Source organism: Sphingomonas sp. CFBP 8760 (assembly GCF_014841615.1).
Taxonomy (GTDB): domain Bacteria; phylum Pseudomonadota; class Alphaproteobacteria; order Sphingomonadales; family Sphingomonadaceae; genus Sphingomonas.
In genome coordinates this window covers 1-115,343 of the sequence record NZ_JACYUG010000007.1, presented here as the reverse complement: position 1 = coordinate 115,343, position 115,343 = coordinate 1, and the positions used below count along the sequence as shown (strand labels likewise).

The window sequence follows — 115,343 nt, the reverse complement described above, 5'->3', positions numbered from 1 at the left end:
CGCGGGACCGACCGGCTGCCGCGCCCGCTCCAGACCGATCTCGACCGGTTGCGGCGCGGGCAGGTCGGCGGGCAGTTCTGGTCGGTGTGGATTCCTGCCGACGTCACCGGCCCACGCGCGGTGGAACTGACGCTGGAGCAGATCGACATCGTCCGCCGGCTGGTCGCCGCGCATCCCCGCGATCTGGCCTTCGCCAGCGATGCCGCCGGGGTGCGGCGGATCATGAAGGACGGACGCACCGCCTCGCTGATCGGGGTGGAGGGCGGCCACCAGATCGACGGGCGGCTGGCGGTGCTGCGCCAGTACCGGGCGCTGGGCGTCGCCTATCTGACGCTGACGCACGCGCGCAGCCTGGACTGGGCGGATTCGGCGACCGACGCACCGCGCAGCGGCGGCCTGTCGCCGTTCGGGCGGCAGGTGGTGGCGGAGATGAACCGGATCGGCATGATCGTCGACATCGCGCATGTGTCCGACGCGACGATGGCGGCGGTGCTGGCGACGACGACGGCGCCGGTGATCGCGTCGCATTCCAGCGCGCGGGCGCTGACCGCCGCGCCCCGCAACATCCCCGACGATCTGCTGCGCGCGATCGCGGCGAACGGCGGCGTGGTGATGGTCAATTGCTATCCGGCCTTCCTGTCGGACGACTGGCGGGCCTGGGATGCGGCGCGGACCACCTATGCCGCGGGGGCGGGGGTGCCGGCGGACGTCTATGGCGACCGGTCCCCTGCGCCGCTGGTGGCGTGGGACCGCGCGCATCCCGAACCCCTGGTCGACGTCGCCACCGTCGCGGACCATGTCGAGCATGTCGCCAGCGTGGCGGGGCGCGACCATGTCGGGCTGGGCGGCGATTATGACGGGATCGGCGGCACCGGGCCGGTGGGGATGAAGGGTGTCGATGGCTATCCGCGACTGTTCGCCGAACTGATCCGGCGCGGGTGGCGCGACCGTGACCTCGTCGCGCTGGCGCAGGGCAATGTGCTACGCGTGATGGAACGGGTCGAGGCAGTGGCGGCGTCGCTGGCGGGACGGTCACCGGTCGATGCGATCGATCGTGCGTCGCGATGAGCCGATGCGTATCACGAGGCAGGGAACGGCGCGAGGAACGACGATGACGGATGGCACGATGGCGGCGATGACGCGGCGGACCGCGCTGGGTGGATTGGGCGGACTGGCGGCGGGGCTGCTGCTGCCGGGCGGGGCGACCGCGGCGCGGGTACGGCGGGTGGTGGCGGGCACCTATACGGCCGAAGGGGGAGAGGGGCTGTACCGGCTCGCCCATGATGCCGGCACCGGGCGGTGGACGCTGGCCCCTGCGATCAGGACGATCGCCGATGCGTCGTTCGCGGTGCGCGACCGGCGCGGGCGCTGGTATGCGGTGGCGGAAAGCGACGACGGCATGGTCGCGGCCTATGGTCCCGGCTGGCAACGGCTGGGCAGCACGCCGAGCGGGGGCGGGGGGCCGTGCCATCTCGCGATCGACCGGGCCGGCCGCTGTCTGGCGGTGGCGAACTACGGCGGCGGCAGCGTCGGCTTCCTGTCGCTCGACCGGCGCGAGGGCGTGGCCGGACGGCCGACGGTGTTCCGGCACGAGGGCAGCGGTCCGGATGGCGACCGTCAGACCGGACCCCATGCGCACTGGGTGGGGTTCAGCCCCGACCAGCGCTGGCTGCACGCGGTCGACCTGGGGGCGGACGCGATCTTCGCCTATCCGTTCGATCCCCGTGCCCGCGCGCTGGCGCCGCCGCAGCCGGCGTGGCGCGCGCCCGCCGGGGCCGGGCCACGGCATCTGGCGCGGCATCCGCGCCTGCCGGTCGCCTATGTGGTGTGCGAATTGTCCAACCAGCTGATTACGCTGGACGCCGGCCTGGACGGCCGGTTCGCGACGCGATCGACCGTATCGACGCTGCCCGCCGGGTTCTCGGGCGCCTCGCAGGCGGCGCATATCGCGGTCGATCGGGCGGGGCAGCGGCTGTACGTCTCGAACCGGGGGCATGACAGCATCGCGGTGTTCGTGATCGAGGCGACGGGGGAGCCCCGGCTGGCGCAGCATATCGGCAGCGGCGGCCACTGGCCCCGCATCTTCGTGCTGGTCGAGGATGCCCGGCAGATGCTGGTCGGCAACGAACGGTCGGGGACGATCGCGGTGCTGGGGATCGAGCGTGACGGCACCCTGTCCGGGTCGGGATCAGGGTCGGGGGGGCAGCAGTTGACGGTGCCGGGCGTGGCGTTTCTGGGGCTGGACTGAGGAAGACCCTATCGGGCGATCGGGTCGCCACGCACCGGCGCAAGTGGCTGGCCGGTCGCCTGCCCCAAGATCGCCGCGGTTTCGACGACGTCGAGCGCCTGATGCGCCAGCGCATAGCGGCGCGCCGCCACCAGCCAGTTGCCCGCCTGCGCCGCGCCGGGCATCCGCGCGATCTCCGCCCGGGCGGCATCGACCCGGCCGTCGTCGAGCAGCCGGCGGGCGCGGGCCAGCCGGTCGGCCGGGGCGGTGGAGGGGGTGCCCTCCTCGCGCAGCACGATCAGGTTGCGCAGTTCGCGACGGGTATCGGCGAACCAGTCGCGCCCGCTGGCCGATTGCAGATCGGGGGCGATCGCGTCGAGTGCCTGGCGCAGATCCTCGATCGTCACCGGGGTACGCGCCGCCTGGATCAGCACCGCGACCGCGCGCGGCTGCGCCCCGACGAAGCGGCTGCGCAGCTGTTCCTCCAGATAGCCCAGGCCGGTGCCGCCATCGATCGCGCGGCGGGTGGCGAAGGCGACCATCAGCGCCTCCGCCCGCGTCGCCTGTGCGCCCGCGGCGGCGGCATCGGTCGCGACGGTGGCGGTGCGTGCCTCCAGCGCGGCGAGCTGGGCGGCCAGTGCCGCCTCCCGCGTGACCAGGGCGGCGGGATCGACGGCGGGGGCCGCGCCGGTCGAGGTCAGCGGCTGGGCGGGTGTGAAGCCGGCCCCGTCCGTGCCCGCACCCGTCTGCGGCGGCTGCGCGCCGATGTTCAGCCGCGACAGCCAGCCGGCATAGATCGCATAGCTGGCGAGCGAACAGCCCGCGACGAAGGCGATCAGGATCAGCGCGACGACGAAGCCGGGGCGGCGGCCCCGCGCGGGCGGGCGATCGAAGGGCGCGGGATCGGAAAACGCGGGGCTGCTCATCGCCGGCGGTTATCCTCGCAGGCGCCCGCGCGGTCAATCATTCCCGTGGCCGGCCGGTATTCCCGTTCCGGGCCGCCCCCAGCGCCAGCGCGACCAGCGTGGCGTCGTCGGGCCGGGCCGCGACCGTGACCGACGCCCAGCCGCCGCCCGCCGCGGCGGCGACCGCACCGCTGATCGCGATCAGTTCGATATCGCCGCGCCGATCGACCAGCGCCGCCAGCCGGGCGCCCGCGCGGGCGGAATGGAGCAGCGCGACTCCCCCCGCCAGCGCCGCGAGCGCGTCGGGCGCCACCGGCAGTGGTTCCGCGGCATAGACGGTGATGGCGACCGCATCGGGGATCGCGATCCGCTCCCGCCCCGCCAGATGCAGCAGCCGGCGCCCCGCCGGCATCGCCGCGACCAGCGATTCCACGCCGCGGGCGCCGATCACCTCCACCGCGAAGCCCGCATCGGCGGCGGCGTACGCGGTGGCCCGACCGACCGCCCATACCGGCAGGGTCCGCAGGCGGGCCAGCCCGTCGCCCCCGTGGCGAAAGGCGTTGGCGCTGGTCGCGACCAGCGCGTCGAACCCGGCGGGATCGGGCGGGGTCCACGTCGTCGCCGCCACCGCGAACAGCGGCAGCCGGATCGCCCGGCCGCCCCGCGCCGCGATCAGCGCCGCCGTGCGCGCATTGCCCGGTTCGGGCCGCAGCACCGCGACCGCGCGATTCACCCCGCGAACAACCGCCGGACCGGGTCGGGCGCGCGGGCCAGCAGATCGGCGGCAAGGCGGGCGCCGAGATCGTCGTCGGCGGTGCCCTCGACATGGCCCTCCACCTGCGCCGTGCCGTCCTCGGCCAGCAATTCGCCGCGCAGCGTCAGCATCTCGCCCGACAGGCTGGCAAGCGCCGCGACCGGGGAATGGCAGTCCGCCTTCAGCGCGGCGAGCAGCGCGCGTTCGGCCGCGACGCAGGCATGGGTGGCGGGATCGTCGATCGCGGCGAACAGCGCCTGCGCGGCGGCATCGTCGGCGCGCACCTCGATCCCAACCGCGCCCTGCGCCGGGGCGGGCAGCATCGTGTCGGTCGGCACCGCATGGCCAACGGTCGTCCGGCCGAGCCGGTCGAGCCCGGCGGCGGCCAGCAGCGTCGCATCGACCTCCCCCGCCGCCAGCTTGCCCAGACGGGTGTCGACATTGCCGCGGAACAGCACGATCCGCAGGTCGGGGCGGCGGCGCAGCAACTGCGCGCGGCGACGCGGGCTGCTGGTGCCGACCGTGGCGGCATGGGGCAGGTCGGCGATCGCCGCGACGCCGATCAGCCGGTCCCGCACATCGGCACGCGGCAGCATCGCGGCGATCCGGATCGCCGCCGGGCGCACCGTCTCGACATCCTTCATCGAATGGACGGCGGCGTCGATCTCGCCGGCCAGCAGCGCGCGATCCAGTTCCTTGGTCCACAATGCCTTGCCGCCGATCTCCGCCAACGCGCGGTCCTGCACCCGGTCGCCGGTGGTGCGGATCACGACCGTCTCGATATCGTCGGGCCGCCAGCCATGCGCCGCGCACAGCGCATCCCGCACCATCCCCGCCTGGGTGAGCGCCAGCGGCGACCCCCGCGTACCGAGCCTTAACCGAACCATCCCGCGCCCTATAGGCGGGGGGTGGGGCGTAACCCAAGGGGGTTCGTGGCGTCGGCTACACCCAACGATCCGGCCCCTCGCGTTTCTGCAGGCTGCGATCGTAGAACAGGCGGCTGACGATCGCGGCGACGGCGGCGACAATAGTCGCGATCACCCAGGGCGTGACGGCCTCCGCGCGTCCGGCCGCGATCACCAGGCACAGGGCGGCGAGGATCGGGGCGGCGACCATGGCCGGTACCATCAATCGAACCTGACGCGCGCCGAACCCGCTCAGCCCGCCGCCCCACCACGCGACCGGCAGCAGGATCAGCCAGTAGATCGGATTGGCCCGCGTCTCTGCCTGTCCGCCGGAGACGATCAACCCGATCAGGGCGAGCGAGGCGGCAAGAACGGCGATGATCGCCATGCCGGCCGCCCATGACGAAGCCGCATCAACCCGCAGCCGTGCCCAATATTCCCTGTCGCGACGTGGCATCGATCGATGTTTTCCCCGTGTCGGATATTGATGTCGGAGCTTGGACGGGCCGGCCCGGTGCCGAGGTCCGCGACGGACCGAACCCTTTGGCCGCCCCACCGCCGCCCTTCGCCCGGTCTATCGGGCCCGGAAGCGCAGTCCATGGGGTATGGCAGGTGCTCCGCCGTCATCGACGAAATTCAGATAGGGCGGGCTGTTGAACCAGATTTCGTAACGGCGACCCGATTTGACGTTGCAGATCATCCGGAACGTGCGGCGATCGGTAGACTGTTCGGGCCGGTTGTCGCATTCGGGATAGGTTTCCGCAGTTTTCCGAACGAATGAGTAGCTTTGCCGTCGCATCGGTCGATCGAATGTGACGCTCAGCGCGATCTGGCCCGGACCGACCACGGCATCCGGCGCCGGAGAGGTGGAAACGACATGAGGAGCGGCGGGCGTCGAACGCTTTTCCAGGTCGGCATGAGTGCCCGCGACGATGACCGCCGCGACGATGGCCGATGTCAGCATGGGAATTCCCCAATGGCTCAGGAAGCGGGAGCCGTCCGTCGGCCAGCGCTTTGACCGACCGTCCTGCTCGGCCCCGGCGACGCGGTCGGGAACCACAAATTTCGATGGCCCCAGAAATTCAGGGTCCTCCTGCTCGGCCAGAAGGCGGGCGGCGGCCCGGCTGCTGCCGGCCCGGGTTTTGAGGCGGGCTTCGCGGAGGCGCTCGTTGACGGTGTGAACCGACAGACGCAGCGTGGCCGCCGCGCTTTTGGTGTCATGCCCCCTGGCGAGGAGGCGAAGGACCTCACGCTCCTTGTCGCTCAGCCCGAACGGTGCCTCGACCATTACCTCCCCTTCCCACCGGCCTGCGCGGCAACCCCATGGTCCAGTCCTGCCATCATGCGGTGCCGACGCCAAGGAATGGTCGCCATCATGATCCGGCCCGATCGACGAAGGGAAGGACGGCGGCTGCGCGCCTCCCGCCGGGATGTCGGCAAGCCTTGATCGCAGGGTTCCCGGCGCAACGCGGCCACCGCGCCTTGCCATACCGCCACACGGGACCATGACCGAACCTGATGAACGTCAGCCACAACGGATACATCATGCGGTTGACGAACGATGATGGCGTTGCCATCTTAACGATATGTCCGCATGTGCGACATATCAGCGATTTCGCAATCACGCAGGCCAACTCGCCGCGCGCCTGTAGCCCGGGCTCGAAGGCTTGCCGACCGGGCTCGGGATATAGTCGAACTGTTTCAGGCGGATGCGCTGCGGGCGCCCGCTTACCCGGACAAGCGGATTTCGTACCATGTCGGATATCGATGCCTCGGCGATGGATCGCCGATCGGAGCCTATCGCCCCATGCGGGCCGGGGAACGCACCCGAACCGGTCCGTTCCCTGGCGCCGCCCCAGCGGATGCCCGGACGCACGATCGACCTTACCCTGCTGCTGATGATCCTGCTGATCGGCGTGCCGATTCTGGTCTATTGCGCCATGTTCTCGGCGCGGTAGACAGGGTGCGTGCCGCCGGCCGCTTCGACAAGGGCACGGCGACCCGCTACACCGTCCGCCATGTTGATCCTGGGTCTGGAATCCTCCTGTGACGAAACCGCCGCCGCGCTCGTGACCGGCGACCGGCGGGTGCTGGCGCATCGGCTGCTGGGGCAGGAGGCGGCGCATGCGCCGTTCGGGGGGGTGGTGCCGGAGATCGCGGCCCGCGCGCATGTCGAGGCGCTGGCGCCGCTGGTCGCCGCCGCGCTGGCGGATGCGGGGGTGACGTTACGCCAAGTCGATGCGATCGCCGCCACTGCCGGGCCAGGGCTGATCGGCGGGGTGATGGTCGGCCTCGTCACCGGCAAGGCGCTGGCCCATGCGGCGGGCAAGCCGCTGGTCGCGGTCAACCATCTGGAGGGTCACGCGCTGTCGCCCCGGCTGGCCGACCCCGATCTGGATTTTCCCTATCTGCTGCTGCTGGTGTCGGGCGGCCATTGCCAGTTGCTGCTGGTTCAGGGGGTCGGCCGCTATCGCCGGCTGGCGACGACGATCGACGATGCGGTGGGCGAGGCGTTCGACAAGACCGCCAAGCTGCTCGGCCTCGGCTTTCCGGGTGGGCCGGCGGTGGAGCGCGCGGCGGCGCTGGGCGATCCGCGCGCGGTGCCGCTGCCCCGGCCGCTGAAGGGCGCGGCGGAACCGCATTTCTCGTTCGCGGGGCTGAAGAGCGCGGTGGCACGCGCCGTGGGCAAGCACAGCCCGGAGGATCTGGCCGCGTCGTTCCAGGCGGCGGTGGTGGAATGCCTGCTCGATCGCACCGCGCGCGCGCTGGCGGCGGTGCCGGAGGCGGCGACGCTGGTCGTCGCGGGCGGGGTGGCGGCGAACCGCGCGGTCCGCGCGGCGCTGGAAGAATTGGCGACCGCGCATGGCCGCCGCTTCGTCGCGCCGCCGCTGTGGCTATGCACCGACAATGCGGCGATGATCGCCTGGGCCGGGGCGGAACGCTTCGCCGCCGGGCTGACCGATCCGCTCGACCTGCCCGCCCGGCCGCGCTGGCCGCTCGATCCCTTGGCGGAGGCGGTGCGCGGTGCAGGGGTGAAGGCATGAGAATCGGGGTGATCGGCGGCGGGGCATGGGGCACCGCGCTGGCGCAGGTGGCGGCGCATGGCGACCGCGACGTGCTGTTATGGGCGCGTGAGGCGGAGGTGGTCGCCTCGGTCAATGCCGATCGCCGCAACCATCTGTTCCTGAGCGGCATCGACCTGTCGCCGACGATCCGCGCGACCGGCGACCTCGCCGATCTGGCGGCGTGCGACGCGTTGCTGGTGGTGGCGCCCGCGCAGCATGTCGGCGCGGTGCTGGCGGCGACGCCGGTCGGTACCCGGCCGCTGGTGCTGTGCGCCAAGGGGATCGAGGCGGGCAGCCGCCGGCTGGTGGGCGAGGTGGCGCGCGCGGTGCATCCGCAAGCGCCGATCGCCGTCCTGTCCGGTCCGACCTTCGCGCATGAGGTAGCACGGGGATTGCCGACCGCGGTGACGCTGGCGTGCGAGGACGATGCCTTGCGCACCGCGCTGTCCGAACGGCTCGCGGCCCCGCATTTCCGGCCCTATGCCTCCAGCGACGTGACCGGCGCGGAGATCGGCGGCGCGGTGAAGAACGTGCTGGCGATCGGCTGCGGCGTGGTCGAGGGCGCGGGGCTGGGGCAGAATGCGCGCGCGGCGCTGATCGCGCGCGGTTTCGCCGAGATGACGCGGTTCGGGCTGGCGCGCGGCGCGCGGGCGGAGACGCTGGCGGGGCTGTCCGGTCTGGGCGATCTGGTGCTGACCTGCTCGTCGACCAGCTCGCGCAATTTCTCGCTGGGCGTGGGATTGGGCCGGGGCGAGGCGGCGACCGCGTTGCTGGCGGATCGCCGCACGGTGGCGGAGGGCGCGTTCACCGCGCCCGTGCTGCGGCAGGCGGCGGCGGAGGCCGGGGTCGACATGCCGGTATGCGACGCGGTGTGCCGCCTGCTGGAGGGCGCGGCCGTGGACGACGTGATCGGCACCCTGCTGGCACGGCCGTTGCGCGAGGAGGGGGTGTAGCAAGGGTCTGCACCCCTATCCCGAAAAGGGCGGCTCAGGTTCGATATGGTTGACGGATCAAGCGCGTTTGTTAACGCCACCGCCACCGCCACGATCATCGGTCGCCAAACGGGGAAAACGTGTGAGCATTTTTTTCAAGACGATGGCGATTGCCGCTGCGGCCATCTGCGCGGGATCGAGCGCCAGTGCCGCCACGATCACCTATACGGACGCGAATCGCGGGCCGGTGTATCTGCAGCGGTTCAACCCCCTGCTGGGTACGCTCCAGAGCGTGTCGTTCGACAATCGGTACAGTGTGACCACCTCTTTCGCTTTTAACGGTATGCCGGGTTCGCCCGCGCCGGTGGTACGAATCCTCGGAACGATCGGCGATCCGGGTTTCGGTCGGGTGACAGTCGACGAGTTCGTGCAATCGTCATTCTCGGCACCGAATCAGATTTCCATGAACATCGTGAAAACCGCTACGCCGACCTTCACCACTGGTCTCGACACCTATATCGGTTCCGGCAGCTATGCCCTCGGTTTCTATAGTCTGACCGCGCCGGGTTACGCGCCGACGGCATCCGGCGGCAGCTTCAGCAACGTCAGCGTCACCTACACCTATCTCGCCGGTGTCGGCGCGGTACCCGAGCCGGCGACCTGGGCGATGATGCTGACCGGTTTCGGCATGGTGGCGGGCGCGACGCGTTATCGTCGTCGCAAAGCCACGATCGCGCCGGGCTGACCCTCCCGGCCCCTCCCCGCGACGGGGAGGGGCCGTTACCGCAGCGCCCGTGCGGTCAGCGCATCGCAATCCGCGTCGGTGGCGAGAGGGAGGGTATCGCCGGTGATCTTGCGGCCGATCGCCTTCAGGATGTTGCCGACCGACTTGGTTTCGCGCGGCACGTCGAGGTGCGGGGCGGTGATCGTGCCGGTCATCGTCGCGGCGCCGGGGATACGCAGGATCGCGGGGTGCTTGGGCGCGCCGGTCAGCCGCATCGACAGGCGTTCGTCGGGGAAGGATACGGTGCCGGTGGCGGTCATCCTGCTCCATTCGGTATCGATGATCGCCGGCGTGGCGCGGGCGGTGCCGTTCGCCATCGCCAGTCTGGTAACGAGGCAGCGCAGCCCGGCGCGCTCGCCCGATCCGGCGAGCAGCGCCCGGCCCGCGTCGAACCCCAGCGCGGCGGCATAGCGCGCGGGCAGGCGACCGTGACGGACGGTGAAGCCGACCGTACCGTCCGACCGCCCCACCGCGCTGCGCAATGTGTCGCCGACGCCGACCAGCCGCACCCGCGCCGCCAGCTTGCCGGTGAATTCGCCCCCCGCCGCGAACGCTGCCACGTCGCCGCCCGCCAGCGTCAGGTCCAGCGTCAGCGTCGGCGAAGGCTGGCCCCGCCGCTGGTCGACCACCGCGCGGCCGGTGACGCGGCCCTGATCGAGGCTGAGGCGTAGGGGGGCCAGCGTCAGGCGGCGGTGATCCATCGTCATCACGCCGGCCAGGCTGAGGATGGGGGGCGACGAACTGCCGATGATCCGGCCGACGCGGAAGGCCAGCCGGCCGTCGGTCGAATCGATCTTGCCGATATCGATACGGGTGTTGGGCACCAGCCGTGGCCCGATCCGTGCCTCCAGCGCCGCCGCCTCCGCGCGTCCCGCCGCCGAGGTGAGGTCGCCGAAATCGAACGCGCGCGAGGTGACGACGCCATCGATCTTCGACCGGCCGTCGACCTTGTCGACCGTCAGCCGCCCGGCGATGTCGGACCGGCCGATCGTGCCGGTCAGCGCGGTGATCGCCCAGCGATCCGGGTCGTGGCGGACATGCGCGCGGATCGCGACCGGGCGGGTGTGGAACAGCCCCGCCTCGATCACCGCATCGATCAGTTTCAGGTCGGCGGCGCGGGCGGTGACGTCCAGCGTCATCGCGTTCGCATCGAGCGGCCGGTCCATCGTGCCGGTCGCGCGCATCGCCAGCCTGTCGCCGTCGATCGTCGCGGTGAACGGCCATGGCGCCTGTGCCGGCGCGGGGCCATTGACGGTCAGGCGGATCGGCACGCCGTTGATCCGGCCCTGTCCCTGCACGCGGAGGCCGGCGACGGGATCGGCGGCGATCCGGGCGGTGAGTTGCCGGTCCTGCTTGCCATCGTCGTAGCGGACGATCGCGTTGCGGATCGTCAGACGCCCGATATCGGGGCCGCCGCCATCGCCGCTATCCTTCGACCCGCCCGGCCGGTCCCAGTTGGTGCGACCCTGCTTCGTGCGGACCAGCGCAAGGCGAAGGCCGTCGATCGTCACGTCCTGCGGCCGGAAACGGCCGATCAACAGCGGCCAGACCGGGAAGCCCAGCGTGACGGTGCCGATCCGCGCGAAATCGCCGGTGCCGGCCCAGTCCGCCTGGGCGACGGTAACGTCGCGGATCGCGATCACGGGGTGGAAGCCGATGGTGTCGAGCCGCTCGATCGCGCCGATCCGCACCGGCCGGCCGAACCGCTCGCCCGCCTTGCGCTCGATGGTGCCGCGCAGGCTGCCCCAGGGGAAGACCGCGAGGGTCGCCAGCAACAGCAGCAGGATGGCCGCCGCTGCCGCCCCCACGATCATCCCGCGTCTTTTCATCTCCGACGGGACGTTTCCGGAAGCGATTCGTTCCGGTGGCGAACCGTCCTGTCAGGCCAAGACGACAATCGAATGCATCGCCACCGCTCCGTCATGTCTGTCTTACCGGGACGATCACGTTAGAAATCGATGGCGATGCCCTTGTTCTCCCAGTCGCCGTAGCGGACGGGGTCGCGGCCCAGCGGATCGTCCTCGGCCTTGCGCACCGGGGCCGTCGCATCCGGCTTGGGCACCGGCGGATTGGCGGAAAGATGCGCGGGCGGCTTCACATGATCGGGGCGCTGGCCCATGGCGGTTCCTTCCAGAATGGCGACCCTGTGCCAGATAGGGTCGCGAAGGAGCGATGCAACGTGAACGCCCCCCACCAGACCCCCCGCGGGCAGACCCACGCGCCCGAACCGCTCGGCGTGCCGACGCGCCGTGCCGCGATCAAGCTGCTCGACGCGGTGCTGCGCCGGGGCGAATCGCTGGAGGCGGCGTTGCCGGCGGCGACGCGGATGGTGCACGGCCCCGACCGTGGCCTGGCCCATGCGATCGCGGCGGAGACGCTGCGCCGGTTGCCCGATCTCGACGCGCTGATCGACGGCGCGACCGAGCGCGCCCTGCCCGACGATGCCAAGGCACGGATGGCGCTGCGCATCGCGCTGGTGCAGGCGCTGGTGCTGGGCACGCCGCAACACGCCGCGATCGCCACGGTGCTGCCGCTGGTCGATGGCGGCCCGCGCAAGCTGGTCCACGGCGTGTTCGGCACCCTGATGAGGAGCGGCAAGCTGCTGCCCGAAACACCGCACCTGCCCGCGACCGTCGAACTGCGCTGGCAGAAGGCGTGGGGCGAGGCGATGGTGGAGGCGGCGGAGGTGGCGGTCGCCGCGCCGCCGCCGCTCGACATCACGCTGGCCGATCCAGGCCGGATCGACGAATGGCGGGAGCGGCTGGGCGGCGTGTCGCTCGCCCCCGGTCATCTGCGGCTGCACGACCATGCGCCGGTGCCGGAGATGGCGGGCTATGCCGAGGGGGCATGGTGGGTGCAGGACATCGCCGCCTCGATCCCCGCGCGGCTGATCGGAACGGGTGAAGGCACCGCGCTCGACCTGTGTGCGGCGCCGGGTGGCAAGACGATGCAGCTGGCCGCCGCCGGTTGGCAGACGATCGCGGTCGACAACTCGCAAGGCCGGATCAAGCGGCTGCGCGAGAACCTGTTCCGCACCCGGCTGAAGGCGGAGGTGGTGCGCGGCGACGTGCTGCTCTGGTCGCCGGACGAGCCGGTCGATGCGGTGCTGCTAGATGCGCCGTGCAGCGCGACCGGCATTTTCCGCCGCCATCCGGACGTGCTGCACCGGGTGCGCCCGTCGCTGGTCGCCGAACTGGTGGAATTGCAGACGCGGTTGCTGGCGCGCGCGGCGGACTGGGTGAAGCCGGGGGGGTGCCTGGTCTATGCCACCTGCTCGCTGGAGCCGGACGAGGGCGAGCGGCAACTAGAGCGATTCCTGGCGGCGCGCAGCGACTATACGCTGGTGCCGGCACCCGCCGACCTGCCGGTGCCGGTCGATCCGCGGGGTTATGTCCGCACCTTGCCGGGGATGATCGCCGATGGCGGCAATGACGGGTTCTTCGTGGCGAAGCTGGTTCGCGCCTGAGCGGGTTGGCCTGAGCGGGTTGCGACCTGCCGCCGCAATGATAGAGAGCCCGCCATGAACCCCGTCCGCATCGCGCCGTCCATCCTGTCCGCCGATTTCGCCAAGCTGGGCGAGGAAGTGCGCGCGATCGACGAGGCGGGGGCGGACTGGATCCATGTCGATATCATGGACGGGCATTTCGTGCCCAACATCAGTTTCGGCCCGTCGGTGATGAAGGCGATCCGGCCGCTGACGACCAAGCCGTTCGACGTCCACCTGATGATCTCGCCCGTCGACCTGTATCTGGATGCCTTCGCCGAGGCGGGCGCGGACTGCATCACCGTGCATCCCGAAGCCGGGCCGCATGTCCATCGCACGATCCAGCACATCAAGGGGCTGGGCAAGCGCGCCGGGATCGTCCTGAACCCGGCGACGCCGGCCAAGATGCTCGATTACGTGATCGACATGGTCGATCTGGTGCTGGTGATGAGCGTGAACCCCGGGTTCGGCGGCCAGCATTTCATCGATAGCCAGTTGAAGAAGATCGCCGCGATCCGCCGGATGATCGACCAGACCGGGCGGGCGATCGATCTGGAGGTGGACGGCGGCGTCGATGCCGACAGCGCGCGCCGATGCATCGAGGCGGGGGCCGACGCGCTGGTCGCGGGCACCGCCGTGTTCCGGGGCGGGCCGGCCGCCTATGCCGCCAATATCGCAGCGCTGCGGGGGAATGGGTGACCAGCGTTCCACCGGGCGACCAGGACGAACACGAAGACGAATACGGCGCGGTCCAGCGCGAGGCCGCGATCGAGGGCGGGGATCAGTCGTTCCGCATCGTTGCCGAAAAGGGCCGGTCGCTGGCGGGATGGCTGACGGACGGGTTCGACCGGCTGGCGTGGCGCACCCCGTTGCAGGCGGTGCGAGCGAACGGGCAGCCGCCCGACCGGCTGGCGGCGATGCCCGACGACCCGATCGTCGGCGATCCGGCGCGCGGGCGCGCGCTGCTGGCGGGACGGCTGTCGTTCCGGGGAGAGACGCAGGCGATCGCCGGTCTCGATTTCGCCCGGCCGCTATGGAGTGCGGCGTTCGGCGATTACCTGCACAGCTTCGCCTGGCTGCGCGACCTGTCGACGGTGGCGACGCTGGCGCAGGCGGCGCCGATCGCGACGCAGCTGACCACGACATGGCTCGACGCCCATGGCGAGACGGTGGCCGATCCGGCGTGGACGCCGGAGGCGTGGGGCCGGCGCGTGCTGTACTGGAGCCTGCATACGCCGCTGATCCTGCGCGGGATCGATGCCGATCACGACGCCCGCGTGCTCGATACGCTGGCCCGCGGGGCGCGGCATCTGGATCGTTCCGCCGACAAGGCGACGCCGGGGGCGGCGCGGATCGCGGCATGGTGCGGGGTGGTGGCCGCCGGGCTGCTGATCCCCTGCAACGATCCGCGTCGCGGCTTTGGCGAGGCGGGGCTGGGCCGCGCGCTGGCGGGGGGATTGTTCGAGGATGGCGGCGCGGTGTCGCGCAGCCCGGCGGTGCTGCTCGACACGGTGATGCTGCTGTCGATGCTGCGCGAAATCTATGTCGCCTGCGGGACGGAGGTGCCGGAGGCGGTGGTCGCGGCGTCGATGCGCGCGGTGCCGGCGCTGCTGGGCAGCCTGCACGGCGACCGGATGCTGTCGAGCTGGCAGGGCGGCGGCCCCGGCGATGCCGAGCAGATCGCGGCAGTGATCGCCGCCAGCGGCGTGCGCACCCGGCCGCTGCGCCAGTCGCGCGACTGGGGGTATCAGCGCATGGCGGCGGGGTCGGCGGTGCTGATCGTCGATGCCGCGCCGCCGCCGATTGCGCGGCTGGTGGCGGGCGGCTGCGCGTCGACGCTGGCGTTCGAATTCTCCGACGGGCCGGCGCGGCTGATCGTGAACGGCGGCGGCGCGCGCGCGAGCGATGCCCGGTTGCCGGCCGCGCTGCTGGAGGGGCTGCGCACCACCGCCGCGCATTCGACGCTGACGCTGGGCGACACCAATTCCACCGCGATCCATGCCGACGGCACGCTGGGCCGCGGTGTCGGACAGGTCGAACTGTCGCGGCAGGAGGCGGACAATGCCAGCCGGATCGAGGCGAGCCATGACGGCTATGTCCGCCGCTGGGGCCTGCTCCACCGCCGGCAATTGATGCTGACCGGCGACGGGCGCGAGCTGCGCGGCGAGGATGCGCTGCTGCCGTCCGGCCGGCGGCGGGGGCGATCGGCGCCGTTCGCGATCCGGTTTCATCTGGGCGCGGGGGTGGCGGCGACGGCGGCGGCGGACGGTCAGGGTGCGATGCTGGAACTGGCCGATGGCGCGACATGGCAGTTCCGTTGTCGCGGCGGCGCGCTGGCGGTCGAGGACAGCGTATGGATCGACGGCGGCGGCCGCCCGATCGCGACCGCACAGCTGGCGATCATGGGCGAGGCATCGTCGGGCGGGGCGCAGGTCGGCTGGATGCTGAAGCGCACGGTTTGATCGCCCAAGGTTTGATCGATCCGGCCGCGCGCCCTATGGGCCGCCGCAACATGCGCCGTGCCGAAGGAATTCCGATGACCCCAGATCTCCTTGCCGTTCCCGTTACCCGCGCCCTGCTGTCGGTATCCGACAAGACCGGCATCGTCGACTTCGCCCGCGCGCTGGCGGACGCGGGGGTCGAGCTGGTGTCGACCGGCGGCACCGCGAAGGCGCTGCGCGACGCCGGGCTGGCGGTGAAGGACGTGGCCGAGCTGACCGGCTTTCCGGAGATGATGGACGGCCGGGTGAAGACGCTGCACCCGGCGGTGCATGGCGGCCTGCTGGCGGTGCGGGACGATGCCGGCCATGTCGCGTCGATGACGCAGCACGGGATCGGGGCGATCGACCTTGCCGTGGTCAATCTCTACCCGTTCGAGAAGACGGTAGAGAGCGGCGCGGATGCCGATACGGTGATCGAGAATATCGACATCGGCGGCCCGGCGATGGTGCGGTCGGCGGCGAAGAACCACGCATATGTCGCGATCCTGACCGATCCGGCGGATTATGCCGCGGTGCTGGCGGAGGTGGCGGCCGGCGGCACGACGATGGCGACGCGGCGGCGGCTGGCGGGCAAGGCGTTCGCGCATACCGGCCATTACGACAGCTATATCGCGCGCTGGTTCGCGCAGCAGGCGGCTGGCGGGCAGGACGACGGGGAACAGGACGAACTGACGCTGCGCTATGGCGAGAACCCGCACCAGCAGGCGCGGGTCCGCCCCAATGCGGCAGGGTCGGCGGGCCTGCCGCAGGCGCGACAGGTGCAGGGCAAGGCGCTCAGCTACAACAACTACAACGACGCCGATGCCGCGCTGGAGCTGATCGCGGAGTTCCGCGACGCCGACCCGACGGTGGTGATCGTCAAGCACGCCAACCCGTGCGGCGTGGCGACCGCCGCGACGCTGGCCGACGCCTACGAGGCGGCGTTCGCGTGCGACACGGTGTCGGCGTTCGGCGGCATCATCGCGCTGAACCGCGCGATCGACGCCGCGACCGCGCGCGCGATCACCGGCATCTTCACCGAGGTGGTGGTCGCCCCCGGCGCGGACGACGAGGCGCTGGCGATCTTCGCCGCCAAGAAGAACCTGCGTCTGTTGCTCACCGATGGCCTGCCCGACCCGCATCGCGCGGGCGAGGTGACGAAGGAGATCGTCGGCGGCGTGCTGGTGCAGTCGCGGGACAATGGCCGGCTGACCGACGACATGCTGCGCGTGGTGACGAAGCGCGCGCCGACCCCGCAGGAACTGGCGGATTGCCGCTTCGCCTGGACCGTGGCCAAGCACGTGAAGTCGAACGCGATCGTTTACGCGAAGGACGGCAGCACGGCGGGCGTCGGCGCCGGCCAGATGAACCGGCTGGAATCGGCACGGATCGCCGCGTGGAAGGCGAAGGACGCCGCCGACAAGGCCGGCTGGGACGAGGCACGCACCACCGGGTCGGCGGTCGCGTCCGACGCGTTCTTCCCGTTCGCGGACGGGCTGATGGCGGCGGTGGAGGCGGGCGCCACGGCGGTGATCCAGCCCGGCGGATCGATCCGCGACGACGAGGTGATCGCCGCGGCGGACGCGGCGGGGCTGGCGATGGTGTTCACCGGGATGCGCCACTTCCGGCATTGATCGCCGGTAGCGCCCCTCCTCCGGCGGAGGGGGCGCTCAGAGCGTCGCGGCGCCGTCCTGGGGCAGCGTCGCCCTGTCCGGTTTCTTGGTGAACAGCGCGCGGTCGGCGGGGCGGAAGGCCCAGCGCCACAGGATCCAGCAATAGGTCGCGGCGATCGCCGGCTCGCCGATCAGCAGTTCGGCCCATTCGAACCGGTGCGGCAGCGCGGTGAACGCGCCGCCCACCACCACCGCCGCCAGCGCCGCCCAGATCAGCGGCCAGCGCAGCGGCGAGACGGGCGCGCCGAGCAGCCGGCGCAGCAGCATCGCCTTCGCCAGCGAGGTGAGCGCGAGGCTGAGCGCCAGCGCCACCGCCGGCCCCGCCGCCTGCCACGTCGGCGACCAGCCGAGTGCGCGCATCGCGAAGACCAGCCCGAAGCTGAGCGCGATCTGGAACCCCAGCATCGTCGCGGAGATCATCAGGTTGCGGTGCCGCGCGACATAGACCAGCGCCGATTCGCACACCGCCCCGGTCGAGGCGAACACCTCCCCCATCAAGAGGAAGACGAGCGGCGCGGTGCCGATCACGAACTGCGGACCGACCACGCCCATCACCGCCTCGCCCGGGATCGACCCCATCAGCGCGAGCAGCAACTGCGCGGCGATGATCCAGAACGCGACCTGCCGCACCTGGCTGGCGATGGCGGGGCGATCGTCATCGGCCAGCGCGCGGGTGATGACGGGGCCGAGCACGGGATCGAAGCTGGTCTTCAGCTTCTGCGGCAGCGAGGCGACCTGTTGCGCCATGTAGTAGATGCCGACCACGCTGGGCGCGAACAACAGGCCGAGGATGAAGCGATCGACGTTGCGGCTGCCCCATTCCAGCGCGTCCGCCCCCGCCAGCGGGGCGTTGACGCGAGCGAGTCGCGCCAGTTCGCGCAGGCGCGGCGACCAGCCGCGCGGCAGGCCGTAGGACCGCAGGAACGGCACCATGCTGGCGATCAGCGCCGCCGTCATCGACGCGACATAGGACAGGACCAGCCCGTCGCGGATCGTGAAGAACGAGAAGACGTAGGCGGCGATCGAGATCGTCCACGGCTCCACCACCGCGCGCGCGGTGACCGCCGCCTTCACGTTCAGGCGGTAGGCGAGCGCGGCGAGGCTGAGGTCCGACCACGCGATCGCGACGACGATCAGCGCCAGCCAATGATCCAGCCCGGTGATCGGCGAATTGGGATAGAGCAGCTGCGGGAACATCCACAGCACCGCGCTGGCGATCAGCGAGGCGACCAGCGCCAGCGCCAGCGCATCCCACACGACATGCGCATGTGGCCGGTCCGCCCTGGCCAGCGCCTGCGCCAGCCCGCGCTTCATGCCGAGCGTGGCGAGCAACGCCGCCAGTTCGACCACCACCACCGCAATCGCGAACCGTCCGACCAGATCGGGACCGTAGAAGCGGCCCGCGATGAACAGGAACGGGATGCGCGCCAGCAGCCGCAGCGCGAAGCCGGCGATGTTGGTGCGGCCGCCCTTGGCGAGGGCGTCGATGTCCTTGGTCGGGGTCATCGGGGGGGTATTGTAGAAGAGGTGGACGTCAGTCCGGCTGAAACCGTTCCACCCCGGCGGAGGCCGGGGTCCAGTCGGGCAGGTTGTCGTGAGGTGTCACCGGCGTCCCCCAACTGGGCCCCGGCCTCCGCCGGGGTGGCGTTGCAAGGGTTGACGGGTATCGCCCATTCCCGTCCGCCGTGAACCATCGCGATCAATGCGCCGCGCCCCAGCTGGGGCCGGTGCCGATCTCGACCCCCAGCGGCACCGACAGCGTCACTGCGGGCGCGGCGGCGTTTTCCATCACGTCGCGGATCACCGCACTCGCGGCGGCCACGTCGGCTTCGGGCAATTCGAACACCAGTTCGTCGTGGACCTGCAACAGCATCCGGACATGGCCGAGGCCGGCGGCGTCGAGCGCGGGTTCCATGCGCACCATCGCGCGCTTGATGATGTCGGCGCTGGTGCCCTGGATCGGGGCGTTGATCGCGGCGCGCTCCGCCCCCTGCCGCTCGGCCTGGTTCTTCGAGCCGATGCGCGGGAAATGCGTCTTGCGGCCGAACAGCGTGGTGGTGAAGCCCTGACCGCGCACCGCCTCCAGCGTCTCCGCCATGTAGCGGTTGACGCCGGGGAACCGCTCGAAATAGCGGTCGATCATGCCCTGCGCCTCGTCCGCGCTCACTTCCAGCCGGGCGGCCAGCCCCCAGCGGCTGATGCCGTAGAGGATCGCGAAGTTGATCGTCTTGGCGCGGCCGCGCGTGTCGCGGTTCACCTCGCCGAACAGTTCCTGCGCGGTGAGCGAGTGGATGTCGTCGCCGTTCGCGAACGCCTCCCGCAGCGCGGGCACGTCGGCCATGTGCGCGGCGAGGCGCAGTTCGATCTGCGAGTAATCGGCGGCGAGGATGACGTTGCCGGGTTCGGCGACGAAGGCGTGCCTGATCTGGCGGCCGATCTCGGTGCGGATCGGGATGTTCTGCAGATTGGGCTCGGTCGACGACAGCCGGCCGGTCTGCGCGCCGGTCAGCGAATAGCTGGTGTGGACGCGGCCGGTCTTCGGGTTGATCTGCGCCTGCAACGCATCGGTATAGGTGCTTTTCAGCTTGGATAGCTGACGCCATTCCAGCACCTTGCGCACGATCTCGGTATGCGGGCCCTTTTCGCGGGCGATCCGTTCCAGTTCGGTCACGTCGGTGGAATAGACGCCCGACTTGCCCTTGCGCCCGCCCTTCAGCCCCAGCTTCTCGAACAGCACGTCGCCCAGTTGCTTGGGGCTGCCGATCGTGAAGGGACCACCGGCAAGCGCGTGGACCTCCAATTCCAGCGCGGCGATCTGGGTGGAGAAATCGGCGGACAGCGCCGCCAGTTGCTCGCGGTCGACCCTGATGCCGCGCCGCTCCATCCGGGCGATGACGGGCACCAGCGGACGATCGACCATTTCATAGACGCGGGTCGACCCTTCGGCGGGCAGGCGCGCCCTGAACCGTTTCCACAGCCGCAGCGTCACGTCCGCATCCTCGGCGGCGTAGCGGGTGGCGGTCTTCAGGTCGATCTCGTGGAAGCCGCGCTGGCTCTTGCCGGTGCCGACCACGTCCTTGAACGCGATGCAGGCATGCGACAGGTGCGTGGCGGCGAGTTCGTCCATGCCGTGGCCGTGCAGGCCGGCGTCGAGATCGAAGCTCATGACGATGGTGTCGTCGTGCGGCGCCACGTCGATGCCGCGTTCGCCCAGCACGATCATGTCGAATTTCAAATTGTGGCCGATCTTGAGGACCGAGGGGTCCTCCATCAATTCCTTGAGTTTCGCCAGCGCGGCGGCGGTGTCGATCTGCACCGGCACCTCCGCCAGCAGATCGGTGCCGCCATGGCCGAGCGGGATGTAGCAGGCGAGATTGGGCGCCAGCGCGAGGGAGACGCCGACGAGGTTCGCCTGCGTCGCGTCGGTGGAGCTGGTTTCGGTATCGACCGCGATCCAGCCCTGATGACGCGCGCGCGCGATCCAGCCATCGAGGACGCCCAGATCCTGCACCGTCTCGTACCCGTCGAGGTCGCAGGGCGGATCGTCCTGGATCGGCGCATCGCCGGCCGGGACGGCGACGGGCGCATCGGCGACCTGACCCAGCTTGTTGAGCAGCGAGCGGAAGCCGTGATGTTCGAGAAAGGCGCGTAACGGCGCATCGGGGATGCCCTTGAGTTCCAGGTCCTCCAGCGGTTCGGGCAGCGCGACGTCGCATTTCAGCGCGACCAGTTCGCGGCTGAGGCGCGCCATGTCGGCATGTTCGATCAGGTTGTCGCGCAGCTTGCCCTTCTTCATCCCCGCCGCGGCGGCGAGGACGGCGTCGAGATTACCGTGTTCGAGGATCAGCTTCGCCGCCGTCTTCGGCCCGACGCCGGGGACGCCCGGCACGTTGTCGACGCTGTCGCCCATCAGCGCCAGCACATCGCCCAGTTGCGACGGCGCGATACCGTGGAATTTCTCCGCGACATGTTCCGCGCCGAGCCGGCGGTTGTTCATCGTGTCGTACAGGTCGAGCCCGGGCTCGATCAGCTGCATCAGGTCCTTGTCGGAACTGACGATCGTGACCGCCCACCCCTGCGCCAGCGCCGCTTTGGCATAACAGGCGATGATGTCGTCCGCCTCCAGCCCCTCGGTCTCGATGCAGGGCAGCGAGAAGGCGCGGGTGGCGTCGCGGATCATCGGGAACTGCGGCACCAGGTCCTCGGGCGGCGGCGGGCGGTGCGCCTTGTACTGGTCGTACAGGTCGTTGCGGAACGTCTTCGACGATTTGTCGAGGATGACCGCCATGTGGGTCGGTCCTTCTGCGGCATGGACCTCGTCGGCCAGCCGCCACAGCATCGTGGTGTAGCCATAGACCGCACCGACCGGCTCGCCATGCACGTTGGTGAGCGGCGGCAGGCGGTGATAGGCGCGGAAGATGTAGCCGGAGCCGTCGACGAGATAGAGATGGGGCATGGTGCCTCGCGATGTAGCGGGTAAGCGAGGGGGGACCAAGCACGGTATTCTCCCTGTCTTTTCAGGGTAGAGGCGGGGGATGGGGCGTTTCAACAGGCGCCGCGCTGGTGGAGAGGCCCCACCCCAACCCCTCCCCTGAAGGGGAGGGGCTTCCGGGATCAGTTCGCCAGCGTCGCCGAGAAGGCCGCGCCGGGGTGGCCGGCGACGTAGCTGGCCACGGTGCTGGCGACGTTCTGGATCAGCATCTGGCGTTCGCGGATCGGGCGGACGGTGTCGCCGATCATCACCGCCAGCGCATAGCGGCGGCCATCGGGGGCGGTGAGCAGGCCGACATCGTTGAACCCGGCATTGCGGCGGCCGAGGTCCTGACCGGTGCCGGTCTTGTGCGCGATCTGCCAGCCGGCGGGCACCGCCGCGCGCAGCCGGGCATGGCCGGTGCGCGACGCGCCCATCGTGTCGAGCAGGATGCGGGTCGAGGTTTCCGACAGCAGTTCGCCGCGTGCCGCCCGCGCCAGCGCATCAGCGATGGCGAGCGGCGCGGCGCCGTCGGGCGGATCGGCGACGTAGCGGTCGAGCGCGGCGGCCCGCGCTTCCGGCGACAGGCGCGACCGCGCGATCGCGAAGGCGTTGCCGATCGAGAAGGCGGGCTGCCAGACGAGGCCGGCGGTGCCCGCCTGCAACAATCGCTCGCCGGGGCCGAAGCGGATGTCGCCCAGCCGCTTGGCCGCGATCATCCGGCGGACGGCGGGCGGCCCGCCGACCAGGGTCAGCAACCGGTCGTTGGCGGTGTTGTCGCTCTGGGTCAGCGCGCGCGTCAGCAGGCCGCCGACGGTGGTGTCGAACCGCCCGGTCTTGGCGACCAGATAGGCGATCGGCTGGTGGAACAGGGTGAGGTCGGAGGGGAGGACGGTGACCGGATCGTCGAGCCTGATCTTGCCCTGATCGCGCAGGTCGAGCAGCGTGAACGCCACCCACAGCTTCGACACCGATTGCTGGGGCAGGCGTTGGCGCCCGCCGGCCTCCACCGTCCACCCCTCGTCCACCGCGCGCACCGCGATGCCGGCGCGGCCGTCGAAGCCGCGGGCCAGCGCCTCGATCGCGGTCTGGAGCTGGCGGGGGGTGTTGGCGGTGGGGCGGGCGACGGTGGGCGGGACGGGGATCGAGACGGATACCTGCTCCTCCCGCTCGGGCGCGCGACCGCTGGCGCCGGGGCGCGACGGCGCGCCGCAGCCGGTCAGCGACAGCATCAGCACAGGGACGGCAACCGATCGTAAACGCATGATATCCCGCACTCGTACCCCCGGATACGATCCTTAGCCGAGCGCGGCCGGGGCGAAACCGCCGATGATGGCTCGTGCGGCGATCCGACAGGTGAGTGCGGCGAGCGGAGGCGGGGGTGCGGGAACCGGATGGATCGCCGCCCCCTTCACCACCCCGGCGGAGGCCGGGGTCCAGTTGGAAAGGCGGCGGTGATCGATATCGACCCTTCGCCCAACTGGACCCCGGCCTCCGCCGGGGTGGTGGCAATATTTGCTGCTTATCAGCTACTTATCTCTACCAAAGTGACGCTTCGTCAGTAACGGACGTCTGTCACGGCACCAGCACGGTATCCACCGCCTCGGGCAGTGTCGCGGGATAGTCGAGCGTGTAGTGCAGACCCCGGCTTTCGTGGCGGTGAAGCGCGGCGCGGACGATCAGGTCGGCGGTCTGGAGCAGGTTGCGCAGTTCGATCAGGTCGGGGGTGACGCGGAAATGGCCGTAATGCTCCGCCACCTCGTCGGTCATCAGGCGGATGCGGCTGGCGGCGCGTTGCAGCCGCTTGGTGGTGCGGACGATGCCGACGTAATTCCACATGAAGCGGCGGATCTCGGTCCAGTTCTGCTTGATGACCACCTCCTCGTCCGAATCGGTGACGCGGCTTTCGTCCCATGCGCGGATCGCGGGGACGGGGGGCAGCGCGTCCCAGCAGGTGGCGATGTGATCGGCCGCTGCCTCGCCGAACACGAAACATTCGAGCAGGGAGTTGGAGGCGAGCCGGTTGGCGCCGTGCAGCCCCGATTCGGTGCATTCGCCGGCGGCATAGAGGCCGGGCAGGTCGGTGCGCCCGTGCGCGTCCACGACGATGCCGCCGCAGGTGTAGTGCTGCGCGGGAACGACCGGGATCGGCCCCGTCGTCATGTCGATGCCCAGCCCCAGCAGCTTTTCGTGGATGGTCGGGAAATGGCCGCGGATGAAATCGGCGGGCATGTGGCTGATGTCGAGATGGACGTAATCGAGGCCGTGGCGCTTGATCTCCGCATCGATCGCGCGCGCCACCACGTCGCGCGGGGCCAACTCCATCCGTTCGGCGTCATAGGCGGTCATGAACCGCTGGCCGGTGGCGGGGTTGATGAGCCGTCCGCCCTCGCCGCGCACCGCCTCGGTGATGAGGAAGTTCTTGACCTCCAGATGGTAGAGGCAGGTGGGGTGGAACTGCATCATCTCCATGTTCGAGACGCGGCAGCCGGCGCGCCACGCCATCGCGATGCCGTCACCGGTCGCGCCGCGCGGGGCGGTGGAGAACAGGTAGGTGCGGCCCGCGCCGCCGGTCGCCAGGATCGTGGCGCGCGCGGTGTGCAGCTCCACCCGGCCGCTCGCGCGGTCGAGCGCGTAGACGCCCCAGACATTGCCCGCGCCCGAATAGCGTTCCTCGTGCCGGCTGGTGGCGAGGTCGATCGCGACCCGGTCGGGCAGCAGCGTGATGTTGGGATGCGCCTCGGCGGCGCGTTGCAGCGCCTCCTGCACAGCCCAGCCGGTGGCGTCGGCGACATGGACGATGCGGCGGTGCGAATGGCCGCCCTCGCGCGTCAGGTGGAGCGCGTCTCCCTCGGTGGCGAAGGGGACGCCCAGTTCGGTCAGGCGCTGGATCGCGGCGGGCGCGCGCTCCACCACGAACTCGACGATCTCGCGGTCGTTGAGGCCGGCGCCGGCGACCATCGTGTCCTCGACATGGTGCGCGAAGGTGTCGCCGGGCTCCAGCACCGCGGCGATGCCGCCCTGCGCCCAGGCGGTCGACCCTTCGTTCAGCTGCCCCTTGGCGACGACGGTGACGCGGAACCGCTCCGCCAGGTTGAGCGCGGCGGTGAGGCCGGCGGCGCCCGAACCGATGACGAGGACGTCCGACGCGCTCATGCCGGCAGGCCCGGACGGCGGTGGAAAGTCACACGGAAAGTCACGAACGTCGCATCCTACAGGGTCCGCACGCGGGGGCGGGGCGGGGAGGGCGGGCAGGCGATGCGGCGGGGCGGGGCGGCGGGGCGGATGGAACAGACATGGCGTCGCTGTGCCAAACTTTGACGCGGTAGGACAGCGTTGCCGTAGGGCAGCGTTGCGGCAGGACAGGGCCGCAGTAGGACGGGATGCCGGTCAGGCGACGCGCAGTTCCGCCACGAACGCGGTCGCGTTGGCCGCCAGCGTCTCGACCCGCTGGACGATCGTGGCGGTCGAGGCCGCCATCTCGACCGCGAGCCGCCGTCCCTGATCGGAGGCGCGGGCGGCGGCATCCACCCCGATCCGCAGGTCGGCGCTGTCGGCGGCGGTGGTATGGGCATGGTCGGCGATCGATATCGCCACCCCGGTCTGGTCGTCGGTCGCGGCGCGGATGTCGGCGGCGACCCCGGATACCTTGCCGACCTGACCGACGATCCCGCCCATCGCCAGCGCCACCGCCTCCACCCGCTGCTGGATCGTCGCGATCTGCGCCTCGATATCCCCGGTCGCCTTGCTGGTCTGGTTGGCGAGCAGCTTCACCTCGTTGGCGACGACCGAGAAGCCGCGCCCCGACTCGCCCGCGCGGGCCGCCTCGATCGTGGCGTTGAGGGCAAGGAGGTTGGTCTGGCCGGCGATGCCCGCGATCATCGCCACCACCCGGCCGACCTGCGCCGCATCGCCGATCAGCGCGGCGATGACCCGTTCGCTGGCGCGCGCGTCGGCGGCGGCCTCGCCGGTCAGGGCGCCCTGCACCGCGACGCGCCGGGCGACTTCCGCCGCGGAGGACGACAGGCGCCCCGCCGTCGCGCGCATCGTATCGGCGGTATCGCTGGTGCGCGCGGCGATCGCGGCGATCGCGCCGATATCGTTCGCCTGGGCGGCGCTGGTGGTGGCCAGCGTATCGGCGGCGGTGCGCGTTTCCGCCGCCGCCTGCGCCAGCGCGGTCACCGCCTCGCCCACCGATGCCTCGAACCGCCGGGCCAGCGCGACCATGTCCGCCTGCCGCCCCGCGATGGTGCGTTCGCGCAGCGCCTGATCGGCGCGGGCCTCCGCCAGTTCGGCGCGATCCTGTTCCTGCCGGCGCGCTCGATCGACCAGTTCGCGCTCGCGCACGGTATCGATCAGGTCGTTGCCGGTGTGGAAATGATCCATGAACAGCCGCGCCTGCGCCAGCACCGACCGGGCGAGCAGCACGCCGAACACGGCCAGCATCCCGAAGATCGTGTCGGGCAGGTCGATCAGCCACACGGCGGGCGCGATCACGATCATCGATCCGGCGAGGAAGGCGATGCTGGCCAGCGGCAGCGTCGCGACGGTCAGCGTCCCGACCGACACCACGCCGGTGAGGACGCAGGTGAGCGTGATCCGGCCATCGGCATCGTTGCCGATCAGCGCGGTGCACAGCATCAGCCCCCAACCGATCGCGGTGAGGAAGGACAGGCCGGCGGTGCTGACGACCGTCCGCCGCGAATCGATCACCGCCCAGCCGCTGTTCCGCTGATCGCGCCAGCGCGCCAGCGACCAGAGCGATATCAGCAGCAGGACCAGCAGCACCGGCCAGGTCAGATCGGGGCGCGGGGTCTGGATGCCGACCAGCACGCCGGCCACGATCGTCCCGGCGAACGTCACCGGATAGGGCTTTCGCGCGGCCTTCAGCTGCGCCGATACCAGAGCGACGGGCAGTTGCCGGTCATCCGTTCCCAGCCCCAGCAACTGGATCAGCGAATTGTCCGATTGTCTGGGAGCGGATGGCATGATCGCCACCCTAGCAGAAGACCCCTAATCCCGGCTTAAACGACCCCGTGCGGGGCCGTGCGGGGCCGTGCGGGACCGTATCGGTCGGGGAACGCGGGATAATTACCGTTCCCCCGGCTTCGTGCCGTTGAGGCGGAGGTGATTCGCGCGGGGGCGGGGAGGAGCGAACCCGCCGCCGCGGTTCCGGTCAGCGGTCGCCGGTCAGGCTGAGGAACACGTCCTCCAGATCGGCCTCGCGCGTCGAGACGTCGACGATGCCGAGGCCGTTCGCCTGCACCGCCGCCAGCACCTCGCCCGCGTTCACCCGGTCCTTGGAATAGGTGATCTCCAGCGTGCGTGGGGGCAGCAGCGCGATCTTCTCGAAACAGGGGGCGTCGGGCGTGCCGGTCAGATCGCGGTCGACGGTGACGGCGACGACCTTTTCCTGCGCGCGGGCCAGCAGATCGCGGGTGGGTTCGTTGGCGACGACCTGGCCGTGGTTGATGATCGCGATGCGATCGCACAGCTGCTCCGCCTCCTCCAGATAATGGGTCGTCAGCACCACCGTCACGCCGCCGGCGTTGAGTTCGCGGACATAATCCCACAATTGCTGGCGCAACTGGATGTCGACGCCCGCGGTCGGTTCGTCGAGGACGAGGACGGGGGGCGAATGGACCATCGCCTTGGCCACCATCAGCCGTCGCTTCATGCCGCCCGACAGGGTGCGGGCATAGGCATTCGCCTTGTCCTCCAGATGTACCGCGCGCAGCAGTTCGAGGCTGCGGCGCTCGCGCTTCGGCACGCCGTAGAGGCCGGCCTGGATCTCCAGCGTCTCGATCGGCGTGAAGAAGGGGTCGAACAGGATCTCCTGATTGACGATCCCGATCGACGCCTTGGCGTTGCGCGGGTGCGCGTCGATGTCGAAGCCCCAGATGCTGGCGCTGCCGTCCGTCTTGTTGACCAGGCCCGCCAGGATGTTGATGAGCGTCGACTTGCCCGCGCCGTTGGGGCCGAGCAGGCCGAAGATCTGGCCGCGGGGCACGTCGAACGTCACGCCGTCCAGCGCGCGCTTGCCGCCCTGATAGGTCTTGCAGAGGCCGGTGATGGAGATGGCAGCGTCGGTCATGCTGGCAGCAAATAGGCTTCTGCTTGCGTGGCGACAATGCTCCTTGCTATCGACGCCGTCATGCATCCTCCGCTTGAAATCGCCCGCGTCAGCCAGCCCCGTGTCGCCTGCGACGGCGCCGCCGATATTCCGGGGGGCGCGGCGCTGGGCCATCCGCGCGTCTGGTTGCAGATCGACGAGGCGGGTTACGTGGATTGCGGCTATTGCGACCGGCGCTTCGTGCTGATCGGCGGCGCGGCCGACGGCAAGGATCAGGCGAGCCTGCCCGATATCAGCGAAGGCGCCAGCCCGGCGAACAAACCGAAGTAGACGCGCCGCCGATCGGCCGGCGGCGGGCTCGCCCTGCCGTTCGACGTCATGGCTTTGCCATGACGTGAGGCGATAACCGGAAGTCTGACATTACCGGTGTCCCCCAACTGGGCCCCGGCCTCCGCCGGGGAAGTAAGGATGGTCGGGGAAGTGGGAAGGCGGGCGTGGACCTTCCGCCGCCCGTGCCTATATTGCGGGGCATGGCATATCAGGACCCCCGCTCGTTCCTCTACCGTGATCTGTCGCCGGAGGCGGCGCAGGCGCTGACCGCGGATGCGCTGGGGCGGGCGGATGACGGCGAACTCTATCTGCAATATCGCCGGTCGGAGGCGTTCGGCTTCGACGACGGGCGGCTGAAGACCGCCGCCTACGACACCAATGCCGGCTTCGGCCTGCGCGCGGTGGCGGGCGAGACGACCGCCTTCGCGCACGCCAACGAACTGAGCGAGGCGGCGATCAAGCGCGCCGCGCAGACGATGGCGCTGATCGATCCCTCCGCCACGCCCAAGGCCGCGCCGCCGCAGGGCAACAACCGGCACCTCTATACCGATACCGATCCGCTCGACCTGATCCCCTTCGCCGACAAGGTGAATCTGTGTCAGACGATCGACGCCGCCGCCCGCGCGCGCGATCCGCGGGTGGCGCAGGTGTCCGTCTCGCTGTCGGGATCGTGGAGCGTGGTGGAGATCGTGCGTGCCGACGGCTTCGTCGCCACCGACGTGCGGCCGCTGGTGCGGCTCAACATCCAGATCGTCGCCGAGCAGAATGGCCGGCGCGAGACGGGGACGTTCGGGATCGGCGGGCGCTATCTGTACGACCGGCTGTTCGAGCCGGCGACGTGGAACCGCGGCATCGACGAGGCGCTGGCGCAGGCGCTGGTAAACCTCGATTCGGTGGCGGCGCCGGCGGGGGAGATGACGGTGCTGCTCGGGCCGGGCTGGCCGGGCGTGCTGTTGCACGAGGCGATCGGCCATGGGCTGGAGGGCGATTTCAACCGCAAGGGCACCAGCGCCTTTTCCGGCCGGCTGGGCGAGCGGGTGGCGGCGCCCGGCGTCACGGTGGTGGACGACGGATCGCTGGTCGACCGGCGCGGCTCGCTGTCGATCGACGACGAGGGCACGCCGACGCGCGAGACGGTGCTGATCGAGGACGGCATCCTGAAGGGCTATATGCAGGACCGGCTGAACGCGCGGCTGATGGGCATGGCCGCGACCGGCAACGGCCGCCGCGAAAGCTATGCCCATGCGCCGATGCCGCGGATGACCAATACCTTCATGAAGGGCGGGCAGGACGATCCCGCCGAACTGCTGTCGCGCGTGAAGACCGGCATCTTCGCCAAGAGCTTCGGCGGCGGTCAGGTCGATATCGTGTCGGGCAAGTTCGTGTTCTCCTGCACCGAGGCGTACCGGATCGAGAACGGCAAGCTGGGCGCGCCGATCAAGGGCGCGACGCTGATCGGCGACGGGCCGACCGTGCTGACCAGGGTGCGAGGCATCGGCAACGACTTCGCGCTGGACGAGGGCATCGGCGTGTGCGGCAAGGGCGGGCAGGGCGTGCCGGCGGGCGTCGGCCAGCCGACGCTGCTGGTCGAGGGGCTGACGGTGGGCGGCACGGCGGCATAGGCTGGATGACGTGAAACCTGCCCTGTCGTCGTTGTGAGCGTAGCGAAGCAATCCAGAGCGTCACGCGCTGGGCGCTGGATTGCTTCGCTACGCTCGCAATGACGGATGAGTTAGGCGTCATCGGGTGCGGATCAAGCGCTGCCGGTCAGGACATCAATCGCGCGGGTGATACGGAGATGCTCGTGATCGAGCGAGGCGACCCGTTGCCTCAACTCCGTGGTGCGAACGGCAGTGGCGAATTGCGTGACCATCACCAGAGGCTCACCTTCGATCTCGAAGCCGGGATTGAGGTGGCCGTTGGGCGGCGGTGCGTCCCCCGGCGGCAGTAGGGGAGCGACGAAGCGCGTACTGATCTCGTCGAGAAAGTCCGCCTGGCAATCAATGACGAACGCGCCATCCGCCAATCGATACACATCGAACCGTGCCATCAGAACAACCGGTATTTTTCGAGCGGTAGGCCGTTGGTTTCGACCCAGCGGTTATGAGCGGCGATCCATTCGCGATTGTCTTCCTTCCATTTCCGGTCGCGCGCCTTGCGGGCTTCCAGCGAGATGGCCGCCTCGCTGATCTGCGACAGGTTGAGGCCCGCCTCGCGTGCCACCGCGATCACGCCGGTGTCGAGCGAGAGATTGACGGGCTTGCGCTTGCCCGACGCGATCGGATCGTGTCTCATGCGGGAAAGTTATGCGCATCATCGATGCGCGTCAACGGAGAGCATCATGAGTCTGATCGAACTCGGTCGCTTCAATCGTAACGAGGCGCATATCGTGATCGGGCGGCTGGAGGCGGAAGGGATACCGGCGGTGGCGTTCGATGCGGGCAGCAGCATCGCGGATGGCAGCTGGCTGCTGATCCCGGTGCGGGTGATGGTGGACGACGAGGACGAGGCGGCGGCCCGTGCGATCGTCACCGCGCCTGACGCTGCCTGAAAAACAGGCAGATCGCCGCGACTGCCTATTAATTATTCCGTAACATTCCCGTCATCGACTGTGCGGACCACCCCGCTGCACCGTCGGGCAAATGGCATGATCGTTGCAGCCCCCTGATCCGGTACATCGGCCAAATAAGGGGGCGGGATGAAACTGGTTATTGCGGTCATCAAGCCGTTCAAGCTGGACGAGGTGAGGGAAGCGCTCACCACGCTGGGCGTCGCGGGGATGACGGTCACCGAGGTCAAGGGATTCGGTCGCCAGAAGGGCCAGACCGAAATCTATCGCGGGGCCGAATACAGCACCAACATGGTGCCCAAGATCAAGATCGAGGTGGTCTGTGCCGCCGCGCTGGCGGACCGGGTGGTCGAGGCGATCCAGCAATCGGCCAACACTGGCGCGATCGGCGACGGCAAGATCTTCGTGCTCGATGTCGGGCAGGCGGTGCGCATCCGCACCGGCGAAACCGACGATTCGGCGCTTTGACCGTGAAGGGGGGGTTCATGACAATGAATAAGATCGGGCGCGGTGCCGCGCTGGGGGCGGGCCTGGGGGCCGGCCTGTTCGCGAGCCTGCCGGCGTGGGCGCAGGCGGTGGCGACGACGCCCGCCGCCACGCCTTTCGTGCCGACCGCGGCGATGGTGAACAAGGGCGACACCGCCTGGATGCTGATCTCCGCCGCGCTGGTGCTGATGATGTCGGTGCCCGGCCTGGCGCTGTTCTATGGCGGGCTGGTGCGTGCCAAGAACATGCTGTCGGTGCTGGTGCAGGTGATGACGATCGTGTGCGTCGCCGCGCTGGTCTGGGTCTGCTGGGGCTATTCGATGGCCTTCACCAACGGCGGCGGGCTGAACAGCTTCGTCGGCGGCTTCTCCAAGGTGTTCCTGAAGGGCGTCGACGCGACGACCTTCGCCGCCACCTTCTCGAACGGCGTGTACCTGCCCGAACTGGTCTTCGTGATCTTCCAGATGACCTTCGCGTGCATCACGCCCGCGCTGATCGTCGGCGCCTTTGCGGAACGGGTGAAGTTCACGCCGCTGATCGTGTTCACCGTGGTGTGGCTGACGATCGTGTATTTCCCGATGGCGCACATGGTGTGGTACTGGCCGGGCCCGGACTTCCAGCCGGGCGCGCCGACCGATCATGGCCTGTTGTGGGGCTGGGGCGCGCTCGATTTCGCGGGCGGCACCGTGGTCCACATCAATGCCGGCATTGCCGGGCTGATGGGCTGCCTCGTGATCGGCAAGCGCCATGGCTACAAGGCCGAACCGATGCCGCCGCATTCGCTGGTGATGACGATGATCGGCGCGTCGCTGCTGTGGGTGGGCTGGTTCGGCTTCAACGCCGGGTCCAACCTGGAGGCGAACGCGGTGACCGCGGTCGCGTTCATCAACACCGTCGTCGCCACCGCCGCGGCGGGTGCGGTGTGGGCGATCATCGAACAGGTGCTGCACAAGAAGCCGTCGCTGCTGGGCGTCGCCACCGGCGTCGTAGCGGGGCTGGTCGCGATCACCCCGGCCGCGGGCTTCGCGCATCCGATGACCTCGATCGTGCTGGGCGGCGTCGCCTCGCTGGTCTGCTTCTTCTTCGTCACCACGGTGAAGAACAAGCTGGGCTATGACGACACGCTCGACGTGTTCGGCGTCCACTGCGTCGGCGGCATCGTCGGCGCGATCGCCACCGGCATCGTCGCGGCGCCGTCGCTGGGCGGACAGGGCGTGTTCGACTACAACGTGATGCCCGCCGCGTTCGACCCGGCGACCTACAGCATCGCCACCCAGACCTGGGTGCAGGTGAAGGCGGTGGCGTTCACGCTGGTCTATTCGGGCGTGATCTCGTGGCTGCTGTTCGTCGTGCTCGACAAGACGATGGGCCTGCGCCCCTCGCTGGAAGTCGAGAGCGAGGGCCTCGACATCAACGAACATGGCGAGCGCGCCTACAACATGTGATCCGGTTCGGGCGCGGGGGCAGCAGACCCCCGCCCCCCACGATGTTCCTCCTGCGAACACACCTGAAGGCCCGGTACGGCGACGTACCGGGCCCTTTTTTGTGCGGTGGTCGTCCGCGTGCGCACGGCAGATGCGGGTGGATGAGACGCGGCGTTCGAGGGACATGGACGCCGATGCCGGCGGTTCAGGCGTACAGCGCGGTCATTCCGGGCGTTGCGTCTCGATCCGGTGCGCCCAGCAGGCATAATAGGCCGCCGACCCCTTGTTGCCCGCCGCGGCGAAACGCCGGGCGACCAGTCGCGCGCCGGCGGCGGCATCGGCCCAGGCGCGGTCCTGCTCCGCCAGATGCTCGCCATCGGTGGCGATCACCCCGCCCGTATCGTCGACGCCGCGTATTTCCATCATGGTACCGGAGGCGAGCATGATGAGCCCGGTCTGCGGCCGGCCGGCGACGACGCGGCCGAAGAACAGCGAGAAGGGCGCGCGGACGCCGACACGCAACACGCCGACGCCGGCGGCTTTGCCCGCCGCGCAGGTGCCGAGCCAGCGCGGCTGCGGCCCCTTCATGTCGGCCGGCACGATCACCGAACACGCCGCGGCCGCCGCCGCCTGAGAACAACCCATGCCGATGACCGGGATGCCGGCGATCGCCACATACAGGGCGCGCATCACCGACCGGCGATGACGGAATTTGCAGGCGCGATCCGTCATCGCCACGCGTCGATCGCGGCCCAGCCGGCGAAGCCCGCGATGCGGAGGCGGCGGTAGCGGCGGGGGGTCATGCCGCCGAGCGCGATGACGGGGAGGTTCAGCCCGGCGGCGATGCGGCGGGCCTTGCGGGGGCCGAGCGCGGGCGCGCCGGGGTGCGAGGCGGTGGGGTAGAGCGGCGAGACGAACAGCAGCGCCGCGCCCGCGCGCTGGCCGGCCAGCGCCTCGGCCCGGTCATGCGCGGGCCAGCTCGTCGCGCCCGCGACGCGGCCGTGGCGGCCGGCGGCGCCGGGCAGCGGCGGATCGACCGCGAGCAGCACCAGCCGGCGGGCGCGGGCGATGCGGCGGACGCGGGCGAACATCGCGCGGCGGTCGGCGGGGGGCAGGCGGTAATGGCGGAACACCACGCCGCTGCCCGGCGGCAGGTGGAGGAGGATGCGCCAGAGATCGTCGCCCAGCCGCTCGTCCGTCATCAGCCATCGCTCGGGATACGGCCGGGGATACGAGCCGTCAGGGTATCGGTGCGCCACGCGGCCTCCTATAGCGTGGCCGATGGAACGACAGGACGATAAAAGCGCGCTGGCGACGATCGCCGCCCGGATCGCGGCGGCGGCCAAGCTGGCCGATCGCAAGCCCGGCGGCGTGACGCTGGTCGCGGTGAGCAAGACGCAAGGCCCCGAGGCGATCGAACCGCTGCTGGCGGCGGGGCAGCGCGTGTTCGGCGAGAACCGGGTGCAGGAGGCGGCGGCGAAATGGCCGGATTTGCGCGCGCGCTATCCCGATGTGGTGCTGCATCTGGTCGGCCAGTTGCAGTCGAACAAGGCGGAGGAGGCGGTGGCGCTGTTCGACGCGATCCATTCGGTCGACCGGCCCTCGCTGGTGAAGGCACTGGGCGCGGCGATCGGCAAGACCGGGCGGCGGCCCGACTGTTTCGTGCAGGTGAACATCGGCGAGGAGGAACAGAAGGGCGGCTGCGCGATCGCCGACCTGCCCGCGCTGCTGGCACAAGCGAAGGATGCGGGGTTGACGGTCGTCGGGCTGATGGCGGTGCCGCCGGCGGGGGTGGAGGCGGCGCCGTATTTCGCGCTGCTCGCCAAGCTGGCGCGGGACCATGGGCTGGCGGAACTGAGCATGGGCATGTCCGACGATCTGGAGACGGCGGTGATGCTGGGCGCGACGCAGGTGCGGGTCGGCACCGCGCTGTTCGGGGCGCGGGGGACGGCGGCATGACGTACGACGCGATCCTGTTCGACTTCGACGGCGTGCTGGTGGAAAGCGAGGCGGCGGGGAACCGGCATCTGGCACACTGGCTGACCGCCGCCGGCCATCCGACCACGCCCGAGGATGCGATGACGCATTATATGGGGCTGTCGGGCAGCGACTTCATCGACGCGATCGAGCGGCGGATCGGCGCGACCCTGCCGGCGGGGTTCCATGACGCGCGCAAGGTGGAGGACGAACGGGTGATCGCCGAGGGCGTCGGCGAGGTGCGGGGCGCGGTGGCGTTCGTGCGCAGCCTGCCCGCCGACCTGCCCAAGGCGATCGTCTCGTCCAGCCGGGTGCACTGGATCGATGCGCATCTGCGCCATCTGGGCCTGCGCGACGCGTTCGGCGACCACCTGTATTCGGGGCGCGAGCATGTCGCCAACGGCAAGCCCGCGCCGGACCTGTACCTGTACGGCGCGGCGGCGCTGGGCGTGCCGATCGAACGATGCGCGATCATCGAGGATTCGCCGGTGGGGGTGACGGGCGCGGCGAAGACCGGCGCGTTCGTGATCGGCCTGTGCGCGGGGCAGCATTGCGCGGTCGACCACCGGGAGCGGTTGCTGGCGCTGGGCGCGGATGCGGTGGCGGGCGATTTCGGCGAGGTGGCGCGGCTGTTGGGGCTGTGAGGTAGCGGGGCGATCGCCGGTGACGCATGGTGGGGCGGGCGTCGGATGGGGTTCGCGGGGAGACGCGGAGGCGCGGAGAAGAAGGGTGGCGGGCGTCGGCTGTTTTGCGCGCGGCCATGATCCGGCGGGGGCGGGCATGATGGCAGACGCCTTCGGCGTCATGATCTTTTTCTTCTCCCCCTCTCCGCGCCTCCGCGCGAACCCATCTTCTTCCTGCGGGCGTCCGGATGCGATAGCGCGGGCGTGACGGAACGGGGACGACAGGCGGATGACGGCATGAGCGGCTGGCAGTTCTGGATCGATCGTGGCGGCACGTTCACGGATGTCGTGGCGCGGACGCCGGATGGTGCGCTGAAGGTCGCCAAATTGCTGTCGGAGGACCCCGGCCGCTACGACGATGCCGCGGTCGCCGCGATCCGGCGGCTGACGGACACGCCGACGGGGCCGTTGCCGCCCGCCGATATCCGGATCGGCACCACGATCGCGACCAACGCGCTGCTGGAACGACGCGGCGAACCGACGCTGCTGGCGATCACGCGCGGCTTCGGCGATGCGCTGACGATCGGGTATCAGGAGCGGCCGGATATCTTCGCGCGCGATATCCGGCGCGCGCCGCCGCTGTTCGCCGCGGTGGTGGAGATCGACGAGCGGGTCGATGTCGAGGGGGGCGTGATGCGCCCGCTGGACGAGGACGCGGCGGCGGCGGCGTTCGCGGCGGCCCGTGCCAATGGCCTGCGCGCGGTGGCGATCGTGCTGATGCATGGCTGGCGATACACCGCGCACGAGGCGAGGCTGGCGGATCTGGCGCGCGCGGCGGGCTTCACTCAGATATCGGTCAGCCACCGCACCGCACCGCTGATCCGGCTGGTCGCGCGCGGGGATACGACGCTGGCCGATGCCTATCTGTCGCCGGTGCTGGGCCGGTACGTCGCGGGGCTGGAGGCGGCGCTGGCGGGGCAGAAGCCGCTGTTCATGCAGTCGAGCGGCGGGCTGGTCGAGGGGGCGGGCTTCGGGGGCAAGGATGCGCTGCTGTCCGGGCCCGCCGGCGGGATCGTCGGGATGGCGGAGACGGCGACGCGGAGCGGCTTCGCCCGCGTGATCGGGTTCGACATGGGTGGCACCTCGACCGACGTGTCGCTTTATGCCGGGGTGCTGGAACGGCGGCACGATGCGGTGATCGGCGGGGTGCGCGTGGCGGCACCGACGATGCGGATCGATACGGTCGCGGCGGGGGGCGGATCGATCTGCCGCTTCGATGGCGGGCGGTTGCTGGTCGGGCCGGAATCCGCCGGGGCCGATCCGGGGCCGGCCTGTTACCGGCGCGGCGGGCCGTTGACCGTCACCGACTGCAACCTGATCCTGGGCAAGCTGGTGCCGGGGCAGTTCCCGACGCTGTTCGGGCCGGCGGGGGACCAGCCGCTCGATCCGGCGGCTTCGGCGGCGGCGCTGGATGCGGTGCTGGCGACGATGCCGGACGCGCTGTCGCGGGAGGCGGCGGCGGAGGGGCTGGTGGCGATCGCGGTCGCCAACATGGCGCGCGCGATCCGCGCGGTGTCGGTGGCGCGGGGCGAGGACCCCGCGGATTATGCGCTGGCGTGTTTCGGCGGGGCGGGGGGGCAACATGCCTGTCTGGTCGCGGACGCGCTGGGGATGGGACGGGTGCTGATCCATCCGCTGGCGGGCGTGCTGTCGGCGCTGGGCATGGGGCTGGCGAGCCGGCGGGCGATGCGGCAGGCGACGCTGGCCGCGCCGATCGGCGACCGGGCGGCCTATGACGCGGCGCTGGCTGCGCTGACCGACGAGGCGATGGGCGCGCTGGGTGTGGTCGATGTGCGGGTCGAGGCATGGGCGCAGATCCGCTATGCGCGGGTCGATCAGGCGATCGAGGTGCCGGCGGGCGATGCCGCGACGATGGCGGCGGCATTCGAGGACGCGCATCGGCAGCGGTTCGGCTTCGTCGGCGACGACGATCTGGTGGTCGAACTGCTGCGGGTCGAGGCGATCGAAGTGGCGGAAGCGGGCGAGATCGCGCCGGCGCTGCCCGCCGAGACGCAGCCGGCGGTCGATACCGTCGCGGTCCACATGGCGGGGGCGCGGCATAGCGCGCCGCTGCACCGGCGCGAGGGACTGGCGGCGGGGGCGCAGGTCGCGGGGCCGGCGCTGATCGTGGATGCGGTGTCGACGACGGTAGTCGAGCCGGGCTGGAGGGCCGAGGTGATCACGGACGGCAGCCTGGTGCTGTCGCGCACGCGGGCGCTGGCGAAACCAAGCGCGGACGCGGCGATCGATCCGGTGCGGCTGGAGATTTTCGCCGGGCTGTTCATGGGGCTGGCGGAGGAGATGGGCGCGGCGCTGCAACGGAGTGCGGCGTCGGTGAACATCCGCGAGCGGCTCGATTTCTCGTGCGCGCTGTTCGACCGCCACGGCAATCTGGTCGCCAACGCACCGCATATTCCGGTACATCTGGGATCGATGGGGCAGAGCATCCGCCGGGTGATCGAGCGTCGGGGAGAGAATGCCGACGGGCGCGGGATGCGCGACGGCGACGTCTATGCGCTGAACGATCCCTATGCGGGCGGCACCCACCTGCCCGATATCACGGTGGTGATGCCGGTGTTCGCGGGAGGGGACGTGCCGGCCTTCTTCGTGGCGGCGCGCGGGCATCATGCCGATGTCGGCGGCACCAGCCCCGGATCGATGCCGCCTGACAGCCGGACGCTGCACGACGAGGGCGTGGTGCTGGACGACGTGCTGCTGGTCGAGGACGGGCGGATGCGGACGGCGGAGATCGCCGCGTTGCTGCGCGGTGGCGAATGGCCGGCGCGCAACGTCGACCAGAACCTGGCCGATCTGGCGGCGCAGGTCGCGGCCTGCGCGCGCGGGGCGGCGGGCCTGCGGCAACTGGCGGACGCGCACGGCGCGGGCGTGGTGGCGGCCTATATGGAGCATGTGCAGGCCCATGCCGAGGCGATGGCGCGGCGGCTGATCCGCACCCTGCCCGACGGATCGTTCGAGTATGAGACGGACGAGGGCGCGGTGGTGGCGGTGGCGGTGACCGTCGATCGTGAAGCGGGCAGCGCGGTGATCGACTTCGCCGGGACCAGCGACCAGCGGCCCTCCAACGTCAACGCCCCCCTCGCCATCACGCGTGCGGCGGTGCTGTACGTGCTGCGGCTGCTGGTGGACGAGGCGGTGCCGCTGAACGAGGGGTTCCTGCGGCCGGTGACGATCCGGGTGCCGGCCGGGTCGATGCTCAACCCGCGTTTCCCCGCCGCGGTGGTGGCGGGGAATGTCGAGACGAGCCAGGTCGTGACCGATGCGCTGCTGGGCGCACTGGGCGCGATGGCGGCGTCGCAGGGGACGATGAACAACCTGACCTTCGGCGACGGCAGCTATCAATATTACGAGACGATCGCGGGTGGCGCGGGGGCGGGGCCGGACCATGCCGGCGCGGATGCGGTGCAGACCCACATGACCAACAGCCGCCTGACCGATCCGGAGATACTGGAGACGCGCTATCCCGTGCTGGTCGAGGAATTTTCGATCCGGCGCGGATCGGGGGGTACGGGCGCGCAGCCGGGTGGCGAGGGTACGCGGCGGCGGCTGCGGTTCCGCAGCCTCTTGCGCGCAGGCATCCTGAGCAACCGGCGGCGGATCGCGCCGTTCGGGCTGGCGGGCGGCGGCGATGGCGGGGTCGGGATCAACCGGGTCGAGCGGGCGGACGGATCGGTGGAGGCGCTGGGCTCCACCGCGCGGATCGACATGGGCGTGGGCGACGTGCTGGTGATCGAGACGCCGGGCGGCGGGGGATATGGGGCATGAGCCATGCCGATGCGCTACGAGGGCGGCAGCCGGGAATGGTTCGCGCGGAGACGCGGAGACGCGGAGGAAGAAGGGGTGCAGGCGCGTTATGCGCGGACGGTGATCGCCGGCGCAGGGATGCGATATGGCAGGTCGTTGCCGGATCGCGACTGGCCGGCCGGTGCCATGACCGCTGCCACCCTTCTTCTCCGCGTCTCCGCGCCTCCGCGCGAACCATTCTTCCTTCTGTCGGGCAGGGTGGTTACCGCCGTGATGGGACGGTTGTGAAACTCTGCGGCATAGCGTCAACACCACCGTCCATGCGGAGGCCGGGGTCGAGTTGGGGTGGCGTTTGCGAGCGATCGGCGGGGTTCGCCCAACTGGGCCCCGGCCTTCGCCGGGGAGGTGGTTGGGGGAGGGCATCGACAGCCATTCCGGGCGGGGTGGCCTGATGCTGGTGCTGGCCGGCATCGCGGTGATCGCGGGTGGTTTCCTGTTGCGGTTCAATCCGTTGCTGGTGGTCGTGGTGTCGGCGCTGGTCACCGGGCTGGCGGCGGGGCTGGAGCCGGTGGTGGTGCTGGCGACGTTCGGCAAGGCGTTCAACGACACGCGCTACGTCACCGCGATCTATATCGTGCTGCCGGTGATCGGCCTGCTGGAACGACACGGATTGCAGGCGCGGGCGCGGGGGCTGGTCGCGGGATTGCGCGGGGCGACGGCGGGGCGGCTGCTGATCGGGTATCTGCTGTTCCGGCAGGTGACGGCGGCGCTGGGGCTGACCTCGATCGCCGGGCCGGCGCAGACGGTGCGGCCGCTGGTCGCGCCGATGGCGGAGGCGGCGGCGGATGACGCGCGCGCATCCGAACAGGTGCGCGCGATGACCGCGGCGACCGACAATGTCGGGCTGTTCTTTGGCGAGGATATCTTCATCGCGATCGGATCGATCCTGCTGATGAAGGGCGTGCTGGAGGGATATGGCATCGTGCTGGAGCCGTTCCAGCTATCGGTCTGGGCGATCCCGACCGCGATCGCGGCGTTCCTGATCCATGGCGGGCGGCTGTTGTGGCTGGACCGGCGGCTGGCGCGGCGGAAGGTCGGGCGGGGGACCGGATCATGATCGGGATCGGGTTCGTCTATGCGGTGGCGGGGGTGGTGTTCGCGGTGTTCGCCGCCTCGTCGCTCGTCGAGCGGCGCTGGGCGAACGGTGCGTTCCATGCGCTGATCGCGCTGTCGTTCCTGGCGGGCGACCGGCTGGGCGATGTCGGCAACGGGGTGCTGGTGCTGGCGCTGGTGACGATCGCGGCGTCGGGGCGAATGCGGCGGTCGGCGACGCCGCCGCCATCGGTCGAGCGCGGGGCGCGGGTATTCGTGCCGGCGCTGGTGATCCCGGCGGCGGCGCTGGTCGGCACGCTGGCGTTCAAGCGGATGCCGACGCTGGTCGATCCGAAACAGGCGACGCTGGTGGCGCTGGCGATGGGGACGATGCTGGCGCTCGCGCTGGGGCTGGTGCTGCTGAAGGCGCGGCCGGCCCAGGCGTTCGCGGCGGGGCGGGGGCTGATCGACGATATCGGCTGGGCGGCGATCATGCCGCAGATGCTGGCCAGCCTGGGCGCGGTGTTCGCGCTGGCGGGGGTGGGCGAGGTGGTCGGCGGGCTGATGGGCCGCGCGATCCCCGGCGGCAGCGTGGCCGGCGCGGTGATCGCCTATGCGGTGGGCATGGCGCTGTTCACGATGGTGATGGGCAATGCCTTCGCCGCGTTTCCGGTGATGGCAGCGGCGATCGGGGTGCCGCTGCTGATCCACGGCGCGGGGGCCGATCCGGCGATGGTCGCGGCGCTGGGGATGCTGGCGGGGTTCTGCGGCACGTTGATGACGCCGATGGCGGCGAACTTCAATCTGGTGCCTGCCGCGCTGCTGGACCTGAAGGACCGGTACGGGGTGATCCGCGCGCAGGTGCCGACCGCGCTGCCGCTGCTCGCGTTCAACATGCTGTTGCTCTACGTGATGACCGCATGATGCGCCTCGACCTGCCGACCGCCCGCCGTTTCGCCGCGATGACGCTGGGCCATGTCGGCCGCGAATATCCGCACAAGCTGGACCATGTGCTGGCCGGGCCGGACGACGCGGCGACGCCGTCCGCCCTGCATCCGATCTTCTATGGCAGTTTCGACTGGCATAGCTGCGTGCATGGCTGGTGGCAGTTGCTGCGATTGGTGCGCCTGTACCCCGACATGCCGGAGGCGGCGGCGATCCGGGCGCGGGCCGACGAGATGCTGACGGCGGACAAGGTGGCGGGCGAACTCGCCTATCTGGCGCGGCCGGATGCGGGCGGGTTCGAGCGGCCCTATGGCTGGGCGTGGCTGCTGGCGCTGCATCACGAGGCGGCGCATCATCCGTGGGGCGGGGCGCTGGCGCCGCTGGCCGACGCGTTCGCCGCGCGGTTCCGGGATTTCCTGCCGAAGCTGACCTATCCGATCCGGGTGGGCGCGCACCCGAACATCGCGTTCGCGCTGGTGCTGGCGCATCGCTGGGCCACCACGCGTGATCCGGCGCTGGTGGCGCTGATCGGCGAGCGGGCGCGGCACTGGTTCGGGGCGGATCGCGATTGCCAGGCGTGGGAGCCGGGCGGGGACGAATTCCTGTCGCCCGCGCTGTGCGAAGCGATGCTGATGGCGGCGGTGCTGCCGGCGGACGGGTTCCGCGACTGGTTCGACGGCTTCCTGCCCGATGTCGCAGGCGGCCGACCGGCGACGCTGTTCGCCCCCGCCATCGTCAGCGATCGCAGCGACGGCAAGATCGCGCATCTCGATGGCCTGAATCTCAGCCGGGCGTGGTGCTGGCGCGGGATCGCGGAGCGGCTGGGCGCGGATCATCCCGTCCATGGACGGGCGCAGGATACGGCCGAAACGCACCTACTTGCCAGTCTGCCGCATCTGGCCGACAGCTATATGGGTGAACACTGGCTGGCGACGTTCGCGCTGCTGGCCCTGGATATGGATCACGCAGGGGAACAGGGGCAATGACCACGATCACGGCGGGACAACCCGTCAGCCAGCAGGATCGGCTGAAGGCGATCATCGGCGGATCGACCGGCAATCTGGTCGAATGGTTCGACTGGTACGTCTATTCGGCGTTCACGCTGTATTTCGCGCCGCATTTCTTTCCATCCGAGGACCCGACCGCGCGGTTGCTGAGCGCTGCAGCGGTGTTCGCGGCGGGGTTCGTGATGCGGCCGATCGGCGCATGGATCATGGGCATCTATGCCGATCGCCACGGGCGCAAATCGGGGCTGACGCTGTCGGTGTCGCTGATGTGCGCGGGATCGCTCATCATCGCGTGTACGCCGGGGTATGAGACGATCGGTGTCGCCGCGCCCGTGCTGCTGGTGCTGGCGCGACTGATGCAGGGCCTGTCGGTGGGCGGCGAATATGGCGCCAGCGCGACGTACCTGTCGGAGATGGCGGGTAAGGACCGGCGCGGGTTCTTCTCCAGTTTCCAGTACGTGACGCTGATCTCCGGCCAGTTGCTGGCGATCATGGTGCTGCTGATCCTGCAATCGACGATGACCGAGGCGGCGCTGGACAGCTGGGGATGGCGCATCCCGTTCGTGATCGGCGCGGTGCTGGCGGTGGTGGTGTTCTACCTGCGCCGCGGGCTGGCCGAGACGGAGAGCTTCACCAACGCCAAGGCGAACGACGCGCCCAAATCGGGTTTCCTGCAACTGATCCGTCATCACCCCAAGGAGACGGCGGTGGTGATGCTGCTGACCGCGGGGGGTACGCTCGCCTTCTACGCCTACTCGATCTACATGCAGAAATTCCTCGTCAACACGAGCGGGTTCAGCCGGCCGGTGGCGAGCCAGATCAACGCCGCGACCCTGTTCGTCTTCATGCTGCTGCAACCGCTGGCGGGTGCCTTGTCCGACCGGATCGGGCGCAAGCCACTGATGGTGGGGTTCGGCATCGCGGGCGTGCTGTTCACCTATCCGATCTTCACCGCGCTGGAGACGACGCGCGATCCGTGGGTGGCGGGCGCGCTGGTGATGGCGGCACTGGTGATCGTGACCGGCTATACCTCGATCAACGCGGTGGTGAAGGCCGAACTGTTCCCCGCGCATATCCGCGCGCTGGGCGTCGCGCTGCCCTATGCATTGGCGAACACGCTGTTCGGGGGCACCGCGGAATATGTCGCATTGCGCTTCAAGGACGGCGGGTTCGAGCGGGGGTTCTACTGGTACGTGACCGCGATGATCGCGATCTCGCTGGTGGTGTACCTGCGGATGAAGGATACGCGGCGGAACAGCCGGATCATGGAGGATTGAGGGCTTTTCACGGCCGGTAACGTCACGGTTGTTGACGGGACCGGCCGGGGTTTCCAGAGCGTGGCGATGCGCTTCTTTTCCGACAACGCCGCCCCCGTCCATCCCGCCGTGTTCGCCGCGCTGGCGGAGGCGGACGCGCTCGACACCGCCTATGACGGCGATCGCTGGTCGAAACGGCTCGACGGGCGGCTGTCCGAGTTGTTCGAGACGTCGGTGCGGGCGCTGTGGGTGCCGACCGGTACCGCCGCCAATTGCCTCGCGCTGGCCGCGCTGTGCCCGCCTCATGGCGGGGTGATCTGCCACCGCGACGCGCATATCCAGAACGACGAGGGCGGCGCCCCCGAATTCTACACGCACGGCGCCAAGCTGATGCTGGCCGAGGGGGGGGGCGCGAAGCTGACCCCCGCCGATATCGCCGCGGTGGCGGATGCGATCCCGAACGACGTCCACCGGGTGCAGCCGCATGCCGTGTCGATCACCAACGCGACCGAATACGGGCTGGTCTATCGGCCCGACGAGGTTGCGGCGATCGGCGATCTGTGCCGCGCGCGGGGCTGGCGGCTGCACATGGACGGTGCGCGCTTCGCCAACGCGGTCGCCGCCGCCGGCTGCACCCCGGCCGAGGTGACGTGGCGCGCGGGCGTGGACGTGCTGTCGTTCGGCTTCGTCAAGAATGGCGGCATGGATGCGGAGGCGCTGGTGTTCTTCGACACCGGTCTGGCCGACGCCACGCTCCGGCGGCGCAAGCGTGCCGGGCTGCTGCTGTCGAAGGGGCGGTATCTCGCCGCGCAGATCCTGGCGATGGTCGAGGACGATGTGTGGCTGGCCAACGGCCGCGCCGCCAATGCCGGCGCGGCGCTGCTGGCGGACGCGGCGGGCGCGCGGCTGGTGCATCCGGTGGCGGCGAACGAGGTGTTCCTGCGGGTGTCGGCTACCGAAGCCGCCGGTTTGCGTGCGCAGGGCTTCGATTTCTACGACTGGGGGCCGGGCGAGGCGCGGCTGGTGGTGTCGTGGAACCAGCGCGAGGCGGATATCAGGCCGCTGGCCGAGGCGATCGGCGCGCTCGGCTCGCCTTCGTGAGCGCGGTCCCCAACGCCGATTTCGCCGGCACCCCGCCGCGATCGGCGCGGGCGGCGATCCTGATCCCGTTCGCGATCGTCACGCTGATCTGGGGTTCCACGTGGATCGTGATCCGCGACCAGCTGGCGGTGGTGCCGCCGAGCTGGTCGGTATCGTACCGGTTCCTGGTCGCCGGGATCGCGATGACGATCTGGGCGCTGGTGCGGCGCGACAGTTTCCGGTTCGATACGCGCGGGCTGTTGTTCGCGGCCGCGATCGGGCTGTCGCAGTTCGTGCTGAACTTCAACTTCGTCTACCGGGCGGAGGGGTTCATCACCTCCGGCCTGGTCGCGGTGACGTTCGCGATGCTGCTGGTGCCCAACGCGCTGTTCTCGCGCATCTTCCTTGGCCAGCGGATGGGCGGGCAACTGATGCTGGGGTCCGCGATCGCGATGGCGGGCGTCGCGCTGCTGTTCCTGCACGAGGCGCGGGTCAATCCGGCGGGCAGCACCACGACGCTGATCGGGATCGGCTGGACGCTGGCGGCGATCCTGTCCGCCTCCACCGCCAACGTGATGCAGGCGAGCGAAACCGCCAGACGCTATCCGATGGCGCCGACGCTGGCGATCGGGATGCTGTTCGGGGCGGGCGTGGATGCGGTGGTCGCGTGGACGCTGGCGGGGCCGCCGGTGTTCGAGATGCGCGCCGGCTATGTCGCGGGCATCCTGTATCTGGGACTGGCGGCATCCGCGCTCGCCTTTCCCCTGTATTTCAAGGTGCTGCGCGCGATCGGGCCGGCCAAGGGGGCCTATTCCGGCGTGATCGTGCCGGTGATCGCGATGATGTTCTCCACCCTGTTCGAGGGTTATCGCTGGTCGACGCTGGCGGCGGGCGGCGCGGCGCTGACCGCCGCCGGGCTGGTGGTGGCGCTGAGCGCGCGCAGGCCCAACCGGTAATCGGGGTAGCGCGGGACCCAGCCGAGCAGCCGCTTCGCCTTGCCGTTGGCGACGCGGCGGTTCTCCGCATAGAAACCGCGCGCCATCGGCGACAGCGTGTCGAGCGCGACGAAGGGCGGCGGCGGCAGGCCGAGCAGCGAGGCGGCATAGGCCATCACGTCGTTCTGCCCGCAGGGCCGATCGTCGGCCAGATTATACGCGCCCGCCGGCGCGTCGAACCCCGCGATCACCCCGGCGACGATATCGTCGACATGGATGCGGCTGAACACCTGACCGGGCAGATCGACGCAGTGTGCCTTGCCCTCGCGCACCCGGTCCAGCGCGGAACGGCCGGGGCCGTAGATGCCGGGCAGGCGGAACACGCGCGCGCCGATCGCCAGCCAGTCCGCATCCGCCCGTGTCCGCGCGGGGCGACGACCACCACCGATGGGGGCGGTTTCGTCCACCCAGGCGCCACCCGCATCGCCGTAGACGCCGGTCGAGGACAGATAGCCGAGCCAATGCCGCCCCCGCACCAGATCGCGGCCGTGGCGGACCAGCACCGGATCGTGATCGCCGTCGGGCGGGACCGACGATAGTATGTGCGTGGCGGCGGCGATCTCCGCGCGCACCGCCTCGCCATCGTCGAAGCGCAGCGTACCGTCGCGCCCGTCGCGGGTGGTGCCGGTGACGTGCCAGCCGTCCCCCGCCAGCCGGTCCGCCAGCAGCCCGGCGGTATAGCCCAGCCCGAAGACGAGCAGTCGACTCATTTGGCCATCGGCCCCTTGAACGTGGTGCCGAAATAATCGCCCTTGTTCCACACCGGCCGCTGCGCGCCATCCGCGATCTCGCGTGCGATGCGGTAGTTCACGTCGACGAAGCGGACGCCTTGATCCCACATGATCGGCAGCGACAGGTCGTCGCAGGGGCGGTGGTAGCAGGTCGACAGGAACCCCTCGACCGCCGCCTTGCCCGCGCCCTTCTGTCCCGGCCACAGGAAGACCGAGGGGATGCCCTGCTGCACGAAGCGGAAATGGTCGGAACGGACGAAGAAGCCCTGTTCCGGGTTCGCATCGGGCGACATGGTGGTGCCGGCCGCCGCCGCCGCGCGCGCGACGATGGGGCCGAGCGTCGAGCGATCCGCGCCGAACACGATCATGTCCTCGAACCTGTAGAGCAGCATCGGCATGTCGAGATTGACGTCGGCGACGATGTTTGCCCTGGGCACGGTCGGGTGGTGCGCGAAGTAATCCGCGCCGACCAGCCCCTTTTCCTCCGCCGTGACGGCGAGGAACATCACGGTGCGGCGCGGCGGCTTGCCGCTGGCGGTGAAGCGCTTCGCCTCCTCGATCAGGCTGGCGATGCCGATCGCGTTGTCGAGCGCGCCGTTGTTGATCCGGTCGCCGTCCCCCGACGCATTCACACCGATATGGTCGAGATGTGCGGACAGCACGACCACTTCCTTGCCGACCGCCGGATCGGCGCCGGGGACGATGCCGACGACGTTGCTGCTGCGCGCAGGCGTGAAGGCGGTGCGCGTCGCCACCGTCAGCGTGCCGGGCAGCGCGACCGAGCGATAGGTGGGGGCCGGCTTCGCCGCCTCCGCCGTCACCGCCGCCCATGTCACCGGTGCGCCCGCGAACAGTTGCGCCGCGCCGGCCGGGCCGAGCGTGCCGAGCAGCGGCGTGCCGGGGGTATCGGTGCCGGCGGTGCCGTCAGCATTCGCCCATTGCATCCGGCCGCGATCATAGCCCGTGGCCATGCGGGTCATCGCCTCCGGCGTGGTCGTCGGCGCGGCGAGTTCGATCGCGCCGATCGCGCCATGCTTGGCGGCGATCGCCAGCTTGGTGGCGAGGGAGCCGAAAAAGGCGCGTTCCTCACCCGCGAAGCGCGCCGGCGCCCCGCGGAAATAGGCGACGATCCGGCCGCGCGCATCCACGCCCTTGTAGCTGTCATGCCCATATTGCGGCGCGACGATGCCGTCGCCGACGAACACGACCGGGGCGGACACCGCGGTTTCGGCCCGCGCCGGATTGGCGGCGGGGACGTAATCCTTGCCGAAGGCGAGCGGCGCGGGCTTGCCGGCTTTGTCCCCGTTTTTTTGGCCTTTACCGCCCTGGCCGGTCCAGACCATGCTGCCCTCGCCCGCTGCCTTGTAGGTGACGAGCGGCACCTGTTGCAGATAGCCGCCCGCCTCGCCCGCCGGACGCAGGCCCGCGGCATAGAATTGCGCGGCGACATATTGCGCGGCGATATCATATTCCGGGCTGCCCGCCTCGCGCCCCTTCATCGCATCGGAGGCGAGGAACAGGACATGCGCCTTCATCGCCGCCTGATCGGCGGGCAGCGGCGCGGCGAGCCGGGCGTTGAGTTCGGCCGGGGTCGGCTTCGGGGCGGCGGGGGCAGGCTTTGCCTTTGGTGCCGGCGTCGGCTTTGGCGTCTGGGCGACGAGGGCGGTGGAGAGCGCCAGCAGCGACAGCGTGGCGGGCAAGCGGAACATCGGCAATCCTTACTGATCGGACCTTGGTGATCGGGACTTACCGATCGAGGCAGGGTCGTAACCCGATCACGAACGCGGTGGAACCCTTCTCCCGCTCGTCTATATTCGTGTCATGGATATTCAGCACAGCGTTGCCCAGCCCCCCCTCTCGCCCGCTCCCCAGCCGATGGTGATCCGGCGCGAGGATTACCGCCCGCCGGCATGGCTGGTGCCCGAGGTGCAGCTGGACTTCGATCTGGATGCCGCCGCGACGCGGGTGCGGGCGCGGTTGAGCGTGACCCGCAACGGCGCGGACAACGAACCGCTGCGGCTGGACGGGGCGGGGCAGGTGCCGTTGTCGGTGACGGTCGACGGCGTCGCGACCGACGACTGGCGGCTGGAGGGCGAGCAACTGGTCGTCCCGCTGGCGGGCACAGCGCACGTCGTCGAGACCGAGGTGGAGATCGCGCCCGACCACAACACGCAATTGATGGGGCTCTATGCCTCGGGCGGTATCCTGTGCACCCAGTGCGAAGCGGAGGGGTTTCGCCGGATCACCTATTTCCCCGACCGGCCCGACGTGCTCAGCCGCTACACGGTGCGGATGACGGCGGATGCCGCGCGCTATCCGGTGCTGCTGGCGAACGGCGATCCGGGGGCGACGGGCACGCTGGACGACGGGCGACACTGGGCGGAATGGCACGATCCGTTCCCCAAGCCCTCCTATCTCTTCGCACTGGTGGCGGGTGACCTCGCGGTCAATCGCGGGTCGTTCACGACGCGCAGCGGCCGCGCGGTGGCACTGGGCATCTGGGTGCGCGAGGCCGATCTGGCGCGGACCGACCATGCGCTGGACGCGCTGAAGACGTCGATGGCGTGGGACGAGCGCGTCTATGGCCGCGAATACGATCTCGACGTGTTCAACATCGTCGCGGTCGACGATTTCAACTTCGGCGCGATGGAGAACAAGGGGCTGAACATCTTCAACAGCCGCTATATCCTGGCCGATCCCGACACCGCCACCGATTATGATTACGACGGCATCGCTGCGGTCGTCGCGCACGAATATTTCCACAACTGGTCGGGCAACCGCATCACCTGCCGCGACTGGTTCCAGCTGTCGCTGAAGGAGGGGTTCACCGTCTATCGCGATCAGGGCTTCTCCGCGGATCAGGGATCGGCGGCGGTGAAGCGGATCGAGGATGTGCGCACGCTGCGCGCGGCGCAGTTCCCCGAGGATGCCGGCCCGCTGGCGCATCCGGTGCGCCCCGATGCGTATCAGGAGATCAGCAACTTCTACACCGCCACCATCTACAACAAGGGCGCCGAGCTGATCCGGATGATGGCGACGATGCTGGGGCCGGTGGCATTCCGCGCCGGCACCGACCTGTATTTCGACCGGTTCGACGGCACGGCCGCGACCTGCGAGGATTTCGTCGCGTGCCTGGAGGAGGCGAGCGGCGTCGATCTGGTGCAGTTCCGCCGCTGGTACGGGCAGGCGGGCACGCCGCGCGTCTCGGCCAGCCTGAGCCATAATGCGGGCGGCGGGCGCGCGACGCTGCGGCTGGCGCAGCAGGTGCCCGCGACGCCGGGACAGCCCGACAAGCAGCCGATGGTGCTGCCGCTGAAGCTGCGGCTGTTCGGTGCGGAGACGGGGCGGCCCTTGACCGACGAGCAACTGGTGCTGCTGGACCAGCCGGCCGCGACGATCGTGTTCGAGGCGGTGACGGAGCGCCCGGTGCTGTCGATCAACCGCGGCTTCTCCGCCCCCGTGATCGTCGAGAGCGACCGGTCCGCCGCCGATCTCGCCTTCCTGAGCGCGCATGACGACGATCCCTTCGCCCGGTACGAGGCGATGCAGCAACTGATGCTCGACACGCTGGTGGCAGGCGCGATCGAGGGGAGCGCGGATCACGACGCGGTGATCGACGCGGTCGCGAACACGCTGGACGATCCCGATCTGGATGCCGCCTTCGTGGCGGAGGCGGTGATGCTGCCGTCCGAGGCGTTCGTCGGCGATCAGCTGGCGGTGGTCGATCCCGACGCGATCTTCCGCGCGCGCGAGGCGTTGCGCGGCGATCTGGCGCGGCGGCTGGAGGATCGCTGGCGGCTCGCCTACGACCGGACGCCGGCGGTGCCCTATGTCTATTCGCCGGAGCAGAAGGGCCGGCGGCGGCTGCGCAACGTCGCGCTCGGCTATCTGGCGGCCAGCGGCGCGGGCGATGCGGCGGCGCTGGCCTTCGCGCAGTTCGAGGCGGCGGACAACATGACCGACCGGCAGGCGGCGATGACGACGCTGGTGAACGGCGATGCGCCGGAGCGCGACGTGGCGCTGGCGGCGTTCCACGATCGCTATGCCGGCAACGGGCTGGTGCTGGACAAGTGGTTCCAGGCGCAGGCGCTGTCGGCGCGCGACGACACCACCGACCGGGTGGCGGCGCTGGCGGCGCACCCCGCCTTCACGCTGGCCAACCCCAACCGCGCGCGCAGCCTGATCGGCGCGTTCGGCGCGAACCAGCGCGCGTTTCACTGTGCCGACGGGGCCGGATACCGGTTCCTGGCGGACCAGCTGATCGCGCTCGACCGGCTGAACCCGCAGACCGCGGCAAAGCTGTTGCCGCCGCTTGGCCGCTGGCGGCGGTTCGATGCGGGCCGGGCGGCGTTGATGCGGGCGGAACTGGCGCGGATCGTCGCGGTGCCCGGCCTGTCGCGCGACCTGTTCGAGCAGGCATCGAAAAGCCTGGAGGGATAGGGCGCGCCTGACGCTACGGCATGGCGGCGATCATGCCGGTAAAGTAATGGATCAATAACCATATCGCCGGCGATCGATCGAACTCTGGGAAATAACATGGCGAATACCGGATCGCGGGGTAGCGCGATTCCTAACAACTTGTGAAGATTCGCGGCAGGTTGCTGGAACGGCGCCGAAAACGGCTGGGCACAGGAAGTTTCCTCGTTTCGGCGCGGGGCGGGAACCATTCGGCGCGCGGAATTTGACTCGGGGCGTCAGGTCGGCGATGGGGCACCTGTCCTAACCGACGCCGCTTCGTTGCGACATGCGCACAGCTGGATATCGTCGGTGAGACGTGGGGAAATTTCCACGGCCGCCTATTACCGTTGCACCTCGGCCGGGGTGAATGACCTTGCGCACATGTGATACGATTGAATGCAAAGACGACGTTCGCTGGTGGCATTTGCCGTGCTCGCCGCCCTGGGCAGTGCCCATGTCGCGATGGCCGCCATGCCCGACAGCGTGACTCGGTTCGCCACCGCCCCGATCATCGGGACCGACGAAGACCAGGTCACCACCCGGGACGGGGCCACCCAGGACGGAATCGTGTTCCGCCCCGCCGTCGCCACCATCGCGAACGATACGCTGGGTGCCGTCCGGCTCGACACCGGAACAGATGATACCGGCCCCAACGATATCAGGGCCGACCAGACCAGCGACGAACCCGATCTCGACCGGCGCGAGGTGGAATGCATGGCCAAGGTCATCGTTCACGAAGCCGGCAACCAGCCCTATCGCGGCCAGATGGCGGTCGCACAGGTGATCCGCACCCGGATGAAGAGCGGCGGTTTCGGCGACAGCGCCTGCGCGGTGGTCAAGCAGCGCGGCCAGTTCTTCGATGTCGACTCCTACCAGCCCTCACGCACCGGCCAGCGCTGGAACACCGCGATCGAGATCGCCACCGACACGTTGCAGGGCGAGGGCGACGAGGTCGTGCCGGGCGCGCTGTTCTTCCATTCCGCCGGGGCGTCGATGCCGACCCGCACCCGCGTCGCCCAGATCGCTGGGCACACCTTCTACCGCTGATCGTCGGGATCGGGGTGACATTGGCCCTATCAAGCCCGTCGCTGCGAGCGTTGCGAAGCAACCCGGAGTCCCGCTCGTGATGCCCTGGATTGCTTCGCTGCGCTCGCAATGACGGCAGGTCCGGCTGACTCTAGCGTTGTTCCGCCCCGGCCTCGCCGGGGCGCTCGCTGCCGAACCGCACCGTTTCCGCCGCCTGCCATCGTTTGCGTAGCGCGGCGCGTGGCGCGTCGAGTCCCAGCCCGGCGGTCAGCGTCGACCAGGCACGGATCGGTCCGCGCAACGGCTCGGTGATCGAGCCGGGGGGGCGTTCGTCGAACCAGCCCTGGATGGCATGGGCGTTGGTCAGCGCGAGGAACAGCGCCGCGGTGGCGATCGCCACGCTGGTCCAGCGCCACGGCCGCACGGTATCGACCGGATCGGGATCGACCGCCACCGGCGTGCCCACCTCCGCGATCTCGCCATGCTCCGCGCCCGTGGTCATCGCCGTCTCCGTCAGAACTGATAGTAGATGAAGGGCGCGACCCCTTCGGGCCGCATCGTATCGACGACCAGGATCAGCGCACCCAGCGCCAGCCCCACCGCCGGGGCAGGCCAGCGCCGTACCCGTGCCGCCAGCGCCGGCAGCGTCGCGACGGGCAGCGCATGGATCGCGAGGCCGCCGACGACCAGCGCCAGCAACAGCGGCGTCACCAGCGTGTTGCGCCAGTCCCCCGCCGCCAGCGCGCCGAGATAACCGAATGCCGCCGCGATATCGGGCGCACGGAAGAAGACCCAGCCGAGCACGACGATATGGAAGGTGACGATCACCCCGACCCAGCGCGGCGCGACCGGCCAGCGGCCGGGGCGATGGCGCGTCCAGAACCGCTCGATCGCCAGCCAGCCGCCATGCAGCCCGCCCCAGATCACGAAGCCCCAGCTCGCCCCGTGCCACAGCCCGCCGAGCAGCATGGTGAGGAACAGGTTGAGATAGGTCCGCGCCGCGCCCCGCCGGCTGCCGCCGAGCGGGATGTAGAGATAGTCGCGCAGCCAGCTCGACAGGCTGATGTGCCAGCGCCGCCAGAAATCCTGCAACGACGCGGCACGATAGGGCTGGTCGAAATTGCGCGGGAACCGATAGCCGAGCAGCGCCGCCAGTCCGATCGCCATGTCCGAATAGGCGGAGAAATCGCAATAGATCTGCACCGCATAGCCATAGGCGCCGATCAGCAGGTCGAGGCTGGACCGGCTGGCGGGATCGAAGAACGCCGGATCGACCAGATCGGCGGCCAGTTGCGAGGCGATCACCGCCTTCTTGAACAGGCCCCACAGGATCAGCAGCAGCGCCGCCGCCACCGCGCCGCGCGTCAGGGTCGGGCTGCGGCGGAACTGGGGCAGCAGGTCCGACGCGCGCACGATCGGCCCCGCGACCAGATGCGGGAAGAACGACATCAGCAGCATCAGGTCGAGCAGCCCGGCGGCGGGCACCCGGCCCTTGCGTACATCGACGAGGTACGAGATCGCCTGGAAGGTGAAGAACGACACGCCGACCGGCAGGATCACCTGCAACAGCGGCAGGTCGCGCTCCAGCCCGAGCGCATGGACCAGCCCCGACAGTTGCTCGAAGAAGAAACCGGCATATTTGAACCAGGCGAGGATGCCGAGATTGCCGACGACGCCGATCGTCAGCAGCGCCTTTGCGGTGCCCGGCGACCGGGCGCGGACGATGCCCTGCCCGATCGCCCAGTTACCGACGCCCGAGGCGAACAGCAGGGCGACGAAGCGCGGGTCCCATGCGCCGTAGAAGAACCAGCTGACCAGCAGCAGCGCGATCTTGCGCCATTCGTTGCTGCCGTTCAGCGCCCACGCCATCAGATAGACGACGAGGAAGAACAGCGCGAAGCCGAGCGTGGGGAACAGCATCTAGCGGCGGAAGACAGGTGCGACCGGGGCCGACAGCCCGGTGATCGCGGCGTCGAGATCGGCCTGCAACGCCTGCGCGATCGCCGCGCCGCCCCGGCTGGTGAAATGGACATGGTCGCCGCGCATCAGCGGGGCGGGGTCGGTGACCCAGCGATGCGCGGTGCAGCGCCCGCCCATCGCCCGCGCCCAGTCCCAATAGGCGAGACCCAGATCGTGCGCGACGCGGCGCTGGATCGCCTGGACGCTGGCGAGCGCGGCGGTCGGCCGCCAGCCGGAGGATTGGGCGGCGGGCAGTGGCTGCACGATCTCGCCCGGGCGCACCACCGGCGGCGCGGCGGTCGGCACCGCGCCGCATGCCGGGCTGGCGATGCCGCCGAGCGTCATCAACGAAGGCGTGCGCGTCGCGCTGTCGGGGGCGCCGACCAGCAGGATCGGCACGCCGGGCGCGAGGCGGCGGATACGCGATACGTCGGCGCGCAGCGTCGCGTCGTAGCCGGCGGGGGTGAAGCCCGGCCAGAACGCCTCGTTGGTACCGAACGCCAGCACGATCAGGTCGGGGGCGTAGGTGCGCAGTTCGTTGGCGGCGACCGCCTCGTCGGTGCGCCGGACATGCACGAACTGCGCGCCGACCGTGCCCAGGTTGGACAGCGTCACGCCACCGCGCCCGCGCCGCTCGGTCGCCCAGGAGGTGATCGTCGCGGTGCCCGCCGCCACTGCCACCGACGCCGCCGATACCGGCGCGTCGAGGTCGATCGTGCGGCACGCGCCCTCGTCCCGGTCGGCGGCGAGCGACCAGACCTGCGACACCGCGCCGGCCGCCAGCGTCAGGGTGCCCGCCCCCGGCCGACGCAGCGCGCAGACGGTGAAGCGGTCGAACATCTGGGCGGGGCCGTCCGCCGCGATCGTCATCGCGGCGCCGGGGCGGGTGTTGGTCAGGCTGTAGCCGCTGACCCCGATCGGGGGTGCGCCGACGGAGCGATAGGCACCGCCGAAGATGCCGTTCACGCTCCACCCGTCCGACATGCCGGCGGTGACGCCGCGCGTCAGATAGCCGGCATAGGGGCGCCCCGGGGCCAGCACGCCGCGCCCGCCGCTGCCGTAGCGGGCCTGCAACAGCGTGCGCCAGCTGCCGGTGATCTGGTCGCCGGCGGTGTGGCTGTCGCCGATCTGGACGATCCGCACCGGTTCGCCGCTGCCCTGCGCAGTCGCCAGCCGGTCGACGAAGGGGTGCAACCGTTCCGCATCGCACAGCGCGGCGGTGCAGGCCTGCGGCACCACCGCCTGCATCAGCCCGGCGACGACCAGCCCGATCATCGTGCCGCCTCGTTTGCCTGGGGGGCGGGAACGCCGGCGGCGGCGCGGGCCTTCGCCGCGAAGGCGCGGATATCGTCGGCGACACCGGCGGTCAGGCGACGATAGCCGACGCCGATCAGGTGGATGCCATCGGGCGTGCGCATCAGCGCGGGCCGCCCGGTCTTCGCATCGGGCAGATAGGCGTTGTACCGCCCCTGCGCATCGACCGACAGCGGCCGCGTATCGACGAAGGTGACGCCCAGACGGCGCATGTGATCGGCATAGAAGGCGTCCATGGCTTGCATGGTGGCATCCATCTGCGCGTCGCGCATCACCGGCAAGCCGATCCAGTAGACGGTCGCGCCGGTCGAGCGCGCGGTCGCGACGAACCGATCCAGCCGCTCGCCGACGATCCGCCGCCAGCTGTCGCCCAGCAGGGGGTGTAGATGCCCTTCTTCCCACATGTCCTGCGCGTCGTTGGCGCCGAAGCTGATGACCGCGATATCGACCGGATCGGCCGCCAGTTGCTCCCGCGCGCGCTGGGCCAGATCGAGCGTATGATAGCGGGTGAAGCCGGTCGCCTCCTTGCTGAAGCGCAGCACATCGTAGCCCTGATCGCGGGGTAGCTGGTAATAGAGCGCCTCGAACATGCCGTTGCCGATGCTGTCGCCGAACACGCCGACGCGGATGCGGCCATCGGCCTTCACCCGCGCCAGCACGCGGGGATCGATCGTGGCGGGGCCGGAAGGGGCGGGCATGGTGGCGGCCGGGACCGATCGCGGCGTCGCGGCGGGCGGCGTGGTGGGCGCATCGCCAGTCGCGGGGGCAGTCACGGCGGGGGTGGTCGTCATGGTGGGCACCGCCACCGGTGGCGAGGTGTGGAAGGATACGCCGACCGCGAAGCCCGCGACCAGCCCCACGAACAGCACCGCCGTCCGGTCGGCGATCGGGCGGGGGGTGGAGGACGATGGACCGGAAACGGATGAGGTGTCGACGGGGTGCTCGTCGGGCAGGTCAGGCTGGGTCACGCGGGGTTCTGTCGTGGGACGGAGGGGACGACACCCCGATCGGCTGACATCAGCCTCGCCGGGGCGCCGGCCCGCCACAGCAGGGCGCCGGCCCCTTGGCAAGGGGCCGGCACGGTAGCGGGCGAATAAACGATCCCGGCTTCAGCCGGTCACGACCGCGTCGGTCGATCGTCCGCGATCTCCGCTGGCGCCGCGCCGCGCCGCTGCTCGGTCAGGATCTGCCAGCCGGTGATGAACAGGGCGCCCGCCAGCGGCCCGATGACGATGCCGCTGAGGCCGAGCAGGTCGATCCCGCCCAGCGTCGTCACCAGCACCAGCCAGTCAGGGATGCCGGTGTCGCGACCGACCAGGATCGGCCGCAGCACGTTGTCCGCCAGCCCGATCACCAGCACGCCCGAGGCGACGACCACCGCCGCCTGCCAGATGGCACCGGTCGCCAGCAGATAGATGGCCACCGGCGCCCAGATGATCGCCGGGCCGATCGCGGGCAACAATGCCGCGATCGCCATCAGCATCCCCCACAGCAGCGCGGCGGGCAATCCGACGATCCAGAAGGTCGCCGCGCCCAGCGCGCCCTGCACCAGCGCGACGACGCCCGATCCCTTGATCGTGGCGCGCACCACCGCGACGAACTTGTCGGCGATCCGCTGTGCCGTGGCGGGCTCCAGCGGCAGCGCGGCGATCACCGCCGGCCCGATCCGGTCGCCGTCGCGCAGCAGGAAGAAGGTGACGTACAGCCCGACGCCGAACGCCAGCAGGAACGAGGCTGCGTTGGCCCCGATCGAAAAGGCCTGCCGCGCCAGCGTGCTGGCACTACTGCCGACCGCCTGCGAGATCTGTGCCTGCGCACGTTCGAAACTGCCGAAGCCGGCCCCGTCCAGCAACCGCTGCAACCGCCTCGGCAACGCATCGTGGACCTGCTGGAAATAGGCGGCGAAATTGATCTGGCCGCTGCGCATCTGGGTATAGACGCCCGCCGCCTGATCGACGACCAGACTGGCGATCACCAGCGCCGGGATCACCACCGCCACGGTGATGATGAGCAGCGCGACCGCCGCCGCGGTGTTGCGCCGATTGGGCCAGCGGTTCAGCAGCCAGCGGTACAGCGGCTGGAACAGCAATGCCGCCAGCGCCGCCCACAGCAGCGCGCCGATGAAGCTGAACACGACCGCGATCAGCGCGATCGTCGCCAGCAGTACATAGAGGATCAGGCCGCCATTCTCGACCCTGGTCCGGTTCACCGCCACGTTATCGTCTTCCTTCCCTGTTGCCGTCCGCCCCGCCGCAGGCCGCGCACGACACAAGGCCCGCACATCGCCCCGGGGGGGGGGCGACGGGCGGACATCGAGCGGCGATACCGCGACGGGCGATGCCTGCGCATCCCCGATCCAGCCCCTAACGCGGCGTGACGCCTTCGGGTTGCCGACCGCGATCAGGCGGGTGCGTCGGCCCGGTCGGCGGACGGCGTGGGGCCGGATGTGGGGCCGGATGTGGGGGCGGATGCAGGCGCGGGCGTGGGCTTGGGCGTGGCGGGCCGGCCGCTGCCGGCGAGGATGCCGTCCATCGACGCGCCGTTCATGCCGATCTCCGCCATCAGCCCGTCGATCAGCGGCCCGCCGACGCGGTAGCGCATCGCCGCCGCGACCGCGGCATCGGCAAGATTGCCGGTCGCGCCGGCCGGCTCCCCGCCGCCGGCGGCGCCGTCGCCATGCAGTCCCCGCGCGTCGAGGATGCTGATCCGGTCGATATTTTCCATCGGCTTGGCCGCCGCCGCGATGATCGCGGGCAGCGCGTCCAGCATCGCGCGGCGCACCAGCAACGCGGTCTGCGCATCGTTCAGGATGTTGGTCGCCTCGTTGAGCGAGGCCTGACCCGCCGCGTCGACCCGGAACGCGGCCTCGCGCCCCTCGGCGCGTGCCTTCTCCGCATCCGCCTCCGCGGTCGCCTCCGTCCGGAGTGCGACGGCGCGGGCCTCGGCCGCCTCCTTCTCGGCATTGGCGGCGACGGTGATGCCCACCGCCTCCTCCTGCGCGCGCTGGGTGGCGGCGATGACCGCGACGTTCTTGTTGCGGTTCGCGATCTCGGTCGCCTTGGCGGTGGCGACGCTTTCCTCCGCCCGCACCGCGAGCGCGCGCGCCTCGTTGGCGGCGGCGGTGGCGGTCGATTCCTCCTCGGATTTCTGCGCGGTCTGCACCGCCGTGGTGATGCGGGCGATCTCGATCGTGCGGTCGCGCTCGATCGTCGCGGTCTGGATCGCGCCGTCGCGCGCGATCGTCGCGGTCCTGACAACCTTGTCCGCCTCGGTCTGGGCGACGGTCTGCGCCTGGGTGGCGGTGATGCGCGCGATTTCGGCGAGGCGGGTCTGCTCCGCCTCGGCGGTGGCGATCGCGGTCGCCTGTTCGGCGCGGCGGGCGGACAGCGTCTGCTCCTGCGTCAGCCGCGCCTGTTCGGCCGCCTGTGCGATGTCGAGCGACTGGTTGTTCGCCTCCAGATTGCGCTGCTCGATCTCGACGCGGTTGGTGGCGACGATGTCGTTCCTGATCTTCTTGCGCTCCTCGATCGTGCGGGTCAGCACGGTGAGGCCCTCCGCGTCGAAGGCGTTGTTCTCGTTGAAATGCTCGAACGCGGTCTGGTCGAAATGGGTGATGCTGACCGATTCGAGCTGGAAGCCGTTCATGTCGAGATCGGTCATCAGCGCCTCCTGCACCTTCTGGATGAAGTCGGCGCGGTTGGCGTGGAGATGCTCCATCGTCATCGTCGCCGCGACCGATCGCAACGCAGAGACGAGCTTGCCGTCGAGCAGCGACTTCACCGCATCCGGGCTGTTGACCGAATCGCCCAGCGTCTGCGCGGCGGCGGCGATCGATCCGGCATCGGGCTTCACCTTGATATGGAACAGCCCGACCACGTCGACGCGCAATTTGTCGAGCGTGATGAGCGCGTCCTTGTTCAGGCGCGACACCTCCAGCTTCACCGTCGTCAGGCGCACCTGCATCAGTTCGTGCAGCACCGGGATCACCATGATGCCGCCGTTCAGCACGACCTTCTCGCCCCCGAACCCGGTGCGGATCAGCGCCACGTCCTTGGTCGCGCGGCGGTAGAGGCGGGTCAGGATGATGCCGATCACCACCAGCGCGAGCAGCACGATGCCGGCATAGATCAGGACGTTCAGAAACGATGCAGGCACGATGTTATCCCCCCAGATGAGTCGATACGGATCAGATCGATCGTAGCAGCGCGTGCCCGTCGGGCAGCGCGAAGAACAGCACGCCCTCACGCCGGACCAGCAGCGCGGTGTCGCCCGTGGCGAGCGTATCGGCATCGTCGTGCGGTTCCACCATCACGACATGCGCCTGCCCGTGATCGTCGATCACCCGTGCCCGGGCCGGTGCGCCGCGCCGCGCCGTTCCCTCCAGAATCGTGCCGCGTCGGCGCAGCAGACCGTCGACAGAGATCACCGTCGTCTCGAAGCCGGGCATCACCCGCGCGAGGCCGTTCGCCGCGACCATGTTCAGGAGCAGGCCCGCCAGTGCCGCCAGCGCCGCCGCCGCCGGCCAGGCCAGCGGTGCCCCGGCCAGCGCGGTCGCCCCCTGCTGGATCGCGACGCCCGCCAGCGTGAAGCAGCCGAGCAGCGAGGTCAGCCAGATCAGGATCGGCAGCTCGCCGCCCAGCCCCAGCCAGTCGAGCACGCCGCCATCGCCCGCGCCGCCGATCTCGCCATCCAGATCGAGACTACCCAGCCCCAGCCCGATCGCCTCGATCAGGCCGATACCGATCATCACCACGAAGGCGATCGCGAAGGGGAGATAGGGGGGCGTCAGGAACGGCGCGAACATAGCGCGAGACTATCACGGGATCATCAGGTTGTCAGGGCGCCCGATCGATCCTCGCCCATCAGTGGATTGTTCAATTAGCCTTGCCCGTAACGGGCAGGGCACGGCGGCGGCAAGCAGTTGAACACAAATCGTTCGGGCCGCGGCACGGTGAGCAGCGGGCGCGACGGAACCCGCGTTGTCGTCCACATTCCGGGTGGTGAGCCGGTCGAACACTGGTCGCGATGTGGCGGCATGGTGGCCGGCATCGGCCCATCGTTCGGCAGGCGGGCGTGAACCCGCCTGCCGATCCGTCATGATCGTCAGATCATCGCTTCCATGCCCATGGCCTTCAGGACGCCGTTCTGGATCGGCGCGACCGAATCGTTGATCTGCTGGACGCCGAAATCCTGCCCCTCGGGCATCACGACGGTGCGCAGCGGCCGGCGCTCCGTCGCATTCACCAGCGTGGCGATCACATCGGCCACCCGTTGCGGACGCGGCGGGTTGGCGGGGTCGGACTGCTGATCGGCATGGGCCTTGATCTGGCCGGGGATCGCCGCGACCTCGCCATAGGCTGCCAGCACGGTGGTATCGGACGGTTCCGGGCTGGAGGCGATCAGGTTGCTGGGGAAGGCACCCGGCTCGACGATCACCGAATCGATCCCGAAACCGCGTAATTCGTAGCGATAGGTTTCGGCCAAAGCCTCAAGCGCGAACTTGCTGGCGGCATAGATGCCGAAGAACGGCACGGTGAACCGCCCCATCAGCGACGTGACGTGCACCAGCAGGCCGCTGCCGGCGGCGCGCATGTGCGGCAGGACGGCGCGGTTGGTACGGACCGCGCCGAACACGTTGACCGCGAACAGCCGTTCCACGTCGGCGACCGTATAGGCTTCGGTCACGCCGACCGGCATCAACCCGGCATTGTTGACCAGCACGTCGATACGGCCGTGCTGCGCGACGACGCCGGCGATGGCCGTCTCGACCGACGCGTCGTCGGCGACGTCCATTTCCAGGACGTGGAGTGGATGACCCTCGGCCCTGGCGGTGTCGATCAACTCGTCACGAACCGCGCTGTTGCGCCCCTCGACGTCGCGCATCGTCGCGACGACGGTATGACCCTGGCGGGCGAGTTCCAGCGCCGTGAGTTTGCCGAACCCGCTGCTCGCGCCGGTCACGACCACAATCTTGTTACCCATATCCAGTTCCATCCATTCATCGAGGAATGGCCAAGAGGTATACAGACCTGTCTGTCTGTGCAATACCCAATGAACAGCGTTAGTCCTTTCGTGCGTTCGTGGCGGGATGGATGATGGAAGAGCCGGCATGAAGGGTATACACGGCGACATGCAGGATTTGACCGCTCCCGACGACCAGCCGCCTGCCGGCCTGCCCCCGCGCGAGCGTATCCTGAGTACCGCGTCCGACCTGTTCTACCGGTTCAGCATCCACACCGTCGGCATCGATCGGATTATCGCCGAAAGCGGCGTGGCCAAGATGACCTTCTACAAGCATTTCCCGTCGAAGGCGCGGCTGATCGCCGAGTATCTGCAGCGCCAGACCGCGGTCTGGCTGCATATGCTGGCGACCGCGACCCGGCATCCCGGCCTGTCACCGGTCGCGCGCGTGCAGGCGATCTTCGATGCGCTGGACGTATCGTTCCGGCGGCCGCCCTTTCGGGGCTGCCCCTTCGTCAGGGGGATGGCCGAGTTCGGCCCCGATGCGGACACGCCCGAGATCAAGGCGACGATCGCCGTTTATTTCCAGAGCCTGCACGATCTCGTCGCGGACCTGATCGTCCCACTGGACCTGATCGATCCCGACAAGGCGACCCTGCAGATCCTGTCGCTGATCCAGGGCGCGATCGTCATGGCGCAGGCAATGCCCGGTGCCGATATCGCCGCGGCCAATCGCCATGCCGCCGGGATATTGCTGGAAACCGCGCCCGCCCGGTGAGCCCGGCACGGCATCGCGATCCAGCCGGTCGCTGTCCGAAGCGGCCGGCACCTGTCGTTGCGACAGGCGCCGGCCGAAATTGTCGGCGAAAAATCAGATCGTCACGGTCGCGCGGGTAGACCGCGGCCGCCGGCGCATCATGCCGCCGACCAGACCGAAGCCTGCGATCATCATGGTCCAGGTCGATGGCTCGGGCACGGCCGAGTTGAACCAGGTCGCGATGTCGCGGGTGGTCTGGAAATAGGCATTGTCCTTGCCGAGGACATCCACACTGATGTTGTACCCCATCGCGTCGAACGCGGCGAGATCCAGCGCGGTGACGGCGAAGGTGTTGCCGCCGCAGATGCGGGCATCCATGACGCCGTTATACGGGGTGCAGCCGGGCGACCACTTCCAGTGCGACGGTGAACTGCCGTCGCCATGCTGCGCACCGGTGGCGAACAGGTTGTTGTTGAATGCGGTCGCGCCGCCATCAAGCGAGAAATAGGATGCGGTACCGACCGAGAGGTCGAGCGCGGGGCCGGTGCCCGGCGCCACGCCGGTGGGGTCCGTGCTGTAACGGAACATGTCCAGCGCGGTGTTTATGGCGAATTCGTTGAAGTTGAGGGTATTGCCGAAATCGCGCGCGACCCCATTCGGCCCGCCATAGGCATCGGCATATTCCAGTCCCGACGTGAAGCCGAGCGCGTGACCCATCTCGTGCATCACCACGCTCAGGAAATCGACCTTTCCTGCTTCCAGTCCGTCCGACGAGTCGAAATCATAGGCAGGCGTGCTGTTGAAGAAGATATTGCCGTCGAGCCGTTCCGGATTGTCGGACGCGTAAAAGGCTTCGCCGCCGATGGCGCGGGTCAGGGCCGTGCTGATGCCAAGGAACCGGTTGTTGTTCGCCTGGGACCCATCGACATCGTTGTCGAATATGCGGGTGGTGTTATCGATGCCGAAACCGTTCGCGCCGGTCCCGTTCTTGATGAAGGACGCTGCGCCGTCCGTCAGGGTCGGCAGGACGACGGTCTGGTCCAGCAGCGAATTGCTGCGCGACGCCGTTACCAGATTTTTCCAGTCGGCGACCGAATACGCCATGGTGACCGGGCCGGCTTCACCAAGATTGCCGGATGCCAGCGGTGAGAAGCTGACTGCGAACGTGATATCGATATCGTTCGTCAGCATCGCGCCGTAATAGGCGGCTGCCGTCTGGTAGACGCGTTCCGCGGCGGAACCCGTTACGCCCCCCCGGTCGACGAGGATGATATTCGCTGCATGGGCGTTGGACGCCAGCATCCCGCATACCAATGCCGCACCGCACCAGAGTCTCGCGATCGATTTCATGATTGCCCCCAAAAGTATACGAAATACGATAATGGGGAAAACATTATTCCCGTTAACCATGCAAGAACTATTTTTTGCCGTTGGCTGAATCCATATTCGGTACAGCGTGATCGGGAACGAAGCGGGCCAGAACAGGCTAGCCCGATGAAGTGTTGTCGACAGAACCCGCTATGAAAAAGCGGGATTTCACTGCCATAGTCTATAAAATTTATGGCAGATATACTGCCACAGGCCGCCATCGTAACGGGATGTTCCCGACGCGACCGATGGCGAATCGGGGTGCCCGACCATGGGCATCCGCGGATGTGTAGACGACATATCCGTCCCGACGCGGACCCCATGGGCCAGCGATCCTCCCTGTTCGGAAGGGCCGAATGCCGGGTCGTCCTAGAGCCGGATGACATCAGGTTGAACCGGATGTTCGTCGTTGCGAGCGGAGCGAAGCAATTCAGGGCGTCCTGGTCCGGCGCTGGATTGCTTCGCTCCGCTCGCAATGACGGATGGGGTCAGACCAATGTCATCCCGCTCTAGAAGCGGAAACTCGCCCACAGGGCGGCGTAGGATGAATCGCGATACCCCGCCGTCTTCAGCCCGTTTCTGGCGAAGCCGTGTTCGAGGCGGCCGGTCAGCGACAGTCGGGGACTGACCGTCCAGATCGCCTGCAATCGGGCCACGTCGACGGTCCGTCGCCCGCCGGCGCCGGCCGTCCCGGTGAAGGGCGTGCCGTTCGCGCGGTATACGGCGTCGTCCGTCGTCTCACGCCAGGTAAATTGATACTCGCCGGTCACGCGCAGACTTTTGGTCGGCAGGACGGTCAGGCTGGGGGCGAGCGCGATCAGGTTGGTCGGCGTCAGAAAACCCTGATAGCTGTAGTAGATGTTGTTGCCATAGGGCGCGAAGGCGTTCTTCAGCTTGCCCCTGTCATAGGCGCCGCCGCCGGTCGCATAGTCGACATGGAGGCCGAGCCGGGGCGCGTTGTTCGCCTTGCCCAGACGATAGGTCCCGGCCAGCAACACCTGCCATGCGTCCAGTTCCCGGTCGCCGTAGCGGCCACCCTGATGATTGGCCGTCCAGTCGATCGTGACGGGGCCGGCCTCACCCCACAAATGCGCGCCGACATAGACGCGTTCCTCGCGCGCTGTCTCGGTTCCCCAGGCGACCGCGCGGTTGCGCAGGCGCCAGACGAACGGATCGAAATACAGCTTCGACCCGCCGAACAGTTGCTTCGGCAGCACGATCCCGGTGGTGATGCCGCTGAACCGGCGGCCCCAGTCGACCGGATCGTCGCCGATCCCGCCATTGCCATAGGTCGTGTAATAGAGATCGAACGCGTCCGCGCGTAGCCGCGATCCGCGTGCCCAGGTGCGCACCCCGGTCAGGCTGGTCTGCACGGTGTTGTTGTCGCGGTTGGCCAGCAACAGGTTCGATCCGTCGATGAACACCTGTCGGCCGACGCGGGCGCCGACATCGATCTGCCCGACCCGGGCGGTACCGTCGACGAACGCCTGCTGGAGCAGCAGCCCGTTCGACAATGTGCCCGACGGCGACCCGATATTCTTGCCGTCCATCGGCCCGCGCGCGAGTTCGCCATATGCGCGGAAATGCTCGCCGAGATGGAGGTCCGCACCCAGGAAGATGCGATAGCTGTCCTGCCGCTGATGTTCCGCCTTCCGTCCCTGCGGGTTGGAGAAGTAATTGACCCGCGCGCGCAGTTCGCCAGACAGGGTCAGATACACGTCGTCGGAACCGATCGGGATGTACTTCAACCGGTCGAGAAGGTCGTCGCGCTTTGCCGGGTCCCGCATCCTGCGCCAGTCCTCCGCCCAGCGCAGCGGGTTGTAGCCCTGCTGCGTGTTGCCGTCGCCGGCGGCGGCATCGGGGTAAGGAGCGGCGACGGGTGTCGCCGGCACCTGCGTGTTGCGCGCCTCGATGGCAGAGGGGGGACCCTCCTGCGCCGAAGCGGGGTGGGTGGCGGTCAGGCCCAGGATCGCGAGGCCATAGCCTCGCATCGGGGAAAGCCGGTTCATGCACTGCCTCTCTGCCGTCCAAATTACGCTGGACGATCATATACATACTCGGAACGAGCATGGCAGGGCGGCGGTGCGCCGCCCTGCCGGTGCCGATCATTCCGCCAGGTCGCGCATCACCTTGATGAGGTCGGACTTGCCTTCGAAACCGATGCCGGGAAGTTCGGGCATGGTGATGTGGCCGTCGATCACCTTCACCCCGTCCGGGAACCCGCCATAGGGCTGGAACAGGTCGGGATAGCTCTCGTTACCGCCCAGCCCCAGACCGGCCGCGATGTTGAGCGACATCTGGTGTCCGCCATGCGGGATGCAGCGCGACGGCGACCAGCCGAACTGCTTCAGCACCTCCAGCGTGCGGAGATATTCGACCAGACCGTAGGACAAGGCGCAGTCGAATTGCAGCCAGTCGCGATCGGGGCGCATCCCGCCGTGGCGGAGCAGGTTGCGCGCGTCCTGATGCGAGAACAGGTTCTCGCCCGTCGCCATCGGGCCCGGATAATATTCGGAAATCGCCGCCTGCAACGCATAGTCGAGCGGATCACCGATCTCCTCATACCAGAAGAGCGGATAGTCGCGCAGCATCTTGGCATAGGCGATGCCGGTTTCCAGATCGAAGCGGCCATTGGCGTCGACCGCCAGTTGCGCCTGCGACCCGATCTCGTTCAGCACCGCCTCGATCCGGCCGCGATCCTCCTCGATCGAGGCGCCGCCGATCTTCATCTTCACGACATTGTAGCCGCGATCGAGATAGCCGCGCATTTCCGCGCACAGTGCGCTGTTGTCCTTGCCGGGATAGTAATAGCCGCCGGCCGCATAGACGAACACGCGCGGATTGGCCTCGCGGTGGTGGCGTTCGGCGAGCAGGCGGAACAGCGGCTTGCCCTCGATCTTGGCGACGGCATCCCAGATCGCCATGTCGAGCGTGCCGACCGCGACCGAGCGTTCGCCGTGGCCGCCGGGCTTTTCGTTGGTCATCATCGCCGCCCAGATCTTGTGCGGATCGAGATTGTCGCGCGCATCGTCCAGCAGGCTTTCCGGTGCGGCTTCGAGAATCCGGTCGCGGAACCGCTCGCGGATCAGGCCGCCTTGGCCGTAGCGGCCGTTCGAGTTGAAGCCGTAGCCGACGACGCGCTTGCCGTCGCGGACCACGTCGGTGACGACCGCGACGAGGCTGGCGGTCATCTTGCTGAAATCGATATAGGCGTTGCGGATGGGGGACGAGATGGGTTGCGTGATCTCGCAGACGTCGATGATGCGCATGGGATGCTCCTCTGTTGAAAACGGTGGATGAATGTCAGTGGGTATCCGCCGGACCGGCGGGGTGAAGGGTGATGCTGGCCGGCCGTTCGCCCTTCTGTTCGGCGATCACGGCCTTGACGGTATCGGCGTCCAGCGCGCCTTCCCACTTGGCGATGGCGAGCGTGGCGACGCCGTTGCCGATCAGGTTGGTGACGGCGCGCGCCTCGTTCATGAAGCGATCGACGCCGAGCAGCAGGACCAGCCCCGCCGCCGGAATGTCGGGGAAGGTCGACAGCGTCGCCGCCAGCGTGACGAACCCGCCGCCCGCGACCCCGGCCGATCCCTTCGACGTCAGCAGCAGCACGCCGAGGATCACGATCTGGTGCCACAGCGTCAGCGGCGTGTTGGTCGCCTGCGCGATGAAGATCGCCGCCATCGTCAGGTAGATGCAGGTGCCGTCGGCGTTGAAGGTATAGCCGGTCGGCAGGACCAGGCCGACGACGGGCTTGGCGACGCCCAGCCGTTCCAGCTTCGCCATCATCCGCGGCAGCACCGCCTCGGTCGAACAGGTGGCGAAGGTGACGAGCAGCTCGTCCTTGAAATAGCGGAAGAACTGCAACAGCGGGAAACCCGCCCAGCGCGCGACGGTGCCGATCACGAAGACCACGAAGATGATCGAGGTGAGATAGACCGCCAGCATCAAATGGCCGAGGCCCCAGAGCGAGCCGAGCCCGTGCTTGCCGATCGTATAGGCGACGCCTGCGCCCGCGCCGATCGGGGCCAGCTTCATCACCATGCCGACAATGCGGAACAGCGTCTGGGTGAGCGATTCGATGACGGCGGTCAGCGGCTTGCCCCGCTTGCCGATCGACACCAGCGCGTAGCCGATCAGGACCGCGATCAGGATGATCTGCAACATCGCGCCCTTGGCGAAGGCGTCGGCCATCGTCGAGGGTATGATGTTCAGGAAGAAATCGACGACGCCATGCTGTTCCTGCGAGGCCGGCTGGTATTTGGCGATGCCGCTGGCATCCAGCGTCGATACGTCGATGTTCATGCCGACGCCCGGCTGCATGACGTTGACGACGACGAGGCCGATGACGAGCGCGAGGGTGGAGACGATCTCGAAATAGATCAGGGCGCGGACGCCGATCCGGCCGACTTCCTTGACGTTGCCCATCTTGGCGATGCCGAGGACGACGGTGCCGAAGATGATCGGCGCGAGCAGCATCTTGATAAGCTTGATGAAGCCATCGGCGAGCGGCTGGAGCGACACCGCGACATCGGGGAACAGGACACCGATCAACGCGCCGAGCGCGATGCCGATCAGTACCTGTATGTATAACTGGCCCAGCAGGCGTCGCACCATGGCTTCTCTCCGGCTCTCTCGCTAATTATGTTGTTTTCTCGTTGAGCTTGGGGTGGAAGATCGACGGAATCACGATCGTTATCAAATGCCGATGTGATTGTACGTCATGCCGAATCGGCATAATGCTGGCGGCGGCGGCATGTTTGCCCGGCGATCAGGGGAGATCAGGTCGTGCAACTGGACTGGCTGGAGGATTTTCTGGCGCTGGCCGAGGAACGCAATTTCTCCCGCGCGGCCGATCGCCGGAACGTCACCCAGCCGGCGTTCGGCCGGCGTATCAGGTCGCTCGAACAATGGGCCGGCACGCCGCTGTTCACGCGGACGAAGACCGGCACCGATCTCAGCCCGGCGGGCGAACAGTTCCATGGCTATATCCAGGTATCGGTGCGCGACCTGTACCGCGCGCGCGCCGCGGCGCAGGAGGTCGCGGATCAGGCGGCCTCGGTCCTGACCGTCGCCGCCACCCATGCGCTGTCCTTCACCTTCTTTCCGCACTGGATCGTCGATCACGCCCCGCACGAGCCGATCAACCTGAAGTCGGACAGCCTGCAGGCATGCGAGCGGATGATGCAGCGGGGCGAGGCGTCCTTCCTGCTGTCGCATCATCATCCGCTGCTGCGTACTTCGCTGGACACGCGCGATTTCGTGCGGGTCGAGATCGGCGAGGACCTGCTGGTGCCGGTCTGCCAGCCGGATGCGGCGGGCAGACCGCGCTGGACGCTGGACGGGGACGAGGTGCCGCATCTCGCCTATAGCGCCGAATCCGGGCTGGGTCGCATCCTCGCCGCCGACTGGGCCGCGCGGAACCTGGCGCCGTCGCTGGCGGTCGTGTTGCAGTCGAGGCTGGCGGCGGCGCTGCTGTCGATGGCGATCGACGGCGGCGGGGTCGCATGGGTGCCGCAGTCGCTGGCCGGATCGGCGCTGGCGGCGGGCACGATCACCTATGCCGCGGACGACCGTTACCACACGAAGGTGGCCATCACCCTGGCAAGGCCCGCCATCGCCCTGTCCGCCGTGTCCGAAACCCTGTGGGCCGCCGCCTGCGGGCGGGGGAAGGCGGTTCGGGGCAGCGGCCGCCCGTCCGTCGCCGGCCCGGATGCGGGCGAGGATTCCCGACGACGGCACTCGACCTGATCGCCACGCCCATGGCACAGTAGGGAGACGGCGGTGGCGGGCGACGGGGAGCGCAGGGACAAGACGATGCGCATCCTGTTCGTCCATCAGAACTTCCCCGGCCAGTTCCGGCACCTGTCGCGGATGCTGGCGGCGCGGGGCGACACGGTGGTGGCGCTGGCGATGAATGCGGCGGGCGATCCGTGCGGCGCGCGCGTGATCGTCACCCGGGCCGACCGCGTCACGGGGGCCGGCCACCCCTGGGCACGGGATTTCGACACCAAGGTGATCCGGGGCGAGGCGACGCTGCATACCGCGCTGCGGTTGCGGCAGGAGGGGTTCGTGCCCGACGTGATCGTCGCGCATCCCGGCTGGGGCGACACGCTGTTCCTGAAGGATGTCTGGCCGGAGGCGCGGCTCGCGATCTATTGCGAGTTCTTCTACCGTGCCGTGGGCGGCGACCATGATTTCGATCCCGAATTCGCGCCGAAGGAAACCGCGATCGAAGCCCGGATCAGGATGCGGTTGCGCAACCTGCCGCAGCGACTGCATTTCGACGTGGCCGACGCCGGCATCGCCCCGACGCACTTTCAGGCGGACGGTTATCCGGCCCCGATCCGCGACCGCATCACGGTGATCCACGACGGGATCGATACCGATGCCGTCGCCCCCGGCCCCGCCCGGGCGATGCGCTTTCCCGACGGCCGCGTCCTGACGCCGGGGGACGAGATCGTCACCTTCGTCAGCCGGACGCTGGAGCCGTATCGCGGTATCCACGTGCTGTTGCGGGCCTGGCCCGCGATCCAGCGGGCGCGGCCGACGGCGCGGCTGGTGGTGGTGGGACGCAAGGGTACGGGCTATGGCGCCGCGCCGCCCGACGGATCGGACTGGGCATCGGTCTTCCTGGCGGAAATGGGCGCCGCGATCGACCCGGCGCGCGTGCTGTTCACCGGCCCGCTGGGTTATCCGTCCTATCTCAACATCCTGCGGCTATCGTCGCTCCACGTCTATCTGACCTATCCGTTCGTCCTGTCGTGGAGCCTGCTGGAAGCGATGGCGACCGGCTGTGCGGTGCTGGGCAGCGATACGGCCCCGGTGCGCGAGTTCGTGCGCGATGGCGACACCGGGCTGCTGACCCCGTTCCTCGACCCCGCCGCGCTGGCGATGCGGGCGATCGGGGCGCTGGCGGATGCGCCGCTGCGGCGGCGGCTGGGGACGGCGGCACGCGCGCATGTCGTGGCGACGGCGGACCTGCGGACCGTCGCCGGGCCGCGCCAGGTGGAATGGGTCGATTCGCTGGCGCGCGCCGCGCCCCGCACGGGCTTTCCCACCGTCTGATCCGTGCATCGCCTGTCCCAAGGCGGAACAGGAACAGGGTCGCCCTGCATCGCCGTCAGGCGATGGCAGCGGTGATTACAACCATTCCGGACTTACCCCTTGCCATCATCGTTAAAATATCCCTAATTTGGTATTAGTAGCGACCGATACTCACCCGGTCATCGAGGGGACAACGCATGACGGATCAGCCAGCCGCCACCAATTTCGCCACGGCGTTCGATACGATGCCCGTCGGCGGTATCGCGATGGACATGGAACTGGCCGGGTTCGGTGGCGACGGCTTCGATCCGGTGGTGGTCGGCTGCGGTTGTGCGGCCTGCGCGCTGGCCAGCGGCGCGGGCGGCGGCGACGCGACCGTGCATATCGGCACGATGGCCGCGCTCTCCACCAACCCCGCGCGCCAATATGAAATCCTGACGCAGACCCGCAACGCGGACGGCAGCTATGCCTTCAGCGGCGATCGCAACGTCGATGCCGTGCTGATCGGCAGCAAGATCACGGGCACGCAGCTGACCTACACCTTCCCCGAGGACGGGAACGATTACGGCGCGAATTACGACATGGGGCAGGCGATCGCCCTGTTGCCGTTCAACGACATGCAGCGCGAGGCGACCCGCGCGGGCTTCGCGCTGGTCGCCAGCTACACCAACCTGACGTTCCGCGAGGTGTCGCCCGCCGAATCGCTCGCCGACCGCGCGACGTTCAGGCTGGCACAGACCACGTCGGCGTCGGTGCCGTCGGCGATGGGCAATTTCCCCGGTACCACCGATAACCCATTGGGGCAGAACCCGACCGGCGATATCTGGTTCGGCCGGACCCAGCAGCCCTATTACACCAATCCCGAAAAGGGCAATTGGGGCTATACCACCATCCTGCACGAGATCGGCCACACGCTCGGGCTGAAGCATGGCGGCGACGACTATACCGCGGTCGATCTCGGTTCGCTGTTCGGTTCCTCGACGCCGATGTACGGCACGCGGTCGCTGGAATGGGCCAAGGACGGCCAGCTCTGGTCGCTGATGACCTACAGCACCGCGCCCGACACCCGTAACGCGTATAACGGCGACGGGCAGAGCAACGCCCAGTCCTACATGATGTACGACATCGCCGCGCTGCAATATCTGTACGGCGCCAACTACACCACCAACTCGACCAGCACGGTCTATCGGTGGAACGAACAGACCGGCGAAGGCTTCGTCAACGATGTCGGGCAGGGCGCGCCCACGGGCAACAAGGTGCTGGAGACGATCTGGGACGGTGGCGGCAACGACACCTACGACCTGTCCAACTACACCGGTGGCGTATCGGTGGACCTGCGGCCGGGGGCGACCAGCGTCCTGTCGGCGGCGCAGCTCGCCAATGCGGAGGCCTATCTGGGGTTCGAGGCGCCGATGCAGGGCAGCGTCGGCAACGCGCTGCTGCATGACGGCGACACCCGGTCGCTGATCGAGAATGCGATCGGTGGTGCCGGCAACGACGTACTGGTCGGCAACCAGGCGGACAATCTGCTGGTCGGCAATGCCGGCGACGACCTGTTCGACGCCATGCAGGGATCGGACACGATCGTCGGCGGCGACGGGGCTGACACGGTGTCGTTCGCATCGGCGACGACCGGGATCACGGTCACGCTGAACGGCGGCGCGGCCGACATCGGGGTCGTGAACGGCACCGACACCGATATCCTGCGCGGGATCGAGAGCGTGGCGGGCACGGCGTATGACGACGTGCTGACCGGCGATGGCGGCAACAACCTGCTCGCCGGTGGCGCGGGGGGCGACGACGTGCTGGCCGGCGGGGCCGGCGACGACCGGCTGGTCGGCGGTGGCTTCGCCCTCCTGCGTCCGGCGCTGCCCGATGTCGTCAAGACCGGCACCAGGATCAACGGCACGGCGGCGACCGCCGTATCGCTGGACGGCAATTTTCATCTGGCCGAACGCTATGGCGTCGAGAATCCGACGACGATCCCGCATGCCACGATCATCGGCACGACCGCGCGGATCGGTTACGAATATTACAGCTTTTCGGGCAAGGCCGGCGCGACCGTCACGCTCGATGTCGATCTGATCGGGGGCAGCATCTATCCCGGGCTGCTGTTGCTGGACTCTACTGGCCGGACGCTCGCCAGCAATTACGAATCGCTGAAGCGTGACGAGGGCAGCCGGCTGGCCGCCGATCCGAAGCTGGTCTTCGTGCTGCCGGCGGACGGGGTCTATTACACCGCGATCACCAACAGCGCGACGTCCGGCGGCACATTGATCTCGACCAACCTGCCGGTCGGCTTCGCCTATGTCCTGAACGTCTCGCTGGAAGGGGCGTCGGTGCCGGCCCCCACGCTGCTGGACACCGCCACCGCGACGCTGGACGGCGGCGCGGGGGACGACCTGCTGGTCGGAACGATGGGCGACGATATCGTGCTGGGTGGCGAGGGCCGCGACACCGTGTCGTTCGAACAGGCCTATACCGGCGTGTCGATCGATCTGGGCATCGCCGGCGCACAGGCCACGGGGGCCGGACGCGATACCGTCACGGGCGTCGAGAACGCGATCGGATCGCGTCAGGCCGACACGATCGTCGGCGATGCCGGCGACAACGTGATCGACGGGCTGGTCGGGGCCGATACGCTGGCCGGAGGTGCGGGCACCGATACGCTCAGCTTCGCCCGGCAGTCGCGGGCGATCGGTTATGACCTGAATGCGCAGGGCACCGCGCAGACCGTCCGCCTGGGCGAGACGGTGCTGGCGACCGGGTTCGAGAATCTGACCGGCTCGGCCTTCGCCGACACCCTGTCGGGCGATGCCGCCGCCAACGTCATCGATGGTGGCGCCGGCGACGACGTGCTGGCCGGTGACGGCCTCGGCCGTATCGGCGGCCTCGACACGCTGATCGGCGGGGCCGGAACGGATACCGCCTCGTTCGGTACCTATCGGACCGGCGTCATCGGCAGCCTGACCGGCGGGGCGGGCACCGTCCTGGCCGACGGGACCATGATCGCCAACCTGCGCGATATCGAGAATCTGCGCGGCGGCAGCGGCGACGACTGGCTGACCGGTGACGCCGGCGTCAACGTCCTGTCCGGCGGTGACGGCGGCGACCGGCTGGCCGGCCTCGACGGGAACGACGTGCTCGACGGTGGCGCGGGCGACGACATCCTGAACGGCGGCGACGGCATCGATACCGCCGTCTATACCGGGGCGACCAACACGACCGTCGATCTGCGGCTGACCACGGCGCAGGACACCGGACAGGGTCGCGACATGCTGAGCGGTATCGAAAACCTGCGACTGGGCACCGGCACGAACGCCGTGTTCGGCAATGCGGCCGCCAACGTCTTCCAGGACGGCGGCGGCAACGATGCGATCGACGGCGGCGACGGCATCGACACGATCGATTATTCGCGGCTAGCGGCACGCGTGACGGTGGATCTCGCCATCGCGGCGGCCCAGAACACCGGTGTCGGCACCGATACGCTGTCGGGTATCGAAAATCTGATCGGCGGCGATTTCCGCAATCGCTTTTTCGGCAACGACGTGGCCAACCGCTTCGTCGGCGGTACGGGCATCGACACCCTGGTCGGCGGCGGCGGACAGGATATCCTGTTCGGCGGGACGGGCAACGACCTGCTGGTCGGCGATGCGCTGACGGTCGGCGATCTGTCCCACGCCAACCGGGACGATTATCTCGATGGTGGCGACGGATCCGACATGATCATCGGTGGTCAGGGCAACGACACGCTGATCGGCGGCACGGGAAATGACAGCCTGCTGAACGGATCACGCCCGGTGACGCTGACGATCACGGGTTCGGTCGTCAGCAGCGGTGCGACGTTCGACGGTGGCAACGACGTCATAGATGGCGGCGAAGGCGTCGATCACGCCGTGCTGCAATTCGGCGGCCGTACCGACGATCTGTCGCTCGATCTGACGCAGGGCGATGCCATCAACTATCTCTATTCGAACGGCGTCGCCGTGGGATCGGTGACGAATGTCGAAAGCGTCCTGATTTATGGCGGCACCGGTTCGAATAATTTCGTCGGAACGGCAAGGAACGACGCGCTGTTCGGTGGCAGCGTTGCCGATACGCTGATCGGCGGGGCGGGCGAGGACAATGTGACCGGCGGCGCGGGCGATGATTACCTCGACGGGGGCGAGGGATATGACGTCCTCAATTTCTCGACCAACACCAACATCGCCAATGGTATCACGCTGGATCTGCGCATCACGACCGCGCAGGATACCGGCGCCGGTATCGATACGGTGCTCAACTTCGAACAGATCGTCACCACGCAGTTCAGCGACGTGGTGATCGGCGGCGACGAGAATCTGACGATCGACGACGCGCTGGGGGGGGACGATATCTTCATCGGCAATGGCGGCAACGACAACATCTCGCTCAACCGGTTCGCCACCTATCCTATCGCGTCGACGATCATGCTGGATGGCGGCGAAGGCGATGACACGCTGAATTTCCTGGCCGGCCTGCTGCCATCCCGTACCACGACGGATTCGCAGCTTCCCTATCGCGATACCGTCACCGCACTGGGTGGAATGGGCGACGATTTCATCACGATCCGTGGTGCCCGCACCACGGTGATCGATGCCGGGGACGGCAACGACGTGGTGGGCATCAGCATCGCGGGGAACACCGATCGCGCGGGCTACGACATCACGCTGGGCGCCGGACGTGACGAACTGGCGATCCAGTGGGGCAATCGGGATATCGCCTCGTTCAACCGCAACGGCATCGTGGTGCGCGACTTCCAGGGCGGTGCGGGCGGCGATCTGCTGGGGCTGACAGCGATCCTCTCGCAAGGCCTGTTCACGCCAGCGGGGGCGACCACCACGATCGGCACGTTCAGCCCGTTCATCAGCGGTCATGTGACGCTGGTGAAGCAGGGTAACGACACCCTGCTCCAGGCGGACAAGGACGGCCGCTTCGGTGCCTCCCCGATGGTCACGGTGATGAAGCTGGAAGGCACCAACGCGTTCACCATCGGTACGGGCAACGTCTATGCCTATGTCGTCGTCAGCGGGGCGCAGCAGACCCTGCTCTACGATCCGATCATCACACAGTACATGGCGGCCGGCACCACCGGTCTGGAAGGTCATGCCGGACGCGACAGCCTTCAGGGCGGGGCAGGTGACGATCTGCTGGTCGCACTGGCAGGCGACGATTACATCAACAGCTTTGGCGGCAACGACACGCTCGCCGGTGGCGCGGGCGTCGACTACATGGTCGGGGGCGCGGGCAACGATGTCTACGACGTCGACAACACACTGGATTTCGTCAACGAACTCGCCAACGAGGGCGTGGACCTGGTCCGTACCTCGGTCAACTGGACGCTGGCCGCGACGTTCGAGAATATCGAGGTCGTCGGCGGGGCGATCCGGGTGACCGGCAATGCGCAGGCCAACGTCCTGACAGGGGGCATCGCCGGGCAGGACACGCTGGCCGGCGCGGCGGGTGACGACACCTATGTCGTTCGCCATGTCGGCACCGTCATCGTCGAGGGCGCCGGCGGCGGCGCCGACCGGGCGGTGGTGTCGGCACGCTCGTACACGCTGGCGGACGGGGCGGCGGTCGAGATGATGGTGGCCGCGACCGGCAGCGATGCGATCGACCTGACCGGCAACGAATTCGACCAGATGCTGGTCGCCGGTGCCGGCATCAATGCGCTGGACGGGCGGAGCGGTTTCGACATCGTCAGCTATCGCGACGCCGCGGCGGGCGTGATCGTCGACGGGTTGGGGATGCGCGGCACCGGCGGCGATGCGCGGGGAGACACGTATCGCAATGTCGAGGCGTTCGAGGGCAGCGCCTTCGCGGATCGGCTGACCGCCGACGATCGTGGCATGTGGCTGAACGGCGCTGGCGGCGACGACTGGCTGACCGGCGGGGCGGGCAACGACAGCCTGCTCGGCGGCGGCGGCGGCGATGTCTTCGCCTTCAACACGACCGCGACCAGCGGGAGCGACCGGGTGCTCGACTGGAGCAGCGGCGACCGGATCGCGACGTCGAAGCAGTTGCGCGGCGCGGATGCCAACGGCTTCCTCACGGTCGCGACGAGCGGCCTGGTGCTGCTCGACGGCACCGCCCGCGGCGACACGGCGGAACTGGCGAGCCAGGGCGGCGCGGTGCTGAAGGCGCTGGGCCGTAGCGACGGTTACTGGTGGTACGGTTTCGTGTCCGGTGCCGACGAGGGCTTCGTCGACGGCCGGGTGCGGGAACTGGCATCGGTCGATGTCGCATCGGGGACGACCGGGATGGCCACGGCAGACACCGGGCCCGGGGCGGATGCCGGCGACCTGTCGGCCGGGTTCGTCAACAGCCCGTTCTATCTGTACGACGCGATGGGGGGCGCGATGTCCGCCGGCGCGTTGCTGACCGCCTGAACGGGCTGGGATGACGACCGATATGCCACCCAGGCTCGTCGCCCCGGTCGAGGTGATCGCGGTGGGGGAGGCGCCGGACTGGCGCCTGACCCGACAGGGCGATGTCGTGGTGCTGCACCGCACGGCCCTTCCCGACGTGACCGCGATACCGGTGGCCGAATCGGATACCCCGCAGGGCAGGGTGGTGCAGGCCGCCATCGTCGGCGGGGGCGGTGCGATGATGACGTGGCGATACACCCCCGGCGTCTGTCGCGTGGCGGCCACCGGCGATACCGCGGGCTTCATCAGCGTGATGCTGCCCGACGCGGTGATCCTGCACGGATGCGTGCGGCCCCGATAGCGATGGGCGGCTCGATCGACCGGGCATGATCCCTGTCGAGGGGTGGGAAAGTCCGGGGTGTGGAGAATGATGACAGGCAGTCTGCCCCGCCGTCATCGCTTCGCCGTGGTCGCCGTGACGGGATGGACCCGGCCGATGCCGTCGCGCGTCAGGGGGCGGCCGGAATGGATTCGCCCCCTGCCCGACCCACGCCGATCCTATCCCCGATCGTCAATCTATGGGTCGGCCGGATCGCCGTCTCTATGTGAGACACTGTTAGCAGTTGCGACAAATAAGCGTTTGACAGGGCGGCCGTCGCCCCGGCTAATGCGGTTGCGGCACGCGACCGGGCGGAAAGTCCGGATGGCACCGGGCGATGGTGGTCGACGTCGTCATGCCGGTGGCTGGCGCCGGTTCGGGGGTGTATGAACACGATGTCGCTGCGACGATATGGTCGACGCTGGTGCTGGGCGCTGGCCCTGATCGCCATGCCCGGCACCGTCGCGGCCGAGACGCTGGCGGAGGCGATCGCCGATGCCTATCGCCACAACCCGCAATTGCAGGCGCAACGCGCCGAACTGCGCGCGCTCGACGAGACGGTGATCGAGGCGATGAGCCCCTATCGGCTGGGTGCGTCGATCAACAGCAACATCGCCCTCAACGAGCGACGCCAGCGTGGCCTCTCGTCGGAGGGCTTCTCCGTGTTCGAGCAGCGATCGATGGGGGCGTCGATGTCGATCAGCCAGCTGTTGAGCAGCGGCGGGCGCACCGCGGCGCAAGTGTCGGCGGCGGAGGCGGATGTCCTGTCGGGACGCGAACGGCTGCGCGAGGTGGAGAATTCCATCCTGTTCGAGGTGATCGATGCCTATGTGTCGGTCCTGCGCGACCAGCAGCTCGTGGCGATCCAGACGCAGGCGGTCGGGAATTACGAACGGCAGGTCGCCCAGAACCGCTCGCGTGAGGCGGAGGGCGATCTGGCGATGACCGATGTCGCGCAGGCGCAGGCGCAGATGCTCATCATCCGGGCCGCGCTGGCCCAGTCGCTGGCGAGCCTCCAGCAGAGCCGGTCGCGCTTCGCGACCGTGGTCGGGCGCAATCCGGGTGCGCTTGATCCCGGCCCCGGCCTGCCCGCCGTGCCCATGACGTCGGTCGAGGCGCAGCGTGCCGCGGCCGACGAAAGCCCGATCCTGTGGCAGGCGATTCTCAACGAGCGGGCCAGCGGCCAGCGCATCGCCGCGGCGCGGGCGGAACGCGCACCCTCGATCTCGGCGCAGGGCAATGTCGGCTATGTCAATCCGGCGGGGTTCCAGACGCGCGATCTGGGCGGCAACATCGGCGGATCGATCAACCTGACGGTGCCCTTCTTCGCGCAGGGCGTGATCGGCTCCCGCGTGCGCGCGGCGATCGCGCAGCAGCAATCGGCCACCTTCCGGGTGGAGGAGGCACGGCGCAGCGTCGCCGCCGGCGTGCTCAACGCCTGGAACCAGACGGTGACGGCGCAACAGCAGTTGCGGGTGGGCCAGGAAGCCGTGACGGCGGCGGAGGCGGCGCTGGGCGGGGTCCGCCGCGGCTTCGCCGAGGGGTTCCGGTCCAATTTCGAGGTGATCGATTCCGAACAGCGGCTGCTCAACGCGCAGTTGCTCACCGTCAACGCACGCTACAGCCTGTTCGCGGGACAGGCGACGCTGCTGGCCTTTATCGGGCGTCTGCAGGCGGCGGTGCTGGTCGACGGCATCGCGCCCTATGATGCCGGTGCCAATCTGGCGGCGCAGCGCCGCGATCAGTTCGGTCCGTTCCTGCCGCTGGTCCGCGCGTTCGATCGTATCCAGCGCCCCTCCGCCAAAGGGTATCCGGCGCCGACAATCGCCGCCGCCGCGGCGGTCCGGACGGGCGTCGCCAGTCCTGCGCCCGACGGTCCGCTCGCCACGACGCTGCCGCTGCCGTCCGGCGACGCGTCGGACCCCATTCCTGCATCCGGTTCACAAAGGGAGAAATGACATGACGACCAGGCACATGCTGATGGCGTTCACGGCCCCGATCGCCTTGATCGCCGCACCTGCCGACGCCGCGATCTTCGCCTTCAACCTGACGGGCGCCACCAACGCCGCCTTCACGATCGATTCCGCGCTGCTGGCGCCGCCGGCCTATGCGGACGCCGACACGTTCATCGTCGACGGGATTGCCGGCGTCTTCGACGGCAGCGCCGGTACCGCGGAGTCGATCACCTTCAACGTCGCCTCGTTCGATGGCGGACTGACGATCCAGCTGGGCAGCGCGTTCCTTAACTTCTTCGGGAGCCAGCTGTTCACGGGATCGACGACGGCGCCCACCTTCCTCACCGGCAGCTTTGCCCTGTTGGAGGACGGCGACCTCGATCTTCCCGCCACGCTGACCATCGGCGAGGTGGTCTCGCCCGTTCCGGAACCGGCCAGCTGGGCGATGATGATGGCGGGGTTCGGCATCGTCGGGTACGCGATGCGCCGCCGCCGGGCGGTAGTTCGGTTCGCCGCCGCCTGAGTCCCGCCGCCCAAGTTCCGCCGCCTGAGCGATGCGCGCGGGGAATATCGCCTCCCCGCGCGCGCTTGTCCTTCGGCGCGCGCGTGGCCATCGGCTGGTAAAGGCAGCATGGCCGACCTATCTTGACGCGCGGCGACGATCTACACCGTCATGGTCCTCGTCGCCCGACACGGGACGGACTGGGGAGAATCGAATGACTGCGGCGACCGACTATGCGCGGGCCCTGAACGGCAGGGCCGGCGACAGCGAGACGGGCGCCGAACTGTCGTTGATGGGCTTTGGCTTCACCGAGATGGAATCGAAGCTGTACTGCGAGTTGCTGCGGAGCGGCCCGGCATCGGGTTACCGGCTCGCCCAGCGCATCTCGAAGGCGGCGGCCAACGTCTATCGGGCATTGAAGACGCTGGCCCAGAAGGGTGCGATCACCGCCAGCGAGGGGATCGGCGAGGCGACGACCTACAGCCCGACGCCACCCGAGGAACTGCTGTCGATGCTGCGGCAGACGTTCGAGGCGCGGCAGATCGCCGCCCGCGCCACGCTGGAAGGCATCCGCAAGCCGGCCAGCGACGAACGGGTCTATTCGGTGCCGTCCGTCGCGCTGGTGTTCGAACGGGCCCGTTCGATGCTGGCGCAGGCGGAGAATATCGTGCTGATCGATTTCTTCCCGTCGATCCACGATCTGCTGGCACCGGAACTGGAAGCGGCCCGCGCCCGCGGCGTGACCATCGGCGGGATCGCCTATGATCCGCGCCATATCGACGAGCGGATGCCGCTCAATTACGAATCGATCGATCTCGTCGTCTCGCGCTGGGCGGGGCAGGGAATGATGCTGGTGATCGACGGACGGCAACTGCTGCTAGCGCAGATGTCGCACGACCTGACCACGGTGCTGAACGCGGTGTGGACCGACAGCGCGTTTCTCAGCTGCATCTTCCACAGCGGCCTCGCGGCGGACATCCGGCTCGTCGCGATGCGCTCCGACCCCAGCGATCCGCTCCAGATACTGACGTTGCAGCAATCGCGCCCGCTCGGGCTCGACCAGATCCTGCATGCCAAGGGCGACGATCCCGGCACATGTGAAACGCCACTGGACAAGGCCAACGATTAGCGGCCACTAATAGCCCGTTGGGGAACGGGTCGGGGGCAGTCGATGGAATCTGATGACCGGGGAAGTCCCTTGGCCGCCGCGCTGCGTGCCGCGCGGGGACATTTCTGGTCGGCGGCGTTGTTCAGCGGACTGGTCAACATCCTCTATCTCGCGCCGTCTCTGTTCATGCTCCAGGTCTATGATCGCGTGGTGCCGACCCGTGGCGGTGCGACGCTGGTGCTGCTGATCGTGGCCCTGATCGTCGCCCTCGGTGTGTTCGCGATCCTCGATCTGGTCCGGATGCGGCTGTTGCTGCGGGCGAGCATGCGGCTGGAGAAACAGGCGGCACCCGCGATCCTGCGCCGGGTATTGGGCGCCCACCGGGCGACGGCGGCACAGCGGACGGTCGCGCTGCGCCAATTCGATACGGTGCGCGGCACGTTGACCGGCCCCGCGATCATCGCGCTGTTCGATGCGCCATGGGCGCCGCTCTATATCCTCGTCTGCTTCCTGCTCCATGCCTGGATCGGGGCGCTCGCCGTGGCGGCGATGGTCCTGCTGATCCTGGTCACCTTTCTCGGCGAACGCGCGACGCAGCACGGATTGACGCAGGCGGGGGAATGGACGGGGGCGCTCGGCCGTTCGCAGGACTATTCGGTGGCGGCGGCGGAGGTGGGTTGCGCGCTGGGGATGCGGGAGGCGATGGTGCGTCGCCACCTGATCGAGCGGGCCCGCGTCGTCGACCGGCAAGGCGATGTCGCCGCCACCTCCAGCGGGTTCCTGGCGGTGACCAAGTTCCTGCGGCTGCTGTTCCAGTCGCTGGCGCTGGCGCTGGGAGCCTGGCTGGCCATCCGGCAGAGCATATCGGCCGGGGCGATCTTTGCCGCCTCGCTGCTGATCGGCCGCGCGTTGCAGCCCGTCGAACAGATATTGGGGGCGTGGCGGAGCGTATTGGGCGCCCGTGCGGCGTATCGCGGGCTGTCCGTCTTTCTGGCCGAGGACGATATGGCCGTGACGCGGACGGCACTCCCCGCGCCCCAAGGGCGGATCGAGGTATCCGGCCTGACGGTCCGCGTACCGGGCAGCGACCGCACCATCCTGAAGGAGGTGAGCTTCTCGGTCCGGCCGGGCGAGGTGATCGCGCTGGTGGGGCCGAGCGGGGCGGGCAAGTCCACGCTGCTGCGCGCGCTGGTCGGCGCGATCGTTCCCGATGCGGGGAAGGTGCGGATCGACGGCGCGCGCATCGCCGACTGGGATCGCGAGACGCTGGGCCGCCACACCGGCTATATGCCGCAGACGCCGACGCTGTTTCCGGCGACGGTCCATGCCAACATCTCGCGCTTTCAGGGGGCGTTCGCCGAGGATCCCGCCGCACTGGACGCGGCGGTGATCGACGCCGCGCAGCGGGCGGGGGCGCATGAGGCGATCCTGCACCTGCCCCAGGGCTATGACACGCTGCTGTCGATCCGCGAGGATGGTGGCCTGTCGGCGGGACAGCGCCAGCTGGTCGCGCTGTCGCGCGCGCTGTTCGGCAAGCCGCGCCTGCTGTTCCTCGACGAACCCAACGCCCATCTCGACATGAGCGGAGAGGCGATGCTGCTGGAGATGCTGGGCCAGGCACGGGCGCAGGGGGTGACCGTCGTGGTATCGACACACCGCACCGGGCTGCTCCAGGCGGCGGATCGCATCATGCTGCTGCGTGACGGCGAGGTGCAGTTCATCAGGAACCGCGACGAGGCGTTGCGACCGCAACAGCCCCCGGCAGCGCCGATGCAGGCGCATCATTCGCCCGATGCCCCGACACCACGCGATCGCCCCGCCGATGGGCGGGCCGGAGGAACGGCGGCATGACCGCGGCATCCGATACCGACGCCCGGACGAAGGCGGCGACGGTGCCCCCCGCCGGCTTCCTCGATCCGGCACGGCTGAACGACTCGCCGCGCCGGGCGCTGATCGCGGGCGGTATCGTCGCGGTGGCGTTCTTCGTCGTGCTGCTCGGTTGGGCGGCCTTTGCGCGGCTGGATGCCGCCGCGCATGGCAGCGGGCAGGTGATCGTCGCCGGCAACCGGCAGGTGATCCAGCACCGCTATGGCGGGAATATCGACCATATCCTGGTGCGCGAGGGGCAGCAGGTCACGCGTGGCCAGGTGCTGGTTCGCCTGTCCGGCTCGGAGGTCGCGGCGACCGAGCGGGCGCTCGCGGCGTCGGTGATCGACCTGCAGGCGCAGCGCGCGCGGCTTCAGGCGGAGGTGACCGGGCAGCCGATCGTCTGGCCGGCGGCCTTCGCCCATGCGCGCGAGGAGGATCGAGCGCTGATCGCGGCGGCGCTGCGGCTGCAACGGGCGCAGGCCGTGGCGCGTCGCGAACTGCTTGCCGCCAGTCGCAGCGTGCTGGCCGAACAGCGCGATCAACTGGGGCAGCAGATCAACGGCTTTCAGGCGCAGGCACGGGCCGCCGCCACGCAACGACGCTCGCTGCAGGCGCAGATGGACAGCACCCGCCGCCTGGCGGAGCGGGGCGACGTGTCACGCAACACGGTGCGGGCGCTGGAACGCAGCCTTGCCGAACTGGACGGCAACAACGACGATTTCACCGCCCGCGCCGCGGCGGCGCAGGAACAGATCGCGGGCACCGGGCAGCAGATGGCGCAGACCCGCCGGCAGTGGATCGAGCAATCCGCCGCGGCCCTGCGCGACACCCAGTTCCAGCTGAACGATGCGCTGCCCAAATGGATCGCCGCGCGCGAGCAGCTGGAACGCACCGTGATCCGTGCGCCCGCCGCCGGCCGGGTCGTCGATCTGCGCGTCCATTCCGCCGGTGGGGTGGTCGCCGCAGGCCAGCCGATCCTCGACATCGTGCCCGACCGGGTACCGCTGGAAATCCGCGCCAGCTTCGCACCGGAGGATATCGACGGCGTGTTCGAAGGGCGGGAGGCCGAGGTGAAGTTCCTGTCGCTGCACGACCGGGACCTGCCGATCGTGCTGGGCATCGTCCGCAACGTATCGGCGGACAGCGTCGAGGATCCGCGCACCGGCCTCAGCCATTTCACCGCCCAGATCGTCGTGCCCGAATCGCAGGTCGCGCTGTTGCGGGCGGTGCGGGAGGGGGATGCCGGCATCCGCCCCGGCGTGCCCGTGCAGGTCAGCGTCCGGCTGCGCCCCCGGACCGCCCTGCAATATATGCTGGACCCGCTGACCGAGAGCCTGTCGCGCAGTTTCGCGGAACGCTGAGGCCGTCCGCCCATGCGGGGTGGAGGGACGGGGCGACCGGCGTCATCCATCCGGCAACCGTAGCCTGCGACAGGCCGGCGGGAAGGGGGGCCTCGTGTCCGGTCGCACCTTTTGCGTGTTTCCTGAACGTGAGCGTCGATCTGGAGTCGGATGACATCAGATCGATCCGTCATGGCGAGCGCAGCGAAGCAATCCAGTGCCGGACCAGGACGCCCTGGATTGCTTCGCTGCGCTAGCCATGACGAACATCCGGATCAACCTCATGTCATCCCGCTCTGGCTAGAGCCACGATCGATAAAACGATTGCGGGTTCGTCTCTGTTTGACGCGGTTTGGCAACCGGTGGTAACATAGATTTACAATAGCAAGATTTTCAGGAGGGAGTGCGGTCCGCAGGGATTTATAACCCGCTCAATAGACGATCCATTGCACATGACCAAAAGCAGATCGGAAGCCGATGACCGCGCCTCGATGTGTCGTTCTTGTCGTCGATGACGAAAAGGCGATAATAATACTGCTTCAGGAAGCACTGGCTCTGATGGGCTATGATGTCATCGTGGCCGATTCCGGTGATGCGGCGCTGCCCATCGTTGCCAGCGGGGCAGCGATAGATGTCATCCTGACGGATGTCGTCATGCCCGGCAAGGCGAACGGATTCGATCTGATCGAGCAGGCAAAGGTCCTGCGGCCCGGTATTCATACCATCGCCATGTCGGGCTACGTGGCCAAACACGGCGATAGGATCGGGCTTGCCGATCGTTTCATCCAGAAGCCGTTCACGATTCCGGTGATCGATCGCGCGCTGCAATCGCTGATGCTGCGGCAATGTGCCTAGCGCGGAAGAGATAGAAAGGGCTGCGCCGGTACGGCTATGACCCGACGCCTGCGGGGATCACCAGCGTACATCTGGTGCCGCCGTGATAGCCGATCGTAACCTTGCCCCGCACCGTTTTGGCCAATGACGTCATCAGCGTGCTACCTTGACCTTGGCCGTCATCGATCCGGCCGCCGGCCCCACCATCGTCGACAACCGTCACCCGGATGTGATCGGCCTTGTCGGCGACATCGACCGAGATGCGGCCGGGACCATCGCCAAAGGCGTGCTGAAGGGCATTGGTCACCCATTCGTTGACGATCAGCCCGGCGACGACAGCGACGTCACTCGACGCCTGGATATGGTCGGCCCGGTACCGGATCGTGATATAGTCGGGCGCCGCACCGGTGCGTAGCAACGATACGACCCGTTCCAGATGATCCGCCAGATCTATCGATTTGCCATGATCCAGCTGGGCCGGAAGATTCTGATATACCGATGCGATCGTTTCGAGGCGGGCGGCCGCCATATCCAGCTCGCGCGCTACCGCGGGATCGAGCGACGACAACGACTGATGGGCAAGTAGCCCGGCCGCGATCTGGTAATTGTTCTTGGTGCGGTGATCCATCTCCGCGTTGAGCAGCGACAGGGTATGTACCTGCTGTTCGCAACGGCCACGCATCACGGCAGCCGCGCGGCGATGGGATGCCGTTGCCCAGATGGTCCCGGCGAGTGCCAGGGTGGACAGCACCATATTGGCCAGATCGGTGGAGATGCCGCCATGGGGGGAGACCCAGTTCGGGAAGACGTACCGGATGGTCAGCAACTGACAGCTCACCGCGGCGATCATGCCGGCGCGGCCGCCACCGACCAGCGTGGCGATCATGACCGCCGGGAAGGTCAGCACGAACGGCGCCACGCCACCGACGACGTGTTCGATCGCCAGGCGTGCCGCCACGGCCCCCATGGTCGCGGCAACGGCGACCAGGATATCGAAGGCCAGGCCCTGGCGGTCGATGCGCAATGTCTGGACGGATATCGAAGCCATTTCGTTCAATATGCCCCCGCCTTGCGAGTCGCGACGACCCTGTCCTTGCCGTTTGCCGGTGATACTCGAAGTGTTGTCCAACGGGATCGAACGGTCAAACCTGTTCTCGAAAGATTTGTTCGAGCCCCCGATATGGACCGGACATGATGGAGTATTGCCGGCATGAGACACCGCCGGGAAGATTCCGGTGGTGTTTCATGCCGGCATTTGATCGCGATCAGGCGTAAACGATCTTGCCGCCGCGGCGGCGATAGCGGACCGCGCCGGCCACCATGCCAAAGCCGAGCAGCATCATCCCCCATGTGGCGGGCTCGGGGACCAGACTGGTCGGCTGGAAATTCGCGCGCTGGGCGACCGAACCGTCCTGCGTGGTGAACGTGCCACCCAGATCATAGCCCGTCGCGTTGGTCCGGAAGATATAGGTGGCGCTGGTCTGCCCGACGCCTTCGAGGCCATTCGCGCCGAAATCCGCACGCAATACCGAGCCGCTGCCGTTGCGCGACGCGGTCGTCGTGGAGCCGGCCGGTCCTTGCGTATTGGGATTGTTCGCCGCGGTGAAGAACCCGGCACCGTCGAAATCGGTACCGTCTACCAGCGCCTCGACCGAATAGCCGAAGAACCCTGCCGATGTGAGGTTGTACACCTCATCGCCAAAATCGATCGCGGTAATGGCGACCTGATAATAGAAATCCAGCGTGCCCAGCGTGTTGCGATAGACGGCGCTGCGCAGGAACCCGCTATAGGTCGTGGCCCCGGTCGTACCGGACTGAATGCTGTCCAGTTGGACGCCCCGGGTGGAGGCATCGAACGCCGAGAAGGCGACCCCGACCTCTCCGGGCAGAAGAACGGTCGCAGAGGCTGGCGCCGCTGCCGTGATGGCGATCGTGGAGGCGAGAGCAACGAACCCAAGGCGCTTCATAAGACATCCCCTTTACCCGTGACGGCTACCAGACAGGCGCATCCATGCGCTTGCCGCCGACAGGCCGGGAAGCGTACGACCAATACGGCAGCACCCCAGTCCTAACACGCCGACAAGGCATGAACGTTAATCTAGCGTAAATATATGCAGGCCGGGCCAATTTTATTACTAAACTTTTGTTATTTCACGATGTTGGGTCGCCGCGTACGGGCGCTCACCTTGAGTCTTCAGCCATGGGCCGCATCTGGCGTTACAGAAAACCGCCCGAAGAAATACAGCTTAACGTCCTCATCGGCGACGTGACGGGTGCAATTTTTTCGCCGCCAATAATTGCAATATCGCAGGCGGGGGGTTCTTGGGCCATCGGCGCAGCGGCCCCGCTTACCCCTGCGGTCTTCCGATGAACGGTTGGATCGGGAGATCGCCGGGCGCCGCCCGCAGCGCGTCACGCATCGTCTGTGAGCCGCAGCCATCATACACGTTGAGATGTTGCCGGCCCCCGCTCGACCCGGTCCAGACGATATCGACGCTCGGCATGTCGCTCGGCGCGTTCCCGCAGTTCGGGGTGCCGGGGTGGTACAGCATCTCGTTCCCGGCCGGACGATAGGGCGCCAGTCTGGCGGCAAAGGCCTGATAGGCCGCGGACGTGATCCGGAAAGCCCTGATGCCGGTGACCGCGGTAAAACGCTTGCCCTCGAAAATGCCCTTCCCGTCAGGGGTGAGCGTGACCGCATAGACCGGGCAGGTGCCGAAGCACGGCGCGGTCTCGTAGCGGATCGTTTCACTGTCCAGCGCGATCGGCCGGCCTCCTGGCGACGCATCGACGGCCGCGCAGCCTGACAATCCAACCCCCGCCATCCCGGCCATGGCGAATCCGATGGCTCCTGCCTTGCTCATGTCATCGTCCTTTTTCGTGCATGTCCAACGGCATGCATCGCCTCCGCGTGACATAGCGCCTCCATTCTGAACGGCAGCACGATGGCGAATGTCGTTATCCGGCCGGGTTACCCCCATGCCCCGCCGGCATCACAGCCAGCCGTCGATGGCACCTGGCGGCCCGAGGGGCGTTGCGGTCGCAAGGAGAATGACATGCAGAATTTCGATCAGTTTCTTGGCGCAAGCGGCATGGACCTCGGCCAGCTCAGTGCACGCTTCGGTCTCACGCCCGAGCAGACCCGTTCCGCGCTCGCATCGCTGATGCCGGCGGTGTTGGGCGGCTTTCACAAACAGGCCGATCCCGGCGATCCCGGTGGCGTTGCACACGGTGCCGGAACCGCCGAGCCGACCACGTCGACGGGCAACGACATCCTGGGCCAGATCTTCGGCACCAAGGACGTCAGCCGGCAAGTCGCCGACCACGCAGCGGATCAGTCCGGGGTGTCGAGCGCGGTGCTGAAGGCGATGCTGCCGATCGTCGCCGCCATGGTCGCGCGCCACTTCGCCACGAATGGCGGGTCAGGTGCCGCCGGTGGGCTGGGCGGTGGACTGGGCGGCGTGCTGGCATCCGTTCTCGGCGGGGGCACGAGCGGCAATAGCGGCGCCGCCGGTGGATTGGGCGGCATGTTCGGGGGCGGTGGCAATCCGCTCGATGCGATCCTGAACGGGCTGCGCCGATAGGCGCTGGCCGGACGATGAAGTCGTCCGGATGTTCCGGCCGGGTAACGCGATGGCGTCATCCGGCCGGGACGGTCATGCTCAGTTGCGCAGGCTGTCGGGCACGACGCCGCCATTCTCGGCGAGCTTGGCCATCACCGCCTTGTGCAGCGCAATATTCTGCTCGGCGGTACCCGGGGCACCGGCATGGACGCCCAGTTCGTCGGCCAGCTCCTTACGGGCGTCGAGACTGTGATCGAGACCCAGCAGATTGAGCAGATCGACGATCGATGTCCGGTAGTTCCCGCCACCGTTCTGCATCGATGCCATCTCGGCCAGCACCGCACCGACATCGACATTCTGGGGGGCCGCCTGCGGAGCGGATGGCGCGATCGGCGCCGCCTGCGGCGTGGCGGCCGCGGGGGTGGCAGGGGCGGGCTGGGTGGCCGGCTTGTCCTGTCCGTGATGGAAGATCTTGCCCATGATGTTGCCGAAGATGCTCATCGTATCCGTTCCTTGAATGGCGACCGTCGTTGCGGTGTCGGCATGAACGACAGGGACACGTCAGAGGGTCCATTGGGAACGTCAGCGTTGCGTACGCAGTTATCCCGCTGACGTGCCGATGTGCTCGCCGATACGCTATCAGGGAATCCCGCTATGACATTTCGCAAAACGATCATCACCGCCACCGCTGTGGTGGCACTTGCCGGCTGCGGCCGCAGCAACGAAGCCGGTCAGGTCAACACCATGACGACGAACACCGAGGTCGACGGGACCAACGTGCCCGGTACGCCATCCGTCACGGCAAGCGGCGCCCAGAGCTTCGCGAACGTCGCCGCGGCCAGCGATGCGTTCGAGATCGAAACCTCGCGGCTTGCCCTGACCAACGGCGCATCGGCGGCCGTGAAGTCCTATGCCAACAAGATGATCGAGGCGCATACCACCTCCACCGCCAAGCTGAAGACCGCGGCGGCCGGCGTGACGCCGGCGATCACCCCCAACCCTGCGTTGAATGCCGAGCAGCAGCAGAAGCTCGACCAGCTGAAGACCCTGAACGGGGCCGCCTTCGATCAGGCCTACAAGACCGAACAGGCGGCCGGGCATCAGCAGACGCTCGATGCGCTGAAGGCCTATGCCGCCACCGGCGACGCCCCCCAGCTCAAGACGTTCGCCAGCGAGATGATCCCGATCGTCACCGCCCATCTGAACATGGCCAAGACGATGAAGATCTGATCGACGCCGTTTGCGGTCAGTGACTGCGATGTGGTTTGGCCTAGGTGCCTGTGGCGCCCGGGCCGAACTGTATCGGCGACATGGTTCGGTCCGCGCGCATCGTCATCGTGTCGGACAACGCTGGCCGGGAGACGGGAGCCGAGGCCGATCGGCCCGCCTGCCGGGTTTCACGCCGGACACGTCACGGCCCGCCGCCGCCCGATCGCGATCAGCATGACCAGCGCCGCCGCCGCCATCGCCCCGCCCGCCAGCGACACCGCCGGCAGACCACGCCCCGCGCCGATCACGCCGCCGCCCAGCGCCGCGCCGATCGCGTTGCCGAGGTTGAATGCACCGATGTTCATCGCCGAGGCGAGGTTCGGCGCATCCGCGGCGGCCTCCATCACCCGCATCTGCAGCGGCGGCACGATCGCGAAGCTGGCGATGCCCCAGATCAGGATCGCGGCAGCGGCGGGCAGCGGCCAGTGCATGACGCCGGCGAACACCACCAGCACCGTGGCGAGCGTCGCAAAACTCCCGACCAGCGTCCGATCGATCGATCGGTCCGCCAGCCGTCCGCCCAGCGTGTTCCCGATCGTCAGCCCGATGCCGTACAGCACCAGCATCGCGGTGACGAAGCCGGTCGAGGCGTGCGTCTCGTCGCGCAGGATCGGGACGATATAGGTGAACACGGTGAACATCGCGCTCGCCCCGACGACGGTCAGCGCCAGCGCCGCCAGCACCGGACCGCGCGTGAGTACCCTCAGTTCCGCACGCATGTCGCTGTCCTGCGTAACCGGCAGCGATGGCAGCGCCAGCCGCAGCGACAGCATCGCCACTGCCCCCACGCCGGCGATCCCGGCAAAGGCGGTGCGCCAGCCCAGCACCTCGCCCGCCCAGGTTGCCAGCGGCACGCCGCCGATCGTCGCCACCGTCAGCCCGGTGAACATCGCCGCGACCGCGCCCGCGCGCTTGTCGGCGGGGACGAGGCTGGCGGCGACGACTGAACCGACGCCGAAGAACGCACCGTGGTTGAACGACGTGACGACCCGCGCGATCATCAGCGTCCAGTATCCGTCCGCCAGCGCCGACAGCGCGTTGCCGAGCGTGAAGATGCCCATCAGCGCGACCAGCAGCGTCCGCCGGTCGATCCGCCCGGTCGTCAGCGTCATCAATGGTGCACCGATCAGCACCCCCATCGCATAGGCGCTGACCAGCAGCCCCGCCGCCGGGATCGACACGCCCAGATCGCTGGCGATGCCGGGCAGCATCCCCATCGGCGCGAACTCGGTCACGCCGATGCCGAAGGCGCCTGTCGCCAGCGCGAGCAGGGGGAGGTTGAGGCGCATGACGAATGGTCCTTTGTTGCTCCTGCAGAGATGATGGCTTGCGCGTCCGCGCGGTAGCCGGAGAATGGGACCAGCAGCTTTGCCTGGGAGTCACAGATGGACGTCGGCGGTCGATCGGGGGAGATGGCGGTGTTCGCCAGCGTCGCGGCGCAGGGCAGCCTGTCGGCGGCGGCGCGGGCGCTGGGGCTGACGCCATCGGCGGTCAGCCGCATCGTCGGGCGGATCGAGGCGCGGCTGGGTGTGCGGTTGCTGGTCCGCACCACGCGCGCGCTGGCGCTGACCGGGGAGGGCGAGGCGTATCTGCGCGCCGCCCGCCGCATCCTCGCCGATCTGGCGGAGGTGGAGGGCAGCATCGCCGATCAGGCGTCGCCGCGCGGCCGGCTGCGCGTCACCGCGTCGCTGGCGCATGGCCGGTTGTTCGTCGTGCCGCTGCTGGGCGATTTCACCGCGCGCTATCCCGGTATCCTTATCGACCTGAACCTGTCGGACCGGATCGTCGATGTGCTGGGCGGGCAGGCGGATGTCGCGGTCCGTTTCGGCCAGTTGGCCGACAGTCCGCTGACGGCACGCAAGCTGGGCGAGACGGGTCGGGTGGTGGTCGCCTCGCCCGATTATCTCGCGCGGGAGGGCACGCCGCGGGTGCCGGACGACCTGCTCGCGCACAATTGCCTGAGCTTCAACTTCCGGCGTGCCGAACCCGGCTGGCCGTTCCGCGAGGACGGGCGCGACCGGGCGCTGGCGGTGACGGGGTCGATCGAGGCGAACAACGGCGAGTCGCTGGCGCAACTCGCGCGGGCCGGCGTCGGTATCGCGAGGGTCGGGCGGTTCGCGGTGGACGATGACCTCATTTCGGGCCGGCTGGTGCCGCTGCTGGAGGCGTTCAACCCGCAGGACCGCGAGCCGCTCCACGCGCTGTTCGTCGGCGGGGCGACCATGCCGGCGCGGGTGCGCGTGTTCGTCGACTTCCTGGCGGAAAGAATCGGTGCCGGTGGCGCCGGATGACCGCGAGCGACGGCCTGTCGCGACCCGGGTCCGCCAAATGGCGGAGATATCAGGAGAAAATGGTGCTGCCGGTGAGGATTGAACTCACGACCTCAGCCTTACCAAGGATGCGCTCTACCACTGAGCTACGGCAGCACTCGACCCGACGGGCGAAGCGCGCCTAGAGCGGAGGGGGGACGGATTGTCAAGGCTTTGTTCGAACGGCTAGGGGAAGCCATGGCGAACAACGAGCGGGACGAGCGGCGGGCGGCGGCGCTGAGGGCCAATCTGCGGCGGCGGAAAGGGCAGGCGCGCGAATCGGCGGCGGCGGTGGCCACGGGCGACGCCACCGAAGCCGATATCGCCGCTACCGGACAAGGCGATCAGCCGATGCCGAACGATCCGGTGGCGTGACTGGCGATATCCACCGCCTCGCGCGTGGCGACCGACGCGCCGTAGGCGCAGGCTACCGCGAGGACGACCAGCATCAGCCGACGGGCGCACATTTTTCCAAAAGCCATTGCAGCACCTCTCCATCGAGTTGCGTCCCGATGATCTTCGTCACCGTGGCGTGATAGGCATTGAGCCATGAAAGCTCGTCCGGCGTCAATAGGGCCGGGTCGATCAGGTCGCGCTCGATGGGCGCGAAGGTGAGCGTCTCGAACCCCAGCATCGCGCGGTCGGGATCGCCGCCGGCAATGGTGCGCGGTTCGACCAGCAACAGGTTCTCGATCCGGATGCCGTAGTCGCCGGCCTTGTAGTAGCCCGGCTCGTTCGACAGCATCATGCCGGCGCGCAACGGTTCGAGCGCCTGACCGCCGGGATAATCGGGCTTGGCGATCCGCTGCGGCCCTTCGTGCACCGACAGATAGGCGCCGACGCCGTGGCCGGTGCCATGGCCGTAATCCAGCCCCGCCTGCCAGAGCGGCGCCCGGGCCAGCGCATCGATCTGGCCGCCGCAGGTGCCATCGGGGAAGACCGCGGTGGCGATCGCGATATGCCCCTTCAGCACGCGGGTGAAGCGGTCGCGCATCTCCGGCGTCGGCGGGCCGATCGGCAGCACCCGGGTCACGTCGGTGGTGCCATCGGCATATTGGCCGCCCGAATCGATCAGATAGAGCTGGCCGGGCAGGATCGGCGCATCCGATTCGGGGGTGACGTGATAGTGCGGACTGGCCCCGTGCGCGCCGGTGGCGGAGATGGTGGCGAAGCTGGTGTCGATCAGGCACCCGGTCGCCTGCCGGAATTCCAGCAGCTTCGCCGCCGCCGACAATTCGGTTTCGGTGCCCGCCGGACAGGTGGTGGCCGCCCAGTGGAGGAAGCGGGTGAGCGCGGCACCGTCACGCGCGGAGGCGGCACGGTGGCCGGCGATCTCGACCGGGTTCTTGATCGCCTTGGCCAGCAGCACCGGATCGCGCTCCGCCACCACGGTCGCGCCGCCGGCGGCCAGCGCCTGCACGATCGCGGCGACCGAGCCGGCGGGATCGGCGACGACGCGCCTGCCGGCCAGATCGTGCAGCGCGGCGGCGAAGGCGGTGCGGTCGTGCAGGCGGACGGCATTGCCGAGATGCTGGCGCACCGCATCGTCGATCTTGCCGGGCGCGACGAACAGGTCGGTCGCGCCGTCCGCGTGGAGGATCGCATAGGCGAGCGCGACGGGGGTGTGATCGACATCGCCGCCCCGGATGTTGAGCAGCCACGCGATCGAATCGAGCGCGGACAGCACCACCGCGTCCGCACGCCGCGCCACCAGCCAGTCGGCGATCGCGGCGCGCTTTGCCGCGGAGGCGACGCCGGCATGGGCATCGGCCTGCACCGTCAGCGGCGCGGGGGAGGGGGCGGGGCGATCCGTCCAGATCGCGTCGACGGGATTGGCGTCCACCGCGACCAGTACCGCGCCGGTGGCGGCGAGGGCGGCGGCGGTGTCGTCCACCCAGGTCTGCGGATGCAGCCAGGCGTCGTAGCCGATCCGCGCACCGGCGGGGGCGTGCGCGGCCAGCCAGTCGGCGACCGGGGTCTGCGGCACATCGACATAGGTCCAGTCGGCGGCGGACACCTGTTCGCGGACCTGCAGCGTGTAGCGGCCGTCGGTGAAGATCGCGGCGCCATCCGCCAGCACGACGGCGGTGCCGGCCGAGCCGCCGAACCCGGTCAGCCAGGCCAGCCGCTGCGCATAGGCGCCGACATATTCGCTGAGATGCTCGTCGGTCAGCGGGATGACGACACCGTCCAGTCGCTGGCGGGCGAGCTGGTCGCGAAGGGCGGCGAGACGGGCGGAATGGGAAGACATGGCGGTATCCGGGGCTGAAAGGTCACGGTGGAAAGTCACGAAAGTCGCATCCTACAGGGGTGCGCGGGGTGGGCGCATGAGGTGCGGCCGGCAGGCACGGGGTACATGACGGGGGCGGACGCGACGATCATGGCGGCGGGTTCTGGCAGATGCGGTGAGTGTAGGACAGGGGGGCATGGGGCGCGGTTGCGCCTTCCTTCATACGCTTCCCCGGCGGAGGCCGGGACCCAGTTGGGGGACGTTCGTGACTAACTTACTGCGGCCTTCCCAACTGGGCCCCGGCCTCCGCCGGGGAGGCAGAAGAAGGGAGGCAGAAGAAGGGAGGCAGGAGAGGGGAAGGGTCAGGCCGTCGCGGGGTCCGGCTTTTGCGGGTGGTGCGGCACGAGGATCAGCGTGTTGTCCTCCACCCGCCACGACTTCAGGCGCGACAGGAAGTTCATGCCGATCACGTTGACCTCGCCGAACGCAGGCGAGACGACGACGGTGAGGTCGCGGGCGACGATGTTGCCGAGGCGCAGTTCGTCGACCCGCGCGGTCTGCGCCTGCACGGTGCCGTTGGCGGTGCGCAGCAGCACGGGGACGATGCCGCCGCCCGCCTCCAGCCCCGCCGCGGCGGCGGTGCGGGTGGAGACGGCGGTGACGGTGGCGCCGCTGTCGATCAGCATCCGCCGTTCGGTATTGCCCAGCCGGACACGGACCCAGAAATGGCCGTCGGGGCTCATCCGGACGCGCATCGTGTCGCCGACGACGCGCTGGTCCTCCAGCTTCAGCATCGCCGCGATCCGGCCGATCCACGGATCGACATCGGCGCGCTGGTCGATCACCATCACCAGCAGCAGCGCGAGCACGCCCCAGGTGACGATCTGCACCCCCAGCCGCACGATCGCGACCCGCCGCGCCAGCATCAGCACCGCGACGATCGCGACGGCGACGGCATAGGGGGCGGGGGTGGTGAGCGGATCGGGAAAGGTGAACGTGCCGGGGAGCATGGTGCGGATGTAACGCGGCGGGGCTGTATGAGGGGTGTACGGCGTTCTTTTCGCTGGTCACTGGCGCGCGTCACCGCCGCCATCATCGCCTCCCCGGCGGCGGCCAAGGCCCAGTTGGGTGAAGTGTGGTGACGATCCACGACGGCCGTCCCAACTGGACCCCGGCTTCCGCCGGGGAGGTGGCAGAAGAGGAGGCGGCAGAAGGGTAGGGCGGCGGGGCGGGGGCGCGTGCGAAGCGTCGACATGGCGGTGGCAGCCGCTATGGAACGGGCATGACCGATTCCGTTCCCCCCGCCATCCCGACCGACCTGCCCGCCCCCCCGGTGGCGGAGCGGCGGCCGTACAGCGTCACGGTGCATGGCGAGACGATCGACGATCCCTATGCGTGGCTGAAGGATGCCGGCTATCCGGACGTGAAGGACCCCGCGATCCTCGCCTATCTGGACGCGGAGAACGTGTATTTCGAGGCGGCGATGGCGCCGCACCGGCCGCTGGTCGACACGCTGTACGAAGAGATGAAGGGCCGCATCAAGGAGGACGATTCCTCGGTGCCGCAGAAGGACGGCGACTGGCTGTACTGGACCGCGTTCGAGACGGGCGGCCAGTATCGCAAATGGTGGCGCCGGCCGGTGGGCGCGCCGGCCGACGGCAGCGCCGACGAACTGCTGCTCGACGAACCGGCGCTGGCGGAGGGGAAGGAATATTTCTCGCTCGGCGCGTTCGCGGTCAGCAACGACGGGCGGCATCTGGCCTATGCGATCGACGATACCGGCGCGGAACGCTTCACGGTGCGGGTGAAGGAACTGGCGACCGGGCGCGACCTGCCCGAGGTGATCCCGGGGATGCTGTCCGACATCGTGTGGACGGCGGACGACAGCGGCTTCCTGTACGGCCTGGCGAACGAGCAGTGGCGGACCGACAATGCCCGGCTGCACCGGCTGGGCACGCCGGTGGCGGACGATATCGAGCTGTACAAGGAGGCGGACGAGGGCTTCCGCGTGTCGATCGGCGAAACCTCGTCGCGCGTGTGGATCGCGATCGGCACCGGCGACCATGTGACCAGCGAGATCAGGCTGGTGCCGGCGGGCGATCCGACCGCGACGCCGATCCTGGTCGCCCCCCGCGTCGAGGGGCGCGAATATGACGTGGACGAGCATGACGGCACGCTGTTCATCCACACCAACGACACCGATCCGCAATTCCGGCTGTGTACCGCGAGCATCGATGCGCCGGGCGACTGGCGCGAACTGATCGCGCCGTCGCCGCATTTCTACATGACGGGGGTGGAGTGTTACCGCGACTTCTTCGTGGTGGAGGGGCGCGAGGACGGGTTGGATCAGGTCGAGATCCATCGCTACGACGCGGGCACGGCGCCGGTGCGGGTGGCGTTCCCGGAGGCGAGCTATGCCGCTGGCCTCGGCGACAATCCCGAATACGACAGCCAAGTGCTGCGGATGGGGTACCAGTCGATGGTGACGCCCGGCACCGTCTATGATTACGACGTGGCGACCGGTGGGCTGACGACGCTGAAGGTGCAGGAGATCCCGTCCGGCTACGACGCCGGCCGCTATCGCACCGAGCGGATGAAGATCGCCGCGCGCGACGGCACCGAGGTGCCGGTGTCGATCGTGTACCCGGCCGATTTTCCGCGCGACGGGACGGGCGCGGTCTATCTCTATGCGTATGGCGCGTACGGCATGGCGATCCCGCCGGGCTTCTCGACCGGGCGGTTGAGCCTGCTCGACCGGGGGATGGCGTTTGCGATCGCGCATATCCGGGGCGGCGACGATCTGGGCCAGCAATGGTATCTGGACGGCAAGCTGACCAAGCGGACCAACACGTTCAACGATTTCGTCGACGTGGCGCGCGGGCTGGTGGCGGACAGATGGACGAGCGCCGGGCGGATCGCGATCGCGGGCGGATCGGCGGGCGGCGAGCTGATGGGCGCGGTGGTCAATTCCGATCCCGACCTGTGGGGCGCGGTGGTGGCGGACGTGCCGTTCGTCGACGTGCTGAACACGATGCTCGACGCGGACCTGCCGCTGACGCCAGGGGAATGGCCCGAATGGGGCAACCCGATCGAGGACCCGGCGGCGTTCGCGCTGATCCGGTCGTACAGCCCCTATGACAACGTGAAGGCGCACGCCTATCCGCCGCTGTTCATTTCCGGCGGGCTGAACGATCCGCGCGTGACCTATTGGGAACCGGCGAAATGGGCCGCGAAGCTGCGCGCGACCAAGACGGACGACAATCTGCTGCTGCTGAAGACCAACATGGGGGCGGGCCATGGCGGCAAGTCCGGCCGGTTCGAATCCCTGCGCGAAGTGGCGGAGGAACATGCCTTCGTGCTGTGGCAGCTGGGGATCGCGGGCTGACGCCCTGACCATGACGATCGCGGCGATCCTTGCACGGTACGGCCTGATCGCGATCTTCATCGGCGCGGGGGTGGAGGGGGAGACCGTGGTCGTCACCGGCGGGGTGATGGCGCATCAGGGTCTGGTGCCGCTGGCCGGTGCGATCGCGGTGGCGGTGCTGGGATCGTTCACCGCCGACCAGCTGCTGTTCCTGACCGGGCGGCGGTTCCGCGACCATCCGCGCGTGGTGCGGTGGATGCAGAAGCCCGCCTTCGCCCGCGCGCTGACCGCGTTCGAGCGGCATCCGGCGGGGTTCATCCTCGCGTTCCGCTTCATCTACGGGTTCCGCACGATCAGCCCGGTGGCGATCGGCACCACCGGCGTGTCCGCGCGGATGTTCGTGACGCTGAACGCGGTCGCGGCGGTGGTGTGGGGCACGCTGTTCACCACGCTGGGCTATGTGTTCGGACAGGGGATCACCGCGCTGCTCGACCGGTACAGCCCCAGCGTGACCACGGTGGGAATCGCGGCGGCGACGGTGGCGGCGTTGATCCTGGGGGTGCAATGGTGGCGGAAACGACGGGCGGCATGAGGGAATTCGCGCAGGACTTCGTCGCGGGGGCGGCCGACATCGACGAGCTGGGGCATGTCAACAATGCGGTCTGGGTGCGCTGGATCCAGGATATCGCCACCGCGCACTGGGAAGCGGCGGCGGCCCCGGCGCATGTCGCCGCCTATGCCTGGGTCGTGACCCGGCACGAGATCGATTATCGCGGCAACCTGACCGAGGGGCAGCGCGTCACCGCCCGGACCTGGGTGGGCGAGCCGAAGGGGGCGCGGTTCGACCGGCATGTCCGCTTCGTCGGCGCGGACGGCCGCGCGCTGGTGACGGCGGTGACGACCTGGGCGCTGATCGACCGCGCGACCGGGCGGCTGCTGCGCGTGCGACCGGAGATCGCGGCGCCGTTCATCGGGTAATCACCGTTCCCCCAGGATGGCATCGATCCGCTCGATCATCGCGGTGAAGCGGGGGGTGCCGATGCCGCCATAGGCGCGGGTGAACTGCGCTTCGGTCAGCCCCTCCGGCTCGCGGAGGATGACCGGGGGCAGCAGGCTGTCGTCGGTGGCGGCGCGCAGGCGGGCGGCGCGATCGGCGGCGCGATCGGGCTTCGTCGCCGAGGTGGCGGTGCGGAAGCCGGCGCGGTCGGCGCCGATGTCGATGAACGAGAAGCCGGTGGGATCGCCCACCGCGAATTCCGATTGCGGGGCCAGGCTGTCGGCCAGTTCCTTCCACTCGCCCATCGCCTGCGCCAGTTGCGCGCCGCCGCCGACCGCCAGCGCGGCGGACAGCGACCAGTGCTTGGGCAGGTCGGCGCGGCCGTGCAGCGTGACGATGGGGGCGGGGATGCGGCAGCGGTCGACATGGGCGCGGGCGACGTTCGCCAGCTCGCTGGCCTTTTCGTCGACCAGCAGCATCGCCAGCGCGACGAAGCCCGCCTGATTGTCGGACGGGCTGGCGGCGCCGATGAACGCGCGGCGGACCTGCGTGGCGAACTGCGCGGCGGGGGTGCGGCGCTGCGCCCCGGCGAGCGCGCAGTAACGGCGGGTGACGGCGACGCCATCGATGTTGGCCTGCGGACGGGGGGGATCGACGATCGCGACGACCTTGCCGCCGCCGATCGCGACATGGCGCACCATCACGTCGAGCGGCGGCACCTCCACCCCGCGCCACGCCAGCAGGCGGCGGCCGACGTTCAGGATCGCGCGGCTCCACCGGTCGGACAGCGACAGGCGGCCGATCGTCAGGTGGGTGGCGGGGAAGCCACGGCCGGACCGCACCGCGACGACCGCCGCGTTCAGCCAGCGCCCGCCGGGCAGGCGATGGCTGCCGACGATGTGCAGCCCGTTGTCCTTCACCCCCAGCGACAACCGGTCGGGCCGCAGGCCGTGGCTGGCGAGCGCGGCGATCCCGTCCAGCTGTTCGGGGCCGAAGGCGATCGGATGCGCGGCGGGCATGTCGGCGGCGCCCCGCAACTGGACCAGCGCGTCGCGCCCGGCGCCGACCTGTTCGGCAGTGGGGGCCGGGCGGGGCGCGACCCAGGGCGCGGGACTGGTGAACAGGACCAGCAGCCCCGCCGCCACCGCGACGACCAGCGACAGCGCGGCCACCAGCAACAGCGGCCAGCGACGGCGGGATGGCGGAGCGGTGGTCATCGGTAGATGCTGCTGTGCGGCATCGGCGTGATCCGGTCCAGAGGCGACCGACGGGCCGGGGTGGCGGCGCGACGAATATGGGGGGCCACGGACACCGCTTCGTCAGGCCGGGACGGGCGCGGCATGACGGTGGGGGCGGGCGGGGCGTCAGTGGGTCGGTGTCGCCGCATTGGTGAGGGGCGGCGTCACGGTCAGGCGGTCGAGCATCAGCCCCTCGTCCGGGGTGGCGATGGTCAGGCGGTGGCGGCCGGGGGTGAGGGGGCCGAGGGGGACGGACACGAGATTGTCGAGGACGCCCGCCGACCAAGCGGCGTCGCCGGCGTGGCGCGGCACCGCGATCGTGCGCGGGGTGCCGTCGAGCGTGACGGTCAGGCGGAAATCGGTGCGGGCGGTGCCGGGGAAGGTCGGGACCAACTGGATGGCCAGCGTGCCGGCGCGATCGGTGTCGAGCGTCCAGCCGATCGGGGTGCCGGCGCCCGATGCCAGCATCGCGCCGGTGCCGCGCCCCAGACCGGGGACGAAGCGCCAGCCCTTCGCCGCGACGCTTTCCGCCTCGACCACCGATGTCGTCGCGGGCGGGGCGGGGGGTGCCGCCGGGGCGGCCGGGTCGGCGAGGCCGGGGGCGGGGAGGGCGACGGGGGGCAGGCGATAGCCGGGCCACTGGTTGTCCGCCGGCTCCTCCGCCATGATGTGCCGCCACTTGCCGCCGGCGATTTCGTTGTTGAAGCGGCGGGTGAGTGATGTGACCAACGCGTCGGCGGCACGGGCATCGGCGGCGGCGCGACGGGCGTGGAGCGGACGGCTGTCGGCCCAGGCGGCGTAGCGTTCGGCCGAGAAGTAACGGCGGTTGGCGGCGGCGGCGGCGCGGACCGGATAGGCGACCAGTTCGAAGAACGCGTCGCGTGCGTCCGGGGCGATCCCCGGTTCGATCCGGTCGAGATCGGCGACCAGCGCATCGAACGCGGCGAGGCGCGCGTCGATCGCGGCCGGCGCGAGCGGGCTGGGACGCGGGCGCTGGCCGGGCAGGCCGTAATGGAGATGTTCGGGCCGGCGTTCGAGGTTCAGGCGATACCAGCGGTCCATCAGGTCGGCGATCGGGGGAGCAGCGGCTGCGCCGAAGCTGCGCGTCGCCCAGTCGTGCAGGAAATCGCGCTGGGTCTGCGCGCGGGCGGTATCGACGTTCCATGCCATGGCGAGGAAGGCGGTGATGCCGATCTCCGCCGGTTTCACGTCGCCGACATTGGCGATCCAGACGGTGCGCGCGCCATGATCCCAGGCGCGCCCCATCTCGCTGCGGATCAGCGCGGGCGGGGTGGTGCCGAGCCACAGATAGGAGAGCGGCGCCCCCAGATAGGAGAGGTGGTAATAGACCCCCGAGCCGCCACCGCGCCGCCGCTCGGCGGCATCGGGGAACTGGCGGATATAGCCGAAATTGTCGTCGGGCCACACCAGCGTGACGTCGTCCGGCACCTTCAGCCCGGCGCGGTAGAGGTCGAGCACCTCCTTGTAGGGGACGAACATCTGCGGCACCCGCTCGACCGCCGGATCGACATGCGCGGCGAGCATCGCGCGCTGGTCCGCGAAGACCTGCGTCAGAAGCGCGATCTTGCCGGCGGGGGTCTCCGCGCCGACGATGCCGGAATCGTGGATGCCGCGCATCCCCAACGTCCACAGGCTTTCGTAACGGCCGTTGGCGCGGACCCTTTCCTCCCAATAGCGCGATACGCCGGCGCGGTTGGTGGCGTAGTTGAAGCGGTCGGCCGCGTCGGTCCATTCGCCGACATTGTCGCGCAGCATCGGTTCGGCGTGCGACGATCCCATCACGATGCCGTAGTCGTCGGCCAGTTTCGCGTGGGCGGGGTTCCGGTTGAAGGGCGCGCTGACGCGGTGCATCGCCGGCCACAGCGTGTTCGCCTTCAGCCGCAGCATCAGGTCGAACAGGCGTTCGTAGGTCTTGGCGCCGATGCCGCCCTGTTCCGGCTCGAAGGTGCGTGCCGCCCAGGGGTGGAGGCCCCAGTCCTCGTCGTTGAGGAAGATGCCGCGATACCGGACCGAGGGCGGGCCGAACCGGTGCGTGCCGGGCGCGACGTACAGCGCGGGGCGGCGGCGGGCGGGCACGTCCGCCCACCAGTGCCACGGCGACACGCCGATCGCCTCGCTGAGTTCGTACGCGCCGAACGCGGTGCCGCGCCGGTCGCTGCCCGCGATCACCAGCGCGACGGGCACGCCGGGGGCGGGGCGGCGGACGATGGTGATGACGAAGCTTTCCCATGCCCCGGTCAGGCGGCGGGCATCGAGCTTGCCGGTGCGGACGAGGCGGTCGATCACGGCGTTGCGGCCGAGCGTGCCGAGGATGATCGGCGGCGTGATCGGTGACTGGGCGGGCGTCTGGCCGGCGAGCGGCGCGGCGGCGGTGGTGATGCCGGTGACGGTGGCGATGTCGCGCGCCAGCCCCTGCGCGGCATGGACGACGACGGGGTGGTCGGCGGGGTCGTAGAGGACGGGGGCGGCGATACCGTTCGCCGCGATCGTCAGCCCGCCGCGCACCGGACGATCGCCGACCAGATCGGCGGCGATGGCGGGCGAGGCGGGGAACAGGGCCAGCAGCGTCAGGGCCAGCAGCGTCAGGGCCAGCAGCGTCAGGGTCAATCGCCGGATGATCGTCATACCGCTCCGCTTTCCGGCCCAGTCTCTGGCCCCGTCTTCGTTATGACGGTGTAGGCAGGACCGGCGCGATCGTACACCCATGCTGTCCCATCACAATGCCCGCCCGGCCAGCGTCGCGATCGCCTGGATGATCGCGAGATGCGTCAAGCCCTGCGGGGTGTTGCCGAGAAAGGCGTGCGTCTTTGGATCGATCATCTCGGCATAGGTGCCGACGCCGTGGCCATCCAGCGTCGCCATCGCCGCCTGGAACATCGCGGTGGCGCGGTCCTGCTGGCCGAGCAGCGCGCGCGCCTCCGCCACCCAGAAGGTGCAGGCGATGAAGCAGCCCTCCTCCTTGTCGGCGCCGGTATAGCGGTAGTGGAAGGCGCCCGCGCCCAGTTCGCGGTCGATCGCGTCGAGCGTGCGCGACAGCCGGTCCTGCCCGTCGAAGCGGAACCGCACCGCCAGCGCGACGCTGGCGTCGAGGCGGTCGGTATCGGGGTGCATCAGATAGGCGCCGCGCTTTTCCGACCAGCAATGCTCGCCGATCCACGCCGCGATCCGGTCGCGCTCGCGCATCCAGCGTTCGCGGCAGGTGGAGGGCATCTGCCCGGCATCGACCAGTTCGATCGCGCGCTGCAACGCCTGCCAGCAACTGATCTTGGACATGGTGTAATGCTGCGGGTCCTCCAGTTCCCAGATGCCGGCATCCTTCAGCCGCCAGCGATCGGCGCATTCGTCGGCCAGATGCGACAGCGTCTCCGCGCTGACCGGATCGAGGACGTTGCCGCATGCGACGAAACGGCCCGCGGTCTCGAAGATGTCGCCATAGATGCCGTGCTGATGCTGGTCGCCGGCCAGATTGCCCATCACCACCGGCTGCGATCCTCGCCAGCCGGGCACGTCGACCTCGGTCGGCGGCGGCACGTGGCGGCCGTCGAGCGTGTAGCAGACCTGCGGCTGGCCGTCGCCCAGCCGCTTCAGCAGCCAGGTGAAGGCCGACTTCGCCTCCCCCCACGCACCGATCCGCAGGAATGCCTTGATCGAATAGCCCGCGTCGCGAATCCAGGCGTAGCGATAGTCCCAGTTCTTCGGGCCGCCGATCCTCTCGGGCAGCGAGCTGGTGGCGGCGGCGGCGATCGCGCCGGTGGGCGAGTAGAGCAGCAGTTTCAGCGCCAGCGCGCTGCGCACCAGTTCGTCGCGATACGCGCCGTCATGATGCAGCCGGGCCGACCAGTCGCGCCATTCGCGGTCGGACAGGTCGATGCGTTCGTCGATCTCCGCGATCGGGGGGACGATCAGCGGCTCGTCCTCCCCCGCCACGATCGCCAGCGTCGCGCGCTCGCCCGCCGTCACGGTGACGGTGGCGGCGATCTCGGTGTCGTCCATCCGGTCGACGCGGACATTGTCGCTGCGCAGGAACAGCCCCAGGACATGGCCGACATGGAACAGGTCGTGATGGCCGGCGCGCGACATGTACGGGTTGACGGTATCCGCCTGGCGGCTGAACCGCAGCGTGACGAGGAAGGTGACGCTGCCTTCCACCCCCTCCACCCGGCGGGCCAGTTCGGCCCAGGGCAGGCGGCCGGCGGTGCCGCTGTTGAGCGATTCGACCAGCGTGGCGGTGCCGCCTTCGGTGACGAAGCGGGTTTCCAGCACGTTGCTGTCCGGCCGGTAGCGGCGCTCCACGTGGAACGGCGCATCGGGCGTGATCGCGAACCGGCCGCCCTCGTCCGCGCCCAGCAGCCGGTCGAACAGCGGCGGCGAATCCATGTTGGGCACGCACCACCAGTCGATCGATCCGTCCGATCCGCAGAGCGCGATGCCGCGCCCGTCGCCGAGCGCGCCGTAATCCTCGATCGGCAGATAGCCGGCGGCGTCGCGGCGGGGAGGGCAGTGCTGTCGGGGGGAAGTGGTCACGCAGGCTCCGGCGATGAGGGATGCGGGATGAACGCCGGCGCGGCCCCGCCGGCTCCGGCGGCAGGGAGAGAAAGCGGAGGCAGGGCGTTGGGGCACGAAACCCCGACATGGCAGGAGTACAGGCATGAGCATCGCATCGGCATTCGGATTCGGCGGCAAGAAGGTGCGCTACGCCGTCGTCGGCCTCGGCGATATCGCGCAGGCATCGATGCTGCCCGGCATCAAGCACACCGGCAATTCCGAACTGGTCGCGCTCGTCACCGGCGACCCGGAAAAGGCGCGCAAGGTCGCCGACCAGTACGGCGTCGAGGATACCTACAGCTACGAGCAGTTCGGCGCGATGCTGGCATCGGGCAAGGTCGATGCGATCTACCTCGCCACCCCCAACTGGCGCCACGCCGAATTCGCGATCCCCGCGCTGGAGGCGGGCATCCACGTGCTGTGCGAGAAGCCGCTGGAAGTGTCGGTCGCGCAGGGCGAGGCGATCCGGGCGGCGGCGCAGGCTTCCTCGGCGAAGCTGATGACCGCGTACCGGCTGCATTTCGAGCCGGGCACGCTGGATGCGATCGGGAAGATCCGCGATGGCCAGCTGGGCGATCTGGTCGCCTTCACCTCGTGCTTCGGGCAGATGGTCGACCCCGACAACCACCGTACCGAGAACGGGATCGAGGCGGGGCCGCTGTTCGACATGGGGCCGTATCCGATCAACGCGATCCGTTACCTGTTCGGGGCGGAACCAGTGGAGGTCGTGTCGGCGGTGGGGGTGCGGCGTTCGCCGGCGCAGGCCGCGAATTTCGACGATACGCTGGCCGTCACGCTGCGGATGCCGGGCAACCGGCTGGCGCAGTTCACCGTCTCGTACGCGATGAACAACGTCAACAGCCTCATCATCGCGGGCACCGAAGGGTCGATCCAGATGAGCCCGGCCTACGGCTTCGGCGATCCGATCGAGCAGAACGTGACGATCGGCGAGAAGAAGAGCCATGAGAGCTTCAAGGCGACCGACCAGTTCGGCGGCGAGATGAAGTATTTCTCCGCATGCATCCTAGAGGATCGCGAGCCCGAGCCGGACGCCGAGGAAGGGCTGGCCGACCTGCGCGTGATCGAGGGGATCGTGCGCGCGCTGGAGACAGGCGAGCCGCAGACGCTGCCCCCCTTCACCCGCACCCGCCGGATCGATCCCAAGGAACAGGTGCAGACGCTGCGCTACGTGTCGCCGCCCGCCAACGAGGTCAACGCCGCCAGCCCGACCGGCTGAATGGGATTGCCGGGGGCCATCCGATGTCCGGATCGCTCCCGGCAATGACCCTGCAATCCGGTCAGGGCATTGAGAACATAGGCGGAACTCCTATCTTGGGAGCATGTCGTTCCATGCTCCCGAGACCCGTTCCGTTTCCTCCCGCGGCGAGGCATGTCCGCGCCGGTCGCTCGCCGCGACGATCGCGGCGGGGGCCAGCAGCCGGGCGGCGCTGTCGCGGATGATCGGCCGTCCCGACGGCTATCTGTCGCGCTTCATCAACGACGGCGTGCCCCGCGCGCTGCGACCCGACGAGCATCATCGGCTCGCCTCGTTCTTCGGGGTCGGCGACCGGGCGCTCGGCATCCGCGACCTGTGGTCGGCGCGCTGATCGCGCGGTCGCGGATCACGGATCAGGCGTCGGGCTGCAGATACCGCTGCATCCCACGGTAGCCGGTGTCGCTGAGCATCACATAGGCATCGGAATCGTCGTCGGCCCACCATGGCATGACCAGCCCCGCCTTGCGCAGCGCGCTGATCCAGCGGAGGCCGATGTCGTTGGTGACGCCGGCGGCGACGGCCGCCTCCAGCGACGTCACGCGGCGGCCGTGTTCGGTTTCGATGAACACCCATAGCAGGATGTCCCATGCCGGATCGGTCAGCAGTTCCGCCGGGACGAAATCCCGGCGGCGCTGTCGGTCGTCGTACATCCGGCGGGCCCGGCATCTCATACTATCTGGCATCGAATGAAGTCCAAGGTCGATCGACACCGTAGCGGACCAGCCGCCGGCGATGACGCATCGTCGCCACCAGCAACGTCAGCAGCATGGGATAGGCCCACAGTTTCAGCAGCAGGGCATAGGCCCAGCCGCCCATCGTGAGATCCAGCAGCTTGCCCAGGTGGACGATCAGGGAGGCCAGTTGCAGCGATGCCACCGCCATCGGCCAGTATCGGTTGGCATTCAGCGCGATCACGGTCAGCCCCGCGAACAGCAGGACATCGACCGCGAGCACCCCGAATTCCGCCCCCGCGAACCGCCGCGACAGCGGCGCGTAGGCGATCATCGTCGCGAAGGCGGCGGCGAACATCGCGATGGCGACGAACCGTTCGGGCTTGCCCCCGCGCCACGCGGCATAGCCGGAGACGCCCAGCTGGAGCAGCGCGAACAGGATCACGTTGGTCGTCATGTCGGCACCGTCATGCCCGCCGCCGCCGTGCGTCAAGCCGCCTCGCGGTCCACCGCGGTCAGGTGCGCGGCGTGAAGCGGGGGCTTGGGCGACATGTCGCCATAGCTGGTTTCCGGCATCCGCAGATATTCGCGGGTACGATCCAGCCCGGCATGGGCCTCCACGATCCGGCGGCGCGCCTCGAACAGCGCGGTCATCGCGGCGCCCAGGCTTTCGAACACGTCCTGACCGATCATCGCGGGCAGCCGTGCGGCGGTCCGCCCGTTCGCCATGGCGGTCGCCATGGCGCCGGCCTGCGCCAGTGCCTCGTCGATCGCCTGCTCGGTGGCCAGCAGCGGCGCTGCGATCGTGCGGGCGATGGCTTGTCGTGTATGCTGCATGTCTACATTCCCCGTGACGCTCCCGGCGGGGAGGACGCCACACCAGCGGATCGCGAATGACCATATTCATCGGTCATCCGCATGATGACCTCGGCCCCCACGACGACGAGCACGACGGCGTAGACCAAGGCGACGGCACCGCCGGCGATGATCGCCAGACGGAGCCAGCGTGATAGCGCGACCTGCCTGCCGACCGGTGCGACGTCATCTTGCTGACCGGCACGATCTAGGACCGGCGCGGGGCTGGTGGCCACTGGCGGGGATTGACCGGTCAATCGCTGGGGAGGGGCTGGCGGCGCGGCCTGGGGAGCGGGGCCGGGGGGCGGGGCGATCGCGGCGTCGCCGAGCAGGCGGGCGGCCTCCATCCGGTTGGCGGCGGCCAGTTTCCGGACCGCGTTCGACAGGTGGGTATCGACGGTGTGGGACGAGATGCCGAGGATTTCCGCGATCTGCTTCGAGGTGCGCAGTTCGCCGACCAGCCGCAGACACGCCACCTGCTGGGGTGAGAGCGTCGCGATCAGCGCCGGATCGGCGGCCATGACGGGCCCTTCACGTTACGCATCCTGACGATCGGTGCGGAGATGCATGATGGTGGCCGACAGCATCGCGCCGACGGCATATTCCTCGATCGCATCCGCCAGGGCAAGCGCCTCCAGCAGCTTGGCTTCCAGATGCCGTCGTCGTTCGTCGTCCATCACCTACACTGTCCTGCCAATGCCACGGAACCGCCGCCTTACAGCGACTTGGCCACGGGCGGGAGAGGCCGCGACATCATCGGGCGATGCCTTCGACGGATCGGAAATGGCGGTGTCGCCGGGCCGGCGCCACGGGATCGGCGGAACGGCTGTCCGTCATGGCGCGGGTGACGGAAACCCATCCCCCCGTCACAGGCTCGTGAAACCCGACGATGGCGGGGTTTCCGCCGTTTGTCGGAGAATGTCATGGAGGGCGTATCGCGGTCGCCTACGGATCGAACGGTGGACGTCGCTAACGGTCACCGCGATTCCAGCGCGCTTGAGATAGACTCTGCGGCCACCGCCGACGCCTGGCGTAAACCCGTCCGACACGATGGATATCCCCGCTGTCGGCGCCAGTTGCCCAAGGCGCGGGGTCACTTTCCGGAACGGCGCCCAGGACGCCGCGTGAACAGGGCACCGGGTGAAAGGCACCCTGCCAAACGGGCAGGGCGCCTGACATGCCGGGCGTGACGACGCGGTGCGCCGTGACGCCCTTCACCCGTCAGTTGCTGTCGGCGTCGTCATCGTCTTCGTGATCGACGATGAGGTACGTCGCGCCCGCGATGATGCCCGCGCCGATCAACAGGGGAATAAGGCTGGCGCCGCCGGCGGCACCCAGCTTGCTCGACTTCGACGTGGTCGAGCCTGCGCGCGCGGACTTGGCAACGGACAGCGTCGATGCAGCGTTAACCGGCGCAGCGCTGGCAGCAACGGGTGCCGCGACAAGCGCAAAACCGGCCGAAGCGACGGCTATATTCTTGAAAAACATGGATTTCTCCTCCTATGCAACGCACATGTTGCATGTGCGAGAACAATCCATCTGCACCGTTGTTCAACATTATTTACGGATATCGGCCGTTTGGCGCACACGATTGCTGTCCTGGCTGGCCACATCCCTGCCGCATCTTGCGCTTTGTCCAGCCCGGGGCGGGCCGCGCCGTGATCGACTTCCGCATCGGCTGGGGGACGGCGCGACATAGGCGCATGCCCGATGGTCGGCGGACGGCCACATGCCACCCGACGCCCGCCGGCGAGGGCGGACTGGGGCGCGCGCCCTGCGACGGGCTACGTCATCTAGAGCGGGATGACATCAGGTAGAACCGGATGTTCGTCATGACGGATCAATCCGATGTCATCCCGCTCTAGGGGGCGATGACGCGGGCGCTGCCCTCCGAAGCAAGGACGGTCGGCAACGCCAGTCGAGCGTTAACCTTTTGTTAGTAAATGACGGGATAGGGGTAGGCGGGGATTTGCGCTTGAGGGGGCGAGATTGTTTCGAGTGCCGGATGAGGCGACGCTTTGGTTGTGCAGCCTGATCGTCAGCCTCTGCTTCGCCGTGACGTTCGAGACCGTCGCGCGTCGTCATCGTGCCAGGCCGCACTGGCGGCTGTGGGCGCTGGCCAATCTCACATACTCGCTGGGCGTGATCGGGTTCGATCTGTCGGCCCATCCCATCGCGGTCGCGCCGGCCTTCTTCCTGTACATGCTGCTGGCCGCCGGGCCTTTGGCGACCGCCGCCGGTCTGGATGCTTTCGAGGGGCGGCGAATACCCATCGGGTGGGGAGCGGCCTTCGCGCTGCTTCCCGGCATCGCCTATGGCGTCACGCCTGCCGATCGGTTCGGTACGACGACATTGCCGCAGTTCGCGGCCGGCGCAGGACTTGCGGTATCGTTGGGCACGGCGGGTCTTTACCTGATGCTGACGCCTGCCACTAGGCTGGCGATCGCCCGCCGGATGCTGGGGCTGACCATGCTCGCAAACCTGCCGAGCTACATCAGCGCCCTCGCCCTGCCGCTGCAGCCGACCGGGCTATTCTACATCGTCGCGCACTATGCCTGGATGTCCCAGCCCGTCCTGACCCTGATCGCCAACCTGACCCTGCTGGCCATACCGATACTCCGCGCCAACGAGGAACTGCGCCGCGCCGCGCTGACCGATCCGCTGACCGGGCTGCACAACCGGGCATGGCTGGCGGCATCGGACCAGGCGTATGCGGGCAGGGGAGGCGTACTCGCCGCCCTGGATCTCGACGGATTCAAGCAGGTGAATGACGTGAACGGTCACGCTGCCGGCGACGAACTGCTGGTCCGGATCGCGGAATCGCTGCAACGATGGTGCGCACGGCACGGGGCGGATGCGGTACGACTGGGGGGCGACGAATTCCTGATCGTGATGCCCGGCGCATCCGAGCATCTCGCCGCCGATCTCCGTCGGCATGTGCATCAGGATCGGCTGGCGATCCTCGGGGTGCCGCAATGGTCCACCAGCATCGGGTTCGCCGCCTATCCCGCCGACAGCCCGTCGTTGGCCGAGGCGATGCAGGTCGCGGACAAGGCGCTCTATCAGGACAAGGCCGGCAAACGGACGCCCGCCTATGCCCGGGCGGCCTGACGACGCCGGTCCGGGGGGGGCAGCCTCCGGCTACGGCTACGCTACCACAGCGGCTTCCGACCATCTTGCGCTATCAAACACCAGCCCGCCTCACCGCAGTTTGACCGGAGAGCCTTCGACGACAACATAGCGAGAATGACGGAAAAGCGTGGAGCGGGTGAAGGGAATCGAACCCTCGTCGTAAGCTTGGGAAGCTTCTGCTCTACCATTGAGCTACACCCGCCAATCCCTTGAGGCGCATGGCCTTCGTCGGGAACGATCGCTGGCATGCCGACATCGTGTCGTCGGTCGGCCGGTCGTCGTGGGTGTCGCATAACCGAAGGGCGGGGGCGGCACAAGCGTTCGGCTTCTCGAAAACGGGGGGCGGTCGCGCGATTGCGCTGCGGGCATTTGGGTGGTGGTGCGGGCGCCGGGCGCGGTTATGCTGCGACCGGAACGGCAGCAGGGAAAGTGGCGGCGTGGATATTGGCAGGCGCGAAGTGATCGTGGGGGCAGGTGCCGTCGGCGTGGCGGCGGCGGCGACATGGCCGGCCGCGGCGGTGGCACAGGTCGGCGCCAAGGCGAAGGATGCCGGGGCGCCGGGTATGCCCATGCCGGGCGATCGGGCGGCGTCGGCGGAGCTGGCGGGTATCGCCGACGCCTTGCTGGCGGACTGGCCGGAGGCGGCGCTGTCGCTGGGGGTCGACAAGGGCGAGCGGATCGCGTTGCGCGGCCGGCTCGCCGATCGCAGCGCCGCGGCGGACCGGACGCGGGCCGGGCGCTGTGCCACGCATCTGGCGATGTTGAAGCGGATCGGCCGGCGCGGCCTGTCGCCCGCCGTGGCGATGGATGTCGACACGACCGAGGCGGCCCATGCGCTGGCCGACGAGGGATGGCGGACGATGCCGGTCGGCGAGGTCGCGGTGCTGAACCCGTCCGCCAGTTTCCGCAATTCGCCCTACCTGGTGTCGCAGCTGGGGGGCGCCTATGCCGATGTGCCCGATCTGCTGGAGAACAAGCACGAGGTGGCGGGTGCCGCCGATGCCGAAGCCTATCTGGCGCGGCTGGACCATTATGCCCGCGCGCTGGACGGCGAGACGGCGCGTATCCGCGCCGATGCCGCCGCCGGCGCGATCCCGCCGGTGCTGGTGATCGACCTGACGATGGGCCAGTTGCAGGGTATCCGCGCGACACCGGTGGCGGACTGGGCGATCGTGGCGACGTTCGCCGCCAAATGTACGAAGGCGGGGCTGCCGGCGCGCCATGCCGAACAGGCGGCGCGACTATGCGCGGCGCGGATCGCCCCGGCGCTCGACCGGCAGATCGCGGCGTTCGCGGCGATGCGGCCGGGTGCCAGCACGGTCCCCGGGCTGTGGCAGCGGCCGGGCGGGGACGGCTGGTATCGCTGGCTGGTGAAGGCCGCGACCACCACCGACGAGACGCCGGAGGCGATCCACGCGCTGGGGCTGGAGCAGAATCGCGCGATCAATGCGGAGATCGACACGCTGCTGAAGGCGCAGGGCCTGACCAGGGGGACGGTGGGCGAGCGGCTGTCGGCGCTGTCGACGCGGCCCGATCTGGTCTTCGACAACGACGATGCGGGGCGCGCGAAGCTGCTCGCCTATCTCAACGGGCGGATCGCCGATATCCGCACCCGCCTGCCGCGGGCGTTCGGGAGTCCGGTGAAGGGCAGTCTGCTGATCAAGCGGGTGCCGCCCGCGATCCAAGACGGTGCGCCCAACGGCTATGCCGGGCCGGGATCGATGGACGGGTCGCAGCCCGGCCTTTACTACATCAACCTGAAGACCACGGCGACCTGGCCGCGCTATTCGCTGCCGACCCTATGCTATCACGAGGGGCTGCCGGGCCATATCTGGCAGGGCGAGTACAGCTATCGCCTGCCGCTGATCCGGTCGCTGCTGGCGTTCAACGCCTATTCGGAAGGATGGGCGCTCTATGCCGAGCAACTGGCCAGCGAACTGGGCGTGTATGACGACGATCCGCTGGGCCGGATCGGCTATCTCCAGTCGATGAACTTCCGCGCGTGCCGGCTGGTGGTGGACACCGGGATGCACGCCAAACGCTGGACCTTCGAGCAGGCGCTGGCCTGGTTCCAGGCGGCGACGGGGATGCCCGCAGTGCAACTGACCGCCGAACTGCAACGCTATGCGGCGATGCCGGGGCAGGCCTGCGGGTACAAGATGGGCCATAACGAGATCAACCGGTTGCGCGGCAAGGCGCAGGCGGCACTGGGCGCGCGGTATGACCTGAAGGCGTTCGACGATGTGGTGCTCGGCACCGGCAACGTGCCGCTGACGCTGCTGGAACGGGTGGTGGACCGCTACGTCGCCGGGGCGCGGGTATAGGGCGCGGGGGGTAGGGCGAGCGAAAAGGGGGCCGCGCATGTCGGCCCCCTTTTCGCATCGACGCCCGCCCGATCAGCGGCGCGGCGGCGTCGGCTTGGCGCGGTAGCGGGTGCCGCCACCGGCGCCGCCCCGCGGACCGCCGCCCGCATTCGATCCGCCGGCATTGGACGGGCGACCGCGCGGGGCGCCGCGCGGCATCGACGGCGGACCGTCCGACGTGGTGATCGCGATCCCGCTCTCGTCGTCGCCACCATGCGACGACTTGGCGGCGGCGGCGGCGAAGCGCGTGGCAATCGGGCGGGGGATCTGCACGAACGTCTCGGACGGGCCGATCCGGATCGCGCCGATCTCCTCGCGCGTCACATGGCCGCGGCGGCAGAGCAGCGGCAGCAGCCAGCGCGGATCGGCATTCTGGCGACGACCGATGTCGAGCCGGAACCAGACGGTGTCGTCGAAGCCGGGACGATGCCCGTCCTCGCGCCGCTGCGGCTCGTTGGCGCCATCCGCCATCTCTTCGGGGTTGGGCATGCTGGCGCGTAGCGCGCGGACCAGCATCGCGGCGACATCCTCGGGCGACTTCGTCTCCAGCAGCCGCTGACCCAGCGCGCGATCCTCGTCGTCCAGCTCGACCGGTTCGGCCAGCTTGGTCAGCAATCGCTCGCGATCGGCGCCGCGAATGTCGTCAGCGGAGGGAACCGGCACCCAGTTCGCCGCGATCCGCGCGCCGCGCAGCATCATGTCGACGCGGCGGCGCTTCGGATAGGGGACGATCAGCATCGCGGTGCCTTTGCGCCCGGCGCGGCCGGTGCGGCCCGACCGGTGCTGCAACGTCTCCGCATCGCGCGGCAGCTCGACATGGACGACCAGGCTGAGGCCGGGCAGATCGATGCCGCGCGCCGCCACGTCGGTGGCGACGCAGACGCGGGCGCGACCGTCGCGCAGCGCCTGAAGCGCGGCGTTGCGCTCGTTCTGCGAATGCTCGCCCGACAGCGCGACCGCCGCGAATCCGCGCTCGACCAGGCTGGCGTGCAGGTGGCGGACATTGTCGCGCGTGGCGCAGAACAGCATCGCCGTCTCCGCCTCGTGGAAGCGCAGCAGGTTGACGACGGCGTGTTCGATATCGGACGGCGCAACCGCGACCGCCTGATACTCGATATCGCCATGGCCGCGATCCTCGCCCACCGTCGAGATGCGGAAGGCATCGCGCTGATAGGTCTTGGCCAGCGCGACGATCGGGCGCGGCAGCGTGGCGGAGAACATCATCGTCCGACGCTCGGTCGGGGTCGCGTCGAGAATCTGTTCCAGATCCTCGCGGAAGCCCATGTCGAGCATCTCGTCCGCCTCGTCGAGCACGGCGACGCGCAGCGAGGACAGGCGCAGGGCGCCGCGTTCCAGATGGTCGCGCAGACGGCCAGGCGTGCCGACCACGACATGCGTGCCATGGCTCAGCGCGCGGCGTTCGCGGCTGGCGTCCATGCCGCCGACGCAGGTGGCGATGCGCGCGCCGGCATACAGCCACTCCAGTTCGCGGCTGACCTGCAACGCCAGTTCGCGCGTCGGGGCGATCACCAGCGCCAGCGGCGGGCCGGCGGGCGGGAAGCTACCCTCGACCAGCAATTCGGTCGCCATGGCGAGGCCGAAGGCGACGGTCTTGCCGGAGCCGGTCTGGGCGGACACGAGCAGGTCGCGGCCGCTGGCCTCCGGGGCGATGACGGACGACTGCACGGGGGTGAGCTGGTCGTAACCACGGGCGGAAAGCGCCTCGGCAAGAGACGCGGGGAGATTATCGGGAAGCATCGAATTCCAATATGGGGGCTTTCGCCCGCCGGACCAGCGCGTATCGTGGTCGTTGGCGTATAGCCCTAAAGCGCGTTGCCTGTAGCCGATCCGCTCGCCCATGCCCATTGAAAATTGTAACCGCCCAGCCAGCCCGTAACGTCGACCGCCTCGCCGATCGCGTAAAGCCCTGGAACGCGGCGTGCTTCCATGGTGCGGGACGACAGTTCGGCGGTGCTGATTCCCCCCACCGTCACCTCCGCCTTGGCATAGCCCTCGGTGCCATCGGGGCGGAACGGCCAATGGCCGAGTCGCGCGCCGGCGGCGCGCAGCGCCTTGTCGGGGATATCGGCCAGCCGATCCGCGATCTGCAACCGGCCCGTCAGCGCGTCGGCCAGCCGGTCGGGCAGGCCGAGCGCACGGCGCAACGAGGCGCGGGGCTGGGCGCGCTTCAGGTCCACCAGCCAGTCGGCGTCGCGATCGGGGGTGAAGTCGATCGCGACCGTCTCGCCGTGCCGCCAATAGGACGACGCCTGCAGGATCGCGGGGCCGGACAGGCCACGATGGGTGAACAGCGCGGCTTCCCGGAACGCGGCCTTGCCCGCCTGCGCGACGACGGTGGCGGAGACGCCGGCCAGGTCGCGGAACAAGGCCTCGTCCGGCCCCAGCGTCAGCGGCACCAGTGCGGGGCGGGGCTCGACCAGCTTCAGGCCGAACTGCTTGGCGAGTCGATAGGAGGCGTCGGTGGCGCCGATCTTGGGGATCGACGGCCCGCCGGTCGCGATGACGAAGGCGGGGGCGGTGACGGTGCGGCCGCCGATCGCGATCCGGAAACCGGTGCCGTCATGCTCGACCATGGCCGGTTGTCCGAAGGCGCGCGCCACGCCGCCCAGTTCGCATTCGCCCATCAGCATCGCGACGATCTGGCGGGCCGATCCGTCGCAGAACAACTGGCCCAGCGTCTTCTCATGCCAGGCGATGCCGTGCCGCTCGACCAGCGCAATGAAATCGGCGGGGGTGTAGCGGCCGAGCGCGGATTTGGCGAAATGGGGGTTGGCGGACAGGAAGCGATCGGGCGCGGTGCCGGTATTGGTGAAGTTGCACCGCCCGCCACCCGAGATGACGATCTTCGCGCCAGGCTCGGCGGCATGATCGACCAGCAGGATGCGCCGCCCGCGCTGGCCGGCGACGGCGGCGCACATCATCCCGGCCGCGCCGGCACCGAGGATGATGGCATCGTAGCGGGGGGTCATGATGGACGATGGCGGTAATGCATGGCCCCGCCTACGCGCGCCCGGCCCTCTGGAAAAGCGTTGTCCCCCAACACGTCCGCCCGGAACTTTTTCGTCGCGGGGCCTAAAAAACCCTGTTGACGTAAAAATGTCATGGGGCTAGAGGGCTGTCACCGCAGCGATCG

96 protein-coding genes, 2 tRNA genes and 3 pseudogenes (1 of these 101 running past the window's edge) are annotated in these 115,343 nt (G+C 69.1%); 49 read left to right on the top strand and 52 right to left on the bottom strand.

What is annotated here, in order from left to right; genetic code table 11:
• Positions 1–1,068, top strand: the 3' portion of a protein-coding gene (locus IFT82_RS10975; protein ID WP_192126605.1) for a dipeptidase. The gene continues 186 nt to the left of window position 1, outside the view; 1,068 of the gene's 1,254 nt are visible here — the last part of the coding sequence; its start codon lies beyond the left edge, outside the window; it ends in the stop codon at positions 1,066–1,068.
• Positions 1,069–1,111: 43 nt separating this feature from the next.
• Positions 1,112–2,248 (top strand): lactonase family protein, encoded by a 1,137-nt coding sequence (locus tag IFT82_RS10970; RefSeq protein WP_244646680.1) that lies wholly within the window; start codon positions 1,112–1,114, stop codon positions 2,246–2,248.
• Between the two features lie 8 nt (positions 2,249–2,256).
• On the opposite strand, the gene IFT82_RS10965 is transcribed toward IFT82_RS10970, so the two are convergent.
• The 5 genes from IFT82_RS10965 to IFT82_RS10945 all read right to left on the bottom strand — a co-directional run bounded on the left by IFT82_RS10965 (position 2,257) and on the right by IFT82_RS10945 (position 6,079).
• Positions 2,257–3,153 (bottom strand): hypothetical protein, encoded by an 897-nt coding sequence (locus IFT82_RS10965; protein ID WP_192126603.1) that lies wholly within the window; start codon positions 3,151–3,153, stop codon positions 2,257–2,259.
• 37 nt (positions 3,154–3,190) lie between these two features.
• Positions 3,191–3,865 carry a uroporphyrinogen-III synthase gene (locus tag IFT82_RS10960; RefSeq protein ID WP_192126601.1) on the bottom strand — a complete coding sequence of 225 codons (675 nt, stop codon included), beginning with the start codon at positions 3,863–3,865 and terminating at the stop codon, positions 3,191–3,193.
• A complete protein-coding gene (gene hemC / locus IFT82_RS10955; protein ID WP_192126599.1) occupies positions 3,862–4,773 on the bottom strand; it encodes a hydroxymethylbilane synthase in 912 nt (303 codons plus the stop codon). The genes IFT82_RS10960 and hemC overlap by 4 nt, the downstream gene beginning before the upstream one ends.
• 55 nt (positions 4,774–4,828) lie before the next feature.
• Positions 4,829–5,179: a hypothetical protein gene (locus IFT82_RS10950; protein WP_192126596.1), complete on the bottom strand. Its 351-nt coding sequence runs from the start codon at positions 5,177–5,179 to the stop codon at positions 4,829–4,831.
• A 186-nt stretch (positions 5,180–5,365) separates the two neighbouring features.
• Positions 5,366–6,079: a LuxR C-terminal-related transcriptional regulator gene (locus IFT82_RS10945; RefSeq protein ID WP_192126594.1), complete on the bottom strand. Its 714-nt coding sequence runs from the start codon at positions 6,077–6,079 to the stop codon at positions 5,366–5,368.
• 466 nt (positions 6,080–6,545) lie between these two features.
• Between IFT82_RS10945 and IFT82_RS10940 the strand changes: the two genes are divergently transcribed.
• The 4 genes and pseudogenes from IFT82_RS10940 to IFT82_RS21470 all read left to right on the top strand — a co-directional run.
• Complete coding sequence (locus tag IFT82_RS10940) at positions 6,546–6,749, top strand: hypothetical protein (RefSeq protein WP_192126592.1); 204 nt, start codon at positions 6,546–6,548, stop codon at positions 6,747–6,749.
• A 60-nt stretch (positions 6,750–6,809) separates the two neighbouring features.
• The gene (gene tsaD, locus IFT82_RS10935) at positions 6,810–7,835 is read left to right on the top strand and encodes a tRNA (adenosine(37)-N6)-threonylcarbamoyltransferase complex transferase subunit TsaD (RefSeq protein WP_192126590.1); all 1,026 of its coding nucleotides are present in this window, start codon (positions 6,810–6,812) and stop codon (positions 7,833–7,835) included.
• A complete protein-coding gene (locus IFT82_RS10930; protein ID WP_192126588.1) occupies positions 7,832–8,809 on the top strand; it encodes an NAD(P)H-dependent glycerol-3-phosphate dehydrogenase in 978 nt (325 codons plus the stop codon). The genes tsaD and IFT82_RS10930 overlap by 4 nt, the downstream gene beginning before the upstream one ends.
• Before the next feature lie 616 nt (positions 8,810–9,425).
• Positions 9,426–9,533, top strand: a pseudogene (locus IFT82_RS21470) (PEPxxWA-CTERM sorting domain-containing protein); the annotation flags it as partial.
• Positions 9,534–9,568: 35 nt separating this feature from the next.
• Here IFT82_RS21470 and IFT82_RS10920 read toward each other — a convergent pair.
• Positions 9,569–11,401: an AsmA family protein gene (locus tag IFT82_RS10920; RefSeq protein WP_274602237.1), complete on the bottom strand. Its 1,833-nt coding sequence runs from the start codon at positions 11,399–11,401 to the stop codon at positions 9,569–9,571.
• A gap of 119 nt (positions 11,402–11,520) precedes the next feature.
• The gene (locus IFT82_RS10915) at positions 11,521–11,691 is read right to left on the bottom strand and encodes a DUF1674 domain-containing protein (protein ID WP_192126584.1); all 171 of its coding nucleotides are present in this window, start codon (positions 11,689–11,691) and stop codon (positions 11,521–11,523) included.
• A gap of 60 nt (positions 11,692–11,751) precedes the next feature.
• Between IFT82_RS10915 and IFT82_RS10910 the strand changes: the two genes are divergently transcribed.
• The 4 genes from IFT82_RS10910 to purH all read left to right on the top strand — a co-directional run bounded on the left by IFT82_RS10910 (position 11,752) and on the right by purH (position 17,170).
• A complete protein-coding gene (locus IFT82_RS10910; RefSeq protein ID WP_342355098.1) occupies positions 11,752–13,038 on the top strand; it encodes an RsmB/NOP family class I SAM-dependent RNA methyltransferase in 1,287 nt (428 codons plus the stop codon).
• Between the two features lie 54 nt (positions 13,039–13,092).
• The gene (rpe, locus tag IFT82_RS10905) at positions 13,093–13,755 is read left to right on the top strand and encodes a ribulose-phosphate 3-epimerase (RefSeq protein ID WP_192126580.1); all 663 of its coding nucleotides are present in this window, start codon (positions 13,093–13,095) and stop codon (positions 13,753–13,755) included.
• Positions 13,752–15,518 (top strand): heparinase II/III family protein, encoded by a 1,767-nt coding sequence (locus IFT82_RS10900; protein ID WP_446740962.1) that lies wholly within the window; start codon positions 13,752–13,754, stop codon positions 15,516–15,518. Before rpe ends, IFT82_RS10900 begins: the two co-directional genes overlap by 4 nt.
• Before the next feature lie 74 nt (positions 15,519–15,592).
• The gene (gene purH / locus IFT82_RS10895; protein ID WP_192126575.1) at positions 15,593–17,170 is read left to right on the top strand and encodes a bifunctional phosphoribosylaminoimidazolecarboxamide formyltransferase/IMP cyclohydrolase; all 1,578 of its coding nucleotides are present in this window, start codon (positions 15,593–15,595) and stop codon (positions 17,168–17,170) included.
• 36 nt (positions 17,171–17,206) lie between these two features.
• Here the strand turns inward: purH and IFT82_RS10890 are convergent, their stop codons facing one another.
• The 6 genes from IFT82_RS10890 to IFT82_RS10865 all read right to left on the bottom strand — a co-directional run bounded on the left by IFT82_RS10890 (position 17,207) and on the right by IFT82_RS10865 (position 27,774).
• On the bottom strand, positions 17,207–18,715 hold the full coding sequence (locus IFT82_RS10890; RefSeq protein WP_192126573.1) for a lipopolysaccharide biosynthesis protein: 1,509 nt from the start codon (positions 18,713–18,715) through the stop codon (positions 17,207–17,209).
• A 193-nt stretch (positions 18,716–18,908) separates the two neighbouring features.
• Complete coding sequence (gene polA / locus IFT82_RS10885; RefSeq protein ID WP_192126571.1) at positions 18,909–21,665, bottom strand: DNA polymerase I; 2,757 nt, start codon at positions 21,663–21,665, stop codon at positions 18,909–18,911.
• Positions 21,666–21,823: 158 nt separating this feature from the next.
• Positions 21,824–22,912, bottom strand: coding sequence for a serine hydrolase (locus tag IFT82_RS10880; protein WP_244646678.1), 1,089 nt, complete (start codon positions 22,910–22,912; stop codon positions 21,824–21,826).
• 343 nt (positions 22,913–23,255) lie between these two features.
• Positions 23,256–24,836 carry an L-aspartate oxidase gene (gene nadB, locus IFT82_RS10875; protein ID WP_192126567.1) on the bottom strand — a complete coding sequence of 527 codons (1,581 nt, stop codon included), beginning with the start codon at positions 24,834–24,836 and terminating at the stop codon, positions 23,256–23,258.
• A 234-nt stretch (positions 24,837–25,070) separates the two neighbouring features.
• Positions 25,071–26,669: a methyl-accepting chemotaxis protein gene (locus IFT82_RS20455; RefSeq protein WP_244646677.1), complete on the bottom strand. Its 1,599-nt coding sequence runs from the start codon at positions 26,667–26,669 to the stop codon at positions 25,071–25,073.
• Between the two features lie 187 nt (positions 26,670–26,856).
• Complete coding sequence (locus IFT82_RS10865; RefSeq protein ID WP_192126565.1) at positions 26,857–27,774, bottom strand: ABC transporter ATP-binding protein; 918 nt, start codon at positions 27,772–27,774, stop codon at positions 26,857–26,859.
• A gap of 60 nt (positions 27,775–27,834) precedes the next feature.
• On the opposite strand from IFT82_RS10865, the gene IFT82_RS10860 reads away from it, so the two are divergent.
• Entirely contained in the window at positions 27,835–28,083 is a 249-nt protein-coding gene (locus tag IFT82_RS10860) for a zinc-finger domain-containing protein (protein ID WP_192126563.1), read from the top strand.
• A gap of 200 nt (positions 28,084–28,283) precedes the next feature.
• Positions 28,284–29,705 carry a metalloprotease TldD gene (gene tldD, locus IFT82_RS10855; RefSeq protein ID WP_192126561.1) on the top strand — a complete coding sequence of 474 codons (1,422 nt, stop codon included), beginning with the start codon at positions 28,284–28,286 and terminating at the stop codon, positions 29,703–29,705.
• A 131-nt stretch (positions 29,706–29,836) separates the two neighbouring features.
• Here the strand turns inward: tldD and IFT82_RS10850 are convergent, their stop codons facing one another.
• Positions 29,837–30,133, bottom strand: a complete 297-nt coding sequence (locus IFT82_RS10850; protein ID WP_192126559.1) for a CcdB family protein — start codon at positions 30,131–30,133, stop codon at positions 29,837–29,839.
• A complete protein-coding gene (locus tag IFT82_RS10845) occupies positions 30,133–30,378 on the bottom strand; it encodes a type II toxin-antitoxin system CcdA family antitoxin (protein ID WP_192126557.1) in 246 nt (81 codons plus the stop codon). Before IFT82_RS10845 ends, IFT82_RS10850 begins: the two co-directional genes overlap by 1 nt.
• A gap of 46 nt (positions 30,379–30,424) precedes the next feature.
• Here IFT82_RS10845 and IFT82_RS10840 point away from each other — a divergent pair, with 46 nt between their 5' ends.
• The 3 genes from IFT82_RS10840 to IFT82_RS10830 all read left to right on the top strand — a co-directional run bounded on the left by IFT82_RS10840 (position 30,425) and on the right by IFT82_RS10830 (position 32,583).
• The gene (locus IFT82_RS10840; protein WP_192126555.1) at positions 30,425–30,634 is read left to right on the top strand and encodes a putative signal transducing protein; all 210 of its coding nucleotides are present in this window, start codon (positions 30,425–30,427) and stop codon (positions 30,632–30,634) included.
• A 147-nt stretch (positions 30,635–30,781) separates the two neighbouring features.
• Positions 30,782–31,120, top strand: a complete 339-nt coding sequence (locus tag IFT82_RS10835; RefSeq protein ID WP_192126553.1) for a P-II family nitrogen regulator — start codon at positions 30,782–30,784, stop codon at positions 31,118–31,120.
• A gap of 23 nt (positions 31,121–31,143) precedes the next feature.
• Positions 31,144–32,583, top strand: coding sequence for an ammonium transporter (locus tag IFT82_RS10830; protein ID WP_446740966.1), 1,440 nt, complete (start codon positions 31,144–31,146; stop codon positions 32,581–32,583).
• Between the two features lie 201 nt (positions 32,584–32,784).
• Here IFT82_RS10830 and IFT82_RS10825 read toward each other — a convergent pair whose 3' ends face one another.
• Complete coding sequence (locus IFT82_RS10825; RefSeq protein ID WP_207105781.1) at positions 32,785–33,252, bottom strand: hypothetical protein; 468 nt, start codon at positions 33,250–33,252, stop codon at positions 32,785–32,787.
• A 38-nt stretch (positions 33,253–33,290) separates the two neighbouring features.
• Positions 33,291–33,764: a thiamine phosphate synthase gene (locus IFT82_RS10820; RefSeq protein ID WP_192126742.1), complete on the bottom strand. Its 474-nt coding sequence runs from the start codon at positions 33,762–33,764 to the stop codon at positions 33,291–33,293.
• 79 nt (positions 33,765–33,843) lie between these two features.
• Between IFT82_RS10820 and IFT82_RS10815 the strand changes: the two genes are divergently transcribed.
• From IFT82_RS10815 to IFT82_RS10770, 10 genes are all read left to right on the top strand, one after another.
• On the top strand, positions 33,844–34,521 hold the full coding sequence (locus IFT82_RS10815; RefSeq protein ID WP_192126548.1) for a YggS family pyridoxal phosphate-dependent enzyme: 678 nt from the start codon (positions 33,844–33,846) through the stop codon (positions 34,519–34,521).
• Positions 34,518–35,183, top strand: a complete 666-nt coding sequence (locus tag IFT82_RS10810; protein WP_192126546.1) for an HAD family hydrolase — start codon at positions 34,518–34,520, stop codon at positions 35,181–35,183. Before IFT82_RS10815 ends, IFT82_RS10810 begins: the two co-directional genes overlap by 4 nt.
• A 276-nt stretch (positions 35,184–35,459) precedes the next feature.
• Positions 35,460–39,005, top strand: coding sequence for a hydantoinase B/oxoprolinase family protein (locus IFT82_RS10805; RefSeq protein ID WP_192126543.1), 3,546 nt, complete (start codon positions 35,460–35,462; stop codon positions 39,003–39,005).
• Positions 39,006–39,008: 3 nt separating this feature from the next.
• A complete protein-coding gene (locus tag IFT82_RS10800; RefSeq protein WP_192126541.1) occupies positions 39,009–39,272 on the top strand; it encodes a hypothetical protein in 264 nt (87 codons plus the stop codon).
• A gap of 163 nt (positions 39,273–39,435) precedes the next feature.
• Positions 39,436–40,101 carry a DUF969 domain-containing protein gene (locus IFT82_RS10795; RefSeq protein ID WP_192126738.1) on the top strand — a complete coding sequence of 222 codons (666 nt, stop codon included), beginning with the start codon at positions 39,436–39,438 and terminating at the stop codon, positions 40,099–40,101.
• The gene (locus tag IFT82_RS10790; protein ID WP_192126539.1) at positions 40,098–41,000 is read left to right on the top strand and encodes a DUF979 domain-containing protein; all 903 of its coding nucleotides are present in this window, start codon (positions 40,098–40,100) and stop codon (positions 40,998–41,000) included. Before IFT82_RS10795 ends, IFT82_RS10790 begins: the two co-directional genes overlap by 4 nt.
• A complete protein-coding gene (locus tag IFT82_RS10785; RefSeq protein WP_446740961.1) occupies positions 40,997–42,007 on the top strand; it encodes a DUF2891 domain-containing protein in 1,011 nt (336 codons plus the stop codon). Before IFT82_RS10790 ends, IFT82_RS10785 begins: the two co-directional genes overlap by 4 nt.
• Complete coding sequence (locus IFT82_RS10780) at positions 42,004–43,305, top strand: MFS transporter (RefSeq protein ID WP_192126537.1); 1,302 nt, start codon at positions 42,004–42,006, stop codon at positions 43,303–43,305. The genes IFT82_RS10785 and IFT82_RS10780 overlap by 4 nt, the downstream gene beginning before the upstream one ends.
• 66 nt (positions 43,306–43,371) lie before the next feature.
• Entirely contained in the window at positions 43,372–44,385 is a 1,014-nt protein-coding gene (locus IFT82_RS10775; RefSeq protein WP_192126535.1) for a threonine aldolase family protein, read from the top strand.
• On the top strand, positions 44,382–45,320 hold the full coding sequence (locus IFT82_RS10770; RefSeq protein ID WP_192126533.1) for an EamA family transporter: 939 nt from the start codon (positions 44,382–44,384) through the stop codon (positions 45,318–45,320). Before IFT82_RS10775 ends, IFT82_RS10770 begins: the two co-directional genes overlap by 4 nt.
• Here the strand turns inward: IFT82_RS10770 and IFT82_RS10765 are convergent.
• Together IFT82_RS10765 and IFT82_RS10760 are read right to left on the bottom strand one after the other, a co-directional pair.
• Positions 45,230–46,069 (bottom strand): NAD(P)-dependent oxidoreductase, encoded by an 840-nt coding sequence (locus tag IFT82_RS10765; RefSeq protein WP_192126531.1) that lies wholly within the window; start codon positions 46,067–46,069, stop codon positions 45,230–45,232. The genes IFT82_RS10770 and IFT82_RS10765 overlap by 91 nt on opposite strands.
• Positions 46,066–47,799, bottom strand: coding sequence for a M28 family metallopeptidase (locus tag IFT82_RS10760; RefSeq protein ID WP_192126529.1), 1,734 nt, complete (start codon positions 47,797–47,799; stop codon positions 46,066–46,068). Before IFT82_RS10760 ends, IFT82_RS10765 begins: the two co-directional genes overlap by 4 nt.
• 166 nt (positions 47,800–47,965) lie before the next feature.
• On the opposite strand from IFT82_RS10760, the gene pepN reads away from it, so the two are divergent.
• Complete coding sequence (gene pepN, locus IFT82_RS10755; RefSeq protein ID WP_244646676.1) at positions 47,966–50,530, top strand: aminopeptidase N; 2,565 nt, start codon at positions 47,966–47,968, stop codon at positions 50,528–50,530.
• Between the two features lie 435 nt (positions 50,531–50,965).
• Positions 50,966–51,595 (top strand): cell wall hydrolase, encoded by a 630-nt coding sequence (locus IFT82_RS21335; protein ID WP_192126525.1) that lies wholly within the window; start codon positions 50,966–50,968, stop codon positions 51,593–51,595.
• A 130-nt stretch (positions 51,596–51,725) separates the two neighbouring features.
• On the opposite strand, the gene IFT82_RS10745 is transcribed toward IFT82_RS21335, so the two are convergent.
• From IFT82_RS10745 to IFT82_RS10710, 8 genes are all read right to left on the bottom strand, one after another.
• Positions 51,726–52,076, bottom strand: a complete 351-nt coding sequence (locus tag IFT82_RS10745; RefSeq protein ID WP_192126523.1) for a hypothetical protein — start codon at positions 52,074–52,076, stop codon at positions 51,726–51,728.
• 11 nt (positions 52,077–52,087) lie between these two features.
• Positions 52,088–53,494: an MBOAT family O-acyltransferase gene (locus IFT82_RS10740; protein ID WP_192126522.1), complete on the bottom strand. Its 1,407-nt coding sequence runs from the start codon at positions 53,492–53,494 to the stop codon at positions 52,088–52,090.
• On the bottom strand, positions 53,495–54,808 hold the full coding sequence (locus IFT82_RS10735) for a GDSL-type esterase/lipase family protein (protein ID WP_244646675.1): 1,314 nt from the start codon (positions 54,806–54,808) through the stop codon (positions 53,495–53,497).
• Positions 54,805–55,815, bottom strand: coding sequence for an SGNH/GDSL hydrolase family protein (locus IFT82_RS10730; protein ID WP_342355097.1), 1,011 nt, complete (start codon positions 55,813–55,815; stop codon positions 54,805–54,807). The genes IFT82_RS10735 and IFT82_RS10730 overlap by 4 nt, the downstream gene beginning before the upstream one ends.
• Positions 55,816–55,964: 149 nt before the next feature.
• The gene (locus IFT82_RS10725; protein ID WP_342355096.1) at positions 55,965–57,062 is read right to left on the bottom strand and encodes an AI-2E family transporter; all 1,098 of its coding nucleotides are present in this window, start codon (positions 57,060–57,062) and stop codon (positions 55,965–55,967) included.
• Positions 57,063–57,247: 185 nt separating this feature from the next.
• Positions 57,248–59,002: a flotillin domain-containing protein gene (locus IFT82_RS10720; RefSeq protein ID WP_192126520.1), complete on the bottom strand. Its 1,755-nt coding sequence runs from the start codon at positions 59,000–59,002 to the stop codon at positions 57,248–57,250.
• A 31-nt stretch (positions 59,003–59,033) separates the two neighbouring features.
• The gene (locus IFT82_RS10715) at positions 59,034–59,651 is read right to left on the bottom strand and encodes an OB-fold-containig protein (RefSeq protein WP_192126518.1); all 618 of its coding nucleotides are present in this window, start codon (positions 59,649–59,651) and stop codon (positions 59,034–59,036) included.
• Positions 59,652–59,950: 299 nt separating this feature from the next.
• On the bottom strand, positions 59,951–60,829 hold the full coding sequence (locus IFT82_RS10710; RefSeq protein ID WP_192126516.1) for an SDR family oxidoreductase: 879 nt from the start codon (positions 60,827–60,829) through the stop codon (positions 59,951–59,953).
• 127 nt (positions 60,830–60,956) lie between these two features.
• Between IFT82_RS10710 and IFT82_RS10705 the strand changes: the two genes are divergently transcribed.
• Positions 60,957–61,586, top strand: coding sequence for a TetR/AcrR family transcriptional regulator (locus tag IFT82_RS10705; RefSeq protein ID WP_199860443.1), 630 nt, complete (start codon positions 60,957–60,959; stop codon positions 61,584–61,586).
• A gap of 93 nt (positions 61,587–61,679) precedes the next feature.
• Here the strand turns inward: IFT82_RS10705 and IFT82_RS21465 are convergent.
• The 5 genes and pseudogenes from IFT82_RS21465 to dctA all read right to left on the bottom strand — a co-directional run.
• Positions 61,680–61,787 (bottom strand): annotated as a pseudogene (locus IFT82_RS21465) (PEPxxWA-CTERM sorting domain-containing protein); the annotation flags it as partial.
• Positions 61,788–61,874: 87 nt separating this feature from the next.
• A pseudogene (locus IFT82_RS20890) lies at positions 61,875–62,867 on the bottom strand (NF038122 family metalloprotease); the annotation flags it as partial.
• Between the two features lie 575 nt (positions 62,868–63,442).
• Positions 63,443–64,942 carry an alginate export family protein gene (locus tag IFT82_RS10695; protein ID WP_244646673.1) on the bottom strand — a complete coding sequence of 500 codons (1,500 nt, stop codon included), beginning with the start codon at positions 64,940–64,942 and terminating at the stop codon, positions 63,443–63,445.
• Positions 64,943–65,038: 96 nt separating this feature from the next.
• On the bottom strand, positions 65,039–66,202 hold the full coding sequence (locus tag IFT82_RS10690) for a mandelate racemase/muconate lactonizing enzyme family protein (protein ID WP_192126514.1): 1,164 nt from the start codon (positions 66,200–66,202) through the stop codon (positions 65,039–65,041).
• Between the two features lie 34 nt (positions 66,203–66,236).
• The gene (gene dctA, locus IFT82_RS10685) at positions 66,237–67,550 is read right to left on the bottom strand and encodes a C4-dicarboxylate transporter DctA (protein ID WP_192126512.1); all 1,314 of its coding nucleotides are present in this window, start codon (positions 67,548–67,550) and stop codon (positions 66,237–66,239) included.
• 171 nt (positions 67,551–67,721) lie between these two features.
• Between dctA and IFT82_RS10680 the strand changes: the two genes are divergently transcribed.
• The 10 genes from IFT82_RS10680 to IFT82_RS10635 all read left to right on the top strand — a co-directional run bounded on the left by IFT82_RS10680 (position 67,722) and on the right by IFT82_RS10635 (position 84,377).
• The gene (locus tag IFT82_RS10680; protein ID WP_192126510.1) at positions 67,722–68,684 is read left to right on the top strand and encodes a LysR family transcriptional regulator; all 963 of its coding nucleotides are present in this window, start codon (positions 67,722–67,724) and stop codon (positions 68,682–68,684) included.
• 33 nt (positions 68,685–68,717) lie between these two features.
• Entirely contained in the window at positions 68,718–70,001 is a 1,284-nt protein-coding gene (locus tag IFT82_RS10675) for a glycosyltransferase (RefSeq protein ID WP_199860442.1), read from the top strand.
• Positions 70,002–70,177: 176 nt separating this feature from the next.
• On the top strand, positions 70,178–76,390 hold the full coding sequence (locus IFT82_RS10670) for a M10 family metallopeptidase C-terminal domain-containing protein (protein ID WP_192126508.1): 6,213 nt from the start codon (positions 70,178–70,180) through the stop codon (positions 76,388–76,390).
• Positions 76,391–76,412: 22 nt separating this feature from the next.
• Complete coding sequence (locus IFT82_RS10665) at positions 76,413–76,730, top strand: hypothetical protein (RefSeq protein ID WP_207105780.1); 318 nt, start codon at positions 76,413–76,415, stop codon at positions 76,728–76,730.
• Positions 76,731–77,134: 404 nt separating this feature from the next.
• On the top strand, positions 77,135–78,706 hold the full coding sequence (locus IFT82_RS10660) for a TolC family protein (RefSeq protein WP_192126504.1): 1,572 nt from the start codon (positions 77,135–77,137) through the stop codon (positions 78,704–78,706).
• 1 nt (position 78,707) lies between these two features.
• Entirely contained in the window at positions 78,708–79,226 is a 519-nt protein-coding gene (locus tag IFT82_RS10655) for a PEPxxWA-CTERM sorting domain-containing protein (protein ID WP_192126502.1), read from the top strand.
• A gap of 193 nt (positions 79,227–79,419) precedes the next feature.
• Complete coding sequence (locus tag IFT82_RS10650) at positions 79,420–80,334, top strand: TrmB family transcriptional regulator (RefSeq protein WP_192126501.1); 915 nt, start codon at positions 79,420–79,422, stop codon at positions 80,332–80,334.
• A 42-nt stretch (positions 80,335–80,376) separates the two neighbouring features.
• Positions 80,377–82,164, top strand: coding sequence for a type I secretion system permease/ATPase (locus tag IFT82_RS10645; RefSeq protein ID WP_207105779.1), 1,788 nt, complete (start codon positions 80,377–80,379; stop codon positions 82,162–82,164).
• The gene (locus IFT82_RS10640) at positions 82,161–83,543 is read left to right on the top strand and encodes an HlyD family type I secretion periplasmic adaptor subunit (protein WP_192126497.1); all 1,383 of its coding nucleotides are present in this window, start codon (positions 82,161–82,163) and stop codon (positions 83,541–83,543) included. Before IFT82_RS10645 ends, IFT82_RS10640 begins: the two co-directional genes overlap by 4 nt.
• Positions 83,544–83,999: 456 nt before the next feature.
• A complete protein-coding gene (locus IFT82_RS10635) occupies positions 84,000–84,377 on the top strand; it encodes a response regulator (protein ID WP_192126495.1) in 378 nt (125 codons plus the stop codon).
• A gap of 34 nt (positions 84,378–84,411) precedes the next feature.
• On the opposite strand, the gene IFT82_RS10630 is transcribed toward IFT82_RS10635, so the two are convergent.
• The 3 genes from IFT82_RS10630 to IFT82_RS10620 all read right to left on the bottom strand — a co-directional run bounded on the left by IFT82_RS10630 (position 84,412) and on the right by IFT82_RS10620 (position 87,190).
• Positions 84,412–85,404, bottom strand: coding sequence for a sensor histidine kinase (locus tag IFT82_RS10630; RefSeq protein ID WP_192126494.1), 993 nt, complete (start codon positions 85,402–85,404; stop codon positions 84,412–84,414).
• A gap of 217 nt (positions 85,405–85,621) precedes the next feature.
• Positions 85,622–86,323, bottom strand: coding sequence for a PEPxxWA-CTERM sorting domain-containing protein (locus IFT82_RS10625; RefSeq protein ID WP_192126492.1), 702 nt, complete (start codon positions 86,321–86,323; stop codon positions 85,622–85,624).
• Positions 86,324–86,704: 381 nt separating this feature from the next.
• Positions 86,705–87,190: a DUF6438 domain-containing protein gene (locus tag IFT82_RS10620; protein WP_192126490.1), complete on the bottom strand. Its 486-nt coding sequence runs from the start codon at positions 87,188–87,190 to the stop codon at positions 86,705–86,707.
• Positions 87,191–87,412: 222 nt separating this feature from the next.
• Between IFT82_RS10620 and IFT82_RS10615 the strand changes: the two genes are divergently transcribed.
• Complete coding sequence (locus tag IFT82_RS10615; RefSeq protein WP_192126488.1) at positions 87,413–87,940, top strand: DUF937 domain-containing protein; 528 nt, start codon at positions 87,413–87,415, stop codon at positions 87,938–87,940.
• 78 nt (positions 87,941–88,018) lie between these two features.
• Here IFT82_RS10615 and IFT82_RS10610 read toward each other — a convergent pair whose 3' ends face one another.
• Entirely contained in the window at positions 88,019–88,420 is a 402-nt protein-coding gene (locus IFT82_RS10610; RefSeq protein WP_192126485.1) for a DUF3597 domain-containing protein, read from the bottom strand.
• Positions 88,421–88,573: 153 nt separating this feature from the next.
• On the opposite strand from IFT82_RS10610, the gene IFT82_RS10605 reads away from it, so the two are divergent.
• A complete protein-coding gene (locus IFT82_RS10605; RefSeq protein WP_192126483.1) occupies positions 88,574–89,149 on the top strand; it encodes a DUF4142 domain-containing protein in 576 nt (191 codons plus the stop codon).
• A gap of 167 nt (positions 89,150–89,316) precedes the next feature.
• Here IFT82_RS10605 and IFT82_RS10600 read toward each other — a convergent pair whose 3' ends face one another.
• Positions 89,317–90,477: an MFS transporter gene (locus IFT82_RS10600; RefSeq protein WP_192126481.1), complete on the bottom strand. Its 1,161-nt coding sequence runs from the start codon at positions 90,475–90,477 to the stop codon at positions 89,317–89,319.
• 96 nt (positions 90,478–90,573) lie between these two features.
• On the opposite strand from IFT82_RS10600, the gene IFT82_RS10595 reads away from it, so the two are divergent.
• Positions 90,574–91,479, top strand: a complete 906-nt coding sequence (locus IFT82_RS10595) for a LysR family transcriptional regulator (RefSeq protein WP_192126479.1) — start codon at positions 90,574–90,576, stop codon at positions 91,477–91,479.
• A gap of 60 nt (positions 91,480–91,539) precedes the next feature.
• Here IFT82_RS10595 and IFT82_RS10590 read toward each other — a convergent pair.
• A tRNA-Thr gene (locus tag IFT82_RS10590) sits at positions 91,540–91,614 on the bottom strand.
• Positions 91,615–91,695: 81 nt separating this feature from the next.
• On the opposite strand from IFT82_RS10590, the gene IFT82_RS10585 reads away from it, so the two are divergent.
• Positions 91,696–91,872 carry a hypothetical protein gene (locus IFT82_RS10585; protein WP_192126478.1) on the top strand — a complete coding sequence of 59 codons (177 nt, stop codon included), beginning with the start codon at positions 91,696–91,698 and terminating at the stop codon, positions 91,870–91,872.
• 73 nt (positions 91,873–91,945) lie between these two features.
• On the opposite strand, the gene IFT82_RS10580 is transcribed toward IFT82_RS10585, so the two are convergent.
• Positions 91,946–93,748 (bottom strand): aminopeptidase P family protein, encoded by a 1,803-nt coding sequence (locus IFT82_RS10580; RefSeq protein WP_192126476.1) that lies wholly within the window; start codon positions 93,746–93,748, stop codon positions 91,946–91,948.
• 341 nt (positions 93,749–94,089) lie between these two features.
• Positions 94,090–94,737 carry a retropepsin-like aspartic protease family protein gene (locus IFT82_RS10575; protein ID WP_192126474.1) on the bottom strand — a complete coding sequence of 216 codons (648 nt, stop codon included), beginning with the start codon at positions 94,735–94,737 and terminating at the stop codon, positions 94,090–94,092.
• Positions 94,738–95,009: 272 nt separating this feature from the next.
• Here IFT82_RS10575 and IFT82_RS10570 point away from each other — a divergent pair, with 272 nt between their 5' ends.
• Genes IFT82_RS10570 through IFT82_RS10560 form a run of 3 tightly spaced genes read left to right on the top strand, consistent with a single transcriptional unit; the run spans position 95,010 to position 98,069 of the window.
• Positions 95,010–97,112, top strand: coding sequence for a S9 family peptidase (locus IFT82_RS10570; protein WP_192126472.1), 2,103 nt, complete (start codon positions 95,010–95,012; stop codon positions 97,110–97,112).
• Between the two features lie 10 nt (positions 97,113–97,122).
• Positions 97,123–97,683, top strand: coding sequence for a DedA family protein (locus IFT82_RS10565; RefSeq protein ID WP_192126470.1), 561 nt, complete (start codon positions 97,123–97,125; stop codon positions 97,681–97,683).
• The gene (locus IFT82_RS10560) at positions 97,680–98,069 is read left to right on the top strand and encodes an acyl-CoA thioesterase (protein ID WP_244646672.1); all 390 of its coding nucleotides are present in this window, start codon (positions 97,680–97,682) and stop codon (positions 98,067–98,069) included. The genes IFT82_RS10565 and IFT82_RS10560 overlap by 4 nt, the downstream gene beginning before the upstream one ends.
• On the opposite strand, the gene IFT82_RS10555 is transcribed toward IFT82_RS10560, so the two are convergent.
• The 3 genes from IFT82_RS10555 to IFT82_RS10545 all read right to left on the bottom strand — a co-directional run bounded on the left by IFT82_RS10555 (position 98,070) and on the right by IFT82_RS10545 (position 103,871).
• Positions 98,070–99,305 carry a hypothetical protein gene (locus tag IFT82_RS10555; protein ID WP_244646671.1) on the bottom strand — a complete coding sequence of 412 codons (1,236 nt, stop codon included), beginning with the start codon at positions 99,303–99,305 and terminating at the stop codon, positions 98,070–98,072.
• Positions 99,306–99,452: 147 nt separating this feature from the next.
• The gene (locus IFT82_RS21195; protein ID WP_274602236.1) at positions 99,453–101,954 is read right to left on the bottom strand and encodes a glycosyl hydrolase 115 family protein; all 2,502 of its coding nucleotides are present in this window, start codon (positions 101,952–101,954) and stop codon (positions 99,453–99,455) included.
• A 108-nt stretch (positions 101,955–102,062) separates the two neighbouring features.
• Entirely contained in the window at positions 102,063–103,871 is a 1,809-nt protein-coding gene (locus tag IFT82_RS10545) for a glycoside hydrolase family 15 protein (RefSeq protein ID WP_342355095.1), read from the bottom strand.
• A gap of 124 nt (positions 103,872–103,995) precedes the next feature.
• Between IFT82_RS10545 and IFT82_RS10540 the strand changes: the two genes are divergently transcribed.
• The gene (locus IFT82_RS10540) at positions 103,996–105,129 is read left to right on the top strand and encodes a Gfo/Idh/MocA family protein (protein ID WP_192126462.1); all 1,134 of its coding nucleotides are present in this window, start codon (positions 103,996–103,998) and stop codon (positions 105,127–105,129) included.
• A gap of 103 nt (positions 105,130–105,232) precedes the next feature.
• Complete coding sequence (locus IFT82_RS10535) at positions 105,233–105,499, top strand: hypothetical protein (RefSeq protein ID WP_192126460.1); 267 nt, start codon at positions 105,233–105,235, stop codon at positions 105,497–105,499.
• Positions 105,500–105,521: 22 nt separating this feature from the next.
• Here IFT82_RS10535 and IFT82_RS10530 read toward each other — a convergent pair whose 3' ends face one another.
• The 6 genes from IFT82_RS10530 to IFT82_RS10505 all read right to left on the bottom strand — a co-directional run bounded on the left by IFT82_RS10530 (position 105,522) and on the right by IFT82_RS10505 (position 108,182).
• Entirely contained in the window at positions 105,522–105,818 is a 297-nt protein-coding gene (locus IFT82_RS10530; protein ID WP_192126458.1) for a hypothetical protein, read from the bottom strand.
• A gap of 22 nt (positions 105,819–105,840) precedes the next feature.
• A complete protein-coding gene (locus IFT82_RS10525; protein ID WP_207105778.1) occupies positions 105,841–106,296 on the bottom strand; it encodes a hypothetical protein in 456 nt (151 codons plus the stop codon).
• A gap of 32 nt (positions 106,297–106,328) precedes the next feature.
• Entirely contained in the window at positions 106,329–106,676 is a 348-nt protein-coding gene (locus IFT82_RS10520) for a hypothetical protein (RefSeq protein WP_192126454.1), read from the bottom strand.
• Positions 106,677–106,678: 2 nt separating this feature from the next.
• Positions 106,679–107,215 carry a helix-turn-helix domain-containing protein gene (locus IFT82_RS10515; protein WP_192126452.1) on the bottom strand — a complete coding sequence of 179 codons (537 nt, stop codon included), beginning with the start codon at positions 107,213–107,215 and terminating at the stop codon, positions 106,679–106,681.
• 15 nt (positions 107,216–107,230) lie between these two features.
• Positions 107,231–107,374 (bottom strand): hypothetical protein, encoded by a 144-nt coding sequence (locus IFT82_RS10510; RefSeq protein ID WP_192126450.1) that lies wholly within the window; start codon positions 107,372–107,374, stop codon positions 107,231–107,233.
• Between the two features lie 541 nt (positions 107,375–107,915).
• Positions 107,916–108,182, bottom strand: a complete 267-nt coding sequence (locus tag IFT82_RS10505) for a hypothetical protein (RefSeq protein ID WP_192126448.1) — start codon at positions 108,180–108,182, stop codon at positions 107,916–107,918.
• A 567-nt stretch (positions 108,183–108,749) separates the two neighbouring features.
• On the opposite strand from IFT82_RS10505, the gene IFT82_RS21330 reads away from it, so the two are divergent.
• Positions 108,750–109,805 carry a diguanylate cyclase domain-containing protein gene (locus IFT82_RS21330; RefSeq protein WP_207105777.1) on the top strand — a complete coding sequence of 352 codons (1,056 nt, stop codon included), beginning with the start codon at positions 108,750–108,752 and terminating at the stop codon, positions 109,803–109,805.
• A 149-nt stretch (positions 109,806–109,954) separates the two neighbouring features.
• Here IFT82_RS21330 and IFT82_RS10495 read toward each other — a convergent pair.
• Positions 109,955–110,028, bottom strand: a tRNA-Gly gene (locus tag IFT82_RS10495).
• Between the two features lie 235 nt (positions 110,029–110,263).
• On the opposite strand from IFT82_RS10495, the gene IFT82_RS10490 reads away from it, so the two are divergent.
• Complete coding sequence (locus IFT82_RS10490; protein WP_342355094.1) at positions 110,264–112,150, top strand: DUF885 domain-containing protein; 1,887 nt, start codon at positions 110,264–110,266, stop codon at positions 112,148–112,150.
• Positions 112,151–112,222: 72 nt separating this feature from the next.
• Here IFT82_RS10490 and IFT82_RS10485 read toward each other — a convergent pair whose 3' ends face one another.
• Positions 112,223–113,947: a DEAD/DEAH box helicase gene (locus IFT82_RS10485; protein ID WP_192126442.1), complete on the bottom strand. Its 1,725-nt coding sequence runs from the start codon at positions 113,945–113,947 to the stop codon at positions 112,223–112,225.
• Between the two features lie 65 nt (positions 113,948–114,012).
• Positions 114,013–115,179: an NAD(P)/FAD-dependent oxidoreductase gene (locus tag IFT82_RS10480; protein WP_192126440.1), complete on the bottom strand. Its 1,167-nt coding sequence runs from the start codon at positions 115,177–115,179 to the stop codon at positions 114,013–114,015.
• Positions 115,180–115,343: the final 164 nt, after the last annotated feature.

Excerpts from the sequence above, each read along its gene's own strand:
- IFT82_RS10595 (WP_192126479.1), top strand. The coding sequence starts at position 90,574 with ATGGACGTCGGCGGTCGATCGGGGGAGATGGCGGTGTTCGCCAGCGTC.
- IFT82_RS10865 (WP_192126565.1), bottom strand. The coding sequence starts at position 27,774 with ATGACCGACGCTGCCATCTCCATCACCGGCCTCTGCAAGACCTATCAG.
- IFT82_RS10830 (WP_446740966.1), top strand. The coding sequence starts at position 31,144 with ATGAATAAGATCGGGCGCGGTGCCGCGCTGGGGGCGGGCCTGGGGGCC.
- IFT82_RS10760 (WP_192126529.1), bottom strand. The coding sequence starts at position 47,799 with ATGTTCCGCTTGCCCGCCACGCTGTCGCTGCTGGCGCTCTCCACCGCC.
- IFT82_RS10820 (WP_192126742.1), bottom strand. The coding sequence starts at position 33,764 with ATGACGGACGAGCGGCTGGGCGACGATCTCTGGCGCATCCTCCTCCAC.
- IFT82_RS10525 (WP_207105778.1), bottom strand. The coding sequence starts at position 106,296 with ATGACGACCAACGTGATCCTGTTCGCGCTGCTCCAGCTGGGCGTCTCC.
- IFT82_RS10805 (WP_192126543.1), top strand. The coding sequence starts at position 35,460 with ATGAGCGGCTGGCAGTTCTGGATCGATCGTGGCGGCACGTTCACGGAT.
- IFT82_RS10625 (WP_192126492.1), bottom strand. The coding sequence starts at position 86,323 with ATGAAGCGCCTTGGGTTCGTTGCTCTCGCCTCCACGATCGCCATCACG.
- IFT82_RS10860 (WP_192126563.1), top strand. The coding sequence starts at position 27,835 with ATGCATCCTCCGCTTGAAATCGCCCGCGTCAGCCAGCCCCGTGTCGCC.
- IFT82_RS10505 (WP_192126448.1), bottom strand. The coding sequence starts at position 108,182 with ATGTTTTTCAAGAATATAGCCGTCGCTTCGGCCGGTTTTGCGCTTGTC.
- IFT82_RS20455 (WP_244646677.1), bottom strand. The coding sequence starts at position 26,669 with ATGCCATCCGCTCCCAGACAATCGGACAATTCGCTGATCCAGTTGCTG.
- IFT82_RS10840 (WP_192126555.1), top strand. The coding sequence starts at position 30,425 with ATGAGTCTGATCGAACTCGGTCGCTTCAATCGTAACGAGGCGCATATC.
- IFT82_RS10485 (WP_192126442.1), bottom strand. The coding sequence starts at position 113,947 with ATGCTTCCCGATAATCTCCCCGCGTCTCTTGCCGAGGCGCTTTCCGCC.
- IFT82_RS10565 (WP_192126470.1), top strand. The coding sequence starts at position 97,123 with ATGACGATCGCGGCGATCCTTGCACGGTACGGCCTGATCGCGATCTTC.
- IFT82_RS10745 (WP_192126523.1), bottom strand. The coding sequence starts at position 52,076 with ATGACCACGGGCGCGGAGCATGGCGAGATCGCGGAGGTGGGCACGCCG.
- IFT82_RS10580 (WP_192126476.1), bottom strand. The coding sequence starts at position 93,748 with ATGTCTTCCCATTCCGCCCGTCTCGCCGCCCTTCGCGACCAGCTCGCC.
- IFT82_RS10715 (WP_192126518.1), bottom strand. The coding sequence starts at position 59,651 with ATGTTCGCGCCGTTCCTGACGCCCCCCTATCTCCCCTTCGCGATCGCC.
- IFT82_RS10570 (WP_192126472.1), top strand. The coding sequence starts at position 95,010 with ATGACCGATTCCGTTCCCCCCGCCATCCCGACCGACCTGCCCGCCCCC.
- nadB (WP_192126567.1), bottom strand. The coding sequence starts at position 24,836 with ATGAGCGCGTCGGACGTCCTCGTCATCGGTTCGGGCGCCGCCGGCCTC.
- IFT82_RS10950 (WP_192126596.1), bottom strand. The coding sequence starts at position 5,179 with ATGGCGATCATCGCCGTTCTTGCCGCCTCGCTCGCCCTGATCGGGTTG.
- IFT82_RS10635 (WP_192126495.1), top strand. The coding sequence starts at position 84,000 with ATGACCGCGCCTCGATGTGTCGTTCTTGTCGTCGATGACGAAAAGGCG.
- tsaD (WP_192126590.1), top strand. The coding sequence starts at position 6,810 with ATGTTGATCCTGGGTCTGGAATCCTCCTGTGACGAAACCGCCGCCGCG.
- rpe (WP_192126580.1), top strand. The coding sequence starts at position 13,093 with ATGAACCCCGTCCGCATCGCGCCGTCCATCCTGTCCGCCGATTTCGCC.
- IFT82_RS10695 (WP_244646673.1), bottom strand. The coding sequence starts at position 64,942 with ATGAACCGGCTTTCCCCGATGCGAGGCTATGGCCTCGCGATCCTGGGC.
- IFT82_RS10640 (WP_192126497.1), top strand. The coding sequence starts at position 82,161 with ATGACCGCGGCATCCGATACCGACGCCCGGACGAAGGCGGCGACGGTG.
- IFT82_RS10920 (WP_274602237.1), bottom strand. The coding sequence starts at position 11,401 with ATGAAAAGACGCGGGATGATCGTGGGGGCGGCAGCGGCGGCCATCCTG.
- IFT82_RS10740 (WP_192126522.1), bottom strand. The coding sequence starts at position 53,494 with ATGCTGTTCCCCACGCTCGGCTTCGCGCTGTTCTTCCTCGTCGTCTAT.
- IFT82_RS10915 (WP_192126584.1), bottom strand. The coding sequence starts at position 11,691 with ATGGGCCAGCGCCCCGATCATGTGAAGCCGCCCGCGCATCTTTCCGCC.
- tldD (WP_192126561.1), top strand. The coding sequence starts at position 28,284 with ATGGCATATCAGGACCCCCGCTCGTTCCTCTACCGTGATCTGTCGCCG.
- IFT82_RS10890 (WP_192126573.1), bottom strand. The coding sequence starts at position 18,715 with ATGACCCCGACCAAGGACATCGACGCCCTCGCCAAGGGCGGCCGCACC.
- IFT82_RS10670 (WP_192126508.1), top strand. The coding sequence starts at position 70,178 with ATGACGGATCAGCCAGCCGCCACCAATTTCGCCACGGCGTTCGATACG.
- IFT82_RS10480 (WP_192126440.1), bottom strand. The coding sequence starts at position 115,179 with ATGACCCCCCGCTACGATGCCATCATCCTCGGTGCCGGCGCGGCCGGG.
- IFT82_RS10780 (WP_192126537.1), top strand. The coding sequence starts at position 42,004 with ATGACCACGATCACGGCGGGACAACCCGTCAGCCAGCAGGATCGGCTG.
- polA (WP_192126571.1), bottom strand. The coding sequence starts at position 21,665 with ATGCCCCATCTCTATCTCGTCGACGGCTCCGGCTACATCTTCCGCGCC.
- IFT82_RS10655 (WP_192126502.1), top strand. The coding sequence starts at position 78,708 with ATGACGACCAGGCACATGCTGATGGCGTTCACGGCCCCGATCGCCTTG.
- IFT82_RS10810 (WP_192126546.1), top strand. The coding sequence starts at position 34,518 with ATGACGTACGACGCGATCCTGTTCGACTTCGACGGCGTGCTGGTGGAA.
- IFT82_RS10880 (WP_244646678.1), bottom strand. The coding sequence starts at position 22,912 with ATGCTGTCGCTGACCGGCTGCGGCGCGCCGTCGCGCCCCGGCGCCAGC.
- IFT82_RS10620 (WP_192126490.1), bottom strand. The coding sequence starts at position 87,190 with ATGGCCGGGATGGCGGGGGTTGGATTGTCAGGCTGCGCGGCCGTCGAT.
- IFT82_RS10610 (WP_192126485.1), bottom strand. The coding sequence starts at position 88,420 with ATGAGCATCTTCGGCAACATCATGGGCAAGATCTTCCATCACGGACAG.
- IFT82_RS10965 (WP_192126603.1), bottom strand. The coding sequence starts at position 3,153 with ATGAGCAGCCCCGCGTTTTCCGATCCCGCGCCCTTCGATCGCCCGCCC.
- IFT82_RS10710 (WP_192126516.1), bottom strand. The coding sequence starts at position 60,829 with ATGGGTAACAAGATTGTGGTCGTGACCGGCGCGAGCAGCGGGTTCGGC.
- IFT82_RS10650 (WP_192126501.1), top strand. The coding sequence starts at position 79,420 with ATGACTGCGGCGACCGACTATGCGCGGGCCCTGAACGGCAGGGCCGGC.
- IFT82_RS10645 (WP_207105779.1), top strand. The coding sequence starts at position 80,377 with ATGGAATCTGATGACCGGGGAAGTCCCTTGGCCGCCGCGCTGCGTGCC.
- purH (WP_192126575.1), top strand. The coding sequence starts at position 15,593 with ATGACCCCAGATCTCCTTGCCGTTCCCGTTACCCGCGCCCTGCTGTCG.
- IFT82_RS10790 (WP_192126539.1), top strand. The coding sequence starts at position 40,098 with ATGATCGGGATCGGGTTCGTCTATGCGGTGGCGGGGGTGGTGTTCGCG.
- IFT82_RS10835 (WP_192126553.1), top strand. The coding sequence starts at position 30,782 with ATGAAACTGGTTATTGCGGTCATCAAGCCGTTCAAGCTGGACGAGGTG.
- IFT82_RS10945 (WP_192126594.1), bottom strand. The coding sequence starts at position 6,079 with ATGGTCGAGGCACCGTTCGGGCTGAGCGACAAGGAGCGTGAGGTCCTT.
- IFT82_RS10735 (WP_244646675.1), bottom strand. The coding sequence starts at position 54,808 with ATGATCGGGCTGGTCGTCGCCGGGCTGATGCAGGCGGTGGTGCCGCAG.
- IFT82_RS10775 (WP_192126535.1), top strand. The coding sequence starts at position 43,372 with ATGCGCTTCTTTTCCGACAACGCCGCCCCCGTCCATCCCGCCGTGTTC.
- IFT82_RS10660 (WP_192126504.1), top strand. The coding sequence starts at position 77,135 with ATGAACACGATGTCGCTGCGACGATATGGTCGACGCTGGTGCTGGGCG.
- IFT82_RS10600 (WP_192126481.1), bottom strand. The coding sequence starts at position 90,477 with ATGCGCCTCAACCTCCCCCTGCTCGCGCTGGCGACAGGCGCCTTCGGC.
- IFT82_RS10970 (WP_244646680.1), top strand. The coding sequence starts at position 1,112 with ATGACGGATGGCACGATGGCGGCGATGACGCGGCGGACCGCGCTGGGT.
- IFT82_RS10530 (WP_192126458.1), bottom strand. The coding sequence starts at position 105,818 with ATGTACGACGACCGACAGCGCCGCCGGGATTTCGTCCCGGCGGAACTG.
- IFT82_RS10515 (WP_192126452.1), bottom strand. The coding sequence starts at position 107,215 with ATGGCCGCCGATCCGGCGCTGATCGCGACGCTCTCACCCCAGCAGGTG.
- dctA (WP_192126512.1), bottom strand. The coding sequence starts at position 67,550 with ATGGTGCGACGCCTGCTGGGCCAGTTATACATACAGGTACTGATCGGC.
- IFT82_RS10520 (WP_192126454.1), bottom strand. The coding sequence starts at position 106,676 with ATGCAGCATACACGACAAGCCATCGCCCGCACGATCGCAGCGCCGCTG.
- IFT82_RS10575 (WP_192126474.1), bottom strand. The coding sequence starts at position 94,737 with ATGCTCCCCGGCACGTTCACCTTTCCCGATCCGCTCACCACCCCCGCC.
- IFT82_RS10850 (WP_192126559.1), bottom strand. The coding sequence starts at position 30,133 with ATGGCACGGTTCGATGTGTATCGATTGGCGGATGGCGCGTTCGTCATT.
- pepN (WP_244646676.1), top strand. The coding sequence starts at position 47,966 with ATGGTGATCCGGCGCGAGGATTACCGCCCGCCGGCATGGCTGGTGCCC.
- IFT82_RS10800 (WP_192126541.1), top strand. The coding sequence starts at position 39,009 with ATGCCGATGCGCTACGAGGGCGGCAGCCGGGAATGGTTCGCGCGGAGA.
- IFT82_RS10605 (WP_192126483.1), top strand. The coding sequence starts at position 88,574 with ATGACATTTCGCAAAACGATCATCACCGCCACCGCTGTGGTGGCACTT.
- IFT82_RS10555 (WP_244646671.1), bottom strand. The coding sequence starts at position 99,305 with ATGACCACCGCTCCGCCATCCCGCCGTCGCTGGCCGCTGTTGCTGGTG.
- IFT82_RS10535 (WP_192126460.1), top strand. The coding sequence starts at position 105,233 with ATGTCGTTCCATGCTCCCGAGACCCGTTCCGTTTCCTCCCGCGGCGAG.
- hemC (WP_192126599.1), bottom strand. The coding sequence starts at position 4,773 with ATGGTTCGGTTAAGGCTCGGTACGCGGGGGTCGCCGCTGGCGCTCACC.
- IFT82_RS10665 (WP_207105780.1), top strand. The coding sequence starts at position 76,413 with ATGCCACCCAGGCTCGTCGCCCCGGTCGAGGTGATCGCGGTGGGGGAG.
- IFT82_RS10585 (WP_192126478.1), top strand. The coding sequence starts at position 91,696 with ATGGCGAACAACGAGCGGGACGAGCGGCGGGCGGCGGCGCTGAGGGCC.
- IFT82_RS10825 (WP_207105781.1), bottom strand. The coding sequence starts at position 33,252 with ATGCGCGCCCTGTATGTGGCGATCGCCGGCATCCCGGTCATCGGCATG.
- IFT82_RS10690 (WP_192126514.1), bottom strand. The coding sequence starts at position 66,202 with ATGCGCATCATCGACGTCTGCGAGATCACGCAACCCATCTCGTCCCCC.
- IFT82_RS10845 (WP_192126557.1), bottom strand. The coding sequence starts at position 30,378 with ATGAGACACGATCCGATCGCGTCGGGCAAGCGCAAGCCCGTCAATCTC.
- IFT82_RS10785 (WP_446740961.1), top strand. The coding sequence starts at position 40,997 with ATGATGCGCCTCGACCTGCCGACCGCCCGCCGTTTCGCCGCGATGACG.
- IFT82_RS10795 (WP_192126738.1), top strand. The coding sequence starts at position 39,436 with ATGCTGGTGCTGGCCGGCATCGCGGTGATCGCGGGTGGTTTCCTGTTG.
- IFT82_RS10630 (WP_192126494.1), bottom strand. The coding sequence starts at position 85,404 with ATGGCTTCGATATCCGTCCAGACATTGCGCATCGACCGCCAGGGCCTG.
- IFT82_RS10930 (WP_192126588.1), top strand. The coding sequence starts at position 7,832 with ATGAGAATCGGGGTGATCGGCGGCGGGGCATGGGGCACCGCGCTGGCG.
- IFT82_RS10940 (WP_192126592.1), top strand. The coding sequence starts at position 6,546 with ATGTCGGATATCGATGCCTCGGCGATGGATCGCCGATCGGAGCCTATC.
- IFT82_RS10765 (WP_192126531.1), bottom strand. The coding sequence starts at position 46,069 with ATGAGTCGACTGCTCGTCTTCGGGCTGGGCTATACCGCCGGGCTGCTG.
- IFT82_RS10560 (WP_244646672.1), top strand. The coding sequence starts at position 97,680 with ATGAGGGAATTCGCGCAGGACTTCGTCGCGGGGGCGGCCGACATCGAC.
- IFT82_RS10705 (WP_199860443.1), top strand. The coding sequence starts at position 60,957 with ATGAAGGGTATACACGGCGACATGCAGGATTTGACCGCTCCCGACGAC.
- IFT82_RS10815 (WP_192126548.1), top strand. The coding sequence starts at position 33,844 with ATGGAACGACAGGACGATAAAAGCGCGCTGGCGACGATCGCCGCCCGG.
- IFT82_RS10540 (WP_192126462.1), top strand. The coding sequence starts at position 103,996 with ATGAGCATCGCATCGGCATTCGGATTCGGCGGCAAGAAGGTGCGCTAC.
- IFT82_RS10615 (WP_192126488.1), top strand. The coding sequence starts at position 87,413 with ATGCAGAATTTCGATCAGTTTCTTGGCGCAAGCGGCATGGACCTCGGC.